Raw genomic sequence first — 115,343 nt, 5'->3', positions numbered from 1 at the left:
AGGATTGACGCCCCGGCAGTACATGCGGATCTATCAGCAGGAAACGGTAACAGAAACCCCGGTTTCGGGTGAGCGCCAATGATGAATTCTCGTCACCGGACGACCGCACATATCGCAACCCTGGTCACCATATTGTTTTGGGGAACTACCTTCATCTCGTCCAAGGTACTTTTGAGCGATTTTAGTCCCATGGAGATTTTGTTTACCCGGTTTCTGATTGGTTATGCTGCATTGTGGATCGTTCATCCAAGACTGATTCCGTTTCAGAAGAGAGCGGAGGAACTACTGTTTGCAGCAGCCGGGCTATGCGGTGTGACCTTATACTTCCTCTTGGAAAATATTGCTCTAACCTATACGTATGCCTCCAATGTAGGCGTCATCGTCACCGTAGCTCCTTTTTTTACAGCGGTGGCTGCGCACTTTATCCTGAAGGATGAGAAGTTGCATTTCCGATTTTTTGTAGGGTTCCTGATTGCGATGATTGGGATTGCGCTTATTTCCTGGAGTGGCAGCTCGAAGCTTCAATTAAATCCGCTAGGGGATTTGCTTGCTGTTCTTGCATGCATTAGCTGGGCTTTGTATTCCATTCTTTTGCGCAAGATCAATCAGTTTCAATACCCTTCAATTGGCATGACCCGGAGAGTCTTCTTCTACGGTCTGATTTTTATGCTGCCTGTAACCTTGATTAGCGATTTTCGACTGGATCTGGCTCGGTTTGGGACAGGGTCTCACTTGTGGAATTTTCTGTTCCTTGGTTTGGGTGCTTCAGCCTTGTGTTATGTTAGCTGGAACTGGAGTGTTGGCATTCTGGGAGCGATCAAGACCAGCGTATACTTTTATTTGACCCCTGTAGTTACTGTAATAGCAGCTTATTTGTTGTTGCATGAAAGGATTACAGGTGTTGGTATCGTGGGTATTGCGCTAACCTTGGTAGGTTTAATCGTGTCTGAACAAAGATTCCTTCGTAAGCGCAGGCATGTAACGGATTCTGTCACAGAGCAAGGATCATTATAGACTGAACACCTTTCTCTAAAGATGTGTTCAGTCTATGAGCGCTTTTTTTAAAAAAAGAAGATTCATATCTTGGAATTACTCCACATGTTCCTCCTCAAGATAGATGGTCTCAATCTCGTTAAACGCTGCTTTCAGCCTCTCGACAAGAGATTTAACACCAAAGATCTCTGTGAATGTGTGACTTCCAACGATGAGATTGATGCCAGCGAATTTTGCGTATTGAACAGAGTACAATGATTTCTCACCCGTGATATACACATCGCACTCCGCTTCTTTGGCTTGCCTGATTAGATCGGTGGAATTTCCAGCACCGGTGACTATTCCGACCTTCTTTATCATTGTATTGGAGTTTTTCCATGCCTTCACATCTTCAGCTAATGCGGTTGAGATTCTATCCACTAATTCCTCAAAAGCTATAGGTTCGTTATACTCACCAATACCAATGATTTCGTGGTTGCCCTCATAGTGTGTCTGCTGAGTTATTTTTGATATCCCGATTTCTTGCAAAAGCGAGTTGCAGGTACCAAATTCTGCACAATCCAAAGGGAGATGGATATAAAAATGTGAAATCTCATTTTCGATAAGCTCTTTCACACATTGCTCTTTCACTTCGTATAGAAAATCCCAGGCGTCATGGTGTGTAATAATGAACTGAACTTTGTTATCAACTGCTTTGTGAACCACGTCTGGAGTTAGGTTCGTTGTAAACCCAACCACAATAATGTCCTGTGATTGTGGATTATTATAGCCATACTCATCATTTTCTTTGAATTGTTCAACCAAGTTGCCAAAGGTGCTTTTAATGAAATCATTGAAATCAGTTAGATTCATCTTAATTCCCCCCCTTGAAGTTGCCTCCGATTCTTATTCGATGGCATGTTTGCATAACCCTTTTATGTAAGTTATTGTTTTTAATTTCTTGTTTTTATCTAGAAAGACGTTTGACAAGATTAACAATTTATAATATAACCACATTAGTTATAACTGTTATTGTTATAGGAGATATTAAAATTTAGGAGGCTATTATGAAAATTACAGATCATTTCATACCCGTGTTTACGGATCAACTGGATACAACCGTCGCTTATTATGAATCTCTTGCTAATCAGTCTATGGATCGGAGGTGGGATATTCCTGAGGCAGGCTTATCTCTAGCCACTGTATATCCTTACGTTATCGTATCCGGAAGTCCAGAGGCTTTGGAGCCTGCCAGATCCCTGCGTGCTGTAGTGTACGTGGATTCCATGGACGAATTGAAGAATGAATTAAAGCAGCAAAATACCCTCATCATAAGAGATCAGCACGGTCCTATTGGTCCAAGCATTTTTGTACAGCATCCCGATGGCAGTTTTATTGAATATGTAGAGCCAGCAGCGGTTACTGTTTAACTGACACAAATTTAAATTTAAAAGATAAAAAAAGCTGCTCCACGGATATAGGGAGCAGCTTTATTATACATTTGCTTTGGTACGTAATTGTTCAACAATCTGAGCCAGGGTAACGGAAGCTAATTTATGCTCCATTGCTGTCTGCGCATGGGAGAGCTGCGGTACAAGTACCGACTCAATGTTCATTCCTACAGAGCAATTGGGGTCAGGGTCCTTATGAAAATTGAACAGCTGATTTCCCTCCAAGGATTCAACCGCCCGGAAGATATCTAGAAGGGTTAGACTTTCGGGAGTGACCTGAAGGGAGGCCCCTGCAACTCCAGGTTTTGTTTCAATATACCCTGCTTTTTTGAGCTGGGCCATGATCCGTCTAATGACTACGGGATTACTATTAATGCTTCGTGCTATTCGATCACCCGTACTATATAGTGGATCTAACGCAATCATCGAGAGAATATGGACTGCCATCGAAAATCGACTGCTAATTTGTTTCATCTGCTCACCTTCTTTGCTACACAGTATAGTTCCAAACAATGAACTGGTCAATTCAAACGTCAACTTTGATCTTGTATTACAGCAGCTTCTTTCACTATTTGCCTAAAAAAGCATCGTAGTAGTTCAGTTTCTGAGATAATAGGTCGAGATATTTCTGATATTCTGCGATGTGCTGTTGAACGGTCTCTTTTTGCCGAGAAATGATTTCACGTCTTTCCGGAACAGTGTCGTCCCCAAGAAGGATCAGTTCATTGTAGTGCTTGATCGCTTCAATGGACAAGCCGGAGTCCCGCATGCAGCACAGCATTTGAATCCGCTGTATATCCGTCTCGCTGTAGACGCGTCTGCCATTGTCCATACGGTGAACAGGCGGCAACAGGCCTTCTTTTTCATAATATCGCAGCGTGTGGGAAGCCAAATTGAATTTTTCTGAGACTTCTTTGATGGTATACATGGTTCTCATCCTTCGCACATGAATTACGGCTATTATAACTCTTAAAGTGAACTTCAATACAACTGATAATTTTAGCAAAGTCGCTAATTCCAATTTCCCCCCTTTTCCATTCATGTAGAGAACGGGTATAGTCAAATAAAATAAACCGGGAGCTAAGACGTTGAGTAGGGGGAATTTCAATGAATAGACTTAAGGACGTCTTTACAGATATATTGACCTTTAATGGGATACAAGCGATTGAGATTGTGATGAATGGTGAGGGTTTCTGCGCCAGCATGGATTCACATACAATGCTGATTTGCTTGAACGGCCGAGCAGCGGTGGAGTGGGGGAGTGAAGCTTGTTCACTAGCCCCTGGAGAAATCTGCATACTACCCCCAGGGCAAGAGTCAAAGATTATAGCAGATGAACAAGAGCCCTTTAAAGGCTGGCGAATTCAATTTGATACTTATGTGCTGCAGGAACAGAATCTTTTAGCAAAACATAATCTTGTTCGGTATGAGTGGCTGCGCTGTGAGAATCCTCAAATGCTGGCAGGCCTTTGTGACAGATTACACCAGGTACAGCTAGCTGAGCGGCCAAGCCGGTACAGGGGACAGGCTGATTTTTATCAGCTGATGGCTTTGCTACAATCCTCAACAGCCAGGCCTTCTACTGAGGAAACGTTGGCTGAGGCGATTGCACGTGTATCTAACTATATCAGGGAGCATATTGATCAGGAGTTGAATCGAACCGAGCTTGCGCAGTTAGCCGGACTTAGCCCGGGCTATTTCTCACGAGCCTTTCAGCAGCTAATGGGGCAATCACCGTCAGCCTTTGTCATGGATTTGCGAATGGCCAAGACTAAGGGACTATTGCTATCGGGTAGCGGGGTTAGGGATACAGCCTCCCGAGTGGGATTTGACGATGAATTTTATTTTAGCCGGCGGTTCAAGCAGCAGACCGGAATGTCTCCCTTGACCTATGTAAATAGCCGGAGGAGAAATATTGCCAGTGTATCCGAACCGATCTTTGGAAGCTTGCTCGCCTTGCAGTTACTGCCTAGAGCTGCTGCATTCTATCCGAATCACAAACCGGATGCCAGGATGCTTCGCTTGCATTCGGATGAACAAGGTATAGGACAGATGTGGGGAGAAAATGTAGCCATGCTGCAAGGTGCGAACCCGGAGCTTATTTTCTGTACCGATTTTTTGGATGCACAGGCCCATCATGAATTGGCGCAAATCGCTCCGACCGTCACTGTTCCTTGGCTTACTGCGAATTGGCGTGAACAATTGACGCTCATTGCAGAAGCTGCCGACTTAGAACCAGAGGGACAACAATGGCTGTCAGAGTATGATCGCAAAGCAGAGATTGTCCGGCGCAAGGTACGCGGGAGTCTGGGCAGCGCAACGCTTAATATTTGGCGGATCATGGATAATGAATACCGGGTCTATGGGGATCGGAATGCAGGTTCGGTGCTCTATGGCGATTTTCAGCTTACGGCTACGCATCCATTAGACGAAGTTGATGTGTATGAAATTGTAACTCGAAAAGATCTTCCGGCCTATGACGCCGATGCCCTTGTTATTATGGTTGATCCATCCCCCAAGGCAGCACTAGAGTGGCGGACATTGCAGAGAAGCAAGCTGTTGCAAAATCTGACGGCAGCGAAAAATAACAGAATCTTTGATATTGGCACAGAGAAACTTCTGGAGTATTCTGCTTGGTCTCATGACCGGGCTTTATCTTATTTTGCTGAGCTGTTGAGCAGACGCTAATTTCACTTCCAAAGGTAACAAAAATCCAAATTGCATCTCCCCATAATCCATGTTAATGAGAAGGGTTCAGTGTTATTGTTTGTTGAGAAAGAAAATCATTCTCATGATTATGGAGGGGGAGGTTTTTTATTTTTACTCACATCCCCTGGGATTTGGAGTCATTATTCCAATTGCCTGCCCTATATCCGGTTTTTGAAGATGAGGAGACCGGAATTCATGCCGTATTTTATCAAGGGGTTCCATATAAGGGAAAGGAAACACGAGTATTTGCCTACTATGGAATGTCTAAGATCGAAGAACATAAGCAAGATGAGATCTCTAAGCAGGTCCCTGGGATCATTTTGGTTCATGGCGGTGCAGGGAGCGCATTTTCCCATTGGGTGAAGCAATGGAATGACCGGGGTTACGCCGCAATTGCGATGGATCTTGAGGGACAGGTCTCTTTTGAAAGCTATAACAACATCAGCAGTAGAAGCCATGATCATCTTAGTATGGACCCATCCCAGTCACACTTCTCCGCACATCCTTGGAGCGGCCCCATCAAGCAGGGAGTGTTCGCAGATTATGGTGAAGAATTGCAGGATCAATGGATGTATCACGCTGTAGCCGCTGTGTTATCAGCACACACTATCCTTCGCGCGCTACCTGGTGTGGATGTAGACCGAATTGGGATTACAGGAATCTCATGGGGAGGCATTATTACAAGTCTGGTGTCTGGTTTGGATCGCAGGCTTTCTTTTGCCATGCCTGTATATGGATGTGGCTATCTTTATGAGCCAGGTACTCTCTACGGTCTTGGATTTGCTAAGATGCCGCCTGCTACAGCAGAGCACCTTCGGAGTCTGTGGGACCCGTCTTCTTATCTGCACCAAAGCAAGATACCTATGCTGTGGCTCAACGGCAGCCAGGATTCGCATTTTCCGTTGTCGATCTTTGTGAAGTCCTACGAACAGCATGAACATCACTATGAGGATGCGCCGCTGCAGAGCCGACTAAGCATTCAGCATGGACTACCTCATACCTATCCGGCAGCATGGTCCTGTGAAGAGAGCTATGCTTTTGCAGACAGTATTACAAGAGACGGTCCTGCCTTAATCCGCATTCTTCGCGCAGAGCAGCATGGGGAGCAGGTACAGGTGCTTTTTCAATCGCCGCTTGAGGTGACTAAAGCCGTGCTGTACTGGTGTGAAGATGACTCGGACTGGGGGAACGCCAGTTGGTGTTCGGAGGCGGCCTTTCTGCACAAGGTCGAGAATAGTAATGATCACGGAGAAGCGCATGTCTCTTTGCCTATTGTAGGCGGAGTATTTTATATGCAATTGACCAATGCCAGAGGCTGGATCACCAGTTCCCGTGTCATGAGAGACCATCGAGCTGTATAAGACTCATCAAGTAGAATGAAAAAGGGGAAAGAAACATGAGAAACCATTATACAAAGCTGCGCCCATTGAGCGTAGTAATTCTGATTATGATGCTGCTAGCGATTGCTACAGCTTGCAGCAAGGAGTCTTCTGAACCTGCTGCAGAACAGACTGCCAGTCCGGACACAGCCCAAGAGACATCTTTTACCTACAAGGATATCAATGGGGAACATAAACTTGATCATCAGCCTGCTCATATTGCCACAACGGTAACTTATTTAACGGATCATATGATCGCACTGGGTTTAACGCCGACGGCTTCAGTTAAGTCTCAAAATGAAGATTTTCCGCTGTACCTGAAGCCTTTTCTGAATAACGTTGAGATTATTGGCGATCAAGGAAAGGTTAATCTTGAAAAGCTGTTATCCATAACTCCCGATCTGATTATTACAGACACCAACAGCGAAAAAATCTATGACGAGTACGCGAAAATAGCGCCTACGGCCATGCTAGAAAATGGCTATGTAGCCCCTGATTGGCAGACAGCGTTCCGCGCAACGGCTACAGCTTTTGGCCTTCAAGACAAGGCTGAGCAAGTCATCACCGACTATGATAAGCACAAGCAGGAGGCAGTGAACCAGATTCACGATAAAGTAGCTGGAAAAACCTTGATGGTACTGCGTATTCGTAACGATATTCGTTATTACGGGGATACGGATTACAAATGGTTGTATGATGATTTCGGCTTCACCCGGCCTGCTGTCTATCCGGTAACTGGACCGGAGAATCGTTTTGAGTCGTTATCCAATGAGAAGCTTCCACAAATCAACCCGGACTACATTTTGCTCATTAACGACAATGAAAGTATCTATAACGAGCTGCAAGATCTAAGCATCTGGAAAAATCTAAAAGCCGTTAAGAACAATCAGGTGTACACCCTGTCTTCGGATTCATGGTTCGGTGGATATGGACCTAACGCTGCTAACTCCATGCTGGATGATCTGACTAGAATCTTCGTTAAATAATGGACACGAATATTTGGGATCAGCTCAGCTCCTATTTTAACCTTCATATTCAACAGCAGGGGAAGGCTGTATGTACTGTTGGAGGGGAAGCTTTAACCGAGAAGGTAGCTGTGCAGAACTTTCTCACGGCCTACGGTGAGTTCATTGAGGCAGAGGAGCTTCCAGTTGCTGCAGCTTATTTTGTCAGCTGGTTTGGGGATGTGGCTGCTGCGCTGTTGTATAGCGTTTCTGTGCACAATACCGTTCCGAACCTCACACTTACAAACTTGCAGGTACATCTCATACCTGAGCAAGGCTACACCCGAATTGCCTTTCAACTGTCGGAGGATCAATTAGATCATGCGCCAGGAGAGAGAGACACGGTAGATTGGACTGTATGGCGGGAGCAAGTATTCAGCCGTTTTTATAAGGATACTGTCAGTCCTCTGCTCTTTTGTCTATCAGAGGCAAGCGGACTTCAGTTAGGAATGTTATGGGGACAGCTGCCGACCTCTCTACAGAACTACAGGGAAAAGCTGCAAGCATTGTTCTCTTCACAGGATAATGCTTCGCTTCTGTCCTATCTGGCTGAAGACGATGCCTTCATGTGTAATGATCTTGGCCCTGAGGTCTTCGGACGATCGAGGAACCCGCTCCAAGCTAAAGTCCGGTTCATCGACCATCCGCTCGAGGCAGGGAAGACACTTGCTATCAAAAATACCTGCTGCCTACAATATAAGCGTACTAATCGGTCGTACTGCTATACTTGCCCACGCCTCTCCAAGCAAGATCGTATGAATTGGCTTCAGCAGGGTTAAACAAAACGTAAAGGCAATCCTTATTAAAAGGGTTGCCTTTTTTCTTTTCAAGATTATATAGAAAGAAACGATTATATATGCCGAACAAAAGAGATTGATAAATATGAGCGAATGGGGAAGTTTGGAACTGACTGTAGGCGCAAAACGCTAGTCTGCTAGCTTTCCATAGGAAAGCTAGCGCCGGAATAGACGGTCGACAGCAACATCTATAATCCATGGCTGTTCAAATCCACCTATGTCACTAGAAGCAATACATTCCCCTTCACCAGTCGTTTTAACAGTGAAAAAGAGGGGACCACTCCTAACTAACGGCATATTTGTACCTTATTTTTCTTCAATATAGGTGAATAAGGTAAATAAGGGCATTATTGTGTCTTAATTTTCGAAAAAGCACGCTGGACGAGGTATTCTGGAAGAATTAAGGTACAATAATGCACCTAATCGCCACTAACCCGTAAATGCAGGGGATTTAAGGTACAAAAATGCCGTTAATTACACTTTGATACTTTTTTAAGCCAACGTTGATGAAGAGATACGTGATAAAGACAATTGTCCTCGCAGTGCTGTTCGTGACAGCCACACTTGAAACTATGATATAATGATTAGCGACAAGGGGGTGCTTAATAGATGGAGAATCTTGTAAGATTGTCTGGTACTTCTCCCACTCATGCAAAGCCTGTATTAGAAAAGCGTTACTTTGCATGGGGCAAAACCTTTTTTAACGCTAACGCTAAATAAGCTCTTCTAATATGTTGGCTTTGCACCTTATTTGGAAATTTTAAAATAAGGAGCGGGCACAATGAAATATATTAATGCAGCAAAAGTGTTACCCGAAAAGCTAATTATGGAAATTCAAAAATATGTTCAGGGAGAAACGCTCTACATTCCTAAGCCGGAAACGGAGTATAAGCATTGGGGAAGTCAGAGCGGCGGGCGACGGTTACTTGATGAGCGTAATGTCGCGATCCGAGCTGCTTTTAAAAATGGCAGCAGTATCGAGCAACTCGCCGAGGAACATTTTCTCTCGATCGAAACGATAAAGAAAATTGTCTATTCACATAAAAGTAAGAAACAGCACTGGTGAACATCCTTCATCAGTGTCTTTTTTTATGCCGAAAATGATTCTAAGTCATTGTGTTCATTTTAAGAGTGGAGGGTACACTGTAGACTAACGATAGAGACAGCTGGTCTGAAAATGACATATAGAGAGGAAATATGACAATGAGTGAAGAGCAGAGCAGAAGCAGACATCTGGTGGACCCAGAAGTGGTTAGCGCCCTTGATATGTTCCCGACAACGGATCTTACTCCGTCTGTTTTGATAGAATCACGTATGAAGCAAGCACAAATGATGCCGCAAATCGATGTTACGGAAAAGTTCCCGGTTACCTTTGAAGAAAGAACGGTACCCAGTTATTTTGGCGGGCCGGAAGTACGTATAGAGATTATTAAGCCTACGCAGCCAAAATATGAAAAGATGCCTTTATACTATTCTCTTCACGGCGGGGGGATGGTTATGGGAAGTCCGGTCGGTGACCGCATGGGGAATGCCGCTCTTGCTGTGCAGCATGGTTTTTGCTGTGTGTCTGTGTATTACCGCCTGGGACCTGAGCATGTTCAGCCAAGCCAGCTAGAGGATATCTATTCGGGCCTAAAATGGTGTATTGAACACGCGGAAGAACTGGGAATCGACGCTAAGAAAGTTGCCGTTGCAGGCTCAAGTGCTGGCGCAGGTTTGGCGGCTGGTGTGGCTTTATACATTCGGGATCAGAAGGAATTTGAGATTCATCATTTGAGATTGCGTAATCCGATGTTGGATGACCGTACGAGTGTTGCACCAGATCATCCTTATGCCGGAGAATTTGTTTGGAATAAAGCAAGTAATTATTTTGGCTGGAAATCTGTATTAGGTCATGAACCAGGTCAGGAAGGCGTAAGTGAATATTACGTGCCTGCACGTGCAAAATCACTTGCTGGGTTGCCATCTACTTTTATTACAATCGGCAGCATTGATTTATTCGTTGACGAGGCTTTGCTATTCGCGAAACAACTGATTCATGATGGTGTTTTGGTGGAACTGCATGTCTATCCGGGCTACCACCATCTGTCGCCAATGTTCCCGAATGCTCACTATTCTCAGGAAGGTGCGAAATCGAGTGAGCATGCTTTGCTGAAGGCTCTGGATTTGCTTTAATCCGGAAGAAAAATAACAGTAAGAACTCATAACAAAAGCAGCGACAGCTTATGGATTTGATAATTCAATTCCTAGGTTGCCGCTGTTTTTTTGTTTCAAACAGGTACGTCCTTATTTTTCATGGGTTACGTATCTACTAAATTGATATGATTACTAAATTTACCATGTGAGTGTTGCATAGTAAATGTATATAACAACGTCCTGCTTGCAGGAATATTGGGTTAACGAAACATTTTATCCATTATGGATAAAATGCATTATTTAATTATCTATATTTGAATAATAAATTATCCTTTGCTATAATCTCAATTGTAAGTGGGATACTATTGCAGTAGGGGGTGGGGACATAAACCGCAATGAGGTCGGTACGCTCAAGAAGGGTTTGGATATTTTTAACCTTGTACTCCATAATCCCAACATCACCACTCAAGAAATCATGGAAGAATTACAGCTCAACCAAAGCACGGCTTATCGCTTGGTTAGCACATTGGAGCAGAATGATTTCATCATGAGAAGCCCCAAAAACGGGTTTGTGATTTCGGATGTGTTTGTATCCAAATTACAAAATGAGAATCTCCTCAAGCAGGACGTTGATCTCTTGCAATCCGTGCCCTCTATGGACAAGCTAAGCAAGACGACAGGGGAGACCTCCTACATCGGAATGCTTCATGGCACAGAGGTAGTGATCACGCATGCAATTTCAGGGATGTATGCCACTCGAACTCATCATGTGATCGGTGATTGTAAGCCTATTCGTGGCGATGCCATTGGAAAATGTTTGCTTGCTTATCAGAGTGAAGAGTTGCAGTCGTGGATCTTGGAGAATATGTCTTTGGAGAAGCAGACTGAGCATACGATTACTTCCCAGGAGAAATTCCGTGAGGAACTGCGTAACATTAAGGTCAAAGGTTATGCTTTGGATGATGAAGAAGGGGAATGCGGGGCCAGGTGCATCGGCGCACCGATCTGGAAGGATGGCAAGGTCATTGCAGCCATTGCGATTAGCGGTCCTACAACCCGAGTGTCCAAAGAGAAGGATGACTATCATATTGAACAGGTAACGTCATGTGCACAAGAGATTTCAAATCTGTTGAGCCATGAATCAATTTCATAATTTGATAAGTGAGCGTTTATGAAATTGATTTGAATAAATAAAAAATATATTCGGAGGAGAATAGACCATGAATTTTGTAACATTGAACAACGATGTAAAAATGCCTCAGCTTGGATTCGGCGTATGGCAGGTTAGCGATGACCAAGCGACTGCTGCTGTAACAAAAGCCTTTGAAGTGGGCTATACCTCGATTGATACGGCCATGATTTATCAGAACGAGCTGGGTGTGGGACAAGCCATCAAGGAATCCGTAATTCCTCGGGAGAAGCTGTTCATCACCACTAAAGTGTGGAACGCAGATCAAGGATATGAGAACACCTTGCGCGCTTTTGATGAAAGCTTGAAGAAGCTGGAACTCGATTATATTGATTTGTATTTGATCCACTGGCCAACGCCGAATTTCGATCAGTACATTGATACTTACAAGGCGCTGGAGAAACTGTACCATGATGGTAAAGTGAAGGCGATCGGTGTATGTAACTTTGAAATCGAGCATTTGGAGCGTCTTCTGAAGGAATGTGAAGTGAAGCCGGTCCTCAATCAGATCGAATGCCATCCATACCTGGCGCAAAATGAATTGAAGGCGTTCTGTGATTCGCACGATATTTTTGTTGAAGCCTGGAGCCCACTGGATCAAGGCGGCGATGTTTTGAAGGACGAAGCCATCGTCAAGCTGGCCGAAGCTCATGGCAAATCTCCAGCGCAAGTCGTACTTCGCTGGCACTTGCAGCGTAACGCGATTGTGATTCCGAAATCCGTTACTCCTTCCAGAATTGAAGAAAACTTCAATGTGTTTGACTTTGAACTGTCCGCTGACGAGATGGAGTCCATCAATCAACTGGACAGTAACCGCCGCAAAGGCCCGCATCCAAATGAATTTCATATGAGATAATTGATTGATTCAAAGCCCGTAAATCCGCTTATTATAAGCGATTTGCGGGCTTTTTGCATCCAAAGATAGAGTAGTAAAAATATCATATTCCCTTGACTTTCCATGTAATCGTAGATAACATAGTTCATGTCATTAAAAATGATAATCATTATCATATACAATTTATAGAAATTAGGGGGATATACAAAATGCACAAAAGGTTTTTGAGTGTAGTTATGCTTATTGTTGTGATACTGGTTGCAGCGGGTTGTGGGTCTAACAATACTACGAATCCGGCAACAAACAGCGAGCCGAAGAGCAATGCGGCGGCTGAAAATACTGGCAGTGAAACCGCAAGTGGCCCTATTGTATTAAAGGACTCTAAAGGCGAGGTTAAGTTGGATAAGCCTGCACAAAAGGTTGTTGTACTGGAGTGGACATTTACAGAAGATGTAATTGCGCTCGGAGTACAGCCGGTGGGGAACGCCGATAACGAAAACTATAAGCTGTATGTGACATCTGAAGCACCATTGGATGCAAGCGTGACGGATGTTGGTACGCGCGACGAGCCGAATCTGGAGACCATTGCGGCGTTGAAGCCGGATTTGATTATTGCGAATGCTAGCAATGAAGCCATTTATGATCAGCTGAAAAGTATTGCTCCAACATTGATTTTCAATCTGTATCCACCTGAAGGGCAAGGTGACCAATACACACTGATGGAAGACACCTTCAAAACGATAGCAACGGCTCTTGGTAAAACTGCGGAAGGTGACAAAGTCCTTGCAGACTTGGATGCGCATTATGCGGATGCAAAGACGAAGCTGGCTGCAGCAGGCAAGGAAGGTCTGAATTACGTACTGACACAAGCATATAGCTATCAAAATGCAGCAACAATGCGTCTGTTCACAGACAATTCACTAGCAGTACAAACATTGGACCGGATTGGTCTGAAGAACGACTGGAAACCTGATAATTTCGAGAGCTATGGATTCAGCACATCGACCGTTGAAGCCTTGCCTGCGGTTCAGGATACCAATCTGCTCTATATCGTCCAAAAGGATGATGATATTTTCACAAAGACACTGAAGGATAATTCCGTTTGGAACGGACTTACCTTCGTTAAGGAGAAACGTACTTACGCATTAGACAGCGCGACCTGGGTATTTGGCGGTCCAATTTCCTCTAAGGTCATTGTGGATGAAGTAGTAAAAACCTTAACGAAATGAGTGCTACTATGAACGGGCATAGCAGTGAAAAAACTTCAATTAATATGACCTGGCGGATTATTGGAATATTTGGGGGCGGCCTTGCCGTCCTCTTCGTTCTGTTTATTCTAAGTCTAGGCTTTGGGGAGGCTAGAATCCCGGCGAGTACTGTAATGAAGGGATTGCTGAACCGTCAGGATGTCATGGAACATAATCTGCTCTGGGATATCCGCATGCCGCGTACAGTTATCGGTATTCTGGCCGGGGCTGCCCTGGCTGCGGCTGGTGCGTTACTACAAACGATAACGAAGAATCCGCTTGCTTCCTCAGATACACTGGGGATTAATGCGGGAGCTTATTTTATGGTTGTTCTTGGCATGGTTGTTTTCCCGGCTTTGCAGCATCAGTTCCCATTTGTGCTGGCAGCTGCTGGTGGCCTGCTGGCAGCGCTTGTTGCCTATCTACTTAGCGGCGGCAAGACGGCTACGCCTGTCCGGCTGGCTCTATCGGGAATGATCGTGTCCATGGTGCTTGGAGCGTTCACCTCGGCACTATTTATTTTCAATAAGACGGAAACGCAAAATTTATTCTTATGGGGTTCGGGTTCTCTGATTCAGCTGAACTGGGACGGCGTCCAGTATGCTTGGCCCTTTGTCCTTGTGCTCCTTGGAGTATCCGTGTTCGCAGGCAGGCAATTCGATGCGCTTGAACTTGATGAGTCTACTGCCCGTTCGCTAGGACAAAGAGTAGGGTTAACCCGGGCTGTAGGCCTCGGCATATCGGTATTGATGGCTGCGATCGTGGTCAGCGTGGTCGGCCCCATCGGCTTCGTTGGCTTAGTCGCTCCCCACCTTGTCCGGCTTGGCGGTATACATAAGCATCGTTTGCTCATCCCTGCGAGTGCCTTGTGGGGAGCGTTGCTCATTACGGCAGCGGATACACTTGCGCGTGCGGTGCGGAGTAGTGTAGGGGAGATGCCGGTCGGTGCGGTTATGGCGATTATCGGAGCCCCTTGGCTTATTTGGCTGGTGCTGACCAGAATGAAAAATATATCGGGTTCAGGTCCAGGGCAATCCTCCATGAGTATAGGCGGAGTAGCGCTACGTATGCGTTTTATTCCGACAGCGATATTTATGAGTGTACTGTTAATCGTTATTATTCTTGTCAGTTTGTCGCTTGGCGGGACGAGGATACCTATTGGGGATCTACTGAGCAGTCTTGTACAGAGGGGCGATGATTCGTATTCTGTTCTGCTGAATTTAAGGCTTCCGCGTACACTGGTTGCAGCTGCAGGCGGTATCGCACTTGCCATTAGCGGTGTACTGATTCAGAGTGCTGTCCGCAATCCACTTGCTGACGCTTCTATAATCGGTGTGACCTCAGGAGCTGGCTTTGGTGCGCTGATCGTGTTGTTCGCATGGCCGGCAATGACGGTCATTGCTTTACCTATTGCCGCAATGGCTGGCGGGGCTTTGGCAGCATCCATTGTATTCTTCCTGGCATGGCGCAGAGGTCTGAATCCATCGGTTCTCATCCTGCTTGGAATCGCGATATCTGCGATCGCCTCGGCGGGCATACAGGTGATGATCGTCAAGGCAAGTATCTGGAGCGGCAACTCCTTAATTTGGATCACTGGCTCGACCTATGGACGGGGCTGGAATCAATTTTATAGCCTTCTAATCTTCCTCATTATCCTGTTACCCGTTGCTTACTATTTGGGACGGAAAATCGATTTGCTAGCTTTTGGTGATGAGAGTTCAGTCGGCCTAGGTTTGCCCGTTCGCGGGACGCGGCTTTGGGCGATGATTATCGGAGTGTTGCTGGCAGCGGGAGCTGTTTCCAGTGTAGGGACGATTGGTTTTCTCGGGCTCATCGCACCGCATGCAGTGCGGATGATGATCGGCCACCATACGAGACGCTCCATTATTTTGTCGGGTCTGCTTGGCGGCTTGTTGCTGGTGATCGCCGATACGGTCGGAAGAACGATTATGGCACCGAAAGAAATCCCGTCAGGTTTGATCATTATGCTGATCGGTGCACCTTATTTCCTCTTCTTAATGTACCGTTCGCTTGTTAAAAAAGGGTAGAATGTAGTTTGAGACACTTATTCAAGGCCGTCCCGTCATGGGGCGGCTTATTTTGTGTACGTTTATGCTGGGCATACAATAATAAATGGACATCTAATATCGACATCCGTGATTGAGATGGCGTGAGAACCATCTTCCCATCTTCATTTTAATAAGGGGCGTCCCAATTATCCGTTTTATGGATTTTGGGGCGTCCCTCTTTTTTTAGTCTTATGCATAAAATTTAGCTATTGACAAAAATGTTTCCCGAGAGCAAAATAAGATTCGTCAGTATATGTTCGTTAGGTTTAGGGGCTCGGAACAACCCCACGATTAATGTGTGAAAAGAGGAGAGACTATGGATGCAGGAATTCAGCAAGTAAAAGAAAATCATGGATGGTTACGGAGCAGTTCTAGTATTAGTTTGGAGGAGGTAAACAATTCCGTTAAAATTCCTCTAAAGTCAGGATTCTGGAGAAAGCTCCTGGCATTTGCGGGACCGGGGTCACTGGTAGCCGTCGGCTACATCGATCCGGGTAACTGGGCAACCTCAATTGCGGGCGGCGCACGCTTTGGCTATACTCTTTTATCTGTTATTTTAATTTCAAATTTGATAGCCATGCTGCTTCAAGTCTTGTCAGCCAAGCTCGGGATTGTCACCGGAAGAGATTTGGCACAGGCAACAAGGGATGCTGTCGGTCCCAAAATGGCTGTTTTTTTATGGATTCTAACGGAGCTTGCTATAGTGGCAACAGATCTGGCAGAAGTGATCGGCTCGGCAATTGCCCTAAATTTATTGTTCGGGATCCCGTTGTTATGGGGCATTGCTATTACTACACTTGATGTGCTGCTATTGTTATTTTTACAGAAAAAAGGTTTTCGGATTATTGAATCGATTATTATCGTCTTAATGTTCACCATATTCGCAGTATTTGTCTTTGAAGTGATCATATCGAAGCCGGAAGTATCGGCTTTATTGGGCGGATATGTTCCTAAATTTGAGATCATTACGAATCCTGAGATGCTCTTCATCTCATTAGGGATTTTGGGAGCAACAGTGATGCCACACAATCTGTACTTGCATTCATCGATTGTACAGACCCGGCAATATGAGAGAACTGTCAAGGGACGGAAAGAAGCACTTAAGTTCTCCGTTCTCGATTCTAATATGTCACTGTTCTTTGCTTTCTTGATTAACTCTGCTATTTTGATCCTTGGTGCGGCCGCTTTTCATGGTACGGGACTAAATGTATCGGAAATAGAAGGCGCGTATGAGCTTTTAAGTCCTACCCTTGGCGTTAGTATTGCCGGCACGTTATTCGCAGTCGCATTGCTTGCTTCTGGTCAGAACTCGACCATTACGGGAACGTTAGCAGGGCAGATTGTGATGGAAGGCTTTGTGCGCTTGAGAGTGTCGCCGTGGCTCCGCAGATTGATTACCCGCTTGCTGGCTGTAGTGCCCGCATTTATCGTTACGTGGATAGCAGGCTCCAGGGGGACAGGCGACATGTTGTTATGGAGTCAGGTAGTGCTTAGTTTGCAGTTACCTTTTGCCGTTATTCCACTTGTACTGTTCACCAGCGATAAGCGGAAAATGGGCGAATTCGCCAATCGGCCGTGGATTAAAATTCTGGCTTGGCTATCCACCGGGGTTATCGTTGCCCTCAATGTGTTCTTGGTGTGCTATATTATCTTGACTGGTCATGATTTAGGATGACTAAGCGAGAACCCCTTGGGCATCCAAGGGGTTTTTACATTGAAATAGTAATCATTCGTGGTCAAAAGTTCTGAAAAGCCAGATCGCAAGAAGTAGAGCCATGCTTACAGCAGCAAGCCCGAGCCAATTCAAGTACAGAACAGAGGTTTTACTGATGACAAGTCCGCCCAATCCAGATCCTAAAGCAAAACCTAACTGGATGAAGGAAGTATTCACACTTAGCGCCATATCAGGATTTCTGGGTACCAGCGTAACCAGTAATAGTTGTTGGGCAGGAGAAATGCTCCAGGTAGCTAACATAAAGATCATTAAGACCAGGATTAATAGAAATAGATTCATGCCAGCCAGAGCAAAGGCAAGGATCGTCGCTCCTTGTAACAGGAGTCCTAGACAAATGGTGAATTTCGCTCCTTTTGCATCGGCCAATTGCCCGCCCATTCTTGATCCCACGAAGCTGCAAACCCCTGCCAGGAATAGAACACCGCTAATCTCGGTTATGGACAGTGAGGAGGTGGCCTGCAGGAATGGAGTAATATAAGTAAACAGGGTAGAATATCCGCCGATATACAATAAAGTAATACCTAAGGCAGTCAGAATTTTTGGATCTTTTAGAATGGAGAGCTGCATGCGGAGGGTAACCCTGTCCACTTCTTTGATTGCCGGAACTTTTCTATAGATGATTAGCAATGGAAGAATGCTTAATAAACCGATCGCAATAAATAGAACTCTCCATCCAAGCCTCTCGCTAAAAAATGTACCCATCGGAACACCCAGTACGAGCGAGCTGCTGAGACCCATCAAGATAATACCGATGGCCCGTCCCCGTCGTTCTTTTTCAACCAGTCGTGTTGCTACTGCCATAGCCACCACGGTAGCCATTCCTCCACTAGCCCCTTGAATCATTCGCACCCATAGTACGATTTCATAAGAAAGATCGGCAAACATAAGCCCGTTAGTGGCAATGAATACACCAAGGGAAGCCACGAGCAGCTTCTTGCGATCCACATTTATAGTCAGTGCGATTAGAATCGGAGTGATAATGGCTCCTGCGAGCGCAAATACAGTCACTAATAGCCCAACCTTGGAAGTAGAAATGCCCAAGTCCACGGCAATCATATCAATGACTCCTGTAATAATGTATTCAACGGTTCCGATCAGAAAAACTGCAAGTGCCAGGATATAGATGATCGTATTATTTTTCAATGGGATTCGCTCCACTTTCAATTATTCACTGTGCGCTAAAATCATTCACCTAAGAAAATCTTCAGCTGTTGATCTATAAATTCGGAATCGGGCCCATGCTGTCCAATGCCTGCGCAATGTCCCCATTTCGAGTCAATCGGGAGGAAGCGAGCATTCGGCATACATAGTACTTCATAGTTGTTATCCTGGGGAGGAAAGAACAAGTCTGTACTTCCCGGCATGACTAGCGCACAGGCTGTAATGCTTCGTAATGCAAGTTCGAAATCGCCGTTATACGCCTGGTTTGCGCTGATATCGCCGCTGCTTCCGGTGCGTAACATGGTAATCAGGTCATTAGCGTCGAAAGTCAGAAACACTTGATCCCAGTAGTTCACAAGATAATCCTCCAGAGTGTGGTAACCGTCTTGCTGATAGAGCTGCTCCAGATAGTAAGCCTGGGAAAAGCCCCAAGGGGCATAGACCCGACCCATTGCGGCTAATCCCGCCGTAGGCTGCTGCTTATAAAACCCATTCTCCCAGGCAGAATCCGCTTGAAGTGCAGCGATCATGCTTGCAAAAACAATTTGTGCATGTGGCCTTGTCTGAGCCGTACCCCCGAATGGGGCAATACGTTTCACCATATCGGGATAGCTGGCTCCCCACTGGAAGGTTTGAACAGCTCCGAGTGACCAGCCGACGACGAGGGCGACTTTGCTAATCCCAAACTTCTTGGTCACCAGTTGATGCTGCAGACGCACGTTATCATAAATCGTCACCATCGGGAAGTTCCCGTGATCATAGGGCGGGGCCGTATTGCTTGGCGAAGAGGATAATCCATTACCCAGCATGTTCGGAATAATGATAAAATACTTTTCCGGGTCCAGCGCCTTGCCAGGTCCAATTAACCATTCATTATCGGTATGCAGACCTGCAAACCAGGTGGGATAGACAATAACATTATCTTTTGCCGCATTCAGTGTTCCGTAAGTTTTATAGGCAAGAATGGCATTCGGCAGGATGACACCGGATTGCAGCAGAACATCCCCTAGTTCATAGATTTCGTAATCTCTCATCGTAACAATCTCCTTTTTCGTAAATGCAAGATGGACTGTCTTACTTGTCACCACTCTACGACGATGCTATTGTTTGTTCAAGGAAACGTTTATGAATGATACATTCAATTAATTTGAATTAAGGATGGGATGTACTGTGGAATTACGCCAACTCAAGACCTTTCATACCCTTGCTTCTACACTAAACTTTAGCCGCGCTGCAGAAGTTCAAAACTACGTTCCGTCAACGGTTACGATGCAGATGAAGGCTCTGGAGGAGGAACTGGGGGTCAAGCTGGTGGACAGGCTGGGGAAGAAAGTAATATTAACCGATGCGGGGAGACGCTTCCTCGGATACGTTGTCAACATATTGAGGGAGCTTGAAGAAGCAGAACAAGTGGTTAGACAATCTGGCGAGATGACAGGGACGCTCGTTATAGGTGCAGATGAAACGTTGTGTACGTACCGCTTGCCGGATGTATTGCGGCGCTTTCGCTTGCGCTATCCTGGAATTCGCCTAATGTTCCGCGCACTTTCCGATGATAATCTCAAACAGAGTCTACGGGAAGGGGACGCGGATATTATTTTCATGCTGGATGAAGACAAGGGTGAGACCGGATTTTGTGGAGAAAAATTGCTGGATGAATCCTTCTATGTCCTGGCCGCGCCCGATCATCCCTTGGCAGCACGTACGACATTGACTGTTGAAGATTTTAAGGGTGAGACCTTTTTGCAGACAGAGAAGGGCTGTTCCTATCGCACATTTTTTGAGCGAAGTCTGTCGCAGAAGGGCATGAGAGGAGTTACGGAATTAGAGTTTAACAGCGCAGAAGCGATCAAGCAGTGTGCGAAAATAGGAATGGGCATCGCTATATTGCCTGAAATGGCCGTGGTCGAAGAAATGAACCGGGGAGAGCTGGTTCCGTTGGCTTGGGATTTGACCGCCGTGTCCTTCGCAACCCGAATGTTCTGGCATGAAGAGAAGTGGATCTCACCTGCGATCGAAGCCTTTATTAACTTAAGCCGGGATACGTTTCCGGGGAATAGTAACTTGTAGAAAGCAACGATAGAACCAAAGATAGAACCAAAGATAGAACCAAAGATAGAACCAAAGATAGAACCGATGACAACACCTTGAAAAACTGTTTCCATGTCGTAAGATGTGAAGTTCAGTTTTTTTAGGTTTTTTTGCGTTGGTTAGATCGTTTTATGAATCTTCAGTGGGCCTGCCTCAAAATCAGCGTTGGCCTCGGCAGGTAACGGACTCCAGAGACCTTATCGCCTATAAATTCAGTCATTTAGGAAAATAGCGGACTCCAGAGACCTTATGGGCAGAAATTCTCTGCAAATTCAGCGGTTTGATAGCAAATAACGTCATCTGAGTCCGTATCATCATTCAGAGCAACTTAGAGTGGGAAATAACGGCTATACGGTCCGTTAGCTCTTATAGATGAGCTTTAAGCCTTGAAAAAGATGGCATTCATGAATTGGTGTTCATGAATTAAGTGCGACCATGTTCTTTTGTCCAGAATAGAGCTATCTTAATGTCATTTTAATGTTATATTTTATAACCTGATCAAACGATTACTTTTTTTGTGGAATGAATACAATCATAAATGTCAGTTATGTGTTATGTATATGATGCATTTATCTTTATTTTTTAAAATTTTAAAAATATATTGATAACTTATCTAACATGTACTAGAATGAGATTAGAAATTGCGTAAACGTTTTTGCAAAATAACAGATTATTGTTAAATAGTCTCACATTATAAAAGGTATAAAGGTTGTAAAAACGTTATGACAAAAATAGAGGTAAAGAATGGAAGTGGTTGTCACGAAAAGAGACATAACGATTAAAGATGTGGCAAAAACAGCCAATGTATCTGTTGCTACTGTATCTCGGGTAATCAATGGACTGGACCGGGTAAGTGAGGCTACACGAAAAAAAGTATTGAAAGTAATCGATGAATTAAACTTCGTGCCGAACACGATAGCGGCATCTATGGTTAATAAAAAAACGAACATGCTGGCGGTAGTGGTGCCGGAGATTCAAAACCCCTTCTACACGGCAGTGATAGGCGGAACGGTGGAAGTAGCGAAGAAAGCAGGCTTTGTCACTCTTGTTGTATCTACCAATGGCGATGAAGCGGAAGAGTCCACCTATTTCGAGAGTTTTCTTGGTAAAAACGCCGACGGCTTTATCTTAATTGGTACTCATAAGACAGCGGATTTTTACCAGACTATCCGTAAGCCGACGATTCTGGTGGACCGGTACATCGATAATAGCGGTCATGATGGTGTGATGATTGATAACTATCGCGGCGCTTACGAAGCTACCAAGCACTTTCTAGAGTATGGTCACACACGGATTGCCATTATAGACGGGAAGCATGACTTTAATGATGGTAAGGATCGTTATTGGGGATATCAGCGGGCCATGGTTGAAGGTGGAGTAAGCCCTGATCCTAAGTATCACAAGCAAGGGAGCTGGCTGGAGGATAGCGGCTATCAATCTACCCTTGAATTAATGCAAGCCGAGGTCCCACCGACAGCGATTTTTGCAGCCAACAACTTGATCTGCCAGGGAGCCATCAAGGCGATTCGGGATTTGAATCTGGAGATCGGGGAAGACATTTCATTAATTGGTTTTGACGAGAATGAACTGGCTGAATTTGTGAAACCGAAGGTAACGGTTGTTCGCAGACCTACACGTGAAATGGGGACGCAAGCTGCGGAGATGCTGATTAAGAGAATTAAAGATAAAAAAACGGATGAGACGAACCCCAAGAAAGTCATACTGGATGTCGAACTAATGAAATATGGCTCCGTCAAAAAAATGAATTAGTCGAAGGAGAAGGAACATGGCAAAGGTCTTGGTAGTTGGCAGCATGAATATGGACATTGTGACCCAAGTACAGCGTCATCCGATTCCTGGTGAGACGATTCAAGGACAAGAGACTCAGTTTTTTGTAGGTGGTAAAGGAGCGAATCAAGCCGTTGCAGCGTCTCGCTCTGGAACCACAGTGACCATGGCAGGCGGGCTGGGCGATGATTTTTTTGGACAGGATATTCGCCGTAAATTATCCGCAGATAATATCGGTATGGAAGGGGTATTGCGTAAGCCTTTGACGACAGGGATGGCCATCATTACGGTGGATCATCTGGGAGAGAACAGTATTATTCTGTCAGCCGGCGCGAATGCCGCATATAGTGAGCAGGATGTGCAAGGCCTTGAGCTTTCAGACTATGATGCTGTGGTTCTGCAGAATGAAATCCCGAGAGAGACCAACCGGGCTGTGCTGAAACTGGCAAAGGTAGCCGGAATAACGGTGTTCGCTAACCCGGCACCTGTGCTGGGTTTTGAATTAGCTGATTTGAAGTTCATCGATTTCTTGATCTTGAATGAGATTGAGGCGGAAGCCTTAAGCGGGGTTAAGCTGGACGATGTCGCCAAAGTAGATGAAGCGGGTGAACGAATCCTGAAGCATGGGGTTCAGGGTGTCATTATCACGCTTGGCAGCAAAGGATCATTCTATATCGATACCAGCGGCTTAATGATCTCTACGACTGCATATAAGGTAGACGTTGTGGATACCACGGCGGCCGGGGACACTTTTATAGGAGCCTTCGTATCCAAATATTTAACGGGTGAAGGGGTGGAGTACAGCTTGAATTATGCCACCGCTGCCTCGGCGTTGACGGTATCGGCTTCTGGTGCTCTAAGTTCTATCCCTGAAGAAGCTCAGGTCCTTGAATTTATGGAAAAAGAAAGAGCGGGTTAGGACAAGTGAGATTCAGATGATCTACTGTGTGAAAAGGAATTCGTAAGGACATCATTGGAGTAGATTCCGAAGTGCTTTTTGAAGGAGATTGTTGCATCACTTGACTTTGTCGATTTAAAGCTGAGTCTTGTTAAAGTATTCCTAAAATTCACATTTGTTCACTATATTTATTGAACTGAAAAATTAACATAAGGGGACCGAAATGGAGGGAAAGTTTGGAACTGAAGGAGCGGTAGCGACCGCCTAAAAGCTTTCCGAAGGAAAGCTCACATCGGAAGCATAGGCTCTCCGGATTTTATCCGCGAGTAGCGGTACAATCTAAAAAATCTGGAGACAACAGCGGCCGAAAGTCCAAACGTTTTCCGCAATGGCGGCCTGACCCCATAAATAAATGTTAAGTTCAGTCTATATAGTCAACCAATCTAGACTGTTTGAAAGGGAGGGTTAACGATGGAACGTCCGATCTTATCGATGGAGGGGATCAGCAAGGAGTTTCCGGGTGTAAAAGCTTTGGAAGACGTCGATTTCGAGCTTTATCCTGGAGAGATTCATGCTTTGATGGGAGAGAATGGGGCCGGTAAATCCACTTTAATGAAAATATTATCCGGTGTGTATGCACCTACCAAAGGGATTATCCGGCTCAAAGGACAAGAGGTCGTTTTTCGTAATCCTCTCGATGCACAGCATCAGGGTGTATCTATCATTCATCAGGAATTCAATCTGTTTCCCAATTTGTCTGCAGCAGAGAATATTTATATCGACCGTCCGGAAGTGGTGGGACGATTCGGAAGAATCCAGTGGTCAAGATTATATAGTGAAGCCCAGAAACTGGTCGATTCTATTGGTGGTAGAGGGATTGATGTTCGTAAGGAAGTACGGCATCTAGGGGTTCACAGCCAGCAGGTCATCGAAATTGCCAAGGCCTTATCCTTTCAGGCTGATGTTCTGATCATGGACGAGCCATCCGCCGCGCTGCCGGAGAATGAAGTGCAAAAGATGTTTGATGTAGTGAAGCGGCTTAAAGAACAGGGTGTGGCTATCGTCTATGTCTCGCACCGAATGAAGGAAATATTCGAAATCGCAGATAAAGTGACGGTATTAAGAGACGGGAAGAAAATCGCTACACACAAGATTGAAGAGGTGACTGAGCAAAGCCTGATTCAGATGATGGTCGGCAAAGAGGTCGCTCAATTATATCCTGTGCGAACCGTAGAGCCGCGTGAAGAGATTGTGCTTCAGGTGAAGCAGCTGTCTCTCGACTCTGCGCATGCTATTTCTTTCAACTTGAGAAAAGGTGAGATCCTCGGCCTTTTTGGGATACCAGGTTCCGGCTCTCACACTGTAGCAGAGCGACTCTTCGGATTAGTGAAGGGAACAGGGGCAATCGAGATCAATGGTGTTCAAGTACAAATTAATACTCCTAATGAAGCGAAAGCTAAGAAGATTGCTTATGTTCCGCCAGATCGCCACCGCCAAGGGATTATTAAACCGATGTCGATCCGGCAAAATTTAGCGATGCCCATCCTGCCCGAGCTCTCCACGGGCTTGATTCTGGATCAGGAACGAATCAAGAAGATGAGCAGCTCCTATATGGAGCAACTGCATATCAAGGCACCGAATGATCTGCAAAGTGTCGATTTTCTGAGTGGTGGCAATCAGCAGAAGGTAGTTATAGGCAAATGGTTGGCTGCAGAGCCGGAAATCCTCATTCTCGAAGAACCTACACGTGGTGTGGATGTGGGGGCGAAGGCTGAAATCTATAACATTATTCATCAGTTGGCATTAAAGGGCTTGAGCATATTGCTTATTTCATCAGAGATGCCGGAGGTCATCGGCCTCAGTGATCGAATTCTGGTGCTGCATAAGGGAGAGATTGTCCATGAATTCGGACGTGGGGAGGCGGATCAGGAGCAATTACTGAAACGAGCCTCCAATCCGCGCACTAGGGGAGGAGATGTCATATGAAGCGTCTATTGAACGTCCACGAAGCACCGATCATCTTGTTCACAGTATTGATAGGCATTCTGTTTACAATCATCTCCCCGGAATTTCTTCAACTGGATAATGCGAAGCTGATCTTGGAGCAGAATACTTCAAGCGCGATTGTTGCCATCGGGATGACTATGGTAATTCTACTGGGCGGCATCGACTTGTCGGTAGGCTCGGTGCTGGCACTGACCGCCACTTCTGTGGGGCTGTTCCTCAGTCAAGGGATGTCACCTTGGCTCGCTTCCTTGCTTGGCGTTGGTATAGGGATTCTGTGCGGTATGTTTAACGGTTATTTCATTGCTGTGCTGAACATCCCGGACATTATTGTTACCTTGGCTTCAATGTATATCTTTCGGGGTCTGGCCGTTGGCATCAGCGGCGGAACGTGGATGACTAATTTTCCACCAGGATTCCAGTTTTTCGGACAAGGGCAGGTTCTGGGTATATCCTTTCCGCTAATCGTTACTGTAATTCTGATCATCGGCTTTATCTTTCTTCTAAAATTCACCCGCTTTGGCCGCAGAATCTATGCGATTGGCGGTAATAAAGCCGCGGCCAAGCTGGCCGGTGTAAGTATACCGAGAACCAAATTTATGGTCTATGTATTCAGCGGAATGCTTGTGGGTATCGCGGCAGTGATTTTTGCCTCCAAGGTGGGCAGTGTTCAGGCTTCAACGGCAGGCAGCAATCTATCCTTTGAAGTGATGGCGGCAGTCTTGATCGGTGGGGGGAGCATCTTCGGCGGTACCGGCACGATTGCTGGAACTGCGGTCGGTATTCTCCTGATGGGGATTATCAAGAACGGTCTGGTCATTGCTAAAGTTTCTCCATTTTGGGTAGATGCGACGACTGGGTTTCTGATTATCTTGGCGATTGCCATCAATACGCTGCAATACGTCAGACAAAATAAACGCAAAGGCGGCGAGCTGATATGAGTGCACTGACCCAATTTTTTAACTTTAGATCTAATAAAATGCTGGTTCAGATGCTCTTGTTTATCTTCATCCTCGTCTTTTTCAGCATTCAATCTCCTTACTTCCTGTCATTCACCAATTTCATGAATGTGCTGAATCAGATGGTTGAGGTCGGTCTGATTGCAATTCCGATGACCATGATCATTATCTCCGGCGCCATGGATCTCTCCGTCGGCTCGATTCTTGCCTTCTCGGCTGTTTGTATGGGACTTGCCTTTCAAGGCGGCCTCAACATTTGGCTTAGCGTGATCATTGGGCTGTTAGCTGGATTAGCATGCGGAGCTGTTAACGGATACCTGATTGCCAGGCATCGCATGCAGGCTATCGTAGTGACCATCGGAATGCTGGTAATGCTTCGCGGTCTTGTCTATGTACTGAACGAAGGTAGGCCGATCAGCGGTTACCCGGATGCCTTCTACTTTCTGGGACAGCAATACTTCTGGGGAATTCCCTTCAATGCGATTTTCCTGGCCGTCATGTTCCTGATTGCGAATTTTGTAATGAAGAAGACGCGGTTCAGCATCTATGTGTACGGCATAGGCAACAATGAGGAAACCGTCCATTATTCAGGAATTTCTGTTGTTCGCACCCGGTTCATTTTGTTCATGATCAGTGGGTTGTTCTCCGCTTTGGCTGGTGTTTTCCTAGTGTCCCGACTGGCAAGTGCAGAAGCGACATCAGGTACAAATATAGAGCTTGATGTAATAACGGCTACCCTGATAGGAGGCACACATATTTTTGGCGGAAGGGGGAGTCTTGCGGGTACGTTTCTCGGCTTGCTAATTATCGTGTTTTTACGCAATGGCCTGAATTTGTTGGGTGTATCTGTATTGTATCAATCCGTAATTCTCGGCATTCTGTTGTTGATCGCTGTTGGTAAACAAAAAGCATAACTTACTTGGAGGTCGAAGCACATGAGAAAAATAGCTACTACGTTAATTACTGGATTATTGACCCTTACTTTGGCTGCTTGCGGAAATACGGGTAACTCCAAACCACAGGAAAGTGCGGGAAGCAATAGCAATCAAGGCTCATCGTCCACTGCCACAAGAACCTATTTCATTAATCCGAAGTCCATTGGTCCCGCTTATTGGGCAGCCGCTGAAAAAGGAGCCAAGCAAGCAGAGACGGATCTGAAGGTGAAAGTTCTCTTCAATGCTCCGACTGAGGCAGATTCCTCTAAGCAAATTAATATGATTCAGGATATGTTGACTCGTCAAGTGAACGGGATTGGCGTCTCGCCAAATGATGCCAAAGCTGTTGGGCCTGTATTCAAGAAAGCAGCCGGTCAGGACGTCAAAATTGTCACCTGGGACAGCGATGCACCAGATACGGACCGTCAATATTATATAGCGCCAGCTACAGATGAAGAGGTTGGAGACAAGCTGGCTAAAACGATCGGCGACGAAATTGGAGGCAAGGGCCAGGTGGCATTCATGGTAGCGGGTCTTGGTTCTCAGAACCAAATTGCCAAATCGGAAGCGGCAAAAGCTTACCTGAAGGCTAACTATCCAGGCGTTGAAGTGGTCACAACGGTGTCCAGTGATGATGATCAACAGAAGGCATATGCCAATGCGCAAAACCTTATCAAAACGTATCCCGATTTGAAGGGCATCATTGGGTTCGCAGGCGGTGAGCCGCCGGCAGCAGCTGAAGTGGTCGAGCAGGCGGTAAAGGCTGGCACTTTGAAAGCAGGACAAATTGCGATTACCGGCATTGCCGTTCCTAGTGTGGTTAAAAACTACATCAAGAATGGCACGATTAAAACAGATATTATCTGGGATCCGGGCAAGCTCGCTTATACGACTGTATATGTCCTCGATCAACTGGCTCAAGGGAAAAAAATCACTGATGGCATGGATGTACCTACGGTCGGCAAGGTGAAAGTGGATGGGCAAAGCGTCTTTATCGGTATGCTGGAAGTCAAGAGTGACAATGTAGACAGCTTTGGATTCTAATCCTAAAGGATAGGAGGCGTAAAAATGCAGCATAGCATCAATGTAGAACCATTAACGAAAGAGGCGTTTGAACCTTACGGGAAAGTAATAGATCTTCCTTCTTACGCTCCTCCCAAAAGAGGAGATGGATGGGACTGCTGGAATTACATCGACATGCTGGATGTACACGAGCCTATTGGCTTTGGACTTGTGATTACGAAAAAGAGGGAGTTCTTGGTGGATGCCATGGAGCGTCACGTAAGCCGGGAGGAGCTGCTGCTTACGTTCGATCAAGAGATCATTCAGCCGGTGGCGTTATGTGCCGATATTGATGATCCGGATGAACATCCCGATGTAAGCACAGTGAGATGCTTCCGGATCAAACCGGGGCAAGCCATCATTATTGGCCGGGGTGTCTGGCACAGTCCTGCTTATCCTGCCCATGATGATGCGCGCTACATGTTCGCCATTGAGAAGAAGAAGGACAAATTCGGTGATGAAATGATCAATCCTTGGGTGAATTTCGGAAATGGGGATACGGTAAGTTTCGGAGATGGCTTGTCCATCTCTGAGGCTGACCCGAGCTTGATCAACTAGAGGAGGACTGGCAGCTATGAATCAAGAACAGCAAATTATGCAGTGGATTGATGATCATAACGATGAAATTATAAGCTTCTTACAACAATTGATACAGATTCCGAGTGTGAACCCCTGGTTTTTCGATGAGCCAGGGCCATCCAAAGAAAAAGACGTTCAGGAATTTATTGCCGATAAGCTGTCTAAATTAGGTGCGGAGATCGAATTATGGGAGCCTGTTGCCGACGATTTAAAGCAATATGAAGGAATGGCCGGTTATTATCCGGGAAGAGACTTTCAAGGAAGACCCAATTTGGCCGGTACTTTTGGAGCAGGAGCAGAAGGGAAGTCTCTGCTGCTCTTTGGACACATTGACGTAGTAAAAGCCGGTTCCAAATGGACCGTAGACCCCTTTGGGGCAGAGGTGATAGATGGCAAGCTGTATGGCCGGGGTACGGTTGATATGAAGGGCGGGGTCGCGGCCATGATTATGGCGGTTGAGGCGATCCTCCGCAGCGGGGCTAAGCTTAAAGGGCCTGTCATTGTGGGGACGGTCGTGGATGAAGAGACGGGTGGCATGGGTGCACTTGATTTTATCCACCATGGCTATCGTGCAGACGGCTGTATATTGACGGAGCCTACTTCACTTACAATCGCTCCATTATGCAGAGGAATTCTGTGGGCCAAAATCAAGGTGCAAGGCCGCAGTGGTCATATCGAGATGCCGCAGGCGGACTGGCAGGATGGCGGAGCGGTGGATGCCATTAAGAAAGCTAGATTAATCCTGGATCAGTTCGACCATCTGAATGCAGACTGGGCTGTACGCAAAACGCATCCGTATCTCTCGATTCCATGCCAAGTCCATGTAGCGCAGTTTAATGCGGGTGAGTATCCAACATCATTTGCCAACGAGGCTGAAATCGTGTTTAATGCGCAGTATTTGCCGTCGGAACGGGACGATAAATTAATGGGCGGACATGTGAAGAAAGAACTGGAAGACTTCATTTATAATATAGCGAAATCGGACCCTTGGCTAAGTCAGAATCTGCCGGAAATTGAATGGTTGGTGGATGCTGATTGTGCGGAAACCGATGTTGAGCATCACTTTGTTCAGACTTGTGTTCAATCTCTGCACTCTATTGGTCTGGAAGGCAAGATCGAAGGGCTGGGCTTCCATACGGATATGGGCTGGCCAGTTAATGTTGGGATTCCTACAGTGAATTTCGGCCCGGGAGATCCGAGTCTAGCTCACCACAGCGATGAGTTCACACCCGTAAACGAAGTGATAGATGCCGTTAAAATGATCGCCAAGACAATTATAGACTGGTGTGGAACTGAAGCAGTGGAGGTGCAGAATTGATGAAGGTATTATTCATAGGTGAATCCTGGATTGTTCATATGATCCATACGAAAGGTTATGACAGCTTTACATCGACTAAATATGAAGAGGGAGCTACGTATCTGTTATCCTGCTTGCGCGAAGAAGGAGTGGATGTAACATACATGCCTTCGCACGAAGTGCAGGTACGCTTCCCGAAAAGTCTGGAAGAGCTTCAAGCCTTTGATGCCATTGTGATCAGTGATGTGGGTGCTAACACTTTTCTGTTGCAGAACCCAACATTCTATCAAATGCAGATTATTCCCAATGCGCTCGACTCCATTAGACAGTTTGTTGCTGCAGGCGGCGGACTGTTGATGATCGGTGGATACCTGACGTTTATGGGGATCGAAGGTAAAGCGAATTACAAAAACACCATTCTCGCCGAGGTGCTGCCGGTTGAAATGATGAATGGCGAGGATCGTGTAGAGATGCCCGAAGGTTTCTCTCCGAAGGCTTCCAAGTCTCATCCGCTCATCGATTCATTCGGAGAATGGCCTAGGCTACTGGGATACAATAAATTGGTGACCAAGCCGGATGCGGAAGAAATTCTGAATTATAACGGCGACCCAATGCTTGTAGTAGGCACCTATGGATCAGGCAAAACCGCAGCCTTCGCAAGCGACTGTGCACCACACTGGGGCTCGCTGGAATTTATGAACTGGGAGCATTACTCGGCATTCTGGGGGAATCTGCTCAAGACACTGCAATAGATCGATCCTCCACAAAGTGAAAAGCAGCGCTTGAGGATATGCGGCTTAAGTGTTAAATAAAATCTGCTATGTTTCTTACGAGCCGTGCACACCAAGAAGGTGTGCGCGGCTATTTGCCGATTCTTAAGCTATGCCTGAGGGCAAGTCCAACGGGCTCTTTTTGTCACGAAAAAAAAGTTCAGAATATCTTAACAATCTCGGAAATAGAGATGAACATACGCATTTGTAAGCGTGTTCATCCTAATGGGGTGATACTTCTAGTTTGCGCAGCCAAAAGGAGGGCGAAAGATGAAGTCAGGCAAAAGGGGATTATCGCTTGTAGTGATGTCGGTTTTAAGTGTGTCTTTATTGTTTGGTTGTTCGGGTGGTAAGAATAGCCCGGCAGAGACGGGTAGTCCGGGGAAGGCTGAAGGTGGACAAACAGCCAAGAAGACGGTTAACGTCACGTTCAGGGATGACGGTGTTGGTGAGAATGGGGCGTTCTATAAGTGGCTGAAGGAAGTCGCGGCAAGTTATCCGGATAAAAATGTGGAGATCAAGCCGGCGCCGATTCAAGCGTCGGAAGGTGATTATTTTGCGAAGATCGCTCTGGCTTTGAAGTCCAAGGATACCGCACCGGATATTGTGACGGAAGATACGTTTATTCTGAATTCGGATGCCAGTGCAGGATTCCTGGAGCCGCTTGATGATAGATTGGCGAAGTGGGAGGACTGGACCAACGGCTCCTTCATCGAAGCAATGAAGAAGGGCGTTACGGCTAGTGACGGCAAAGTGTACGGGGTTCCTTACAACACGGATTCCCGCGGGTTATGGTACAACAAACAGATATTCAAACAGGCTGGTCTTCCAGAAGACTGGCAGCCTAAGACATGGGAAGATGTCTTGAATGCAGCCAGAACGATCAAGGAGAAAGCGCCGGATGTCGTACCGATCTGGATGAATATGGGCAAGGCAACGGGTGAGGCGACCTCGATGCAGACGTATGAAATGCTGCTGTATGGTACTGGGGAGAGGCTGTACGATGATGCCACCGGGAAATGGACGGTCAAAAGCCAGGGTATTCTCGATGCGCTTGGCTTCGTAGAGACGGTTAATAAGGAAAAGCTGGGGCCTCCGCTGTCCAAAGTGCTGAACGGCCAGGCCGGCAACACGGCCTCCCGTGAATACTTGCCAAAAGGCAAGCTGGCAATTTCACTGGACGGATCATGGATTTCAGGGAATTATCTCGATACCGGGGCTGCGCCATGGCCGGAATATAAGGATGTGCTGGGTTTTGCACCGATGCCTACCAGTAAAGGACAGGAGCCAGGCTCCATAACGCTGGCTGGTGGCTGGGCACTGTCGATTCCAAGCAACTCCAAGAATAAGGATGAAGCGTGGGCGTTTATTCAATACGCGTTAGGTAAGGAAAACACCCAGAAGCTGGTTATTGCTTCCGGAAATATCACCGTGCGTGCCGATGTTGCCAAGGACCCGGGGTATACCAAAATGCCGTTTAACGAAATTGCGACAGAATACCTGAAGAATGCGGAGTTCAGACCCGCTCAGGATAAATATCCGGAAGTGTCCACACAAATCCAAACGATGGTGGAGTCCGTGGCTACCGGAACTGCGCCTGCGGATGCGATGAACAAATATGCGCAGGATGTTACCCGCATCGTCGGTGCGGATCATGCAGTGGAGAAATAGAAGACAATAGCCAGAGGCCGGCTTGCTCAAGCATTCTTTCAGGTTATGCATGGATGCTTGGGCCAGCGGCCTTATTCAGAACTGCAGCACGGAAGGAGAACGGCACATGAGCAGCTTGTCAGTGGACATGTACGGTAAGTCCAAAAAATCATATACATGGCTCTTTTTTTTACTGCCTTCGATCGCGATTATGCTCCTATTTTTTATTTATCCGATATTGTTGACGTTCTTCTATTCGTTTACGAACCTGGCTCTGACCGGTGAAGCCGCGAAGGAATTGAAATTTATCGGATTCGATAACTATACACGGATGTTTCAGGACCCCACGGTAAGAATCAGCATCTGGAATACGCTGATCTTCCTGATCGGCTCAGCGGTTATTGGCCAACAGGTGCTTGGATTCCTCATTGCCTTGCTGATGAAACAGCGGAACAAAACCTTTCGGCGCGTTATCGGGACTATTGTGCTTGCAGGATGGGTTACACCAGAGATCGTATGCGCCTTGTGTCTGTATAGCTTTTTTGGGGATGATGGTACGCTGAATGCGATCATTGGGTTTTTCGGATTTTCGGAAGTGACTTGGCTGTTCACGGTGCCGATGCTCACCATTATCCTGGCGAACATTTGGCATGGTACCGCATTCTCGATGCTGGTATTCCAGGCGGCGCTGGACGATGTGCCAACTGAAATCGAGGAGGCTGCGGTGGTGGACGGGGCATCCAAGTGGAAAATATTCACCCGTATCATTCTGCCTTATATTAAAGGGACCATCACAACCAACATGATGCTGGTCACATTGCAGACGCTCGGGGTATTTGGCTTGATTTATGCGATGACCGGGGGCGGTCCTGGTAACTCCACGACTACGCTGCCTATCTTCATGTACAATCAGGCTTTCGTGAACTATCAGCTCGGTTACGGGACGGCCATATCGTTACTACTGCTGCTAATCGGTATCGTACTAAGTCTGTTATATATTCGCTCGATGAAAGAGTAACCGAGGTGAATCCATATGAATACCAAACAACGCAAACTGATCTTTCGCATCCTGCCGTATGCTATCCTTGCAGGGATTGGAATATGTTTCGTGCTACCGCTGCTTTGGATTCTGGTGGCTTCTGTAGATCCCAATGCGATGCAATCTCTAAAGGCTCCAAGTCGGCTCACCGGGGCTAATTATATCGAAGTCATCACAAGCAGAGACAATCAAAGAGCCTTCCTGATCGGCCTTGTAATGTCGCTTAGCCAAGCTGTGTTGGTTGTAATTCTAGCTTTGCTGGCAGCTTATCCATTATCACGTTATCAACTGAAGTATAAGAAGCCGTTCATGCTTACGATTTTGTTCATGACTTCCCTGCCGATTACGGCGGTCATGGTGCCTGTGTATCAGTTGTTTCTGGGGCTGAAGCTGTACGACAATATTCTTGGTGTCATTCTGTTCTATGTAGCGTCTTCGATGCCTTATGGCATCTGGATGATGAAAAACTTTATGGATTCCGTACCGGGCGACTTGGAAGAAGCTGCTTGGGTGGATGGCGCTTCGGTGTTTACGGGGATCCGCAAGGTTGTAGCTCCGCTCATGGTTCCCGGTATATGTACGGTAGCGATTTTCACCTTCTCTGGCAGTTGGGGTAACTTCTTCGTGCCGTATATCCTGCTCCAATCTCCTGAGAAATTCCCGGCTTCCGTGAAGCTATATCAGTTCTTCGGGCAATACGGCATGGTTGATTATGGCAGCCTGGCTGCGTTCTCGGTCCTGTATGCAATCCCGGCGATCATTATGTATATCCTCTCACAGCAGTACATGTCCAAGGGTTTTGGGTTACAGGGAGGTACTAAGGGGTAGAGTCTTTCACGAGATACCTCTTGATAAATAAACCATTTTTGAAAATACTAACGGCAGAAATGCCGTTTTTTGTTTGGAGACATGTATTTAAAAATAAGACGAGTACTGTCTCAGTTTATTTATATCTACGATAGTTACGGTTTTATTCTCCTTAATAATAATGCCGTCATCTATAAGTTCATTGAGCAGCCGCCGGAGATGGCGGTCCGAAATCCCTAGCATGCTGGCAACTTCCTTGCTAACAAAAAAGATTACCGGTGTCTCGAACAGCTCCGAAGTCTGTAGCAGGTATTTGCATAATTTGTTACGGGCAGGGTACAGCAGGGACCTGGCATTCTGAATGGAGGACCGCATCAGCTTCTCTGTTATGCTGGAGCACATGAACATTAGGAAGGGGACGGATCGGGTCAGCGTGCTATTCATGATCTCCAAGGGAATTCGCAAAATTTCAGTCGGCACAGCGGCAATTACAGTATGAAGGTATTGGCATTTATGAAAATATTCTATGTCCCCCAGCAGTCCTCTGCGCTCCAAATAATCCACTACCGCAATGTTTCCCTTCTCAGATGAATTATGAATGGCTACCTTGCCCTCGATGATGATAAAGAACTCCGTCAATTCATTGCCGGTAGAAATGACCGTTTCGTTCTTCTTGTAACACTTGATTTCAAGAGCAGGCAGGATCTCATCCGGAATAAGGTCCTGCAGATTGGCTTTTACGATGGCTGCTCTAAGGTCTGGTTGAGGCTTGTTGACCGTCATGCAGGCAGACTCCTCACGTCTTTATTTGTCGTTCTAAAAAGCGGACATATGTCCTCCTGTTTATGATTTTCAAATCATTATACTAGAGCCAGAAAGACAAGACAAATGCATAGAGACAGAGGTGACGGTATGAATTCTATAATTGATGATCATAGTTTGGCGAGTGCGGGAGCTGTAAGAATGCATTGGTTCCGGGAGCGGATGCCCGTTGTTGCTGGGGTAAACCAAACCTTTAAGGAGCAGCAAATCTTCAAAGGCAAGACGATTGCTGTGTGTATGCATATTGAACCCAAGACCGGATTTTGGATTGAGGGACTGCTGGGCGGTGGTGCGGAGCATGTCTATCTGGTGGGCTGTCTGGGGACCACGAAGAAGGATACTGCGGCATACTTGGCCTCCCTTGAGCATATCACCGTACTTGGTAAGGAAGGCGACACTTACGAAGACCACAAGGAATATCTCAAGCTGGTGATGGAGCATAAAATAGACCTTTTCCTGGACAATGGCGCAAGCCTGATTCTGGCTCATCATGAGCTTAACCCGGGCTGGAGTCCTATGGGCGCCAATGAAGAGACGCGCTCCGGGAAGCTGCTTATCGAGAAAGGTCAGGTAGAAACGGCCTATCCCATTGTGGTGATTGACGATTCGCCCCTGAAGCAAATTCTGGAGAATGCCGTAGGTGTCGGTCAGTCGGTTGTCGACGGATTTATGAGAACCACCAGCCTGCTGGTCGGCGGGAAAAAGGTACTTGTAGTGGGTTACGGATACTGTGGGAGCGGTGTAGCGAAGAAGTTCCGTGGCTTAGGCGCCACGACCCTGGTGTATGATCTCAATCCTGTCTATCAATTGAAGGCGAAGTCGGATGGTCATATTGTAGGTGAATTACAGGAGTTAATTCCTCAGGCGGATGTCATTATTACTGTGACCGGCGCCTTTGATGTGATTACCGAGCAGCACATTCCTTTATTCAAAGATAAGGTGATCCTCGGCAATTCCGGTCATTACAGCTTCGAGATCGATGTCAAAGCCATCAAGCAGGCCTCTATTTCAATAGATCAGGTCAAGGAAGGGATTGAACGAATCAGCTTCGGGGAGAAAAGGCTCTATTTGCTTCACCAAGCCAATCCGCTGAACCTTGCCGGTGCTGACGGTAATCCGATTGAAATCATGGATCTCGGGCTAGGATTACAATCCTATTCCGCCTATCGTATTGTTACAGGAGTAGAGACGCTGCAACCCGGAATGCAGCCGGTACCGGATGATATTAATGAAAGCATCAGTCAGCTATTTATTGAATCCTTGAAATGATCCATTCCCTTTCAAGGAACAAGAAAACGAACAGTTGATTTCACGAAGCGTAGCTTGTGGAGTTATACAAAGAGGCTGTCCCAAACACAAACTTTGGAACAGCCTCTTGTACTTACTCGGGGTATGAAGTTGTCTACTCTACGTGTTTATTTAAGGGGCGGAGTGCTGAGTGGAGCTTTGCGCACCTTCGCTGCTTGCTCATAAGAATATGCAAGCGAGAGGAGCAGCGGTTCGCTGTAATCGCGGCCGAGCAGTTCGGCTCCGATTGGAACGCCAAGCGGCGCCGTTGCGGTTGGCGTAGAGAAGCCGCCTGGGAACGTGACGGCCGGGAAGCCTGTGCCGTTAGATAGCGTACCGTTGCGCTCCATCTGATCCGCTGCGCTGATTGGCGCGACGAGTACCTTCTGCAGCGGGTACAGGATGGCGTCAAGCCCCAAGTCAGCCATCTTCGAAGATACTGCCAGACGCAGTTTGTCACGGTTCAGGGTGCGGTCTTTATACTCCTGGTTGTTCAAGCCGTCTTCCACGGCAATCTCGGTTTCAAGTGTTTTTTGGACTGTCGGTGATGCGGTTTTGGAATCCACCAGCTGACGGAAGGTTTTCACGGGAGCGTTGGGTCCAAGTTCGGCGAAGTATTTATCCATCGCAGATCTAGCTTCCCAGCTAGCCGTCCCTACCTTCGGTGACAATGTATCGTATTCCGGAAGCGAGAAACGGATGATCGTCGCGCCTTTGGCTTCCATCGTTTTGATCACTTGCTCCATGACCTTATTTACTTCTGCATGGCGTTCCTCCGTACCGTACAGATTGGTCATGACGCCGATTCGCGCGCCTTTCAGCGAATTCGCATTCAATCCGGCCGCATAGCTTTTCGGGGTCTTGCCGACGCCGAATGCGGTGATAGGATCTTTCGGGTCATAACCGACCATGACGTCGAGCAGTCTGGCCGCGTCTTTCACTGTGCGAGTGATCGGGCCTATTTCATCTTGCGTAAAGCTGTTAGGCATGACGCCGGCACGGCTGATCAAACCCCTGGTGGGACGCACGCCAACCAGGCTGTTGGCGGAAGCGGGAGAGCGGATCGATTGACCGGTGTCGCTGCCCGCTCCCAGCACGGCGAGATTGCTGGCAATAGCCGCGCCGGTACCTCCGCTTGAGCCGCCTGGGGTCAGGGTTAAGTCGTACGGGTTCAACACTTGGCCGCCGAGGCTGCTGATGGACATGCCTCCGCGCGCGAATTCCTGCAGATTGGCTTTTGCGAGGATGATAGCCCCGGCTTTGCGCATCTTATCTACTGTGAAGGCGTCGGATGGTGGTACCGAGTCTTTCATGGCCACGTTGCCTCCAGTCGTAGGCATATCCTTAGTATTGTAGTTGTCCTTCAAAATGATCGGGATGCAAAACAAGGGACTAACCTTGCCTTTGCTGTCTTTGTACTGCTTATCCATCTTCGCTGCAAGGTTCAGTGCATCATTGTTGACGTTAATAATGGAGTTGATGGCTGGGCCTTTCTTGTCATAAGCATTGATACGGGCGAGGTAACTTTTGACCAGTGCGGTACAAGTGAGTGTTCCGTTCGCGAATGCGGCGTGAATGCTGTCTACAGTTGCTTCCTCAAGGACGAAGGGCTTGGCTTTTTTGTCTTTATCTTTCGCGTCCTTGCCGTAGGCGGGAAACTGTAAAACTCCGAAGATTAAAACCAAGGCGATGACAAGTGATGTTAGATTTCTGGGTGTAAATTTCATTAAATGCCCTCCTGTTATTGTTTATGCGTAAGATTATATTACTCAAAATTAAAAATATCAATAGATTTCGTTGATTGTTGTTAATAAACATAACACAAAAAACTCTTGAATCAGACCTCGGGGCTGCGTGGGTCAGAAACCAGTGCAAGATCCGGGAGCTATTGGCACACTTTTTTTACACTTTCCTCTTTAAGAGGGGAACCGCCTTCCGTGTTGAAGTGTCTAATCTACTGAGGTGAGGATGCTGGGGCGAATCGTATTGGAGTAGCTTGAACAGATGGATGTTGAAAGCTTATAGCAGCTTACGACGACAGTTCTTTAATTATTGGTGAAATTTTGATGTTCATGAGAATATAAAGTAGGAAGGGGGAACTTATGAACAGATTCCTGAATGTACTTATGGTAATACTCATGCTGATGTTTATCTCTGCGTGTTCACAAGCAAATTCCAATTCTGTTGCAGAACCAGAAGAAATGTTGACACAGAAAGATTTTATCACCAATAAAGTGGAATTCTACACCCAAGATCACTTTAGGTTTGTGGAGAAATTCACAATTGAAGGCTCAAAAGCCCCGTACACGCTCCATTTTACGTTTGTGCCGGAAGTGGGTTCTGCACCTATCAAAGAGGATATTTATCGTTCGATGGTGGACTATGCCTGGAATGTGAACAACTTCTTCAAGGAAATTAAACGTTATGAATTCCAAGTCCTATGGGATGAGAATGTCAAGAAAGAGGCCGTAGGGGCCATTATGGACGAAGAGGCTGTAAGGAGCCTGAACATTCGCTACCTGGATTTGAAGAATGCTCAATTAGGTGGCGGTGATGTTTCTTACCGGTCGTTCTTCTCTAACCTCACTGAATCGGACGAAGCAAAGCGTTGGGCGGAGAAAGAGACTGGAGTTTAGTTGCACCCATTCGCTGGTAGTTCATAGTTAAGGGATTACCCCAAAACTAGGTATATTTCTTGATAAGAAGCCTATCTGCTAAAAAATATAGCGAAAATAGAACATTGCGGTGCTCAGAAAGAGTCCTGATCTCGCCATGTTCTATTTGTGGTCGATGACCACCTCTTGGGAAGGGAAAGGCAAGCGAAAGCCAGAGCCAGAGCCAGAGCCAGAGTGAAACCCAAAGCCAGAGTGAAACGCTGACCCAAACCCAAACCCAAACCCAAACCCAAACCCAAACCACTCGGCCTTCAGACGTGCAGGTCTCGTAAAGTAAAAATGGGTGTTACCCGTTATGCAGCGTCTAAATAACGGGAAATTCTCCCGTTAATTTTTCGAAAATGGCGTGTTCCAACAAAATAACGGGAAAGATTCCCGTTAATCTCTAGGATACCCTTCGATTTTCTGATAAAGGGGAAAAATAACTGGAGAAATCCCCTTTAATCCGTGCAAAACGCTTGAAAGGGGAGAATTAACGGTACATTTTCCTGTTAAATCAGAGCTATGCTCAGATCCCAGATACCACATCCCAGATCCCAGTTCCCAAGTTAGGGTGTGAGGATCTGCATGGATTCTGACCAATCCACCATTCTGCGCTACAAGGCGCACGAAGGTTCAAATCCTTTTTGGGACAACCCCTTCGTCAATAATGTTCTCCGGACGGCCTTATTCTGATTAAATCCGGTCTTCGGTGAGATAGGTTTTAACTTCCGGTGCATTGTATGCCGCGAACTGATCCAGAATTCCCTTGGCAGTAGTATCGACCAGCACCATGGAACGGTATTTTTCCTGCATGAATTTCTCGGCAGCGATATGATCAAACATGGTAATTAAAGCGTCGTAGTAATGTTCGATATTTAGCAGACCCAGTGGCTTATCGTGAAGTCCAAGCTGGCCCCAGGTGAAAATCTCGAAGTATTCCTCCAGCGTACCTGGTCCTCCCGGCAAAGCGATGAAGCCATCGGCGAGTTCTGCCATCTTGGCTTTACGTTCATGCATCGAATCGACAACAATCAGCTCGGTCAGGTGGTTGTGGGCAATTTCCCGGGTTTGCAGAAAATGCGGCAGGACGCCGACTACCTTCCCGCCTTTCTCTAATACAGCATCCGCTACGGCGCCCATCAAGCCTACACTGGCTCCGCCATAGATCAGGGTGATGTTACGCTCTGCAAGTTCATGACCTAATTTCTGTGCGCCTTCTCTATAGACAGGGGATGCACCTTCACTCGATCCGCAAAAAACAGCTACACTCTTCATCGTATCCTCTCTCCTTCGGAATGCTTTTTATAGGTATCCTACCATACGTATGTTCGGGTGTGAAGTGACCAGAGTCATCGGCATGAACGCTACACTTCGTGGCCGGGGGAATTGAATTTGACTTTAATGATAACTCTAACTATAATTAAAAATATGAACGGTCTGTCTTTTATTTACGTATTCATAATTGCCCTAATATTATAAAAATCATAAGGAGAGATTAGAATGAGCAGAGTATGGTTTATTACAGGAACGTCAACAGGGTTTGGGCGGAAATTCGTGGAGCAGCTGCTTCACACTGGAGATAAAATTGTTGCTACAGCACGCAACCTGGATTCCATCGCTGACTTGAAAGAAAAATCGCCGGAGAATGTGCATATTGCTGCACTCGATGTCACAAAGAAAGAACAAATTGAAGCTGCAGTGCAAGAGGCAGTGGACGTATTCGGCCGGATTGATATTGTCGTAAATAATGCTGGCTACGGGCTATTTGGAATGCTGGAAGAATATACGGATGAGCAAATCAGAGATCAGTTCGATGTGAACGTGTTCGGTATGCTGGATGTTATCCGGGCCACTCTTCCGGTCTTCAAGAAGCAGAAGTCGGGGCATTATGTGAATTTGTCTTCGATCTTCGGGGTGTGGGCTGTTCCAACTTACAGTGTATACGCAGCATCCAAGTTTGCAGTGGAAGGTTTCTCTAAAGCAATGGCAGCTGAGCTGGCCATGTTCGGGATTAAGACTACGATTGTGGAACCGGGCGTCTTCTTAACTGAATTCATGGGATCTTCTCAAAAACAAAGCAAATCTACCGACGAATATGCACCGGTGTATGAAGCCTTCAACAAGAGCTATGAGGCCCTGAAATTAGGCGATCAAGGAAAAGCGGTCGAATCCATTATCGCTATGATCAACAGCGAGAATCCGCCCCTGCATTTCCCGGTGGGGGCTATGGCAACCTATAGTATCCGGGATGAGCTAGGCAAAAGAATCGAAGAAGTTGTGGCGTGGGAAAAGGTATCGTTGATCGCGGAGTAATTCCCGCCACGGTCACGCTACCCGTCAAAAGAGACCTTACGGATGAAGCTGTAAGGTCTCTTTTTATTGCCAACATCGGTTTATTTCAGTACCTCATCGATATACCGGGCAAGTTGGTCTTTGATCAGTTGGAGCGGGGAGAACGGAAGAAGTTTGTTCATGAGCAGGCTCCCCTCGATCAGTGAGAGTATGACTACGGCTGTATTACGGGTATTGGCATCCGATCGGAATTCCCCTTGGGCGATTCCTGTATTTATGATATCTTCCAGCAACACCAGCATTCTGTCCATCGCTTCTTGTGCATGTTGGAACAGGGGAGGGGAAACAGCTTCGGCTTCTACAGCGGCATTGGCAATAGGACAGCCACCTGGAAAATCGAGGTCGAGATAAGTCTCGACAAAGGCATTCAGCTTATCGGCTGCTGCCGATGCCGAGGCGATGGCCGGCTCCATCTGTTCAGTAATCAGTGTGCAGTTGTATTTGAACGACTCGATCATCAGGTCTTCTTTATCTCTGAAATGATTATATAAGCCCCCCTTTTGCAGTCCGGTCGCATCCGTAACCTCGGCCAGGGAGGTGGATAAGTAACCGCGCTGATTAAGCAGCAGGGAGGTTTTCTCGATCACATATTGTTTCGTTTTCTCACCTTTACGAATCTTCAACACCGCCTTTCAAGCTCATGCTTCTTCTTTATTCTAAATTCAAAGGAAGCAGACGTCAATAAAAGACGGATTGTTCGTTTTCATAGTGAATCATTCTGCGTATTATTGTATAGCAGAGAATGTATGAACAAATTTTCGTATCCCCGGCAAGGCCAGCAGTGAGTGCTGTTTACAGTCCGGCAAAGGATATGTTGGCCCCCATATAATAACCGATAGAGGTGAATACCAGAACCCACACCAGTGATCCTAGGCTGGCGGTAAGGAAATATTTCCGAAAGGGCATGGCACTAATTCCGGAGATGTAGCTAGTAGCATGTCTCAGGCCTGGAACGAAGTATCCGAGAAGAATCGTCCAGAGACCAAACTTTGCGAACCAGCGCTTCACAATCTCAAACCGTTTGGTGGTGAGACCGATCCACTTGCCATGCTTGTCAACCAGTGGTTGTCCCAGTTTTTTGCCCAGGGTATAGCTAGTGAGCATACCTGTGACCGCTCCGATGAAGCAGACCAGCACGGAAATCGAGAAATCAAGGACCATTACAGAACACAGATAGCCTACGAACAGCATTAGAATTTCATCGGGAACCGGAATGCCTATAATTCCAAGCGCAAGCAGCGCAAAAATCGCGAAATATCCATATTGAGTGATCATATCCATAATCCATGCCATGCTGCAGTCACTTCCTGGCGTAAGTTTTTTTAAAGGATGGAAACGGAATTCTGCTTATCATCAGAACAGACAGCAAGCCCATCACAAGCAGTGTCATTTCAGGCTTCACCCGGTCACCGAGTAATGTTGTAAGAGACAGTATTACACCGGCAGCGGTAATGGGCAGACCGACGAACCCTCTGACGGGAGCACTTATATTAAATCTTGCCAACCGGAGCGCCCCGCATACCAGGAATACAACCGCCGCGAGCGGTCCGAGCCACACAGAATCCTCCAGCTTGTACATTAAGATCAGAAATACCGGAGCAATCCCGAAGGAAACGATGTCTGCGAGTGAGTCCAACTGTTTGCCAAAATCACTGGGACAATGCAGTAGACGAGCCAACAATCCATCCAGCACATCACATACGGCTGCCACCATCACCAGTGCAAATGCGACCATATATTCTTCGCGAATGGTAAAAAATAATGATAAGGCCCCTGCTCCCAAGTTGATTACAGTGAAAGCTGAGGGTAACCAAATCCATTTCATGTTTATTTTCACGCCTTTCGTGTAAAAAAAGATGATATTGAAAAATGATTAATGATCAAAGGTAATGACGATGCGAACGCCCATCCCCGTGTTCTCCGCTACATACCGGCAGCCGTGCAGATCCAGAATCCGCTTGACGATGGCAAGCCCAAGTCCTGTCCCGCCAGTCTGACGGCTGCGTGAAGGCTCAGCCCGGAAAAACCGCTCCCAGATTTGCTCCAACTGATGCTCCGGGATTTGCTCGCCGGTATTTTCAATGGAGAAAATAGAGGACTCTTCCAAGCCCTTGATACTTATAGTAATCGTGCTGCCTTCCACCGCATGACGGATCGCATTGGTAACGAGGTTAGAGACTACCTGTTCCATCCACCTTAAATCGCCATAGAGCGGGAGCTCATTGGAAGGAATAATCACAGCCTCGAGATTTTTTTGCTTCAATAAATAGACGAGCTTGCCCATTACATCTTCCACCAGCTCGCTGAGCATATAGGTTGTTTTACGGAGCTTGAGAGTGTCGGACTGCAAGGTCGCAAGATTCAGCATATCCTGAACGAGCATCTCCATTTTGTCCGATTCCTCGATAATGACGCCGATGTAGTGATCCTGCTTGCCAGCGCTCACCCCGTCCTGCAACCCTTCCGCGAAGCCCTTAATGATGCTGATGGGGGTCTTCAGCTCATGCGATGCATTGGCGAAAAACTCTTGCTGGGCGATCTCCATTTTTTGCTTTTCTTTCATATCACTCACCAGTTGCTGATTAGCCTCCTGAAGCTCCCCTAGCGCGCTGTCCAGCTTGCGCGAGAGGGTGTGCATGCTGGACGAAAGACTGCCCAGCTCGTCATTTTGCCGGATAGGCTCGTGATCAGTGAAGTCGAGATTGACCATTCGCTTCGCTGCATTGTTAATCGAGATAAGCGGACGGGTCACGATTTTTGAGAAGAAGAGAGACAGAAACAGGATTAGAATGAACCCGCCGATGCCGAGATAGACATAGAACCACTGCAGGGCCTGATTCGTCTCACTGACCTCCTGGAGCGAAGTCACTGTGAACAACAGGTCAATGTCGCCGTTCTTCATCTTCACAGGGTAGAGCAGAACGGAACTGCGGACGCCGGTCCAGGGTTCTGTCCAATCTGCTTGCTGAACCTCCAGTTTTTTTAGCTTCTCAAGCAGGGTTTGAGTTAGAGGGAACCATTCCTCCATAGCAGACAGCATAAGAACCTGGCGGGGGTTCCATGTCTTCAGATCAGGGAGTACAATCTCTGTAACTGTGCCCGTAATGGTCTCTGTTTCCCCAAACTCGTCTTCGCCAGTTATCACTTTTGCAGAAGGTTCTCCAACTACCGGTCCGCCTTGCTTGTAAATGTTTATCGGATAAAGCACATGGATCTGCGAATCTTCAACGATATCGTTCTCACCGAAGATGGTTAGCTGATCGCCCTGCTGTATCTGGGCATTCTTCAGCTCCGTGCCATACATATTCATAAAAAGGGACAGGTTGATCGTAACGAGCTGCCCATTTTCTTTTTTCAACGTGATATGGAAGGGGTCGCCTAGCTTCACTTTGCCTTCCAGGGTCAGAATGGCCAGCTGGCTTTTGTTCTGAATGATAAACTTGGCCGTGTCCTTAGAAATTTGACTCATACTCCGATTCTCTTCTGAGGCGTAGTTTACGGCGTAAGTCTTCAAATGATTTTCTACCCGGGAGATTTTCTGGTTCTCGTAGAAGCCTTCGAAGAACAGCATTTGGCTGAGGATCACCATGCCGTAAAAGCACAGGAAAAAAACAACGGTCATGATAAACAGCTTATAGGTGACGCCACGCTTCTTCATTCTTCCTCCTCGAACTTATAGCCGGTACCGATTACAGTACGGATATGACGTGATTCCGTTCCGAGCTTGCTCCGCAGTTTTTTGATATGGGTATCCACGACACGGGAATCACCTTCAAAATCCAATCCCCATATCCGGTCAAGTACAGTGTCGCGTGAAATGACAATCCCTTTGTTTTTGATCAAATAAAGAAGCAGTTCATACTCCTTGGGAGCCAGCTCCACTTCCACATGGTTCACTTCCAGCCGCCGGGCCATCGTGTTCAGTACCGCACCGCCGAACGTTAAGAGTGATGGCTGAGCTTTGGAAAGACCCTCGACTCTTTTCATCAGAACATTCGCCCGGGCCACGAGCACCTTAGGACTAAACGGCTTGGTGACGTAATCGTCGGCGCCCAGCTCAAAGCCTAATATTTTATCATCCTCGCCGGATTTGGCCGTCAGCAAAATAATAGGCACCTCTGAGCGGCTGCGAACCTGCCGGCATACTTCCCAGCCATCGATTTCCGGCATCATGATATCCAGAATCAGGAGGTCCGGCTGCAGGTCATCGAAACGGAGTAAGGCTTCTTGACCGTTGCCAGCTTCGTAGACATCCCAATCACTTTGTATAAAATAGTCGGCAATGACTTCACGAATACGGATTTCATCCTCAACGAGAAGCACTTTTTTATTCATGGAATCCCTCTTTTAATTCAGCTTGAAAAAAAGTATAACCTGCGGGTATGTCTTTCATGTGTCCATGAGGACACCGTGATAAATTTGGGGAAGAGGCGGGGGAGTCAATTTAAATATCATCAAATGAAGTGAAAAACACATTTGCGGGTGTTTTTGAAGACGCTGCCCTTTGGAAAGCCGAATTGCTTCGAGATGGTAATCCCGTTAACCGGTTAAAGCTGGCCGATGGCATCCAGCACATGCAGCATGATGATCGTCAGTTCCTTGATCAGATCTTTAAGGACCGGAATGTCCGTATGCTCTAGCATCCATGCGGTCTCCTCGTCATCCTCCTGCTGCAACTTTTTTTGTAAAGCATAGGTCTGCTCCAGCAGAGTTTGGATCAATGTATCATTATCGCCGCCTGTGCCGGGATCGGAATCAGGGGAAGAGTTATAGGATAGATTCATGTCTGCTCTCCTTATAAGTAAGGCTTCCTCAGTATAACAATAATAAGGTCACCTATAAAGTTTCGGGGAAACCATAACTGGTGTCACATAATATCATGATTTTTGAGATCAAAAAGCAATAAAATCATAGAAATTGGTGCCTTCTTATCGTAGAAATGATAACAAAATCACAGCAATCGAAAGTTTAAAATGCGTTATAGCTGTGATAGCATTCCATTTGTAAGCGGATTCATGAAATGTAGAGGGGGTTCCACTTTGCTCAAAGAACTGAATAAGCACAAGGTCTTGTATCTGATGACCTTGCCTGCGATGCTACTGCTGCTGGTATTCAGTTATTTTCCGATGGCCGGCATCATTATCGCATTTAAAGATTTCAATTTAAGTACGGGGATATTTCGCAGCTCCTGGGCACACCCGATCTATGAGAATTTTCAATACTTCTTTACTTCATCCAATTGGGTCCGGGTAACCCGGAATACCATCCTGCTGAATTTATTGTTCATCGCGGTTGGCACCTTCCTTAATGTGGCGCTGGCGATCCTTTTTAATGAGATCCGGTCGGTCTGGTTCAAGCGGGTCTCTCAATCACTAACGCTGCTTCCATACTTCATCTCCTGGATTGTGGTGGGCGTGTTCGCTTACAACATCCTGAGCTATGAGCACGGAATGTTAAGCGAGCTGCTGGTGAGATGGGGCTTTGATAAGATTGACTGGTATTCGCGTCCTATGGCTTGGCCTTTTATAATCGCCATAATTTTTGTATGGAAAAGCATCGGCTATAACAGCATCATCTACCTGGCCACCCTGATGGGGATTGACAATACGCTTTATGAATCGGCCCGGATTGACGGGGCTACCAAGTTCAGGCAGATCATTCATATTACCATTCCGATGCTGCGGCCAACCATTATCGTGCTGACCCTGCTCGGCATCGGCCACATTATGAACTCTGATTTCGGAATGTTCTACTCCCTTGTCGGCGATAACTCTCAGATCTATTCTACAGTGGATGTCATCGACACCTTTGTCTTCCGCAGCTTGAAGGGCGCCGGGGATATGGGAATGGCCGCAGCGGCGAACTTCTATCAGTCGGTACTGGCCTTCGCGCTTGTCTATATCAGCAACCGGCTGGCCCGCAAGTATGAAAGCGACGCAGCGCTCTTTTAAAAAAATGAGGTGCATAATGGAGGTACTTGCATGAAAATCAGCACATCCTTTTCCTGGGGCCAAGCGTTTCTAAATCTGATCGTCACGCTGATCGCCCTGTTCTGTGTCATCCCGTTTATCATCATTCTATCCAGCTCTATGACCCGGGAAATGGATATTCTCACCAGCGGGTATAATCTGTTTCCGAAAAATATTGACTTTGCGGCTTATCAGTATTTGTTCCAGCGGATGAGTGTGATCCTGAATGGCTACAAGGTCACGAGTCTGGTCACGGTGATTGGTACCATTGCCAGTCTGGCGATTACGGCCATGATTGCTTACCCGCTGTCACTGCGCAGGCTGAAATACCGTAATTTTATCTCCGCCTACGTGCTGCTCACAATGCTCTTCAGCGGGGGAATGGTTCCATGGTATATCATCTGCGTCAAATATCTACATCTTCACAACAATATGGCTGCACTTATTCTGCCTTCGATGGTTAACGGGTTCAATGTGTTCCTGATGCGCAGCTACTTCTCCTCGATCCCGGAGGAAATGCATGAATCCGCCAAAATCGACGGTTCCGGAGAGTTCCGGACGTTGATATCTATCATTTTGCCTCTATCGACGCCGGTGTTTGCCTCTGTAGGCTTGTTTATAGCTCTGGGCTACTGGAATGACTGGTGGCTGGGACTGATGCTAATCGACAAGGTAGAGCTGCAGCCGCTGCAGCTGCTTCTGCGGACCATTATCTCGAATGTGGATTATCTGGCCAATTCCAGCGTGCTGGCCACGACTGCTGACCAGATGATGCCGCGCGAAAGTATCAAGATGGCTGCCACGATGATTACAATCGGTCCGATTATTTTTCTGTATCCGTTCCTCCAGAAGTATTTCGTCAAGGGATTGATGCTGGGGGCGATTAAAGGGTAAGACGTTCACGGTTTGGCAGGTTGATGAAGGCTTGAACGGCAATGGTGCCGCTGAGCATATTCACAAAATTGTTAATAGGGGGAACGGCAATGGTCAAAGGAAAGAGATCGGCTGCGCTGGGATTGACGGTGCTGCTGGCAGGAGGGCTGCTCGCGGGCTGCGGCGGCGGAGACAAAGAGAGTGCAAGCACCCCAAGTAATACAGAAGGTACTAAAACAAGCGAAGGACAAAAGACAGAGCTGAAGCCGGTTACGCTGCGCTTTTATTTCCCGGGAGATAAGCCGCAGGCGACTGATGAGGTGTGGTCGTATGTGTCAGAGCTGACTAAGGACACCTTGAATGCCAAGTTCGAGATCAATTTTGTCAACTGGAATGACTATAAGGATAAAATGAAGCTGTTGCAGGCTTCGGGCGATAATTATGATCTTAATTTTGATGCGAACTGGAATGATTTCTCCAACGCCATGAATCGCGGCTCTTACCTGGATCTAACCGATCTGCTGCCACAATATGCACCGAAGCTGACTGAAACGTACAAAGAACAGAATCTGCTGGACCCGATCAAGGTCAAGGGACGGGTGTATGGGGCGCCTTGGACATTGAAGAAAAGCATTAAGCCTATCGTCTGGTATCGGGGTGATCTGGCTAAAAAAGGCGGCTACATGAAAGACAAGGTAGAAACGGTTGAGGAACTGGATGAGTACCTCCATGCTGCTAAAAAGGCTTCGCCGCAAATTCTCCCTATCTCCTGGCGGCCGGATAACTGGTACAGCGATGTTGCCCAGGTGTTTCTGCAAAAGTATGAATACGAGAACCTGAACTCCATGGGCCTGGTCGTCAAGATTGATGATCCCGAGCATAAGGTCATCCCGTGGGAACAGACTGAAGCCTTCAAGGAACTCGTATTCTATGCTAAGAAGTGGAACGAGGCTGGTCTGATTCCACGCAACCTGCTGGCCACCAAAGGAACGGAAGGTGACTTCTCGGCCGGAACGCTGAGCGCTGCTATTAACCAGATTGACGGAGGAATTCTGGAGAACCCTAACACGTTTAAGCCGTCTGTGGAAGCTGAAGGAGCTGTGAAGATCTGGTCGGAATTCTATCCGGATAAGAAATGGGTGATCGCTTCACCGCTTGATAATATTGTAGCGATCAACAAAAATGCAGCCAACCCGGAGCGGGTGCTCATGTTCCTGGAGGAGCTGTCGACGAACCAGAAGGTGTATGATGCTGTGATTTATGGCATTTTGGATAAGACCTACAAGCTGGATGGCGATAACGTGAAGTACATGGATGGGCAAGGTAATGGCCAGCCGACCAACTATCTTGATTGGCCGGGACAGTGGGGCTTCTGGCGTAAGGAGTTCCAGAAGTATGATGAGCAGCATACGCCGAAATACTATGAGACTTATGATGCCTTCATTAATCGTCCGAACCAGATTACGTCGACGGTCAAATACTTCGTGCCTGATCAGACACCGATCAAGACCGAGGCTGCAAAACGGGAGCAGCTGCGCAGTGAGCTGGGCAATCTGCTGATGTGCGGAATCAACATCAAGGATGTGGACAAAGATGTCGCCAATTTTATCGCCAAGGAGAGGGATGCCGGGACCGACAAGATTGTGGCTGAGGTCCAAAAACAGCTGGATGAATTTCTCGCAGCAAACTAAGCTGGATTAACGCTATTGCTTCAAAATCATCATCGCGGGTGGCGATATCATTGCCATTCGCGATCCTTTTCGTCTATACTGAATCCAATAATTGAAAGCGCTTAAAGAGAGAGGCGGGCTGTCGGTGGCAAAGCTCAGGCGGGATTCTTTATTTGTCCGGATGCTGTTATCCTTCATGGCATTGACGATGGTTCTTGTCGTGACGATGACCCTTGTTTTTTCCAACCTCTACTCCAAGACGCTCTTTAATCAGCTATCACGAGAACAAATCAAGGGCCTCGAAACTTTAAGCGGAAATATCGATAATCTCTTCCGGGAGATGGATCAGATCTTTCTGAATTTGGAGATCAATGACAACATCAATTATTTCCTGGCGTTAAGCAGCAGTGATGCCTTGACCAGCAACCAGGCCCGCATCCAGATCCGTAATATCCGCCAAATTAACCCCTACATCCATTCCATTTTTGTTTACAACTCAGCGATTAAAGAATTCATTTGTGAGGGAGAGCTTGGCTTCGATGCCGCAGGCTTTTTAAGGCAGGGGTCGAATTACCGCAAAAGTGTGGGCAACAAGCGGACCATCTATTTAACCCGGCTGGTTCCTACGGGGAACAAACAAGACTTTTTGACCAATAAGAAAGATTACACCATCAGTATCGAATATACGAACCTTAGCATCAGTGGTGAGCAGCAAACGGTAATTATTAATATAGACGAGAATTTGTTTATTCACGATTACCTCGCAAACTCAGGCAATGAACTGCTGATTGCCGACGCTCAGGGAACGCTGCTCGCACATACGGACCCGGAGAGAATTGGCGGGGACATCAAGGACACATCTGCTTTTGCCACCGTATTGCAACAATCTGCGCCCAAGGGCAACCTCTCCGATAAGGAAGGAGCATCCCGATCGCTTGTCGCTTTTGTACAGAATCAAACCACCGGCTGGTATATTTTGAGCAAGGCACCCTATTCCACGCTGGTCAAGCCAATTCAGGATAAACGCAATGGTTTTCTCGCTGTCTGTTTAAGTGTGCTCCTGATGTGTCTCGCTGCTATTTTTTTGATTTCTAAGAGGCTCTACATTCCGGTGGAGAAGTTGACGGAATTGTTCAAACGCTCCCCGTTCCATGTGGAGGGCGGACATACCGGAGATATCTCTTTTATTCAATCGGTGTATACAGAAACACTGCTGCATATGCGTTCACTGGAAAACGAGAATCGGAGCAATCAGCGGATTGTGAAAGAGAGTTATTTGCGCAGCCTGCTGACCGATGGGGGATCTGATGAACGAGAAGAGACTCATACAGGCGATTACAGACTTGTGGTTTGTTTGGACCGGTTCCGTCTGTGTCTGTTCAGGATCGATGCCTATTCACAGTTAGATGGGAAGGAGGCGGCCCTGTTCGAATCGCTGCTGTTCGAGAGTATCAGTCAACGTCTTCAAAATGATTACGCTTATGAGGCTGTAAGGATGCCCAAGGGAGAGATAGCTGTTCTAATTAACGAGAGTGAGGAAGGAACAGAGGACTTCGAGGATCTGCTGGAGTTATTGGAGAGTATTCAGAGGTTCATTGCGTCGCATGGGATCACGGTTAGTGTCGGGCTTAGCGATGTACGTCAGGACCGGAATTGTGCGCTAGCCTATGCACAGGGTCTGGAGATGCTTCAGCAACGGTTTGTGCTAGGCTCTGGCCGGATCATTCATCAGGCAGAGGTTGATGAGACACTTACCCGCAGTTATGGACTTCCGGCGGAGATGGAGAAGAAGCTGATTTCTTGTATTTCTACGAACGACAGAGCTGGATTCCAGGAGAGTTTGGGTGGTGCAGCTTATGTGCTAAAAGGGTTCGTGTACTCTGACGCTATTCAGGCGCTTTTCCATCTCTTTCTGGTCTGCATCACCCAGATGAACCAGACTATTAACGACGAGAACAAACGACTTGGTGTGCTATATGGGGAACTGAATCTGATCTTTACCGAGATGGAAACGCTGGAGCAGGCCATGGAATGGCTGCTTAGACAATTCGACCATTACAGCAGCAGCTTGGACAGTATCAAGCAGTTGAAGGAGAACAAGTTCTACCGCAAGGTCGAAGAGATTATGCACTACATCCAGCAGAACTATCACGACAATAATTTGAGTGTTGAGGTTCTGGCCGAGCGGGCCGGCTATACGCCTAATTATTTATCTAAGATTTTCAAAGAAGTCACAGGAATCAATTCCAGCGAGTACATCCGCAAGGTGCGAATAGACAAGGCCAAGGAATTGCTGCGCAGCGATGAATACCGGGTGAGCGATGTGGCTGAACTGTGCGGATACACCAACAGCAGTCACTTTTATTCCGCCTTCAAGAAGCAAGTGGGCCTGACGCCTTCAGCATATCGAGAGCTGTCGCTGCAGGATAATTCGCCTGATGGCTTTCCGCAGGAAGGTTAGCACCGCGAAAGCACAGACTGTCGCAAGGTTTCAACCGCTAGCAGCGATTTATAAGGAAGAAATCCGGGTACAACAGCAACCGGAAATTCGAGAGGAGAATGATTCATATGAGTTCAGCTTCACAAGAGAAAGGGAACGTCGAACTGAGGTTATGGTTTACCTCTCCGAGTGACAGATGGGAGACCGCCATACCTGTAGGTAATGGTAGGCTTGGCGCGATGATCTATGGTGATCCGCTGGAAGAGAGGATCGCGTTGAATGAAGACAGCCTGTGGTACGGTGGCCCGCGGAATCGCAACAATCCGGATGCCAAGGCAAAGCTGGCGGAAGTCCGGGGGCTGCTTCTGCGGGGCGAAGCAGGAAAAGCACAGGAACTGGCTGTCCTGGCCCTGTCGGGTGTTCCGGAAAGCCAGCGCCATTATGTTCCACTTGGAGAACTGGCGCTGGTGTTTGAGCATGGCAGAGAAATTGCGAATTATTCACGTCACTTGAATCTGGCTGATGGAATTGCCAGCGTCCATTACGAAGTGGATGGTGTAGGTTATGAACGGGAGATCTTCGTCAGTCATCCTGATCAGGTGATGGTTGTGCGCATCACGGCCAATGCTCCAGGAGCCGTGAGCTTCAAAGCCCGGCTGAAGCGGGGGAGCAACAATCGCTACTATGACGAGCTTGTCCAAGCCGATGATCATACGCTGCTTATGCGGGGGAATGAGGGCGGCGCAGGTGGTGTGGATTTTCGCACCGTAGTGCGTGTGAAAGCCGAGGGTGGCGGCAAGGCTGCCATCATTGGAGAACACGTTGTCGTTGAGCAGGCTGACACTGTGACTCTGTACCTGACAGCGGCAACCTCCTACCGCTATTCCCAGCCGGAGCTGCAAGCTTTGAAGGCCGCGGAAACGGCGGGGAAAATGGAATATGCTGCACTGAAGGAGCGGCATACCCTGGATATGGAGTCTGTGATGGGGCGGGTATCGATCCGGCTAGGCGCAGCGGCGGAAGTGGGCCAATTGCAAGGGGATAACCTGCCAACGGATGTCCGTCTGGAACGTATCCGCAGTGGTGAAGAGGACCTCAGCCTGATCGCGCTTTATTATCAATTCGGACGTTACCTTCTTGCAGCTTCCAGCAGACCCGGCTCCTTGCCGGCCACGCTGCAGGGGATCTGGAATGATCAGTTTCTGCCTCCTTGGGACAGCAAATATACGATTAATATCAACACCCAGATGAATTACTGGATTGCAGAATCAGGCAATCTGGCAGATTGCCATGAACCTCTATTCGAGATGATTGAGCGCATGCGCGAGCCGGGCAGGATAACGGCCCGGGACATGTATGGTTGCAAAGGTTTTGTAGCTCATCATAATACGGATTTGTGGGGCGATACGGCGCCGCAGGATCACTATATTCCAGCTACCTACTGGACAATGGGTGCGGCCTGGCTGAGCCTGCATTTGTGGGAGCATTACCAATTCGGCAGAGATGCAGCCTTTCTGGGGCGCGCATATCCCATACTTAAAGAGGCAGCGGAGTTCTTCGAAGACTATTTGATGGAGCTGCCGGACGGACGTATGGTTACCGTGCCTTCGGTCTCTCCAGAGAATACATATCTGCTGCCCGATGGTACTGCGGGGATCCTCTGCGCAGGTCCATCGATGGACAGCCAGATTCTGCATGAGCTGTTCAGCGCCTGCATTGAGGCAGCGGATCTTCTGGGGGTGGATGCTGCTTTTGCTAAGCGGCTGCATACGCTGCGTGAAAGACTGCCGCAGCCAGAGATCGGCAAGCATGGACAGCTGAAGGAGTGGCTGGAGGATTATGAAGAGGCTGAGCCGGGCCACAGGCATATTTCACATCTGTTCGCGCTGCATCCTGGTACCCGTTTCTCCGCCAGGGAAACGCCGGAATGGATGAAAGCGGCGCGGGTGACGCTGGAGCGGCGGCTGGCGCACGGCGGAGGCCACACCGGCTGGAGCCGGGCCTGGATCATTAATCTCTGGGCTAGACTTGCGGATGGAGAGAAGGCGTGGGAGAATGTCCAGGCGCTGCTGGCTCATTCCACGCTGCCAAACCTGCTTGACAATCATCCGCCTTTCCAAATTGATGGGAATTTTGGCGGAGCAGCCGGAATTTCCGAGATGCTTCTGCAAAGCCATGCCGGAGAATTGCATCTGCTTCCGGCACTTCCGCAGGCATGGGATGAAGGCGAGGTACGGGGACTACGGGTCAGGGGCGGTTATGTCGTAGATATGATCTGGAGTCAGGGACAACTGAACCAGGCTATCATTCATGCCCACAGCGACGGGGAATGTGTGCTACGTGTACCTGGTGATAGCGATGTGGAAATTACCTGCAAGGGACAACCGGCAGCCGTTACGCGGAACGAAAACGGCTCCGTGAGCTGGGCTGTAACGGCAGACTCAAGCTACATGGTTCTTCCAAGACATTAGCATTTGTAGAACATCAATGCGTTCAAAGCTCACTAAAACAGGCGGCCCTGATCAAACGTTCACTACGTTTGATCAGGGCCGCTTTTGATCTGCACATTTAGACGGTTAAGATTGCGGTTTCCATACCGGAAGCTGGATATAAGCGTTGTGACTTCCACCCCAGCAAATCGTCTGCTCGGCAGTCACTGTCTCCTGTATCGTGGACCAGCTGCCGGCCTGGTTAGGATGAACATGGTAAGCCGGGAAGTTGGAAGAGGAAATATCGACCCTGATCCGTGAGCCTGGTCTCAGTGTCCAGGTGATCGGCCATAACTGGAACGTTATCTCTTCGATTGAGCCGGGAGAATAAGACAGTGCCTCTGGTGAACCGTTCCGGTACGCCAATGAAGTTATCCCGTCAGCGATATTGTAGGCTCTGCCGTCCGGCAGAACCTCGCTCACTTTGACCGTGAACGAAGTATCTTCAGCAGTTGACTTGACCTGCAGCACCGCTTCGATGGAGCCTGCGAGGTACAGTTCCTCCTCCAGCGGTGCAGAGAGAAAGCTCAGGACATCCTGGCGATAGCCCGGTTCCGGCTGTAGTGCACAAGCGGTGCGGGGCTGGCCGGGCCCGGGTTCAAAGGTGGATAAGAGACCGCTTCCACCTATAGTAATCACTGGATCAAGCGGATCGTAAGTGTAGGTTAATTGGTGCTCATCCGCTTCGGGCATATCGCTAAGGGTGTTGTGCTGCCCTAAATGACAGGTTCGCTTCTGCACCAGCGGCGGCCAGGACGTCCAATTTTTCCAGCCATCCACGCCGATTACATAGGTCTTGACTGTGCCGAGCTCCTCTTCGTACGCCGCCTGCTTGAGTATGTAATCAAACCATCCCAATACCTCACGGAAGCCGCCATTGCCACCATTAACGGTTCCACCCGGAAAATCACGGTCGCCGTGCGGCGCTAGCGAATGCACCCAAGGACCGATGATAAAACGGCTGCGGTCCCGGATCTCCGGTGGAATCTGCTCGTAGCTCAGCATCATGCTTTCCAGCGCAATATCGAACCATCCTCCGACCATACAGACCGGAATGGTAAGACGGGAAGGAATATGCTGGAACTCCCGCCAGAAGCCCTCCTGCCATAGCTTCTCTCCGCCTCCAGGGTTCAACAGGAAATCACGATACCAATCCAGCTGTTTACCGAGCAGAGTCACATCCATCTCCAGGGGAGGACGGAATTCGCGCGCCTGCTTTTCCAGCTCCCGGGGACTGCGGCCTCCAAGATTGGTGTCGGCGTTGGTAACCGTCCAACTGGTATAGATATCCGGACGGAACATCCCGTCCATATAGATGAAGCGTTGCTGTTCAGTACCGATCACGGAAATATATAGCGTCTTGACCTCGGGCGGCAGGCTGTCTGCGAGCACCCAATGGTTAAATCCTAGATAGGAACCGCCGTATAAGCCTATATTCCCGTTACACCAATGCTGGGCGATGATCCAATCCAGCGTGTCGAGGCCGTCTTGCTTCTCATGCACAAACGGCACCCAGCGCCCTTCGGAAGAGCCGCGTCCTCTGCACTCCTGGATGATGACATTGTATCCATAAGCAGAGAGCAGCACGACTTCGGGGTCTGGCCGGAATTCTCTGCCTATATAAGGATTGCGCACAACTATCACTGGCGCGGGCTGTTCGCCCTTACTTAACCATACGTGGGTCATTAATTGCACCCCGTCACTCATCGTCACCCATAGGTCCTGACGTTCTCCCGCCTCGTGATGCGGAGCAGGGAATTCAGGAGCTTGCTTTTCTGACATGTTAGATGCCTCCCGATAAAAGATGGTGATCTGTTGTTTTCAAATAGGAATGCTATATTTGAATTCTATCATGCAAGCCATAGAGATGATATTGGGCAAAGAGGCATCGTCATGACATCATTCCGCAGCGGACTTTTACTATATATAAACAGGCGTAGCCTCTCGCATAGGAGCGAGAGGCTACGCCTGTTTGGTTTCTTCCCTGTACGTGCAAATGTAAGAATTGTAAGACGGTCAGCCGTTGTAATTATCCCGCCAGCGCAGCAGGCGAGTCTCAAGCTTGCGCACAAGGGAGTCAGTCAGCTTACCGACCCCGGCGAAGATAACGATGCCGACGAAAACAACCTCGGTTTGGGCAAACTGGCGGGCATCCGAGATCATATAACCTACACCTGCGTTAGCCCCCATTAGCTCGGCAACGATTAGACTTAACCAGGCCGTGCCGAGAGACAAGCGGATGCCAAGCAGCAGATTGGGCATGGCAGCCGGCAGAATGAGCCGGGTAATCTGCTTGAAACGGCTGAACTCCAGAATGCGGGACACCTCGAACAGCTTGGAATCCACACTGCGAATGCCCATGTAGGTATTGAGGTAGATGGGGAAAAAGGCACCCATCGCGATCAGCAGCACCTTCGAGAACTCCCCGAAGCCGAACCACAGGATGAACAGCGGCATAATGGCCAAATGCGGAACCGTACGGATCATCTGTAGCGTCGGGTCCAGCGTCCATTCCGTTTTTTTATAGAAGCCAACTAATAATCCGAATACGATGCCCAGCCCGCCGCCGATCAGAAATCCGATCAGGGCACGATAAATGCTGATCCCGATATTGGACAGCAACACACCGCTTGAGAGCAGATCAATGAAGCTTCTGCCGATCTTGAGCGGTGTGGGAAGCAGCTGGGGAGGCAGCAGATGAAGCTCCCCGATCAACTGCCACACCACCACAATAAGTAGAGGGAGCAGGCTGCCGTATACATATTTCACATAAGATTTCTGTGTTTTCATAGCTCGTTACGCAGGTAATCAATAGCAGAATGGTACAGCGTAATGACACCGGAGGCCAGTGCTTCTTGATAGCGCTGTTCCGAAGCTTGTCCAGGATAGGTAATTGGACCGTCATGGCCTTCTGCCAGCGGAATATCTGCCAATTCGCCAAGGAAGCCAGTGACCTGCGCGGTGAAGGATTCCACAGTATGACCGAAAATGGTAGGATCGATCAATTGGATGAAAGCTCCGCGATTCTTCTTGAGTCCTTTCGCCCCGATAGGCACGTTGACAAGAGCTCCACTGAGAATTTCCAATGCGAGCGCCAGGCCGAAGCCTTTGTAGCCGCCAAGCGGGGAGAGCCATTTGACATCCGCAGGATTCTCAGTCGGCTGGCCTTCTTCATCCACGCCCCAATGCTCAGGGATAGTTTCCCCTTTGAATTTGGCAATGCTGAGATGGCCCCAAGCCCGTTCCGACACAGCCATGTCGAGTACAAACAACGGATCTGTGTGTGGAATGGCAATCGCTAGCGGGGTGTTGTTCACAGCAGCGCCTTTGCCTCCGGGTGGTGCCATCACGCTCATTCCGCCATAAGCGGAGATCAGCGTAATTGCGCCGCGTTCCGCTCCGTACCGGGCAATAATGCCCGGGCAGTTGAAACGGGAGACATCAGTGAGGCCGATGGTGATCACTTTGCGCTCGGCGAGTGCCGGAAGGGCGAGATCAATCGATTCCCGGGCCACGATATGGCCCAGATCGTAATTTCCGGCTACATGCAGATAGGAGCCTTCCATCGGAGCGGCTTCATATTTTCCTCTGCCTTCGAGAGAGCCGACCGCTTGCTTAAAGAAGGTAAAACCGTGCGACGAGCGGCCCCTCAAATCGGCATCCAGATAATCACTGGCGATAATCTCTGCTTCGTGCTCGGTAGCGCCGTATTTCAGCAGGACTTTTTTACCCATGTCTTTGAGTTCTTGAATAGGGATGGTGATTGTGCTCATAGCTGTCTCTCCTAACGGTTATTTATCGTTCTTCAGTTCTTCCAGCGCTTGATTGATGAAGGTGTTATCCACGACCTTGGAAGGGTCAACGGACTTATTTACTGCTTTTTCTTTTAACAGGAATGCTGCCAGCTCTCCTTGAGCTTTGACAAAATCATCAGAGACCGGGACAGTCGCGAACTGGACATTGGAGATGACGGATTTAACAACCTCGGGATTCAGCTTAGTGCCCTCAGCGTAGATTTTTACCGCTTCATCCAGGTGATCGGTCTGCCACTGCAGTGTTTTTTCCAGTACCTTGAGATAAGCAACTACGAGATCCGGATGTTCATCGGCAAACTTGGTACGGACAATATGGAATGCAGGACTGATGTAGTTAATGGAAGAGCCGTCTGCCAAGACCTTGGCGCCTTCATCTACAACTGCTGTCGACAGGTAAGGCTCGCCGATGGCCCATGCATCTACAGATCCTCCGACGAACGCTGCCTTGGCTTCATCTGCACTGAGCTGGATAAGCTCCACATCATTTGCGGTCAGGCCAGCTTTGTCCAGTAATCTGAACAGAATGTCATACGCTGCTGTTGCCTTGGCTACAGCGATTTTCTTGCCTTTTAGTTCGCTGAGGTCGGTAATCGTACTGTTTTTGGGTAGCAACAGTCCAACATTTTTGGAGCCTGTGCTGCCAATGGCAATCTCTTTGAAAGGAATATCGGATATTTGTCCAGTGATAACGGTCGTATTACCGGTTACCGCGAGATCCAGGCGATCCGTAAGAATCGCATCGAATTGCGCCGGTCCACCTGGTACTTCCACCCAGCTTACCTTGGCGTTATGCTTGGCGAATTCTTCTTCGAACCATTTCTGCTGCTGAGCCAGAACCAGCGGAGCAACGGCGTGCTGGACGCCGATATTGACAGTGACTTCTGAAGCGGAGGCTCCCCCTTTATTGTTTCCGGAGGCGGTGGTGTTGCTGCCGGAATTATTGTCTTTACCGCAGGCAGCGAGCACCAGCAGCATGCTTATGGCAACCAATAGAATTGCGAATGTATTTTTTTTCATGATAGTACGAGTCCCCTTTGTCTAAGTTAAAGATCACTTTACTATATCCGATTAAACAAGTAAAATAACTTTGAATGATGTTTATATAACCAATGGTTATGGGAACGAGGCGAATTTCAAGTGAATATTGAACAAATAGAATATATTGTAAATGTAGCGAAGACAGGATCGATTTCTGCTACAGCGGAGACCATGCATATCTCGCAGGCTGGTATCAGTAAAGCCATCATGAAGCTGGAAAAAGAGGTGGGGTTCGAGCTGTTCCGCAGAACGCGGCACGGGACGCTGCCTACCGAGCGGGGAAAGATACTGATTGCCAAGGCTAGTGAAATTCTGCTGAAGGTTCAGGAGTTTGAGGACGAGGTTTCTGGCCAAAAAGAGCAGATCCATGGCGATATCCGCCTCTCTGTCAGCCCCAACTTTATCGCGATTCTGCCCAAAGCCATCATGTCATTCAAAGCGAGCAACCCTTACGTCAAGCTGGAGATTACCGAGAAGGATTCGGTAGAGATTCTAGAGGATATACGCCAGGACATCACCGATATGGGACTGATCTACTTTCATGCCGAGCACAGCCAGCATATTAAAGATTTATGGCTGACAACGATGGTAGAGACGAGGCTGATTGTCTGTGTGGGCAGAAAATCTGTAATGGCTTCAAAAAGCAAGCTGGGAATAGAGGATATTCTGGACCAGACTTTTGTCAGCGTGAACGGCAGCTTCTCCCGGCTTTTTATGAAAAAGCTCATGCTGAAATACGGCCCTGTGCAGGTTCTGTTCACGTCGACCAATCAGGAGGTACTGAAGCGGACGATTGCCGAAGGGGATGTGATCAGCATCTTCATGGAGTTCAATATTATGAACGATCCGCTGATTCTGAGCGGGGATATTGTAGCGATTCCGCTGGAAGCGAAGGAACTGGACCAGGAGGTAATCCAGCTGGGCTATGCCCGCTCGAAGCGGCAGCATTTCTCTATCGCCCATCAGGAGCTGCTCCGGCATCTGCAGCAGGAGATCGAGCGCTTGGGATTATAAAAAAACGCCTCACCCGGTATGGGCGAGACGTGAACTAGAATTAGAGAAATTAAGATGTTCTTGCTAGATGCTGTATGCAGGTTCTGTCTGCTGAGAGTCACTCAGGGCTTCCAGTACCCGTTTACGGTACTCCAGAAATGGCCCGGAGACGCGGGAACGGGGATGCTGCAGGTTAATGGGGATAATCTCTTTCACTCGGCCCGGCTTGGACTGCATGACTACAATCCGGTCGGCAAGGAAAATGGCCTCGTCAATATCATGGGTCACGAGCAGCATAGTGGTCCGGTTACTGCGCCAGATATCCAGCAGTGCTTCCTGCATATGGTTGCGCGTGAAAGCGTCAAGAGCACCGAAGGGCTCGTCCAGCAGCAGAACCTTCGGATTCCGGATCAATGCCCGGGCAATGGCTACGCGTTGGGACATACCGCCGGATAATTGCTTGGGAAAAGATTTCTCGAATCCGCCAAGCTTGACCAGCTGAATCATTTCATCGACAGCTTTTCTGACCTCAGGGTCTTTCAGGGATAGATCAGCGGCAATATTCTTTTCGACAGTCAGCCAAGGAAATAAACGGTGCTCTTGAAAAATAACGCCTTTCTGAATGCTCGGTCCTGTAACAGGCTTGCCATCCAGCTCGACAGATCCTTCATACCCGGTATCCAGGCCGGCAACGATCTTCAGCAGGGTGCTTTTGCCGCAGCCGCTGGGTCCGATAATGGCTACAAATTCATGGGGCTCCAGGGAAAGGTTGACGTTCTCCAGAGCCTGAACCTTCTCCTTCTGGGATGTAAATACTTTAGACACATGCTGCAAATTAACTGTAGCCATCTGTGGTTTCACCTCGGGTGTGTTCTTTTTTTGACTAAAGGTACTGTAATTGATTTGAATTGTCAATCACGTCCCTTTTTGAATTACTCTCCTGAATCGGCCTGACAAGCTGGCAGACAAAGGGGGGCAACATCTCCATCACTCCCCTGAAAGATGCCCCAATCTATCCTTTATTTTCTCTGAAAATAGCGGTAGGATTGATGTAATAAATTACATGAATTTATCTGTTTTGGAGGGAAATAAAGTGAAATTCGTCTTTGATTTGGATGGTACCATTTGCTTTAAAGGCCAACCGGTATCTGAAACTATCCTGGCTTGTCTGGAAGAATTGACACATGAAGGGCATGAAGTGATATTTGCCTCAGCTCGTCCGATTCGTGATATGCTGCCTGTTCTGCATGAACGCTTTCATTCCTTTGCGCTTATTGGCGGCAACGGGTCGTTAGTGTCCAAGGAAGGTCAGGTTCAGCATGCCGAAGCTTTTACTCAAGAGGATGTGCAGGAGATTCTTAGGCTGATTGAAGAATATCAGGCTACTTATCTGATCGACAGTGATTGGGATTATGCTTACACCGGCCCGTACGACCATCCCATTCTGAATAATGTGGACCCCTCCAAGCTGGCCCAGCGCCTTCCTGTAGGTTCACTGAAATCCATCGTCAAGATTCTGATTCTGACTGCTGACGATATGGAAGGGCTGGCGGAATCCCTGAAAGATCTTGGTGTGGTCATTCACAGGCACCGCAATGAAAATGTCATAGATATCAGCCCGCAAAACATCCATAAATGGAATGCATTACAACGGCTTGGGGTACAGGAGCAGGAATTTATTGCTTTTGGCAATGATGCCAATGATATTTCCATGTTCCAGCAGGCCCGGCATGCCGTTATGATCGGACATCATGAGGAGCTTGCTCCCTATGCTTCGGAATCGGTTTCACTGGGAGGCGACTGCGAGGGCGCCATTGTTAATAAGCTCAAGGCTTTATCGGTGTCATCAGTCCGTTCTTGATCAGCGGGTACATAAATTTTGGATATGAAGTACAGCGTATTTGAGTATAAAAATGAACGGCAAAAGTCCCTCAGGACAATGCCGTTTTATTTTTTAATAGGCTATGTTAAATTATATTGTTGATATTTGATATTCACAGTATGATCTGAGATTGAAAGGATGGGTCCGATGAAGAAGATATTTCTCTCACTTTTAGTCCTATTAATTATGTGTTCATGCAGTAATCAGTTTAATAAAGAAACTTGGTTAAAGCAACCAGAGAACAGAAATAGCATGGTGTATAGTCTGATAAATGAGCACGAACTACAAGGGAAAACGGAGCCCGAGATTATCGACTTACTTGGAGAGCCCGAACAAAGATTGGATGAACCATCCCTCCAGTATGTTTATTATTTGGGTAGAGCAGGATTTGGCGTAGATGATCGTTTGTTACGACTCCATTTTAACGAGAACGGTGAGCTTGAGAGTCACTTGGTAACAAATGACTAAACTTTTTTTGAAAGAGATTATCCGTGCAATTTAATATCCACCCATAAAAGTTCAGGATTACCCCCGTGCATTCCAAACCGCTGTCAGGTAGTATGAAACTAAAGCATAATGTTGCCACAGGAAACAGAGGTATAAAAAAGCGAATCGGGAAGGTGAACAGATGCTTAGCGTACTTATAGTGGATGATGAATATGAGATTCGTGAAGGTTTGCGTAACCGCTTTCTTTGGGAGGACTACAATATTACGGAGATTCTGGTGGCGGAGGACGGGGATGTTGCCTTGCACACGGCGCTTGAGGCCAGACCGGATCTGATCATTACGGATATCAAAATGAACCGCATGTCGGGTCTAGAGTTTCTGAGCGCTCTGTCCCCTGTGGAGGATTATAAACCGGAGAAGATTATTGTCAGCGGATATGATGATTTTGAACTGGTGAAGCAAGCCATGCAGTCAGGTGTATGCGATTACATCTTAAAGCCGATCAACCTGGATGAACTGGGAAAAATGGTGGATAAATCGGTCGAGACGATCAACCGCAGAAGGATGGATCAACGCAACCGCCAGATGCTACGGAACCAGGCCGTCTTCGCCATTCCCAAAATGCGGGAGGAACTGCTGAAGGAAATGATCGAGCATGTCTACGATCCTAATCTGGAGATGCGCAGATGCCACCGCCTGCAGACGCTGGAGCTCGAATGGATGCTGAGTGAGCCCATGTTCTTGATAGTCATCGAGGCCGATAATCTCAAGGCGATTGAGAACCGGAATCCGCATGAGAAGGAACTGATCTTGTTCGGGATCGGAAATGTCGTTCATCAGACGCTGGAGGAGGAATATCCGCATCCGTCCGCTCTTTATAAGGATAACCACAACCGCTGGATCGTTGTACTCGGCAGCTCGCAGCTGGAGCAGACGGAATTTGCCCAGGGTATGGCACAACTGTTGATCCAGAGAATCAATGAATTTGTCAAAATCACAGCCAGTGCGGGGATGCTGACCAAGCCGGGTAACACCCGGAATCTTTATCACATGTACACTGAGGCATTGAGTGTAATGGAGCAGAAGGCGGTCTATGGCGGCAACCGGCTGTTTACAGAGCAGGGGCTTTTTTATGATGGTGAAAATGAGGACCTGTCTCTTCAGGAGCCAGAAGAAATGCTTGATCTGGTCCGCTACGGGACGGATGCCGATATTTCAAGGGCGATGGACAGCTTCATCGAGATGGTCCATTCCTGGCAGCTTACACAGCTGAGGGATATTCAGCAGAAAATTTTTGAGTGGCTGTTCGAAGTGTTCCGCAGAGGGGCCGAGGGGACGGTTCTTAAGAACTGGAGGAGTAATCCGATTGCGGTCTGGGAGCTGCTGGAGCAGTACGATACACTACAAGCCCTGCGTGTGCAGACTGAAGCGTTCTTGCATGAGATTGCTGCCGATTTCCGCAAGCTCTCGGAGACGCCAAGCCAGATCGTCAGCGAGGCGGAGAAAATATTGCACCGTGATTATGCCGAAAGCCTCACACTGCAGAGCGTTGCTTCTGCTGTTCACGTAACACCGGTGTGGCTTAGCAAGCTTTTTAAGAAGGAACTGCATAAGACATTTCTCGAATATCTGACGGAGATTCGTGTCAAAAAAGCCAAGGAAATGCTGTACGATGTGAAATTTAAAATCTATCAGATTTCCTATCAAGTTGGATATAAAGACCCGGTGCATTTCTCGAAGCTGTTCAAGAAGCAGGTAGGCTGCACACCGAAGGAGTTTAGAAGACAGCTGGGGATGGCTGAGGAATGATTTCGAGGCTGTCGATTTCTCTAATCGACAGCCTCGAAGTTGATGCAAACTAATTCAAAGGTAGACCATATGAATCATTTAGGACGGGAGAAAAAGGTTATCGGGATGAGATTCCGATAGTCACAATGCCTGCTTTGCTCACTGGGAGCGATTCTTCCAGCACGTCCGAGGTATGCTGTTCCATGATATTGCTGGCATAGAGCACGGTATCCCCGCTAGTTTGGAGGCTCAGTTCGGACGGCGTATCCGCGAGGTTGTACCAGCGGGCCATCAGGTCACCGCTGCCTTCGCTGAGCTTCAGGTTGGAGAAGGCAAGCCCTTTTCCTTCCCAAGTGAGGAAGTTGTGTACGGGCGGCAGTTCGCCTTCATGAATGTCCGTTTGGGCTGTGATGAGCGGAACGGCGAAACGATAGGCTTCACGATAAGCATCGAAGCGAGTGTCCCCGCCACGGTGCGGAATAATGCTCCACTCTGCTTCATTTGCTCCAAGGCACTGGGCATCAGGGGTATGGAAGACGCCCCAGTCGCCCAGCTCTCCGACACTGCGAAGCAGTGTAACGGCAATCGTGCCTTCGGCATCACGCAGAACTTCGTATTCGTTCAAGCCCTTACCGGCCGCAGTCAAGCCTCTGCCGTCTCCATGCACATCGACGAACGATTGCATATGCTGACAGTTGCTCGGGTTCTCCCACTCTGGTGCGGGTACGGTCTGGCGTTCAGCTACTTCAAAGACAGAGTCGGCATAATGCACAGCCGACTGGACGCCGGATGGCAACAGGACCCGCAGGCGGTGATCCTTCGATTGATTGTCGATAGTGGTATGCACCTGCAGAGCATGACTGCTACGCTCCAGGCTGATGCGGGTGACGATATGAAGCGGGACAAGCTGCAGTGATCGGATCGCTTGGCGCTGCCTGAACTCTAACATCGTCTCTACTTCCTGTTGCAGTAACTCATTAGCCGAAGCCGGAATCTCCAGCGTGTGGCGGATTTCAAATGTAGCACGGTAAGGCGTATCCTCGGTCAACGTAATCTCGGCCTGTACACCACGGCTTGTGATAGCTGTATCGCCTATAGGTTGCTTGAAAATATATTCGTTCCCGATGTCGCCGACATCCTCATAGATGCCAAGGCCGCTATACAACTGGCCACTGGTTTTATCCAGCAGAGAGAAGCTGCCGTCTTGTTCCAGACTGACCCGGAGATGCTCGTTCTCCATAGTCAAGTCACCGGTGACCAGATAGATATCCTGCGGCTCCTGTTCCACTTGGGCATCCTTGCTTGGAATCCACGCGTAGGAGGCCAGACCCAATGCAGGAAGATTCGTCGCCTCAAAGGTCAGGCGCAGAGCCCGGGCCATGTAAGGCTGTCTGAACTTGTCGCCGGGCAGCTCGTAGCCGAAGCGTACGCCCAGATCTTCGGCGGTGACATCAATTCTTAGACCTGCCGCATCAACCAGATAACCTTCGCCATGCGTACGGCCGGCGACCTCGTTGAAGACAGCTACAGGATCTTCACTTTGGTTGAAGAAACGACGGGACCATTCCACTTCAACGGTCACTGCACCGCTGGTCGCGTAGCCGCTTGTATTATAGACCACGAACGGGACGGCCTGGTCTCCGTATGATGCGAATACAGATGTATCCACCTTGGAACTGATGAATTTGGCACTCTCGGTGGTGAGGGATGAGCCGACTTCCATGCTCTTCGCGAACCGGGTCTTCATCTCATGATACACTTCGTCCACGCTGCAGCCGCAAATGCTGTCATGCGGATGGTTCTGCATCAGGGTCTTCCAGGCATATTGCAGCAGACCATGCGGATAGGCTTTGCCCAGCCCATGTGCCAGGGCAGCCAGCGGCTCTGCCGTTTTTTCCAGAAGCGTCTGATTCTGTTGATTGAGCTGCTTGATATATACGCGCGCTGATGCTGTATTCACTAGCGAATACCAGCCGTCAGTATGCTGCCCGCGCAGCTCGCCGGTAGTGAGGGTCAGATCTTGCGGAAGCTCTTCCTTCAGGGCCTTCACGTAATCATCAAAATTCGAATGGATGAATTCGCAGTCGGGATAGAGTTCGCGCGCAACACGTAGGGCTTCGGACAGGTCGGTCTGGATGGGTTGATGATCACAGCCATTCATCAGCAGCAGATGCCGGGTGGAGGCATACTGCCGGGCACGCTCCAGACGAATATCCCAGTAAGCCTTGGCCGCCTCGGGGTCAACCGGAATTTCCATACCGTTGTTGTACCAGTTGGCGAACAGGATACCGAGAACACTGGAGCCGTCGGGAGATTGCCAGATCAGCTCGGAGTATGGAGATTCCAGGCCGGAAGCCTCTTCTACACGGTTGTTGAAGCCAGTGGCTTTCACACCTCTGCCGAACACGGATGTGCTGATACCGGCCTGCTGCAGGATTTGCGCAGCCTGGCCCATGTTGCCGAAGGAATCCGGGAAATAGCCGAGCTTCGAGATCGGACCGAACGTGCTGGCGTCACGGTGGCCGATTTGCAGATTACGGACATTGGCTTCGCCGCTCGTCAGGAATTCATCCTGAAGGATATACCATGGACCGAGGGACAGCTTGCCTTCATCGCACAGGCGCTGGATAATTTCGCGCTTCTCGGGATAGACCTGCAAATAATCCTCTACCACGATGGTTTGTCCATCAAGGTAGAAACTCTTGAATTCAGGATCAGACTCGAACGTTTCAATCAGGGTATCTATCGTTTCGATGAGTTTGACGTGATGGGCTTCATAGGGCATATACCATTCCCTGTCCCAGTGAGTGTGGGAGATGACATGTACAACCGTTTTGCTGGGTGCTGTCAATGCGATTCCTCTTTTCCATAAGATGATGGACGCTACAGCATAATTATAATCAATGTATCCGCTGTCACAATGAGTGGATCGCAAACTATTGCGGGGATTGTTATCGACATGCAAGGAAGGGAGGGCTGAAGCAGTGAATCGTTTTTCTCTGCGGCTCGGAGCATCGTTTCGGAACCGGATTATTCTGGTGTTTTTTTTGATCATTATAATGCCGTTCCTTATCTTTGCTTACTATGCACATATTAAATCCATTGAGGGTATTACTAACACTAATACTAAGATTTCACTAAGCTATCTCCAGCAGGCCCGTAAAAATTTTGAAATCTATCTCAATAAACTCAATGATCAGGTCAATACGCTTATCGGCAATAAACGCCTGCAGGATCTGTTGGTCGACCCGCCAGCCAATACCGCTGAAGAAGAGGCGTTCACAGTAAACCTGCTGACACTACTCTATCAGGCGACCCCGCAGATCGATGCTTTCCGGGTCAGAGTGTATCCGATGAATCCAGCCCTGTACCCTTCTTATATGAATACGCTGGGAGAATCGGCTGATCTTGTTTCTGAAGAGGACTGGTTCCAGAGACCTCAGGAGAGTGTGGGGCCGATCTGGAAGCAGTTCTTGCCGGAGCAAGGCAAATATGGACGGCCCTTACTCGCCTATATCAAACGCTTCTCGGGTCTTTACGACCGGAAGCCCCGCGGTGTGGTTGTCACGGAAGTCTCGGAAGATCATCTGAAGCGTTATTTTTCACCCACAGAGCAATTGAAGAATCAGAAGCTGCTTCTTATGAATAAGAACGGCACCATTTACTATGATTCAACTGCGAATGAGTGGGCAGGGACAGCTTTTCCTTCAGAATCGTTCATAGAACATCTACAACAAAGTCCGGAAGGCTCACAGACCATCAAGATCGACGGCAACACCTATCTTGCAACCTATGTCGGACTGAGTAGTGAGCCCTGGGCCATTGTCAGCCTGACGCTGCTCAAGGAGCTAACCGGGACGAATGATGAGATTAACCGGCTGTTGATTATTTTTCTGATCATTTATTTAATCTGCTGCATTGCCGTTGTTTTCTATATTACGGTGTATTTTACCCAGCCCATTGCTCGTCTGGTGCGGTTGATGCGGAGAATGGAGGACGGGAATTTTCATAATATTATACTGAACTCGCCCCGGAAGGACGAGGTGGGCTGGCTGTACCGCGGGGTTGGCAGTCTGGTTCAGCGGATTGATGTGTTGATTCAGGATGCGTGGCGTTCAGAGCGGAAGAAGAAAGCATTGGAATTCCAGGTGCTAAGCCACCAGATCAATCCGCATTTCCTCTATAATACGCTGGAATCCATTCGCTGGAAGGCGGAGAACCATGGACGTAGCGATATTAGTGAAATGGTATCTGCACTCGGTAATCTGCTTCGGCTGAGTCTGAATCAGGGCAAGGAAATTACGACTCTGCGGCGTGAAATCGAGCAGGTCAAGGCCTACGTGCTGATTGAGCAGGCCCGGATGGGCAGCGTTATTCGCATTCTGTATTCTATTGATGAAGAGCTGCTCGATTCGCCATTCCTGCGGCTGCTGCTGCAGCCTCTGGTGGAGAACGCGATTCAGCACAGCGTACGGAGTGATTTTGAGAAAGGCAAGATCATTGTGTCCGCGCGCAGCGAAGGGCAGGATATGATCATTGAGATTACCGATAACGGTAAAGGCATTCCGCAGCAAATTATAGAGGAACTGGAGCATGAAGTACCTGCTGAGGAAATGTATACAGCCACACGCCGGGGGGTAGGACTCCGCAATGTAAATGATCGTCTGAAGCTATACTTCGGTTCTGACTACAAGCTGCAGATTGAGACCGGCCCACAAGGCGGTACCCGCATACTGCTGCGCCATCCCAAGAAGATAGAGGTGGAATTACCTAGACCGGACGACAGCCGATAGACTGTTAGAATTGTAAAAGCAAGCATAGTAGCGGGTCTCCTCGTCAGGGAGATCCGCTACTTCCTGTTTGGGGGATCATGACCTGTAATAGGGTCATCAGGACAAAAGGAAACTACAAAGTGCAAGAATGACTCATAGAAGTGTGTATCGCTCTCTTTTACAATTAAGTCATCCAAACAGCGAAAGGGAAGTCGATATGAAACTAAACGGAGTGTTCAAGGAACTGTACAAGAATCGCACCTTGCTGCTCATGTTCCTCCCCGTCGGGGTACTATTCTTGCTTTTTAACTATTTGCCGCTGGCGGGTCTTGTCATCGCTTTCAAAAATTTCGATTTCTCCAAAGGGATTTTTGGTAGTGAATGGATGAACCCGCTGCTCAGCAATTTTGATTATGTATTCTCTTCACCGGTAGCCTTTCGGGCTATCCGCAACACGATTCTGCTCAATGCGCTCTTCATTGCTATAGGGTTAGTGTTTGAAGTAGGATTTGCTCTATTGCTGAATGAGATGCGTAACAAGTATTTCAAACGGATTACCCAGTCGTTGACCTTTCTACCCTTCTTCATTTCCTGGATCGTCGTAGGCGTATTTGCTTACAACCTGCTGAACTTTGAGAACGGTGCAGTCAACCGCTTTCTGGAATACCTGCATCTGCAGCCGATAGACTTCTATAGCCGGGCCGAGCTGTGGCCAGCCATTCTGACCATTGCAGCACGCTGGAAAATAACCGGTTACGGCACGATAGTTTATCTGGCGGCCTTAACCTCTGTTGACAATTCTTATTATGAAGCCGCTTCAATTGACGGAGCTTCCAGATGGCAGCAGATTCGTTATATCAGTATTCCGATGCTGCGGCCAACGATCATCATCCTGACCCTTCTGGCGGTAGGAAGAATCATGAATGCGGACTTCGGCATGTTCTATGCCATGGTAGGGGATGCTTCACTGCTCTTCCCGACCACGGATGTTATTGACACCTTCGTCTACCGGAGCTTGCGTAAATCCGGTGACATCGGGATGGCTTCCGCTGCGGGCTTCCTTCAGTCCTTTGTCGCCTTCTTCCTGGTGCTTGGCAGCAACTATGCGGCACGCAAAATTGACAAAGACTCAGCGATATTCTAAAGGCTGTGTGTCCGAGGTGCTAGCTAATCTAATGGAGGCACTTCGGATACCAGGCACATCATACTTTTAGGAGGTCATCCCACACGATGTCAGCACGAAAATTTTCCCTCAGCCAGTTTCTTATTGCTCTGGTCATCGGCCTGTTCAGTCTGGCCTGCCTGTTCCCGTTCCTGATGGTAATCTCAGGCTCCCTGAGTACAGAGAAGGATATCATGCAGTATGGTTATTCTCTTTGGCCGAAGACGATTACTTTTGACTCCTACCGGATCCTGCTACTTGGCTCCAATCGTATTTTCCAGGCTTACGGGGTCAGCACATTTGTTACAATCGTCGGTACCGTACTATCTCTGTTCCTGACGAGTATGGGCGCCTATGTTATGGCCCGCCGTTCCTTTAAATACCGGAATATTCTTTCGATCTTCGTCATTATTACCATGCTCTTCAGCGGGGGACTCGTGCCTTGGTATATTATTATCGTCAGATACCTGCACTTGAAAGATACGATTTGGGCACTTATTCTGCCGTCTCTGGCTAATGCCTTCAACATGTTCCTCATCAGAAACTTTATGCTTTCCATACCTGAAGATTTGCACGAATCGGCTAAAATGGACGGTGCTGGTGAATTCCGTATCTACGCCCGCCTGATCATGCCGCTGGCCTTGCCCGTGCTAGCTACTGTTGGTTTGTTCGTAGCCCTGGGCTATTGGAACGACTGGTTCCTCGGTCTGATGTTTGTAGATAAGCAAGAGCTTCAGCCATTACAGCTGTTGTTGCGTACGCTGATCTCTAATGTCGAGTTCTTGAAGAGCTCCAGTAATGCGGCGGCGATGCAGCGGATCTCGACCCAGATTCCTTCCGAGTCGATCAAGATGGCGCTCACTGTCATCACGATTGGACCGATCATTTTCCTCTATCCGTTCTTGCAGCGTTACTTTGTCAAAGGCCTCATGGTTGGGGCTGTAAAAGGTTAACTATGCCGACCACGGTCGTATAGTATAAATTACATTTCAAAAAGGGGAGATTTGGATGCGCAAAAGCATCGGTAGATTTCAGCTAATTCTAACCGCACTCCTGCTGTTCAGTTTAGTCTTGTCCGCATGTGGCGGTAGTAACAACAATACCACTTCAAATGCAGGCGAAAAGACGAATGCTGGCGGAGGAAGTGACACAGCAGCAACGAAGACTGAGAATGAAGTTACCCTTAAATTCTATTTCGGCGGTGATAAGAAGGCTGCCACAGATGAAGTCTGGTCCAAAATCAGTGAATATGTGAAAGCCAAAGGCCTGAATGTCAAATTCGATATCAACTTCATCCCGTTTGGTGACTTCAAGGAGAAAATGCTCGTTATGGCCGCTTCCGGCGATAGCTGGGACATGAACTTTGACGGCGACTGGCTCTCCTACAAGCAAATGGCAGCCAAAGGTTCCTATATGGCCCTGAATGATCTACTGCCGAAATATGCACCTAATCTGGAGAAGAAATACGAAGAGCAGGGTACATTGGGCGCAGCAACAGTAAACGGCCAAATTGTCGGATTGCCATGGACGATGAAAATGAATGAACGTAAATTTGCCGGCTGGCGTTCGGATCTTGCCGAGAAGGCAGGCATTAACATTGCGCCGGATTCTATCCAAACGATTGAAGATGTAGACAATCTGCTCCGTGAGCTGAAAAAGGCTTACCCGAACGATAAGCTGTCCCGTACTACACCGTTGTCCCTCTATTACATCCGTGATGAATGGGTGGACTTGAACTTCCACGGACTGGGCTTCTATCTGAATGATCCGAAGATTACCGTTCAACCAGTTGAACAACAACCGTTCTTCCTGGAGGCTTCGCAGCTGGCGAAGAAATGGTATGATGACAAGCTGATCAATAGAGATGCCATGATTGATAAAGAAGGCGCTGAAGACCAGTGGAGAAACGGCAAGCTGCTCTTTACCGTGACTTCTCATGAATGGGCTTACGCAGATCCAGGCTTCTCCGATTCTTCCTTTAAACAAGGAATGTCGCTCCTTTATCCTGATAAGAAATACGTTAACCGTACCGCTCTTGCTAACGTAGTAGCGATCAATGTGAACTCCAAGAATCCAGACCGTGTGCTGCGTTTCCTCGATATGGTAGAAACCGATCAAACGCTGTATGACTTGCTGCAATATGGTATCGAAGGCAAAACTTATGTCCTGAACGGAGATGCTGCGGATTATCCGGAAGGTATGCAGTCCTCTACAAGTAACTATATGGAGTGGGGCGGACAATGGGCATTCTGGAAGCCGCAATTTATGCGCCCAACCACAACGTATGCTAAAGATTTCTGGGTGAAGGAAGCAGATTTCGCTAACCAGCCGAACAATGTGAACTCGCCAATCGACGGATTGTTCATTGCTGAAGACAGCATGAAGAATGAGCTGGCCAAGCGTGACCAAGCTACCGATGAGATTAGCAGACCGATCGAATACGGTATGGTGAAAGATGTTGAGAAATCTGTAGCCGATTATGTTGAGACTCAAAAGAAGAACGGACTCGATAAAATTATCTCTGAAACACAGAAACAAATTGATGCCTATCTTGCTGCCAAAAAATAAAGCTTGCGGCAAACAGGAAGCCGCCTTGGGGTGTGCTTCCTGTTTTTTAGTCATAGCGTCATTGTCTATCCGCGGGAAGGTATGACCAATAAACTATTGGAGGTGCGTTTGTGAGTACAAATCGATCATGGGTCAAGCTCCGGGTACAGGTATCACGGGTACTTGCGGCCCTGCTGCTGGTGTCCAGTATCCAGCTTCCTCTGGGCACGGTAAAGGCTGACGCCAACGCTGTGCATGTTAGCTTGGGAGAAACACCGGTTGAGGAGGGGCTATCCGCTAGGGCAGGTGATACTACCGACGGTCTGAAGACCGGAACGGTTACCGGAGTCACCTATTGGGAGACTGGCAAGGACCTCGGTACAAGCTACATCTATCTGGACGTGGACAACGATTATTTGTATGACAGCAATGATTACGATGTGGATGTCACTGTAGATTATTATGACGAGGGCAGCGGAAAGTTTGTTCTGCAATATGATGCCCAGACGGCAGCCTTCAAAGATGGAACTGTGTTTCAGTATGGCGACTCCAAGACCTGGAAAAGTCATACCTTCACACTGAAGGATGCCAAATTTGCAGACCGCACGAACGGAGCGGATATGCGGCTCAGTGTGGAAGGCGGGGGCATTGATGCTGCGGCTAACAAAGACCTTAAGGTTGCTGGTGTTACAGTTTCCAAGAAACTGAAAGCGGATTCAAATAAACAGGTCGCTATCAAGTTGGGGGCGCAAGTCGACTCTAACGGTATTACCGCGAGACCTGGAGATGGACCAGCCACAGGCCTTTTGACTGGAACAAGGGACGGCAAAACTTACTGGCAGACGAATCAAAATGTAAGCTCGTCGGATCCGGGACAGAATGTCCTCTACTTCTATTTTAATGTGGGCGACGATTACTTGTATCAGAATACCGATCAGGATGTTTTTGTTACAGTGGAGTACTATGATCGCGGCAATGGTAGCATGGTTCTGCAGTATGATGCGGAGTCAGCGCATTTTAAGGATGCACCATTATTCACCTATAAAAATACGAATACCTGGAAGACACACACTTACAAATTGAGCGATGCTTATTTTGCTAATGGCACTAACGGCGGAGACTTCCGGCTTGGTGTCAGTGGCGCAGGCGCTCCGGCGGGTAATCCGGAACTGATCTTAGCTTCGGTAACGATCACGAAAGCTCCGCGCACTGCTGTGGATGCGCAGACCAAGGTATACACAACGAATTATGCAACACAGGATGTAGTTATAGCCGATGGCAGTGTCAAGGATTTTGGTGCTGTCGGGGATGGCGTTAAGGATGATACGCAGGCGTTCCAGGATGCCTTGACCGCAGCGGGCAACCGTGGAGGCGGGGTAGTCTTTGCGCCAGAAGGCCATTACAAGATTACCAGTAATCTCATTATTCCAACTGGCGTTACACTCCGCGGTGACTGGGTAAACCCGGACACTGTTAATAAGCAAGTAAAGGGTACGGTTCTCGAAGCTTACGGTGGTAGAGGAGATGCTGAAGCGCCAAGTTTCCTGCAGCTCGCACCTTCCAGTGGTGTTACGAATCTATCGGTTTGGTATCCGGAGCAATCGGCAGAGCAGCCGGTCCTCTATCCATGGACCTTTGAGCAGCTCTCAGGTGATAGCGCTACCATTCAGAATGTGACAATGGTCAACTCCTATAATGGTATCAAAATCGGTCCGATCTGGAATGAGCTTCATTATGTCAAAAATGTATTCGGTACCGTACTGAACACCGGGATTTTCCTGGATTTCACCACAGATATCGGACGCCTTGAGCATGTTCGTCTAGCTCCTGATTATTGGTCCGGTTCCGGTCTGGCCGGGTCTCCGCAGAAGGAGCAATTGACGAATTATCTTACAGGCCATGCCGAAGGGATTGTCATGGGCCGTTCGGACTGGGAATATATGTCGGACATTTACCTGTCGGGCTTCAAGACCGGGATGCGCGTGACCACCAGAACGGATAGCCTGGAAACGGCAAATGCCCAGCTCTACAAAATCAATATTGAGCATTCCCAGGTAGCGCTCAAGATTGAAGGCGTCAATGATTATGGTCTGCTGGTGACTGACAGCAGCTTTAAAGCCGATGTCGGACCCCATCCGATCGCCATTCAAGCTACGCCTGGGTTCCGCTCCATCGTCCAGTTCAATCAGGTGACGATCGGCGGTCAGCCGCATCACGCAGTCGTTAATGAAGGGACAGGAATTCTTTCTTTTGAGAATAGCACCTTCGAGAACTGGGATGACCAGGCTGGCGGCTATGCCATTACGGCTGAGGGCGGCTCGCTTATTCTTGGCCAGTCCACCTTCGACAAGCCGTCGAACCACATTTTGCTACAGGGTACTGTGGCAGAAGTGAACGCTGTCAATTCTGGCTATCAGGGTGAGCTTCAGGTGAAGAATGAGAGCGAGGGCGCGCAGCTGAACATTCACCAGGATGACAAGTACAGCCTGGAGGCACTGCCAGAAGTAGCAGCTCTTGATCTGGCACAGCAGCCGAAGCCGGCAACAAACGGATTATACAATGTAACTGAACAACCTTACGGAGCTGATAAAAGCGGCCAAATCGACGCAGCTGCCATTGTGCAGCAAGCCCTTAATGATGCGAAGCTTGCCGGCGGCGGCACCGTGTATTTGCCAGCAGGGATCTACCGGTTGAACTCACCTATTACTGTGCCAAGTGGTGTTGAGCTGAGAGGATCATGGGATGTGCCCCATCATACGATTGGTGGCGGAACGGTGTTCTTCACCAATTATGGGGAAAATGATCCCGATGGCACACCACTGATCACTCTGGAAGCCTCCTCGGGGGTCAGAGGCTTGTCTGTTTATTATGACAAGCAGAACTGGAACACAGTGAAGCCTTATTCCTGGACGATTCAGGGGAAAGGCCATGGCGTGTACGCCATCAATACGACTTTGATCAACTCTTATCAAGGGATTGATTTTGGCAGCTATGATACCAGTGGACATTATATTGATTATGTCGCCGGTTCTCCGCTTAAAGAAGGGATCTTCCTCGGCGGCGGGGCAGAAGGCGGAATGGTCCGCAATGTCCAGTTTAACCCGCACTATTATGGAAGAAACAATTATCCGAATCATCCTGAAAGCGACGAGGACTTCAATAAAGTCTGGAACTACCAGAAGGATCATCTGGATGCCTTCCGCGTAGGACATGTGAAGCAGGAGACCATCTTCAATACCTTTGTTTACGGTTCAATGTATGGCATTCATTTCGAGGAGCAGAATGGCTCTGGTCCGGAAGCGGTTGTCATCGGTCACGGAACGGACGGTAGTAAAAAAGGTGCCGTTATTGACAGTGCGGGTCCAGCAGGACTTTCCCTGATCAATACCGAGCTTGTATCGATGAGCAGCTCGGATAAAGTATATGTCGTAGTCGGCGAAGGCTTTGACTCCAAAGTCACGCTCTTCAACACTTCTATGTGGGGAGATACGACCCGTTCCTTCGATATTCACGCGGGAACCGTACGTATTCAGCAAGCTAACTTCACTACTGTTGGAGAACGGGGAATCAATGCTCTGGGAGGGGATACCGCATTATACAATTCCTACTTCCAGCAGCCGCGTACTACACATGTCTATGCTGGGCCGGATATTAGCAAGCTGGTGATTTCTAACAACCTTTTCAAAGGTGGCATGCAGCTAGTCAACGAAGCTGTGAGTAAAGTATTTGGCACCAATCTGGTTCCGGTTGCCCTGGGCATTAAACGTAGTCCGTTCAATGCTAGTGAACCAGACAAGGCGAACAGCGTGCTCACCGTAACTAATGTAACAGAAGAACAGCCGCTGAGCGGGCGTCTGGAGTTACTGCAGCCTGCCGGATATGCCGGGAAGCTCAAGCCTGTCCGATTTGAAGGTATTGCTCTGGGACAGTCTTTGGAGATTGCCTTGCCATTCCTGTCCAGTGACACACTGAAATACCGTGTCACACTGGATGATGGCTACACTTATACAACTTCTGTCAGACTGGCACAGTCCTTTGCCGGGCGTAATGGAGCGGAATCGGCGGTTACTCCGACGATTGAACTGTCCAGCATTGACCAATATTCCAGTGTAGGTGGTCAATGGAAAGGTCCAGACGATCTCAGCGCCCATGCATCTGTAAGCTGGGATGCCCAGAATCTGTACACCACGATTGTTGTGAAGGACGATGTGCATGCACAGACCTGGAGTGGCGGGGATATCTGGCAGGGCGACAGCATCCAGCTTGGCATTGATCTGTCCAAGAAAGATGGATCGGCCAGCAAAAATGTAAATGAGCTGGGCTTTGCCCTGAATAATCAAGGTAGTGTTACTAAGTGGAGATGGAGAGCACCGGAAGGAGTGCAAACCGGGGCGTTTAATAATGCCCAGGCAGACATTACCCGTGACGAGCCCACCCATCTGACCACCTATAGCCTGAAGATTCCGTTCAGTGAGCTGCACAAACCGGGATATACCTTCTCGCCTTCCGATGTGATTGGCTTCACGCTCTTGATCAACGAGAACGACGGAGCAGGTCGTGCCGGATACATGGAATACAATCAAGGTATTGGCTCCAGCAAGGATGCAACACTGTACGGGGACCTGATTCTGCTGGACAGCGATTATGCCGGTCTGCTGGAGCAATCGGCAACGGCACAGGTTACACAAGCAGAGACGCATAAGGATATCACCCATAAGGATACAGCAGCCAATTTTGTTAGTCTGCTGCCTGAAGGTCCGGTGAAGACTGCATTGATTGCCCGGTTGGCAGCGATCGGAGGCTCGGTCGATCCCGGACCTGGCACTGATCCGGGCACTGACCCGGGGAATCCAAATCCAGGGAATCCAAATCCGGGCACTGATCCGGGGGGACAAAAGCCGGAACCCGGCACGGAAACGCCGTCTACCAGCAATCCAAGTTCGGGATCTTCATCCTCTGTCCCTGCGGCTTCCGGAAGCAAGACATCCATCACTCTGCGGGGAGATGGAACTGTCGAAGTAAAGACCGTACCTGTAGTGGATAGCGCAGCGCAATCGGCGAAGGCCGTTGTGACCTCATCGGAGCTTACAAGCGCTTTTGCTCAGGCTAAGCCTGATAAGAATGGGGTACAACATGTATCTGTTCAGGTAGCATCAGCCAGCGGAGCCAAAGTCTATAGTATTGAGCTTCCTACTGCCTTCGTTGCAGCGGGTTCTCCAGATCAAGTGCTGGAGCTTGTACTGCCGACGGGAACACTTACTCTGCCGGGCAATCTGCTAGCTTCCCTGAGTAAAGAGCTGGATACAACAGTAACCTTCTATTTGCGGGAGGCTGACCGTACAAAATGGAGCAAAGATCTGCAGTCTAAGCTGGGCAGCCGTCCGGCAGTAGAACTATCCCTCCTGTCGGGGAATAAAACCCTTGTATGGAGCGACAAGAATTCGCAGCTTATTCTGTCGTTGCCTTACGTGCTTTCTGGTACCGAGCAAGCCCAAGCATCCGGCTTGGGAATTTGGCAAATTCTGCAGGATAAGCAGGGTGCTGTCGTAGCTGGAGCGAAATACGCAGACGGTAAGGTTCAATTCAAGGTAACTGAAACAGGTCAATATGCGGTTGTTTTAACCGCGCCAATTTTTGCTGATTTGAGCAGTGTTCCTTGGGCGCAAGAAGCCATTGAACAACTCGCAGCTAAAGGAATCATTCAAGGCGTGTCTGCTTCAGCCTTCAATCCAGGGGCACAGATCAAACGGGCGGACTTCGTGAAGCTGCTCGTGGACACTCTTGGCTTGACCGCAACCACCACTGATAACTTCAGTGATGTGGAGCAAGACGCTTACTACGCCGAAGCAGTGAGTATTGCCAAGGCACTTGGCATTACAACGGGCTCCGGTGATGGTGCATTCCTGCCGAATGCGGCCATCAGCCGAGAAGAAGCAGCGGTCTTCATTGACCGTGCACTGAAGCTCCAGAAGATTGAGCTAGCGCAAGCCGGCACAAGCACACTGGGCGACTTCAAGGATTCCAGCAGTATCGCGGGCTATGCCCGAGACAGCATTGGAACACTGGTGGAAGCCGGTCTGCTGCAGGGTAGCGGTAACAGCCTGAATCCTAAAGGCAAGCTGACACGCGCAGAGACTGCCGTGCTGTTGTACCGGATTTACAGCCTGTAATGCCCGATTTTCCAATGTTTGAATAGGAAGGCAGTGAGGGTTACAGGTTACAGGTTGCAGGTTGCAGGTATAAAAAAAGCGTCCTGAGCAGTCCGTTTATCGGCTGTTCGGGGCGCTTTTTGTTTGAAGGGGTTTAAGTAGTATGAGGAAAAGAGGAGATCCCAAGAGCATAGCTCTAACGAATGGTCAAAAACGCAGAGCAGCGATTTCTCAATAACGGGAGAATCGCTGCTCTGTTAGCTTTTACAGTTTTGAAAATGAAGAGGGTTTGTCTCCGCTCGCAGAATACCCAATAAAGGATTAGACAGGCCGATCGCCATTACTCTTACGGGCAGGATAGTTGAATGATTTCGCGAATAACTTAAGTCATGACGAATTTACGAAGTTCGCAAAAAGACTTTAGCCGAAAGAAGTTCTTAGTTTAGGAGGAGTCTATATGATATTAGAAAAAGTTATAAATAGAATTGTAATACAAAGTGAATATAAGGATTTTGTTGATAAGTATATAGATAATATACTTACCGAATTTAAAGGTAAGATTAATAGCATTTATATGTGTGGCTCGATTCCAAAAGGAACTGCTAAACCTTTTAAGTCAGATGCAGACTTTACTATTGTATGTGTAAATCCCAAAGATATTGATTACGAAAGATTGTCAAATATTAAAGACAGGCTTTTGGAAGAATATCCAGTAGTAACTAAGATTGATACGATAATTTGCTCGATTGACGATGTATTAAGTAAACCAAATGAGTGGGGTTTTTGGGTAAAGATAATTTGTGTTTGCATATATGGTCATGACGTTGGTGAAAAAGTACCACCGATAATTATTTCTCCAGAGTTCATTTTAGACTTAAATACAGAGACCAAGGAGGAAGTAGATCGTATACATAGTTTACTTTCTAATGCTAGTGATAACACAATGAAAACTAGATATATTAAAGGTTACTCTAAGAGATTAATTCGTGCATTATACTCTTTGGTTTTAGAAGATACAGGTGTATGGCAAGATGACATTTTTAAGATGAAGAATGCCATATTAAACTATTGTGAGATTGACTCTGCTTTAGTTGATTATCTGTATGTTTGTTACTTGGATAGTAATGTACTTGTTGAAGAGTTTCTGGGAATTGCAGATGAAGTATATAGCTATTTTGAGAACGCCTTAAATGCAATGGCTGCTTCCAGAACTTCCTTCGGCTAACACCATATTGACGCTCCGGGTCACTCTGAGAAGCGGGTGACCACATCCAGCCCCCTAAGCCCGTCGGGAGGTCACTGCGTTAGGTGTTCGGCAAGCCTCACAACTATAAGCAGCGACTCTAATTAAAACATAAGACTATTGAGCTAACGGGAAACGATAGCTCAATGTTACAGCGGCAGCCATGGACTTTATTCTCTCGTCCATGGCTGCCGCTGTTTCTATTACGGGGGGAAGTCACACGCTAGACAACTATAAATTCACCTGAAACTGCGATGTCGGCAGAACTGCGGCCGATCATCACCCGGAAGGTGCCGGGCTCGATGATCCACTCGAGATTTCGATTCAACAAGCTTAAGTCCTTCGGCGCCAGTGTAAAGGATAGCGTGCGCTGCTCTCCTGGCTGCAAGTGAATCCGCTGGAAACGCTTCAGTTCCTTTTCAGGCCGGGCGACAGAGCTGTGTACATCACAAATGTAGAGCTGAACGACCTCGTCTCCGGCCAGGCTTCCAGTGTTGGTCACATTCAGAGTCACATGAAGATCCTCGTCGGGATGAATGGACGCTGATTTGAAGTGCAGGCTGTCATACTGAAAAGTAGTGTAGCTAAGTCCGTGGCCAAAAGGATATAGCGGCTGGTTGTCACCGCCGACATAATGCTTTTGTCCGCCGCGTCTGCGATTGTAGTACACCGGAATCTGGCCGAGGGTCTTAGGAAAAGAGATTGGCAGACGTCCCGCAGGATTATAATCGCCGAACAGGACTTCAGCGATCGCATGACCGCCATTTTCGCCAGGGTACCAGGCTTCCAAAATGGCCGGAATATGCTCCGATTCCCAGCTAAGGGTTATCGGGCGGCCGTTCTGAAGCACGAGAACTACCGGTGTGCCGGTCTCATACACAGATTTCAGAAGCTGAAGCTGTGCTCCCGGCAGATCCAGGCTGAACCGGTCAATGCCTTCCCCGCAGGTTCGTTCGGAATCACCGAGTGCGAGGATAGCGATATCTGCTTGTGCAGCTGTAGCAGCAGCCTCCTGAATGAACTCTGCTGCATCATTCCAGCCCAGCAGCACCTCGACGCCATTCGTATCTTTACAATATTCCACGCGTAGCGCATATTCCTGTCCAGCCTTCAGTGCTACCGGCACGTTTTGGCGGGCGCTGTGTCCCTGACCCCAGCCATCTACAAGCAATTCTCCATCCAGCCACAGCCGCATGCTGTCCTGACTGGAAAGTCCGATATAACCTGTGAGATCATGCTGAGGAATAAGGCTACCACTCCAGCGTACCGAGAAATCATGATTGCGGACGATTTCATCCGGCTTGGAAATAGCCCAATTGAAATCAATCGTCTTATCTGTCCGGGTCAGGACAGGAGATCCTTCCAGGTCCGGATTGTTGAAATATTCGCCAAGCAATCCATTGGCACCGGAGCCGTGAGTGAAGTTGACAGGAGGAATAGGCTCCAGTTCATCATCCAGAATGCTGCTTCCTTTAGCATACAGAACTCTGGTCTTTGAACTAACAGATTTTTGAATCCCTTCCAGTACAGTAACCGGCTCAAACCCTTCGATATATGGCGTGTAATCGCCCAGTCTGGCTGTAGCGGCGCTAGGACCAATGACGGCAATAGTGCCCAGGTTTTTGTCCAACGGGAGCAGACCTTGATCATTTTTTAGCAAACAAATGCCTTCACGGGCTGTCTGTAGTGATGTTTGACCATGCGCTGTCTGACGGATCACTGTCTTGCTCAGATCCTCATCCGTATAAGGGTTCTCGAACAGTCCGAGCATGAACTTCACTTTAAGCACTCGACCGGCTGCTGTATCCACGGTATCCATGAGGATATCTCCGCTGGTGACTAACTCCATAATAGATTCCTGGTAAACGTCATGTGGATAATCGTAATATTGCATGTCGGTTCCGGCTACCAGCGCTTGGCGAATCGCTTCCTTTTCGGAGTCGGCTGTATAATGGGCATGCTGGAGGCGGGCAATCGCACCCAGATCTGATCTCACGAAGCCGGGCATATTCCATGCTCCGCGCAGGATCTCTGTAAGCAGGCTATAATCTGCCGAGCAGGGAACACCATCAATGGAATTATAGGAACACATAGCATTGATCGCACCGCCCTCCACAAAAGCAGCTTCAAAGACAGGCATATGATAGGTATGCATATCGTTAGCTCCAATGGAGGCCGGGGAATGGTTCAGCCCAGACTCAGGAATGCCATGTACGGCAAAATGCTTCGGCTCGGCAACAATATTCCGCCCGGAAGCCAAATCATCTCCCTGCAGTCCCTTGATCATGGCAACTGCCATCCTGGAGGACAGATAAGTGTCTTCGCCATAGGTTTCCTCCACGCGTCCCCAGCGGGGTTCACGGGCGAGATCCAGCACCGGGCCGAAGGTCTCGTGAATACCGAGGCTACGCGTTTCGGCGGCAATCTCGGTTCCGAGCTGTTTTACTAGTTCGGGATTCCACGTAGAGGCCATGGTGATGGCATGCGGATACACGGTACATCCAGGGCGTAGCAGCCCATGCAGTGCTTCCTCGCTGAACAGGATCGGGATACCGAGCCGGGTCTGCTCCACGGCATATTTTTGGATCGCGTTATTGACCTTGGTAGTGCCGTAAAGGTCGTGCAGACAGCCGATGCCATCTTCGCCAATCAACTCCTCAATCTTCTCCCAGAGTATTTCGGAATCATCGGCCATGACGGTATGCATCTGCGGATGTCTTGCGCTCATAAAAGAAGCCCCGAAGTATTGATCCAACTGGCGGACCTTTTCCTTCAATGTCATACGATGCAGTAAATCTTCCACCCGATTTTCCACCGGAAGCTCCGGGTTTCGGTAAGGTGCATTTGAATGCTCTGTGGATATGCTCACTGTATATTACCTCCTTGTACAATCTGAAGTGTATTGCGACTGATTCTTGTTTCTTTGAATTATAAAAAAAAGACCCTGACTTTACCTGTCAGGGATTGATGATCACTTGTCATATTTTGCTGCGATAGAGGGTAGGTGTGCATCCGTTCACTTTTTTAAAGACACGGTTGAAGGTCTCGATGCTGTTGAATCCTGCTCTGTAAGCCGCCTCAGTAATGCTCATGTCGCTACCGAGCAGCAGCTGTCCGGCATAGTTCGCTCGAAAGATGTTTATATAATCAACAAAGGTGACACCGGTAGCTTCTTTGAACAGCCGGGTGAAATGATAGATACTGTAGCCGGAAATATCTGCTGCTTGCTTGAGCGTCATTTCGCTTCCGGGATGATTCTCGATATGGTTCAGTACGCCTTCCAGCCGGTCGAGCTGCTCCAGTCGGATTTTGCGTTTGGTCAGTGCCTCTTTGCTGTAAATCTCCCTGGGAACTTGGCGAAGGAGCAGCGCCATCAAATCATGCATCCGGGCATTGATGACCAGTTCGAAGCCGTCGCTTTGGCCTTCCCATTCACGCTGAATGTTGAGGATCAGTCTTTCGAGCTCACCGTGCAGCGTTGCCTGCCACGTATTAGTTTGTTCATCGGTGACGGCAGGGCGGAGATGGGGCTGAACTATTTTCTGGTTGAAAATAAGGTCGCCCCAAGCTCCAAACGGCAGCTTATCCAGTTGAAGAATGATCTTCGCGCAGCCGTTCGGATTGGCGTAATTTTGATGCACCTCGCAGGAGTTAATCAGCAGAATATCTCTTGTCCGCAGCGTGTAAATCTCTCCGCCGATACCGATCTGCATGCCCTCGCCAAGGATGTATACAATCTCAAGCTCCTTGTGCCAGTGGGCCGGATAGCCTTCCTCCAGCGAGCTGATAATGATATTGAGGGGCTGGCTTGTTTTGTGGCGGATCTTCTCATGCCATGCCCTTATGGATGGTTGAGCCAAGTGAACGGCCTCCTTCACTCCTCATTTAATGACTTTAGAATCTTTTCTCTCGTTTGGCTTAATCGTTTATCAGCACCATGCGGGTGCAAGGGTTCGCTCCAGGAAAAACCATCCCCTTCGTATCTGGGTATAAGGTGCATATGGTAATGAGTAAGGTCGTTGAATTTTCCACCATTTTGGCAAATGCTTATACCATCAGGTTTGAACAAGTCCTTTAAGACTGCTGAAAGTCGCTTTGAAGCATCCATGATCGCATATGCAGTCGCGGATTCTATTTCTTCGACATCCAAGTAATGCTTTTTAGGAAGGATCAGGGTATGTCCTTCATTAAATGGGGCGATATCGAGTACACAAGTGATAAGTTCGTTCTCATAGATAATGTTTAAGTCTGGTTCAATATTATTAGCAATTCTACAGCCTAAGCATTCCATTTACAGCATCACTCCGTTGTAAGTTTTATAGTATATAAAATAAAACGAACTGAAGATACGAATGTACGGGTAAGGGATCGATCGTCACTTCGGTGGAACGTTTGGTCTTCCGATTGCGGTCGTCGACAGAGGCCCTCTTTATAACCGTTTCTGGCAATTGAAATTTGGTAAGAGTCTGTGCTGATGGGTGCGATCTTTCCCGCGAAAAGCTTTCAGGCGAGAGTTTCGCTTCTACAGTTCCAACTTCGCCCCTTTGCTCCTTCTAATATTGATCCTCGAAGTGAAATTAACGACATTTTTGTACCTTAAATACTCTGCAGTTAAGGATTTGTGGAGATTAAGTGCAATATTGTACCTTAAATCTTCCATAATGCCTCTTTCCAGCATGCTTTTTCAAAAATAAGATACAAAAATGCACCTATTTCCCTCATTTACCTATATTTAAGGAAATTAAGGTACAAAAATGCCGTTAGTTGGGGGCGGAGGCCCCTTTTTCACTATTAAGAAAGATGGTAAGGGGGAGGGGGAGATTTACGTCCTAAAGCCCCAGCTTCCAAGAGGGGCTACTTTAACCCGCTCCACCGACTCCGGGGATAATTCCACCCGGGATCCGTTTATAGTAACCAGAATAACGCTTAGTCTTCTGTTTGGATTGCCTGCTCTTCTGTATGAATTTTATTTTCACCTAATATAATTAGTATATCTTTTCCACTAAACGTTTGCATTGGAATTTGAGCATCTATAAACTAACGATCAGCTTCAATAGACAAAAAAGGCCGTTTCCTTAAGAAAGGAAAGACGGCCTTCTGGTTTTATTCTATATTTCCCAAAAAGTAAAATCAGGTCCCGCAGTATGTCCGGTAAGGAAGCTCTGATGGATCAGCGGGTTTGCAGTACTTGGCTTGCTCAGGCGTATGGGCAAACGGATCAGAAAGGGTTTCCAGAAGCTGTGTCATGACAGAATAGTCACCGCGCGTCACCGCAGCTTCCAACGCTTCTTCTACTCTGTGATTACGGGGAATGACTGCCGGATTAGTCTTTCGCATCAGTTCTTGGGAAGCGGCGTCTGATTCCGGTTGTCTGCTTTTTCTTGCGTTCCACCGCTCAACCCATTCCCCAAACTCCGTTGTACCAAATAATACGGTATCCTCCAACTTGTCGTTAGTTAACGCCAAAAAGGTATTGGTGTAGTCTGCACCCTGCTTTTGCATCATCCCTAACAAATCTTCGATCAGCGCCTCATCCTGAGACTCTTCATTAAAGAAGCCCAGCTTCGCTCTCATACCGGAAAGCCAATGTTTATCAAAGAGTACAGCGAATTGGGAAATGGCTTCTTCCCCAAGCTTAACGGCTTGCTCCGCATCTTCATGCAGCAGAGGGAGCAGTGTTTCGGCAAATCTGGCCAGATCCCATGCAGCAATATTGGGCTGGTTGCCAAAAGCATAGCGGCCACCGGTGTCAATAGAGCTGAATACAGTGCCGAGATCATAAGTATCCAAGAACGCGCATGGGCCGTAGTCAATAGTTTCGCCGCTAAGAGCTATGTTGTCTGTGTTCATAACCCCGTGGATAAAGCCAACTAGCTGCCATTGCGCAATTAATGAAGCTTGTCGTTGAATGATGCCCTGCAGCAGAGCAAGATAACGGTTCTCTTCCTTTTCCGCTTCAGGGTAGTGTCTATGCAAGGTATAGTCAGCTAATGTGCGGAGATCTTCGATCGTGCCCCATTTTGCAACATATTGAAAGGTACCTACGCGCAGATAGCTGGCTGCAATCCGGGTCAGAACAGCACCTGGCAGCTCGGATTCACGGGTGATATTCTGGCCGGTCGCTACAACTGCCAAACTTCGTGTCGTCGGAATACCGAGTCCGTACATAGCTTCACTGATGATATATTCACGCAGCATCGGTCCGAGTGCGGCCCGCCCGTCTCCTGCGCGGGAGTAGGGGGTTTGGCCTGAGCCTTTAAGTTGAATATCAAACCGTTCCCCGGAAGGAGTGATCTGTTCCCCAAGAAGGAGTGCCCGTCCATCGCCCAGCATGTTGAAACGCCCGAATTGATGTCCGGCGTATGCTTGTGCTAGCGGTGAAGAACCTTCAGGCACCTCATTACCGGCGAGTTCCGCCAGCCCGTCACTGCTCTCCAGATATTCGGAGTTCAAGCCTAAGGATGAGGCCAGCGCATGGTTCACAATGGCCAATTTAGGGTCTCGTACAGGGGTTGGATGCTGTCTGGTAAAAAGCATTTCTGGAAGAGCGGCATAACTGTTATCGAAATTCCATCCGGTTACTTGTACTGCTTTTTTCTCTGCCATTATAGCGCCTTCTCCCCTGAGTATTGGTTTTGGTAATTACGTAAAGAGTGATCTATTTACTTTGAATTTTAACATACAACAAATTCCCAGGTAAAGCCAGAGGGGTGGTTACAGTAGAAAGATAGAAATGGGATGGAAAGTTTAATAATGCCCCGTTTGGATGTGCGGAAGATTGCATTAAAATAGACACGACACAAAAGAGGGATGGTGATCTGATGGCAAAAATTACACGTATCGAATGCATCCGCACCAGGCATGATGGAAGCTGGACGATTGTGAAGGTATCCACGGATCAGGACGGTCTATATGGACTGGGCTCCGCCTCTGATCTCTATAATCCTGAGGCAGTGGTGCAGGTCATTGAGCAATTGTTAGGTCCGCTGATTATTGGGCGAGAGGCTTCCAATATAGAAGACTTGTGGCATCTGATGCATATGAGCGGGTACTGGCGAAACGGGGCAATCCTCAATACCGCTATTGGCGGGATTGATATGGCCTTGTGGGATATCAAGGGTAAGGAAGCAAACCTCCCGGTCTATCAGTTGCTCGGCGGAGCCTGCCGGTCGGCAGTACCATGCTACGGACATGCTGGAGGTGCGGATATCAACGAGCTTAAGGAGGATGTCCAGCGTTTTATAGAAGAAGGCTATACGGTGATTCGTGTTCAAATGGGCGGTTACGGTGGCGGGGGCTTTGTCAGCGGCAAGGAAGCGAAGCTGCCACGCCAGTCCTGGAACAGTGGTCCTGTATTTGATGAACATACGTATCTGAATACCATCCCGGACATGTTCGAGAAGCTGCGTGTGGAGTTCGGCACAGGGATTCAATACACGCATGATGTACATGAACATCTGTCCCCGATTCATGCCATTCAGTTGTCGAAGCGGCTGGAGCCCTACGGATTGTTCTTCCTGGAAGATGCCCTTCCACCGGAACAGATCGGTTGGTATCGGCAACTGCGTCAGCAGAGTGCGACGCCGCAGGCGGTGGGAGAGTTGTTCGTGAATCCGCAGGAATGGACCGGACTGATTCAGGAAAAGCTGATTGATTTTATCCGGGTACGGGTGTCCAAGGCTGGTGGAATTAGTGCCTGCCGCAAGATTGCTGCACTTGGTGAGACCTATGGTGTCCGCACAGCCTGGCAGGAAGGTGGGGAGAATGATCCCGTCAATCAGGCGGCTGCAGTTCACCTGGATATGGCACTTTGGAACTTTGGTATTCAAGAGGTTAACCACTTCAAGGCTCATGAACTGGAGGCTTTCCCGGGACACATCATTAGAGAAGGCGGATATCTGTATCCATCGAATAAACCTGGACTGGGCCTTGATCTGGATGAAGTGAAAGCGCAGGGGCTGTTGGGAGATTTATGGAATGTGAGCCGATATCACCGTCCGTATCCACTGGACCGCAAGGCTGACGGAACATTGGTTCGTCCGTAACCAAGTACAGCAAAGTACACAGATGAGTACAGTACGGTGCATGACCTCAGATATCCAAACACAGTAAAAGGAGGGCTGGAAGAAATGAAAACCATTGCGGTTACAGGCGGAGGCGGTAAGCTTGGATCACAGGTCATCATCAAGCTGCAACAGCAAGGCTACGATGTAGTATCGCTGGACAATCACTTGTCAGACCGGATTCACTGCAGGCAAATCAAGGTGGATCTCAATGATTTTGGACAGGTAGTGGGAGCGCTTGCCGGAGCCGATGCCATCATTCATTTGGCTGCGATTCCTGCGCCGATCCATTTTCCTCATGCCTATATTTTCGCCAATAATACGTTAGCCGGGTACCATGTGCTGGAGGCAGCTTCTTTATTAGGCATTCAAAAAGTGGTCATGGGCTCCAGCGAATCGTCGTATGGATTTGCTTGGGCGCCACAGCCGTTCTCGCCAGATTATTTCCCGGTGGATGAGGGACACCCTCAGCAACCGCAGGAGTGTTATGGGCTCTCCAAGGTTGTCAACGAACTGACCGCGGAGATGTTCCACCGGAAAACCGGGATGCAAGTAATCTCACTGCGGTACTCGATGATTGTCGGCCCGGGAGAGTATCAGCATATGGCTACGAGCAAGCCTGAGACCTTCAAGCAAATTTTGTGGAGCTATATCGATATCAGAGATGCTGTAGATGCTAGTCTGGCAGCTCTTCATACGGATTATGCGGGAGCCATACACCTGAACATTACCGGCAACGATACGTTAAGTGAGTGGAAGACGCAAAAGCTGCTGGAGACCTTTTACCCCGGGGTGACTGATCTGCGGGTTCCTTTCCACAATAGAGAAGCTATCGTCAGTAACAGTCTGGCACAGAAGGTGCTTAATTGGCGTCCCAAGCATTCCTGGAGTGATGCGGAACTAGAGTAGCACTCGTCCAGTTTCTTTTGGAATTCCCTGTTTTGTTTATGATCATCACATGGAGTCTAATAGTGGGAAAGGGTATGCTGTAACTGATAAATCACCTATTTTTGTAAGAAAATGCTGATACGCCTAAAGAGGAGGTGTAGTGAAGGGAAATAACGTCCGCAAGAATAATCCAGAATGTGAGTCCGTTCTCTTTCAAAGCTTGTCTCAGGCCTTATTTGGACAGTAATTAGCAGGAAACCCAAAGAACAGGAGGATCTTATGCTAAATTTTGTGCAAAAAAACAAAAGGTTATTGGCTTTTGCAAGCGCGGCTTTATTGATTCTTACGGTGTGCATTTCCTTTGCTCCTTCCGTCGTCTCGGCGGCTTCGGCGTTTAATCAAACGGCCGCTTCCAGTTACAACAGCCAATCCGGAATCCAGCTGGAGAATTCCACCGAAGGCGGGCAGAATGTTGCTTTTATCGACAATGGGGATTATATCGTCTTCAACAATGTTGATTTTGGAAGCGGTGCCAATTCAATAGATGTTAGAGTTGCCAGCAACAACAGCGGCGGAAATATTGAGGTCCGTCTGGACAGTCTTAACGGAACGCTCGTGGGAACCGTTGCTGTACCCGGTACCGGGGGCTGGCAGTCCTGGGTAACGAAGTCTGGTGCGATCAGCGGTGCCAGCGGTGTGCATACGCTCTATCTTAAATTTACCGGCGGCAGCGGGAATTTATTCAATCTGCTCTGGTTCAAGTTCAACGCGGGCTCCACAGGTGGTGGCGGCGGGGATGTTGTAGGCAAGCTGTATGCAGGATATCAGGGCTGGTTCAACGCAGCAGGTGACGGTTCGCCAAATGGCGGCTGGGTGCACTGGTCCAAGAACAGCAGTGCACCGTCGGCCAGCGGAAATGTGAACTTTGAGCTGTACCCGGATCTTCGTGAATACTCCAAGCTATATCAAACCAGTTTGGCTAATCTCGGCAACGGTACGCCAGCTAAACTGTTCTCCTCCTACGATCAGGAGACGGTCAACAAGCATTTTGAATGGATGCAGAGCTACAATATCGACGGCGCGGCACTGCAGCGGTTCGGCGCTGAAGAGAGTGATACGCCTAATAACTGGAAGACCAACCGTGATAGCGTAGCTGTCAAAGTGAAGAACGCGGCAGAGTTCTACAACCGCAAATTCTACGTCATGTATGACATTACCGGTATGAATGCTAGCAACTGGGTCAATGCAGTCAAGCATGACTGGACGACTAATATCGTCAACAACATGCACCTGCCTTCTTCCTCCGCCTATGCTAAGCAGAACGGCAAGACGGTTGTCTGTATCTGGGGCATCGGCTTCACGGACCGTCCGGGTACTGCGGCAGAGGCGGCTGATCTGATCAGCTGGTTCAAGAACCAGGGCATTTACGTCATTGGTGGCGTGCCTACCTATTGGAGAACCGGGAACAATGACTCCAGATCCGACTTTCTGAACGTGTACAAATCACTGGATATGATCTCGCCGTGGTCTGTGGGACGCTTCGGTATGGATGGAGTGGATAACTTCAAGAATAATCAGCTGCAGCCGGACCTGACCTTTACCCAGCAGAATGGAATTGACTATCAGCCGGTAATGTCACCGGGATTCGCCTGGTCCAATATGACCGGCCAGCAGAAGAATCAGATTCCGCGTGCGCATGGTGATTATATGTGGAAGCAAGCTTACAACATTAAGAGCTTGGGCATCAACACCGGCTATGTAGCTATGTTCGACGAATATGACGAGGGAACTGCCATCGCAAAAGCCGCAGAGAACAACTCGATGATTCCGACCAATCAATACTTCCTGACGCTAGATGCCGATGGTGTGGCTGTATCGGCGGACTTCTATCTCAGACTGAGTGGAGACATCAACCGTTTGCTCAAAGGGCAGATTCCACTGACGGTGAATCATCCTACGAGCCATCAGTAAGTGAACAACAAGGCCTTCGTGGATGCTAGATTTGCACGGCGAAGGCCTTAGCATGAAGCACATATTATATGCAAAAAGTATAACTTCAGGAGGATTTATTTATGACTACTGGCAATCAAGGCTTACAAATTAAACGGCAAAAGACCACATCCCTGAACCCGGCGATTACTTCCATCTATACGGCAGATCCGTCGGCCCATGTATGGAATGATGGCAAAATCTATATTTACGCATCCCATGATATGGACCCGGCCAGAGGCTGTGATCTTATGGACAGATATCATGTATTCTCTTCGGAGGATATGGTCCACTGGGTGGATGAAGGCGAAATCCTCGGCTCGGATGATGTGTCCTGGGGCCGTCCGGAGGGCGGATTCATGTGGGCTCCCGATTGTGCCTACAAGAACGGAACCTATTACTTCTACTATCCGCATCCGAGCGATTCGAACTGGAATGATTCCTGGAAGATCGGAGTTGCTACCAGCGACAAGCCGGCAAGCGGATTTACCGATCAGGGATATGTTCCAGGTCTGGGCGGGTTTGCCTTGATTGACCCGTGTGTGCTCGTGGACGACGACAATAGCGCCTACATGTATTACGGGGGTGGCAGTGTCTGTCTGGGCGGGGAGCTTAATGAGGATATGATATCCCTGAAGGACGGAATGAAGGAAATGGAAGGGTTAGAGGATTTTCATGAAGCGGCGTGGGTCTTTAAAAGAAACGGCCTCTATTACCTGACCTACGCAGACAATTTAGAAGATAACAATCGGATGAGATATGCAACCAGCGAGAACCCGCTTGGACCGTGGACGTACAGAGGTATTTTCCTGGAGCCGACCGGCTGCTCTACAACGCATGGTTCGGTGGTGGAATTCAAAGGACAATGGTATCTGTTCTATCATAATCAGGCGATTTCCGGGCAAGGCAATTTGCGCAGCGTGTGTATCGACTATCTGGATTTTAACGAAGATGGTTCCATCAAGACCGTTGTGCAGACCCTGGAAGGCGTATCATCTGTTGGTCCGGCCCCGGCGGTCAATCCTCAGCAGAAGTCGTATCTGGCAGCGGAGAGTAAGGTGTTCGGCGGTGCGGAAATTCGTAAGCTGGAATCAGATCAGAGCGTGGTGACCGATCTGGAGCGGGAAGGCTCCTACGTGCTGTTCGAAAATGTGGATGGAGGCGAGGGCGGCAGATCATCCATCGAGCTACATTATGCTACTGCTGAACGTCTGGCCAAATTACAGCTGACTGTCAACGACAAGGACTATTCCTTGCTGAATGCTCTGTCTACGGGTGGGCTGCAGGAATTCGGCGGAGTTTCTGATATCACCGTTTATTTGCAGCCGGGAGAAGCCAATACAATCAAACTCTCGGGTGGACATGGCGAAATCAGCCTAGAACGTATCACGGTCAGCCCGCTATAGGATTAAGGTAGACGAATTTCAAAGTTTGCTGCAAGCCCCACAGGAGGTTCCTCCTGCGGGGCTTTTTTGGAGATAAGCATGAGCCCGCTATGAGAACAGTTGGCTAGAATCTGCGAAGATTTGCTATAATGATGTACTGAGTCTTTTAGCCAGATCGGGCTAAGAGAATAAAGAATACTGATTTGTGCAGGTTGATGTAGATGAAGGAGTGTCGTGCTGATGATGAAGATATCCCCAAGATTAGTCGGTGAGAACAATAAAGATTATTCTTATAGAGTTATTCGTGAAAATATGATGTCGCTCACCTTGGCTCCAGGTCAGGTTATCAGCGAGATTGATCTTGCCGATGCGCTGCAGATTTCCCGTACACCGGTCAGGGAAGTGCTGGCGAAGCTGAAGGAGGAGCATCTGATTGATGTAGTTCCGCAAGTTGGCACCTATGTGTCCAAAATCAAGGGCCATCTGATTGAAGAGGCTGCTTTTATGCGTTTTACGCTGGAAAAAGAGGTTCTGCTCCGCTCCTGTCAGTCGTTCCCGGCAGAGGCACTGCTGGAGCTTAAGAAGAATGTCGGGCTGCAGGAGCTGCTGGTCGACAAGAAAGGCAAGGAGCTTGATTTTCATCAACTGGATACGGAATTTCATCAGATTATTTATCGGGGCAATCATTTGGAGAATGTGTGGAAATCCATCACCCGCCTGAGCACTCACTACAATCGCATCAGACTGCTCTCCGAAATGGAGCACAGCTTCGCAGAGGCAGTAACTCAGCATCGCCGGATGATCGGGCTTATCGAACAGGGCCAGACCGAGCAGATTGAGCATGCCGTCAAACAGCATATCCTCGAGCCGATAAACCAATGGGAGGAATTGTACCGGGATGACAGCCGTTTTGCACACTATTTTGACGTCGGTTCCGGGGTCCATATATCTTGAACTATTTTTAGCTGAAGGGCATTTATTATATTGCTCCACCTTATCTTGTATGCTAGTATACAAGTATTCGAATCCGTGCATAAGGAGGCCAATAAAAATGGAAATGTCGTTCCGCTGGTATGGGGAAGAGGACCCCGTCAAGCTGGAGTATATTGCTCAGATTCCGGGGATGAAAGGCATTGTCACCGCAATCTATGATGTGCCGGTAGGTGAAGTGTGGCCGATGGAGAAAATTACGGCTTTGAAGGAGAGAGTCGAGTCTGTAGGTCTGAAGATTTCGGTTATTGAGAGCGTTCCCGTACATGAGGACATTAAGCTGGGTCTGCCTACGCGTGACGTCTACATTGATAATTATAAAGAGACAATCCGCAATTTGGGCCGGGCGGGTATTCCCGTGATCTGCTATAACTTTATGCCAGTGTTCGACTGGACACGTTCGGATCTGTCCTTCGAGCTGCCGGATGGCTCCACGACTCTGATCTATGAGGAAGAAATCATCCGGAGAATGGACCCGAAGCTGGGTGAACTGGCGTTGCCGGGCTGGGATACTTCTTACGGAGAAGGGGGACTTGGGAAGGTTCTGGATCAGTATGAAGAGATGAATGAAGAGAAGCTATGGGAGCATCTCGGCTACTTTATTGAAGGAATTCTACCCGTTGCCGTAGAAAGTCAGGTTAAAATGGCCATTCACCCGGATGATCCGCCATGGTCCATCTTCGGTCTGCCACGCATCATCACGAATAAGGCTAATCTTGAACGGTTTCTGAACCTGTACGATTCCCCGTATCACGGGCTGACGTTATGCTCTGGCTCGTTGGGCTGTGATCCGAACAATGATTTTGTCGATATGGTTAAGTATTTCGGCGGGGTCAAGAACCGGGTGCATTTTGCTCATTTGCGGAATATCAAGATTACGGGTGAGAAGTCATTCCACGAGTCCGGGCATCTATCCGAATGGGGATCACTGGATTTCTATGAGATTGTTAAAGCTTATGTCGAGTATGGTTTTGACGGGCCGTTCCGCTCGGACCATGGTCGCATGATTTGGGGAGAGACGGGAAGAGCAGGGTACGGATTATATGACCGGGCGCTGGGCGCCGTCTATATCAACGGCTTGGCCGAAGCGGTCAAGAAGTCGTTACAATCCTGAAAGGAGAGCAGACGATGACGATGACAGCTTTCATTCATGAGGATTTTCTGCTGCAATCGGAGACGGCCCGAAGACTATACCATGAGTATGCGAAGAAACTGCCCATCATCGATTACCACTGCCATCTGGACCCCAAGGCGATTGCGGAGAATGCGCGTTTTGAGAGTATTACGGACATTTGGCTGGGCGGGGATCATTATAAATGGCGAGCCTTAAGAACCTATGGTATCGATGAAAAATATATCACCGGGGATGCTTCTCCTGAAGAGAAATTCGCCAAATGGAGCGAGGTGCTGCCCTTTACCATCGGAAACCCGTTGTTTCACTGGTCGGCCCTGGAGCTAAAAACCTACTTTGGCGTGGACGATTTGTTGACGGCGGACAATTGGGAGGAGATCTACAGGAAGTGCAATGAGGTCATCGCTCAGCCTGACTTCACCACCCAAGAGCTGATTACCCGTTCCAATGTAAAATGGATCTGCACCACCGATGATCCGGCGGATGATTTACGCTATCACCGGCAGATTGCGGAGCAGAAGGATTTCAAAACCGCCGTTACGCCTACATTCCGGCCAGATAAAGCACTGCAAATCGGTTCCCCCGGCTTCTTGGATTATATAGGGGTGCTGGAGCAGGCAGTAGGGTATCCTATTCAGTCCTATGCGTTAATTGAACAAGCCTTACTGGAACGTATAGAGTATTTCAACCAGTTCGGCTGTATGATCTCTGATCATGGCTTTACCCACTTGCCGTATGCCGAGGCCTCGGCTGAGGAGCTAGAGTCTATTTTCTCCAAACGTTTGCAAGGTGAGCCTCTGAGCAGCCTGGAGTGTGACCAATATGCTACGTCGCTGTTTCTGGCGATGGGCCGGAAGTATGCACAGTTCGGCTGGGCGATGCAGCTGCATATTGGCGCGATCCGTAATCCCAATACCCGGATGTTTCGACAATTAGGGCCTGACACCGGGTTCGACACAATAGGCGACAACAACTATGCCGATAATCTCTACAGATTGCTGGATGGATTGGAACAGAGTAATGAATTGCCGAAAACTATTCTGTACAACCTGAACCCGGTCCATAATGATGTACTGGCTGCGATGATCGGATCGTTCCAGCAGAGCGGCATCCGAGGCAAAATCCAGTTCGGCTCCGGTTGGTGGTACAACGACCAGAAGGAAGGGATGACCAAACAGCTGACGGCTTTGTCCAATCTGGGCCAGCTCAGCTGCTTTATCGGTATGCTGACGGACTCGCGCTCCTTCCTATCGTATACTCGTCATGAATACTTCCGCCGTATCCTGTGCAACATCCTGGGAGGCTGGGTAGAGAACGGCGAAGTGCCGAATGACATCCCGTTCCTGGGCCGCATTGTCGAGGATATTTGCTATAACAATGCCGATGTCTATTTTGGGTTGGAGGAGCATGCTTTAAAGAAATAGATGCTCTTTATCAATTATTATCCACTACCATGTGTATAAAAAACAGGCTAAGAAACCGCCGTTCAGCGGTTTCTTAGCCTGTTCTAATGTATAGTGTGATTCTATTCCTCGGAATCTACGTTATGATAGACTTGCTGAACATCATCGAGATCTTCCAGCGCGTCGATCATTTTGTTGAATTGAGCCTCGGCATCGGCTGGCAGCTCAACATAGTTCTGAGCCAGCATCGTGATTTCGGCAACCGTAAATTCGGTAATGCCGGCGTCCTTCAGCGCGGTTTGCACCGCGTGGAATTGGTCGGGAGCAGCGTATACGATCACAGCTTCCTCTTCTTCCAGGATATCGCGGGCATCAACGTCTGCTTCCATCAGCAGCTCAAGGACTTCTTCGGCGGTTTTGCCGGTCAGTCCGATTACTGCGGTTTCATCAAACATATAGTTAACGGAACCGGCTACCCCAAGGTTGCCACCGTTCTTGCTGAACGCTGCCCGTACTTCAGAAGCGGTGCGGTTCACGTTATTGGTCAGTGCATCGACAATGACCATGGAGCCGTTCGGGCCAAAGCCTTCATAGCGGAGCTCGTCATAGTTCTCATCGGAACCGCCTTTGGCTTTTTCAATCGCACGGTCAATTATGGCTTTGGGAACATTATAGGTCTTGGCACGCTCAAGGACGAATTTCAGAGCCTGATTGGATTCAGGGTCCGGCTCGCCTTGTTTGGCTACTACATAAATTTCGCGGCCAAATCTAGCATATATACGACTTGTATTGGCATCCTTGGATGCTTTTTTCTCTTTAATATTATTCCACTTACGTCCCATAGTTTTCGCTCTCTTTCAACATTGAATGTGCATCACTATCTTTTATTATATCTCTTTCAGGGGGGCATGATCAAATATTCTAAGCCGTTTATGGGCAAAAAAATTCATTGAATAAGGAGCTGACCTGGCAAAGCTGGCTCTCATGTTGACCCCTTACTGATTCGGCGTTATTATAGACGAACAAAGTCTGTAATTGAGGTGTTACATGAAATACTCAAAAGCTACCAATTACGCGCTGCATACGATGTTGTTTATGATGGCGGCAGGCACGGATAAACCCGTGGGCGTCCAACAGCTTGCAGAAAGACAAGGCGTGTCCCCTACGTATCTGTCCAAAATCTTGACCAAGCTGGTTAAAGGCGGTCTTATCGAATCCGCTTCCGGAGCGAACGGAGGTTATCGTCTTAAGCGCAAGAAGGAAGATATCTCATTCCTTGACGTGATTCATGCTATTGAAGGCACGGCTTCCTTGTTCGAATGCAGTCTTGACCATTCCTCGGAATGCCTGATTCAACAGGTGATGGTGGAGGGAGAACAGAAGATGGAGCAGCATTTGCAGAGTCAGAAGCTGTCCACGTTGGCTGAGAAAATAACTGTCGTTCTATAAAAAGCAAGTGCTGACAACGGTACGTTGCTGTAGACTTCCTCATCAAAAAGAGTCCAGCCTGATTATCCAGGCTGGACTCTTTATTTTTTAGCGGATTAATATGAATTTGGCAGCTCTACAGCAGGATCTGACTCAGCGTCATAGTCCACGCCTTCGGTCTGGAAACCGAACAGGTTAAAGAAATCCTCGCGGTAGCCTTCAAGATCAGCAAGTTCAGACACATTAGCAGTCTCAAGCTTGTTCCAGCGGTCCATAACTTCCTTCTGTACATCTTCACGCATTTCCCAATCGTCAATACGGATCAGCGTGCTGCCGTCGGCAGTGGCCGGACCTTCACCATACAAGCGGTCGGAGAACAGGCGATAGATCTGCTCGATGCAGTTCTCGTGAATTCCTTTTTCCTTCATTACTTTGTACAGTGCGGAAATGTACAGTGGAACGACAGGAATAGCCGAGCTGGATTGAGTAACCAGCGCTTTATTCACGGATACGAAGGCACGACCGCCTTTAGCTCCGAGTTGCTCATTCAGCTTGACTGCCGTTTGCTCCAGATCATTTTTGGCCTTACCGATCGTTCCTTCACGGTAAATAGCGTGAGTAACTTCTGGTCCAATGTAAGAGTAGGCCACCGTTGTAGCGCCATCTGCAAGCACACCGGCTTTTGACAGCTCATCAATCCACATGCTCCAGTCCTCGCCGCCCATAACGGCAATCGTCTGACGAACTTCTTCTTCTGTAGCCGGCTCGATCGTTGTATCGGATACTTCACCGGTATGGAAGTTCATAGTTTTGTTGCTGTATGCTGTGCCGATTGGCTTAATTACTGAGGAGAAGGTCTCTCCGGTAACCGGATGCGTGCGACGCGGGGAAGCCACACTATAAATAACAAGGTCTACGTTCTTAAATTCGTTTTTGATCAGCTCAATGGTTTTTTCCTTGATGCCATCGGAGAAAGCATCGCCGACAATGCTGAAGGATTTCAGCCCGAGTTCGTTAGCCTGCTCCTCAAAAGCTGCTGAATTGTACCAGCCTGCGGAGGCTGTACGCGAGCCTTCAGCCGGTCTGTCGAAGAAAACTCCGATCGTGTTGGCGCCTGCACCAAAAGCTGCGGCAATCCGCGAGGCCAGGCCATAACCAGTCGAAGCACCGATCACAAGCACATTGGCTGGGCCGGAGATTTTCTTCTGGGACTGTACATACTTAATTTGCTTCTCTATTTGTTTGGCGCATCCTTCGGGATGGGCTGTTGTGCATATAAAACCGCGTGTTTTTGGTTGGATAATCATCAAGGAATTCCCCTTTGTAAATAAATTTAAGCCTGCAATCAATCAGTAAGAGTATAGCAAACAATATTTAGTAATTCAAAGCATTTGCACAGCACGGCATTCCCAATCATGCATAAAGGCTTCCTTCACAGGTCACAATAGGAAAAAACCAGAATGAAGGGATTAACGTGAATGCTTCTCGCTTGAAAAAACAGCTTTGGCGTAGATGGAGACGTTGGAAAAAGGCATTGTGGGTAGGAGCGGCCTGTGTCGCTATAACGATATTGGCTTGGCGCGGAATGCAGCTTCCCGGCGAAATGAGCGAACTGCTGGAGGAACCATCGGCTTCTGTAGCGGATTCTTTGGAGCGTCTGCGCGGTACGGTTGAGAACGGGGAACATTCCGGAGAGGAGCCGGTAACGGCAGTTTTTCAGGAAGGAGATGGCGATGAAGAGGGGGGCTACAGTCCGCGGCGCGAGCAAGTTCTCCAAACGATACAGCAGAGTGGAATCAGCAGGACGGTTCATCTGAAGATCAGCTATGTATCCGGTGAGGAGATTCAGAATCTACCCGGCCAGATGAACCCGGTTCAGCTTAAAGAACTGATCGCCAAGCATCCATCCTGGGAGGCCAGAATCAGTGCTGCCGGAGATCTTTGGCTGGAAAAGAGAATCGCTGACCTGTCACCAGCCGTCAAGAAAGAAGCCTACTTTGGCGTGGACGAGCATGGCAACTTAACGCTGTTCAAGGGTCCTCCAGGCCAGGATGAGGTTCTGAAGACTTTTTTTCAAATGGATATGGGTTCCATGAAATCCTCTTTGCCGGAGGACATCTGGAGGCAGCTGCAGGATGGAATTCGGGTGCAGGACATCGAAGAGTATAACAGTGTGCTGTCCACCTTCAGTGATTACGCACGGGATAATTCGGAGCAGGTTATGCAAAATAAGGAATAAGTGAGAGCTTCTGTTCTGGCGGAGTTGTTAAATAGGAAGTACTGTATTGAGGCCTGGGGTGATACCCGCAGGTCTTTTTTGCTGTGTGTTCCCGTCAATTTGCGCGGCAATCACCCCCTTGTATAGGGCCGAAAGACCCCTTTTCTGGGAGCAGGGAAACTTTCTCCTCACCGCGGAGTCTATTTTTGCTATAATGGTTAGAAGGAATACATATGTTCGCTTTAGTGCTGGAGCCGAGGGACGGAGCCCGGCTTCTTATTGACCATAGAGGAGAGAGAAGTGTGCGCATATTAGGAATTGACCCGGGGCTCGCTATTGTCGGCTTCGGCTTTGTGGATAAGGAAGGCCATAAGGTGACGCCCGTGCAATACGGCTGTATCCAGACAGAGGCGCATACGCCGGAAGAAGAGCGGCTGCTGCATGTCTACGAGGGTATTACTCAGCTTATGGAGAAATACAAGCCTGATGCGGTGGCACTGGAGAAGCTGTTTTTCGCCCGCAACGTAACCACTGCATTGCCCGTCGCGCAGGCCCGTGGAGTGATGGTCCTGGCGGCGATTCAGCGTGGGCTCCCTATAGCGGAATATACGCCGATGCAGGTTAAGCAAGCAATCGTAGGCTATGGTAAGGCAGAGAAGCGCCAAGTACAAGAGATGGTGAAGATGTTCCTGAAGCTGACCGCGATTCCTAAGCCCGATGACGTGGCGGACGCGTTGGCGGTTGCTGTATGTCATGCCCACTCTTACAGTCTTAATTCCAAATTAAATGAGGTATTGCGAAAATGATAGATTTCTTAAGAGGTCCGGTTGTATACCTGGAATCCGAATATGTGGTGTTGGATGTGCAGGGGGTGGGATACCGCGTGTTCTGCCCGAATCCCTATGCTTTTGCCAAGACAGAGGGACCTGTAACGATCTTTATTCATTATGTGACCCGTGAGGATGCTACCCTGCTGTTCGGTTTCTCTACCCGTGAAGAGCAGCGGCTGTTCCGTAAGCTGATTGAGGTATCTGGTATTGGCCCGCGTGTGGCGCTTGGCATTCTGACAGGGGGTACCCCGGATCAGCTAATTTCAGCGATTTACCAGGAGAATATTACGTTCCTAACGAAGCTGCCAGGGATCGGGAAGAAGACGGCACAGCGCATGATCCTTGATCTGAAGGATAAGCTGGATGGACTTAGCATGGCTTCCATGCAGACAGGTCTCTTTGCGGTTCCGCAGGAAGAAGGCAGCGATGCCTTGCCGTGGGACGAGGCCAGAGACGGCTTGAAGGTACTTGGCTATACCGAGAGCGAGTTGGACCGTGTATGGTTAGCCCTGAAGAAAGAGGGATCCGATACGGGAAGTGTCGATGTATTGATGAAAAAGGCGCTGAAGCTGCTGTACGTGGCGAAGTAAAGCCTGCCTGCGGGCATCTTTTAAAGAACTGGAAGTGATGAGAGAATGGACGACCGGATCATATCTGCCAATCTGATGATGGAAGAACAGGCTGTGGAGCTGAGCCTGCGCCCCCGTTATCTGGCTGAATATATCGGACAGGGTCAGGTTAAGGAGAACCTGAAGATCTATATTGAGGCGGCCAAGATGAGAAACGAGGCGCTGGACCACGTGCTGCTCTATGGCCCGCCGGGTCTTGGTAAGACGACATTGGCGAACATTATTGCTAACGAGTTGGGTGTGAACTTGCGGACAACCTCAGGACCAGCGATTGAGCGGCCGGGAGATTTGGCCGCGCTGCTGACCAATCTGCAGGAGGGCGATGTGCTGTTCATTGATGAAATTCATCGTCTGCATCGCACGGTGGAGGAGGTTATGTATCCAGCTATGGAGGACTTTGCGCTGGATATTATGATCGGCAAAGGACCAAGTGCGCGTTCCGTGCGTCTGGACCTGCCTCCGTTCACGCTGATCGGCGCGACTACGCGGGCAGGACTATTGTCTGCGCCGCTGCGCGACCGTTTCGGCGTGGTCAGCCGGCTTGAATTCTATTCCATCGATGAGCTGAGCTTTATCGTCTCCCGCAATGCGGATCTGCTGGGTATTGAGATTCAGGGAGAAGCTGCTGAGGAAGTGGCCCTGCGGGCACGCGGAACACCGCGGATTGCCAACCGTCTGCTGAAGCGCGTCCGTGATTTTGCCCAGGTGCGCGGCGACGGAATTATTACACCTGACATTGCGGCTGAAGCCCTTCGTATGCTTCAAGTCGACCCGCGTGGACTGGACAGCATTGACCATAAGATGATTCACTCTATGATTACGAGTTTCCGCGGCGGTCCTGTTGGACTTGATACCATAGCCGCTACTATTGGAGAAGAAAGTCAGACCATAGAGGATGTATATGAGCCTTACCTGCTGCAGATTGGCTTTCTGCAACGGACGCCACGCGGCAGGATTGTCACGCCGGCTGCCTATCATCATTTGGGCATTCCGCTCCCTCCGGAGCAATCATGAGTAATTAATTCCCTGTACGAAGGAGGATGCTGAATGAAGCATGGAACAAGGAAATTCTCAGCGCTGAAGGTGCTGGGCCGGGGAATGCTGGTGTCAGCACTGGCTGCGGGAAGCTTCCTGATCCCTGCCGGGAGCAGTGAGGCTGCACCCGGTGCAACAATTCGTGTAGCACTGTACGCCGATATCGGCAGCAAATATAAATCTACGGTGGCGGCGGCAACGCTGCAGTCAGACCAAAGTTTTAATCTTGTAACCTCGCAAGGGGGCGGGGCACCGCTCGCGACTGTTCCGGCCAAGAGCAGTATTCGTGTCAGCCTGGACGGCTTTCGGGTGAAAGTGCTGGAAACCCCGTCTTGGCAGGCGGCAGCCGATGCGGCCAAGAAGCTGCAATCAACTTCTGACAAGCCTCAGCTGTTTGTTGTGACGAGAAATGGTTCCAGCCTGTATCAGCTGTACACCGGAGTATATGCCAGTGAAAATGCAGCCAAGGATGGATTGTCCAGAGTGACTAAAGCTGGATTGTCCATTCCGCCAGGGCAGACACCGGCAGTGACAGGCACCAAGCATTTGTCGGCTGGTTCCTTTGCGACCCAGGACGAGGCCGATGCGGTGATTGCCAGTTTGGCAGCGGCGGGATTCGATGCCTGGCCGGTATTGTCATCGGCTCAAGACGGCAGCTCACGGGTCGAGGTCTGGGTTGGAGAAGCTGTAAATGATACAAGTCTGGCGGCGTTGGCTGCTGCGGTGAATGTGGCGCTGCCACAGATTACGTTGTCCACCAGTGCAGTCTCAACAGCCGGATTAATCGTGCGCAGTGATGCAGGCCTGGATCTTACCAATGCGGGACAAGTTCCCCACTATGTTGTGTACGGTAGCGGAGCCAAATTCCTTGCTACTGGCAATGATGCTGGCATCCAGCTTGTAGAGCGCTCCAAACGTGTGTACCGGGGTAATCTGGAGCTTAGTGGATTGAACGGATCGCTCGCAGTGATTAATGAAGTGTCACTGGAACAATATTTGTATGCTGTTGTTGGCGGAGAAGTCTCTTCAAGCTGGCCGGAAGAGGCTCTGAAGGCGCAGGCTGTTGCAGCCCGCAGCTATGCTCTGGCCCAAGGCAACAAATTTGACGTGGCGAATGTGGTGGACACCACACTGAGCCAGGTATACAACGGAATTGGGGCTGAGGCACCGGCCATCACCAAAGCGGTAGACGCAACAGCTGGTGAAGTGTTGAAGAACGGCGCGCAGATTGTAGAAGCCCTATTCTCCTCCAACAGCGGCGGTGTAACGGCTGATCCTTCCGAGGTGTGGGGGAACGGCAGTGACGTGTTTGTCAGTGTGCCGAGCAAGGAAGACGTTGCATCCGTAGCGTCCAAACAGTGGTATTATGTTCTGCTGCCCAATGGAACCGCTGGGTATGCCCGGGAAGACAATATCAAATTAACGGGAAGCAAAACGGCAGCTGGACTTGATTTGGCTACAGCGACCACGAAGGACGTGAACATTCGTCCCCTGCCGATCATCCAAAGTGATGCTAATCCGGTAGGCAAGCTGAACCCGGGAGACAATGCTGTGGTGCTGGACAAGGTGTATGAATCCGGCAGCTACTCATGGGTGAAGGGCCCTTATTCTTCGGCTGATTTGTTGAAGAGCCTGCAAGGCAAGACAAGCAATGCGCTTCCTTCGTTAATCATTAGTCTTCAGGTAACTCAGCGCGGTCCTTCGGGAAGAGCTACTGAGGTGAAGGCTAATGGCGAGATTCTGAAGGTGAAATATCCGGATCTGTTCCGTTCGGCATTCAACGGATTGCCTAGCACATTGTTTGATATTGTGCCAACCGGCAGTTATACTGTACTAGGCGCTGACGGCTCAGTCTCTACCGTAGGTAGTGGAAGCAATGCTGGTGTTCTATCCGCAAATGGAAAAGTAACGTCTTCCGCCACCGGTACGGTGGTTATGGGCGGCGATGCCAAAGCTAGAGTAGTTACTGGCGGGTCTGGCTTCCTGTTCATCGGCCAAGGCTTTGGCCACGGTATGGGCATGTCCCAGTGGGGCGTGAAGGGGATGGCTGACAGCGGGTATGATTACAAGCAAATATTGCAACACTATTATCGTAACGTTACTATAGTTAAGGAATGAAGACGCACAATGAATGTAGAAGATTATGATTTTAATCTGCCTGAAGAGCTGATTGCCCAGACTCCGCTGCTTGACCGTAGTGCCTCGCGGCTGCTGCTGGTCAACAGGGAGACAGGTGAGACAGATCACCGGCATTTTAGCGATATGATCGAATATTTGCAGCCGGGAGATACACTGGTTCTGAATGATACCAGAGTCATTCCGGCCCGTCTGTTTGGTGTTAAGGAAGACACCGGGGCAAAGGCAGAAGTGCTTCTGCTGAAGAACCTCGGGGAGGATCGCTGGGAAGCATTGGTGAAGCCCGGCAAAAAGCTGAAGAGCGGGGCAGTTATCGTATTCAGCGATGAACTGCGGGCAGTAGTGGAAGACGAGTCTGAGATGGGCGGACGGACACTCCGCTTCATTTATAAAGGGATCTTTCAGGAGATTCTCGACAGGCTGGGAATGATGCCGCTTCCACCGTATATCAAGGAGACGCTGGATGACCGTGAGCGGTATCAGACAGTGTATGCCAAGCATGAAGGTTCAGCGGCTGCGCCAACGGCAGGTCTGCATTTTACCACCAGCCTACTGGAGCAGATTGCAGCCAAAGGTGTATCCATTGCCTACATTACGCTGCATGTTGGACTGGGCACATTCCGTCCGATGTCTGTAGAGAAGGTCGAGGAGCATGTCATGCATGCCGAGTACTTCGTCATGTCGCAGGAGACAGCAGATACACTGAATGCTGCTCGGGAGCGCGGGGGACGAATTATAGCTGTAGGTACGACCTCTTGCCGTACACTGGAGACAGTTGGGCGGCAGTGTCAGGGGGGACCGCTAACAGCATGCAGCGGATGGACAGATATTTTCATTTATCCAGGTTATCAATTCAATGTCGTTAATGCACTAATCACGAACTTTCACCTCCCTAAATCAACACTGGTGATGCTAGTCAGCGCATTGGCAGGTCGTGAGCATATTCTGGCCGCCTATGAAGAGGCGATTGCCGAGAGATACCGGTTTTTCAGTTTTGGAGACGCGATGTTTATTTATTAAGTAAGAGGATGGGTTAATCATGGCAGCAATTACGTATGAGCACATCAAAACGTGCAAGCAATCCGGCGCAAGACTCGGAAGAGTCCACACGCCTCACGGTGTCATTGAGACACCAACATTTATGCCTGTAGGCACCCAAGCTACAGTAAAGACAATGAGTCCAGAAGAGTTGAAGCAAATGGATGCTCAAATTATTTTGAGCAATACCTACCATTTGTTCCTGCGCCCGGGCCACGATATTATTCGTGAAGCTGGTGGTCTGCACAAGTTCATGAACTGGGATCGCCCGATTCTGACCGACAGCGGCGGGTTTCAGGTCTTCTCGTTAAGCGACATGCGCAAAATCACCGAGGAAGGCGTACAATTCCGTTCCCACTTGAATGGAGACAAGAAATTCCTCTCTCCTGAGGTGGCGATGGAAATTCAAAATGCGCTTGGTTCGGACATTATGATGGCATTCGATGAATGCCCGCCATTCCCGGCGGAATACGATTATGTTAAAAAATCGCTCGAGCGGACTACCCGCTGGGCAGAACGTTGCCTCAAGAGCCATGCTCGTCCTCAGGACCAAGGGCTGTTCGCCATCGTACAGGGAGGCATGTATGAAGATCTGCGTCGCCAGAGCGCCGCTGATTTGACTTCCATGGATTTCCCGGGGTATGCTATTGGGGGGCTCAGCGTCGGAGAGTCCAAGCAGCTAATGTATGAAGTGCTGGATTACACAGTTCCGCTGCTGCCGCAAGGGAAACCCCGCTATTTGATGGGTGTGGGTTCGCCGGATGCGCTCTTGGAAGGTGCGATCCGGGGTGTGGACATGTTCGACTGTGTTCTGCCAACCCGTATAGCCCGCAACGGAACAACGATGACCAGCCAAGGAAGACTCGTTGTACGCAACGCTCAGTATGCCCGTGATTTTGGGCCGCTGGATCCCGAGTGTAACTGTTACACCTGCCAGAATTATTCCCGCGCTTATTTGCGCCATTTGATTAAGGCAGACGAAACGTTCGGATTGCGGTTAACGACATACCATAACTTGCACTTCCTGTTGGAACTGATGCGTAAAGTGCGTGAAGCCATCAGAGAAGATCGGCTGCTTGATTTTCGCGATGAGTTTTTTGCACAATACGGCTTAAACGATAATCTTAAAGGCTTCTAGAAACGGAATTGTGCGTTGCCAGTCATTTGAAAGGGGGGAGAATTATGTTTGAGTTAGCAGCAGGTGCAGGCCAGTCCGGAGGGAGCATTCTGGGTCTGGTAGGACCTTTTGTACTGATGTTCGTAGTCTTCTATTTCCTTCTGATCCGTCCTCAGCAGAAGAAAACTAAAGCTCGCAATACGATGCTGAAAGCGCTGAAAAAAGGGGATAAGGTTGTTACAATCGGTGGTCTTCACGGAACGATTGTAGAAATCTCCGACGACATCGCGGTTCTCAAGGTTAATGATGTGACTAAGCTTACATTTGACCGTGGTTCCGTCAGCCATGCGGTTGCGACCGATACGGAATCGAAAGAGTAGGAAGATTCATATAAAAGCGGCATTTCTTCTCGGTAGAGAGGAAATGCCGCTTTTTGCTATTCTCATATGAACTTGTTGGAGTATTAACGCATAGGGTTGGCACGGCTGCGGAAAGTTAGTCTTTCCGAACTGGTTCGCAGCGTTAGCTTAGCCAGTTGAACGCCAACTGTAGCGGATAATATCGCAAGTACGGTACCGCCGAGCATATCGGTTAGCCAATGAATACCTAGATAGAAGATTCCGAATACAATGACAACGGCAGACAGGGTGGTGATTGCCATCCAGCGGCGGTTGCCCGAACGGTAAGCCAACAATGCCATCGTAACAGAAATGGAAGTATGAAGACTCGGGAAGCAGTTGTCGAGCCCTGAAAGCGGTCTGTATTCTTGCTCAAATCTAGGGAACACATCCAGCATGACAAATCTAACGCCTGCCGGAGCATATGACCACACCTCATTCACCGGGAAGAACAGGTAGAACGGAATAGCGATGGCATAGTTCAAAATAATAGCGTAGCAAGTAGCATAGAGCATCACACGGTTATTGTCGAGTAGGTAGACGCCCAGGGAAGCCGCTAACACCGCCTGCAACATAAAGATATAGAAGAAGACGATTATAGGTGTCAGCCAGGGGCTATAGAACAAATGCTGCACGCTCTGGACAAAATGTCCCTCCAGTCCAAATATAGATGGAGTGAAATCCGAAGTGATATTCAGCTTCTTCTCAATCTGCAACTCGTATTTATTGAGGGCCAGTACCCCGAACAAACCTACAAAAAGCAGTAAAAACTTATAAGAGCCTAATAGTTCTCTTCCGATCTCAATTAATGCAGTGAATGGATTGCGGCGTGAGCCGATCCAGACCAGTGCAATAACAAGAACAACAGTGTATAACACGATATGATCCATGGATTGGTAAAGCAAAGCAATCGAAGCCTCCTTGATCCCTTTTGAAGTCAGTGAACACAGTTTAACATATTTTAAGGGGAGCAGTTCCGATTTTTTAAAAAATCCTTAAATTTATGCTTTTTGTAAATTAACCCCAAACATTCCGCCGAGCGCCCCGATTGCTGCAGCTGCCAAAGTCCAGAGCAAATCCGAGCCTGAAGGCGCACTGTCAAGTGCTAGAAAACCGATGATTAGCACGATAATACCGTAGAAAAGCCCGGTCAAGCTCCCTTTATACCAACCCTTGCTGCTGGCTCTGCGGCCTGCTGTAAGCCCGCCAAAAGCGATGGCTACTGCATGTACAATGTAGGTGTACAGGGAGAGGTCCTTTTCTTCCAGCCCGCTACCCCAAAGCAGAAGCGAAAGAACAAACGCGCCCACCAGCATCCAGAGGAACGATCGGCTCAAGCCAGATAATACAGGATTGGCTATTCTCCATGAGAACAGGCGCCGGATTACATGCATGGTACAACCTCCTAAGCATTTTTATGATGGCAATACAAGCTACTACTCATTGTATGGGCAGGCTTGCCCCGTTAGTACAAGAATGAGACTGTCGTTACTTTTACCATTAATTAATAAGCCAGCTTCCGAATGTTCCCTGACCCGAGCGGTCAGAATAGGGTATACATTAATGACCTGCGGGGACGTTCACTGCGGGTAAACGCGGAAGGAGAGAAGCAATATGTTCCAGCAGATCACATACCACATTCTCATGACCGTGCTGATGTATTTCTTCATTTTTCTGTGCTTGCGGATAATGGGGAAAAGAGAAATCGGAAAGCTGTCGGTGTTTGATTTGACGATTTCGATCATGATTGCCGAGATTGCAGTGTTTGTTATAGATGATATTAAAAGACCGGTGTATGAAGGGATTGTGCCTATGGCCACACTCGTCCTGATTCAGGTGCTAGTGGCCCAGCTTGGCCTGAAAAGCCGTAAGCTGCGTTTGTTTATGGATGGTAAGCCGAGCATCCTGATTTCCGATGGCAAATTACACCGTGGCGAGATGCGCAAACAGAGGTACAACATTGATGACTTGCTGCTGCAATTGCGCGGCCAGAATATTGATAATCCTGCCGATGTAGAATTTGCCATTCTGGAAGCCAGTGGCCAGCTTACGATTATTGAGAAGAACAAGAACGGCTCCTCATCGTCCCAATCATCCAGCAGTTCGGAAGAACAGGGCAGTGAAGCCGGAGACAGTTCAGGCGCAAGCACAAACAACTCCAAGACTGTGAAGCTTCCCAAGGACAAAATCAGGTATGAAGGACTTCCGATTCCACTAATTATGGATGGAAAGGTACAGGATACGAACCTGGAGATGATTGGGAAAACAAGATTTTGGCTGAGACAGCAGATTCGCCAAAAGGGAGTATCGGACTTTCGCGATGTCTTCCTGTGCTCGGTGGATCACCAGGGCAAAATCTATGTCTCCCGGCTCTACCACTGAAGCTCTCTAGCGCCAACGCTTGATAAAGGGCAGGCGATCCATATCGCGGACCGAGACAAGTCCTGATAATAGGCAGATACCGAGGTAGATCAAGAGGCCAACAGCAGCGGCAAAAATAAACTGGATCCACTGTGCTCCGGCAACAGGAATAGAGGTATACGCAAACTGGGCACCGGCACCCATAATGATCATAGCTGCGGCAATTTTCAACAAATCCCTAATGCGCAGGGATAAGGAGATTAGCGAGACGACACTGTACCCGTGTAGTAGTGTTACAAGAATGCTATTGGCGATAATTGCGATAATAGCCCCATAGATCCCATACTGTGGCTGTGAGGCCAGCAGCAGAATTAACAGGATTTTGACCACAGCTCCAATCAGGGTGTTAACGAGTGCTCTCCCCGGCCGGTCCATAGCCTGAAGTGCTGCTTGAAGGGGTGCCTGTACATACAGGAATACAGCAAACGGTGCAATTAGGCGCAGCATGGGGGCGGTATCCGCGTTTCCGTACAGCAGACTGCAGAGCGGAACGGCCAGGATGTACATAAGAACAGCAAAAGGAGCACCTGTGACAAGGGCAAGTCTAAGCGCTTGATGCATCCGTTTATGGATCATGGACAAGTCTTTGCGGGCAGCGGCTTCCGACAAGGAAGGAACCAACGATACTGCCAGGGATGAAGTTAGCGCTCCCGGCAGTAATAGCAACGGAATAACCATCCCTTGCAGTGCGCCATATTGTGCAGTGGCAACGGCTGTAGCAATCCCGGCAAGGGCAAGGCTGCGGGCTGTGATGATTGATTCCAGCAAATAGGATACGGAGCCCACCAGCCGCCCGGCGGTCACCGGAATGGAAATACCAAGCAGTCGCTTCAGCAAGGAACCCGTAGGCTGTGCTTCTGAAGGTACTTTCTCAGGGACAGTTGCATCAGTAGAGTCTTCCGGCTGCGGTCCGGGTTCAGGCCTGTCTTTTCTGACAATGAAATAATATTGCCACAGTAAAGCGAGCATACCGGCAATTTCGCCGACGGTGACCCCGATCATAGCTCCTGCCGCCGCAAAAGCGATTCCCTTGGGCAGCAACAGCCAGGAAAACCAGAGCATAGCAAAAATCCGGATCACGGACTCCAGCACGGAGGAAAGCGCGGAAGGAATCATATTCTGCCGGCCCTGAAAGTACCCGCGATAGACTGCAGATACAGCAATAATGCACAGCATCGGAATCATGGCAATGAATGTATAGAAGACCCGGTTGTCTGTCAGCAGAACGTTGGAAACCCATGAAGCGCTGGCTAAGGCAACCATTGTGAAAAATATACCCAGCGCCAGACTGAGCGCAAGTGCTGTCCGCAAAATCTGCTTTGATTTGTCTGGACGGTTCTGGCCCTCGGCTTCGGCCACCATTTTGGCGACCGCTAGCGGCAGCCCCCCCGTAATCACGGTAACGAGCAGAATGAAGAACGGATAGCCAAGCTGGTAGAGACCCACGCCCTCAGCCCCGATCACGCGCGGAAGGACAATCCGGGGAATGAAGCCAAGCATGCGGTTGATAATTCCTGCAGCCAGCAGAATTAACGTGCCTTGTATAAAGCTTTGTTTGTTTAAGGAGCTTAGTTTCTTCAAAGAACATTCCTTCTTCCCGGCATGAAATGGGACGCTGGTGGCGACTCACCTTTAAAGCACTTGAATGGGCTTGTTCTATGGATATGCTGAACCCCTATGCCGGCATGACAAGCATTGTGCTACATAACTTTTTGAAGGAAGAAGGAAAGGCAGGGGAGAAGGTCGAATAGATAGGATGAACATGCGTATACGAGCGACCTGGAGGTGTCAACACGTGGAATCGGGGCAATGGATTTATGACGAGCTTAGTGAGGAAATCGAAGCCATGTGCTGCAGCAAAGCGGAGGAATTCCGGCTCCTTGGCTACGAATATGTTACTGGCAAAGATATCTGGGAGTGTGTCAGCCGTAATTACGCAAAGGAAGGACAGCCGCCGCTTTACAAGCTAGTCAATGATATATATTCCTTAAAAGCCAATAGTTACATGAATTATTTGACTGTTGCAGCGTATAGGGGAATGGTTTGATGCAAGGAAACATTTTTCTTTGCAAACAACTTCACAAAGCGGTAAAGTTATGAAGTGATTTAATTTCACATTTCCTACTGAAAAACGGATGGCTTGCCAAATGGGGAGAGCCCGCCGTTTCTTTGTGTGAATATAGCCTTGCCCATTCTTACATGAATTGACGGTCATTTGGCGCGTGGCTATAATAGGAATATTGAGTTATGAAAGGGGAACTAGCAAGAGCATGAAGAGACTTATGAGCTTTATCGTTACCGTGCTCGTTTTAACAGGCGTCATGGTATTCACTACCCCTGGTCTGTTGGACAAGGTCCGTCTGGGTCTTGATCTGAAGGGCGGCTTCGAGATCCTGTATCACGCTGAGCCGATGGAGGCCGGAGGGGCACTGACCCGGGCTTCACTGCAAAAAACTGCAGAGAGTCTGGAGAAACGGGCCAATGCGCTCGGAACTAGTGAGCCAGAGGTTACCACGGAAGGAACGGACCGTATTCGTTTGAAAATTGCGGGTGTGACCAATGAGGCTGAAGTCCGCAAGAAGATGAAAGAACCTGCCGTCTTGACTTTCCGCAGTGCTGCCGAAGGTGATCCTGCCGGAAAGTACAGCAAGATTGAACTGGTGGGCAGTGACTTTGTGGAAGGTGCTGCAGAGGTCGGTCGTGACAACCTGAACCAGCCGATCATCAGCATCAAAGTGAAGGACAAGGCTAAGTTCACTGAGATTACGAAGCGACTCTTGGGCAAGAACCTTGCCATCTACCTGGATGAGAACTTGTTGTCAGATCCTCAGGTTAGAGCTGAATTGACTGACGGCAGTGCTTCAATCTCCGGCAGTTATACGCTCCAAGAAGCGCGTGAATTGGCTGATACGATTAATCTCGGTGCTCTTCCGCTGAAGCTGACGGAGAAATACTCCCAAAGCGTAGGCGCCACACTGGGTAAACAGTCTCTTGAGCAAACGATCAAAGCCGGTCTTGTCGGTTCCCTGATAATTCTTATTTTCATGATTGGCATGTACCGCTTGCCAGGTCTTCTGGCCAGCTTCGCGCTGATCCTTCATACATGGCTTCTAATTCTTGTCTTCGTTTGGGCTGATTTTACCCTCACCCTTCCCGGTATCGCCGCGTTTATTCTCGGTATAGGGATGGCAGTTGATGCGAACATCATTACCAATGAGCGGATCAGAGAAGAAATTTACAACGGAAAAAGCATTATGTCTGCTGTAAAAGCAGGCAGTAAATCTTCATTCCGTACTGTAATGGATGCCAATATCACTACTATTATCGTTGCGGCTGTAATGTTCGCTTACGGAACAGGTGCTGTTAAAGGTTTTGCACTGGTTCTGATTGTGGAAATCGTGCTCAGTATTGCCACGAACCTTTACTTCTCCCGCTGGTTGCTCAATCTGCTTGTCAAAGCCGGTAAGCTGAGCAAACCAAAGCAATTCGGGGTTAAGGAGAGTGAAATCCGTGCACTTTAAGAGAGAGTTTGATTTCGTACATCTAAGTAAATATTTCTATATCTTCTCCATAGCGTTGACTGTGGCCGGTTTGATCTTCCTGGCAACTTTTGGATTGAATTACAGTGTTGATTTCAAGGCAGGTTCCAATGTGGATATCTCCCTGTCCAAGAATCTTACGCAAGAACAAGTTGAAGCGGCAATCAAGGACCTGGGTGTCACTCATGAACCGAGTATCTCTCTTGGTCAGGAACGGGTCAATATCCGTTATGATAAAGAGCTGACTGAGGATCAAAGTGAAGCGTTGAAGGCTGGAATTACCAAGCTGGATGACAAGGCTTCCTTCGAAATCAACACCGTGGATACGGAAATGGCAAAAGAATTGGCGCGCAACGCCATTTATGCAGTACTTATTTCCTGTCTCGGGATTATCATTTATGTAAGTATCCGTTTTGAATGGCGTTTTGCCTTGGCTGCAATTGTCTCGCTGCTGCATGACGCATTCATGGTTGTGGCAGTCTTCTCCATCTTCCGTCTGGAAGTGGATTTGACCTTTATTGTCGCGGTGCTTACGATCATCGGTTATTCCATCAATGACACGATCGTAATCTTTGACCGTATCCGTGAGAATCTGCGCTTTGGTAAACAGAAAACTTATGAGGACATGAAAGCTCTTGTGAACAAGAGTGTTACTCAGACGCTCATGCGTTCCCTGTATACGGCATTTACGGTATTTGTAGCGGCATTCTTCCTGTTGATTATGGGCGGAGAATCCATTAAGATGTTCTCGCTTGCCATGGTTGTCGGGTTGCTCTTCGGAGCTTACTCCTCCATCTTTATTGCGAGCCCACTCTGGTTGCTTCTCAAGAAGCGTCAGAAGCCGAAAGTGGCCAACAAAACAGCTTAAAGCTAAAACTTGACTGTAAAGAAAGCCGCGTCAAAGGCGACGCGGCTTTCGAAATCTTCGGAGCTGCACGCCATGCGCTTTTTATGCATCATGAGATGATATGCAGCAGCAAGGAGGGCCTCGCATGAATGACAAACAATCAACGCAGAATGAGACGGTCGCCTGGACCGGAATCGTCAGCGATGTCGCTCTGGCCATAGCCAAGGGAAGTGTGGGTTACATCTCAGGCAGCAAGGCATTAATGGGGGATGCTTTATATACTGGAGCTGACGCCGCAGCCAAGCTGGCAAATACTCTTCCATGGCGGTCTGGACAGAAAAAGAACAGCAAAGCTTCCTCCCGATCCACGGCTGGTGCCCGGCAGGGAAGTAAGGAGCCAATCTTGGCCATATCCTGTTCCGTGCTCATTTTAATGGGCGGGTTACAGGTTGTTTTTTCCTCAATTCGTGATCTGACTTATGGACATTTAACTACACCCGGGTATTACGCACTTGTAACAGTTCTATTATCTATTCTGGTGAAAGAAATTGTGTTCCAGTATCAATATCGTCATTTCAAGAAGCTGGGCGATGGTAGCCATGCTGCTTATGCCGACAGCCACCGTTTCAGTCTGTATACTTCAATCACTGTTCTGATCGGGATTACACTTGCGATGGCTGGCAGCTACTCTGGCTGGCATCCGCTGTTGTATATGGACCCTATTGCGGCGCTGCTGACGGGGTTTCTGATTTTGCGTAAAGGATATAGCCTGATTGCCAGTTCGGTCTATGGAAAAAACATTCAGGAGCTTCCCTCGGAAGATGCGGCCAGCTTTATTGATACCGTACAGCGAGTGCATGGAGTAATCCGTGTGGAGCATCTGAAGGCGATGGAGCAG

The 115,343-nt window shown here is 48.5% G+C and carries 94 protein-coding genes (2 of these 94 only partly in view); 65 read left to right on the top strand and 29 right to left on the bottom strand.

From position 1 onward, the window contains the following. Positions 1-82: the final stretch of an AraC family ligand binding domain-containing protein gene (locus tag ACFVU8_RS13105; RefSeq protein WP_387428023.1), read on the top strand. The gene continues 779 nt to the left of window position 1, outside the view; the window shows 82 of its 861 coding nt (coding positions 780-861); the start codon falls outside the window, past its left edge; its stop codon occupies positions 80-82. After that, positions 82-1,014 (top strand): DMT family transporter, encoded by a 933-nt coding sequence (locus ACFVU8_RS13100; RefSeq protein ID WP_387428022.1) that lies wholly within the window; start codon positions 82-84, stop codon positions 1,012-1,014. The genes ACFVU8_RS13105 and ACFVU8_RS13100 overlap by 1 nt, the downstream gene beginning before the upstream one ends. Before the next feature lie 75 nt (positions 1,015-1,089). Here ACFVU8_RS13100 and ACFVU8_RS13095 read toward each other — a convergent pair whose 3' ends face one another. Then, positions 1,090-1,845 (bottom strand): Nif3-like dinuclear metal center hexameric protein, encoded by a 756-nt coding sequence (locus ACFVU8_RS13095; protein ID WP_387427746.1) that lies wholly within the window; start codon positions 1,843-1,845, stop codon positions 1,090-1,092. A gap of 194 nt (positions 1,846-2,039) precedes the next feature. Here ACFVU8_RS13095 and ACFVU8_RS13090 point away from each other — a divergent pair, with 194 nt between their 5' ends. Continuing rightward, the gene (locus ACFVU8_RS13090; protein WP_379469475.1) at positions 2,040-2,402 is read left to right on the top strand and encodes a VOC family protein; all 363 of its coding nucleotides are present in this window, start codon (positions 2,040-2,042) and stop codon (positions 2,400-2,402) included. 63 nt (positions 2,403-2,465) lie between these two features. Here the strand turns inward: ACFVU8_RS13090 and ACFVU8_RS13085 are convergent, their stop codons facing one another. Together ACFVU8_RS13085 and ACFVU8_RS13080 are read right to left on the bottom strand one after the other, a co-directional pair. After that, positions 2,466-2,897: an Rrf2 family transcriptional regulator gene (locus tag ACFVU8_RS13085; RefSeq protein ID WP_387427744.1), complete on the bottom strand. Its 432-nt coding sequence runs from the start codon at positions 2,895-2,897 to the stop codon at positions 2,466-2,468. Between the two features lie 94 nt (positions 2,898-2,991). Beyond that, positions 2,992-3,351, bottom strand: coding sequence for a MerR family transcriptional regulator (locus ACFVU8_RS13080; protein ID WP_066364646.1), 360 nt, complete (start codon positions 3,349-3,351; stop codon positions 2,992-2,994). Positions 3,352-3,530: 179 nt separating this feature from the next. On the opposite strand from ACFVU8_RS13080, the gene ACFVU8_RS13075 reads away from it, so the two are divergent. From ACFVU8_RS13075 to ACFVU8_RS13025, 11 genes are all read left to right on the top strand, one after another. After that, complete coding sequence (locus ACFVU8_RS13075; RefSeq protein WP_387427743.1) at positions 3,531-5,111, top strand: AraC family transcriptional regulator; 1,581 nt, start codon at positions 3,531-3,533, stop codon at positions 5,109-5,111. A gap of 170 nt (positions 5,112-5,281) precedes the next feature. Continuing rightward, on the top strand, positions 5,282-6,493 hold the full coding sequence (locus ACFVU8_RS13070) for an alpha/beta hydrolase family protein (RefSeq protein WP_387427741.1): 1,212 nt from the start codon (positions 5,282-5,284) through the stop codon (positions 6,491-6,493). Between the two features lie 35 nt (positions 6,494-6,528). Next, a complete protein-coding gene (locus tag ACFVU8_RS13065; RefSeq protein WP_379469467.1) occupies positions 6,529-7,497 on the top strand; it encodes an ABC transporter substrate-binding protein in 969 nt (322 codons plus the stop codon). Continuing rightward, a complete protein-coding gene (locus ACFVU8_RS13060; protein WP_387427740.1) occupies positions 7,497-8,294 on the top strand; it encodes a hypothetical protein in 798 nt (265 codons plus the stop codon). The genes ACFVU8_RS13065 and ACFVU8_RS13060 overlap by 1 nt, the downstream gene beginning before the upstream one ends. Positions 8,295-9,093: 799 nt before the next feature. Next, a complete protein-coding gene (locus ACFVU8_RS13055; RefSeq protein WP_175372295.1) occupies positions 9,094-9,378 on the top strand; it encodes a CD3324 family protein in 285 nt (94 codons plus the stop codon). A 137-nt stretch (positions 9,379-9,515) separates the two neighbouring features. Then, positions 9,516-10,487, top strand: a complete 972-nt coding sequence (locus ACFVU8_RS13050; protein WP_387427739.1) for an alpha/beta hydrolase — start codon at positions 9,516-9,518, stop codon at positions 10,485-10,487. A gap of 325 nt (positions 10,488-10,812) precedes the next feature. Then, on the top strand, positions 10,813-11,601 hold the full coding sequence (locus tag ACFVU8_RS13045) for an IclR family transcriptional regulator (RefSeq protein WP_387428021.1): 789 nt from the start codon (positions 10,813-10,815) through the stop codon (positions 11,599-11,601). Positions 11,602-11,668: 67 nt separating this feature from the next. Next, positions 11,669-12,493, top strand: coding sequence for an aldo/keto reductase (locus ACFVU8_RS13040; RefSeq protein ID WP_387427737.1), 825 nt, complete (start codon positions 11,669-11,671; stop codon positions 12,491-12,493). Positions 12,494-12,681: 188 nt separating this feature from the next. Further along, positions 12,682-13,701 carry an ABC transporter substrate-binding protein gene (locus tag ACFVU8_RS13035; RefSeq protein ID WP_387427735.1) on the top strand — a complete coding sequence of 340 codons (1,020 nt, stop codon included), beginning with the start codon at positions 12,682-12,684 and terminating at the stop codon, positions 13,699-13,701. A gap of 8 nt (positions 13,702-13,709) precedes the next feature. Further along, a complete protein-coding gene (locus tag ACFVU8_RS13030) occupies positions 13,710-15,767 on the top strand; it encodes an iron ABC transporter permease (RefSeq protein WP_387427734.1) in 2,058 nt (685 codons plus the stop codon). 337 nt (positions 15,768-16,104) lie between these two features. Then, positions 16,105-17,463, top strand: a complete 1,359-nt coding sequence (locus ACFVU8_RS13025; protein ID WP_175372289.1) for an Nramp family divalent metal transporter — start codon at positions 16,105-16,107, stop codon at positions 17,461-17,463. Positions 17,464-17,514: 51 nt separating this feature from the next. Here ACFVU8_RS13025 and ACFVU8_RS13020 read toward each other — a convergent pair whose 3' ends face one another. Continuing rightward, positions 17,515-18,666 carry an MFS transporter gene (locus ACFVU8_RS13020; RefSeq protein WP_387427732.1) on the bottom strand — a complete coding sequence of 384 codons (1,152 nt, stop codon included), beginning with the start codon at positions 18,664-18,666 and terminating at the stop codon, positions 17,515-17,517. Between the two features lie 41 nt (positions 18,667-18,707). Beyond that, the gene (locus ACFVU8_RS13015) at positions 18,708-19,718 is read right to left on the bottom strand and encodes an alpha/beta fold hydrolase (protein ID WP_387427730.1); all 1,011 of its coding nucleotides are present in this window, start codon (positions 19,716-19,718) and stop codon (positions 18,708-18,710) included. Between the two features lie 136 nt (positions 19,719-19,854). Here ACFVU8_RS13015 and ACFVU8_RS13010 point away from each other — a divergent pair, with 136 nt between their 5' ends. From ACFVU8_RS13010 to ACFVU8_RS12950, 13 genes are all read left to right on the top strand, one after another. Then, entirely contained in the window at positions 19,855-20,754 is a 900-nt protein-coding gene (locus tag ACFVU8_RS13010; protein WP_387427728.1) for a LysR family transcriptional regulator, read from the top strand. Positions 20,755-21,519: 765 nt separating this feature from the next. Then, complete coding sequence (locus ACFVU8_RS13005) at positions 21,520-22,545, top strand: LacI family DNA-binding transcriptional regulator (protein ID WP_387427727.1); 1,026 nt, start codon at positions 21,520-21,522, stop codon at positions 22,543-22,545. A 16-nt stretch (positions 22,546-22,561) separates the two neighbouring features. Beyond that, a complete protein-coding gene (locus ACFVU8_RS13000) occupies positions 22,562-23,482 on the top strand; it encodes a ribokinase (protein WP_387427725.1) in 921 nt (306 codons plus the stop codon). A 450-nt stretch (positions 23,483-23,932) separates the two neighbouring features. Beyond that, positions 23,933-25,447, top strand: a complete 1,515-nt coding sequence (locus ACFVU8_RS12995; protein WP_387427724.1) for a sugar ABC transporter ATP-binding protein — start codon at positions 23,933-23,935, stop codon at positions 25,445-25,447. After that, entirely contained in the window at positions 25,444-26,406 is a 963-nt protein-coding gene (locus ACFVU8_RS12990; RefSeq protein ID WP_387427722.1) for an ABC transporter permease, read from the top strand. Before ACFVU8_RS12995 ends, ACFVU8_RS12990 begins: the two co-directional genes overlap by 4 nt. After that, positions 26,403-27,338, top strand: coding sequence for an ABC transporter permease (locus tag ACFVU8_RS12985; protein WP_387427720.1), 936 nt, complete (start codon positions 26,403-26,405; stop codon positions 27,336-27,338). The genes ACFVU8_RS12990 and ACFVU8_RS12985 overlap by 4 nt, the downstream gene beginning before the upstream one ends. Before the next feature lie 21 nt (positions 27,339-27,359). Then, positions 27,360-28,403: an autoinducer 2 ABC transporter substrate-binding protein gene (locus ACFVU8_RS12980; RefSeq protein WP_379469434.1), complete on the top strand. Its 1,044-nt coding sequence runs from the start codon at positions 27,360-27,362 to the stop codon at positions 28,401-28,403. 24 nt (positions 28,404-28,427) lie between these two features. Further along, a complete protein-coding gene (locus ACFVU8_RS12975; RefSeq protein ID WP_387427719.1) occupies positions 28,428-28,979 on the top strand; it encodes an ureidoglycolate lyase in 552 nt (183 codons plus the stop codon). A 16-nt stretch (positions 28,980-28,995) separates the two neighbouring features. Beyond that, a complete protein-coding gene (locus ACFVU8_RS12970; protein WP_387427718.1) occupies positions 28,996-30,318 on the top strand; it encodes a M20 family metallopeptidase in 1,323 nt (440 codons plus the stop codon). After that, on the top strand, positions 30,318-31,049 hold the full coding sequence (locus ACFVU8_RS12965) for a glutamine amidotransferase (protein WP_387428020.1): 732 nt from the start codon (positions 30,318-30,320) through the stop codon (positions 31,047-31,049). Before ACFVU8_RS12970 ends, ACFVU8_RS12965 begins: the two co-directional genes overlap by 1 nt. A gap of 288 nt (positions 31,050-31,337) precedes the next feature. Beyond that, positions 31,338-32,738, top strand: coding sequence for an ABC transporter substrate-binding protein (locus tag ACFVU8_RS12960; RefSeq protein ID WP_387427717.1), 1,401 nt, complete (start codon positions 31,338-31,340; stop codon positions 32,736-32,738). 106 nt (positions 32,739-32,844) lie between these two features. Further along, positions 32,845-33,735 (top strand): carbohydrate ABC transporter permease, encoded by an 891-nt coding sequence (locus ACFVU8_RS12955; RefSeq protein ID WP_387427715.1) that lies wholly within the window; start codon positions 32,845-32,847, stop codon positions 33,733-33,735. A 15-nt stretch (positions 33,736-33,750) separates the two neighbouring features. Then, entirely contained in the window at positions 33,751-34,584 is an 834-nt protein-coding gene (locus ACFVU8_RS12950; protein ID WP_379469425.1) for a carbohydrate ABC transporter permease, read from the top strand. 87 nt (positions 34,585-34,671) lie between these two features. Here the strand turns inward: ACFVU8_RS12950 and ACFVU8_RS12945 are convergent, their stop codons facing one another. Next, on the bottom strand, positions 34,672-35,346 hold the full coding sequence (locus ACFVU8_RS12945; RefSeq protein WP_387427713.1) for a Crp/Fnr family transcriptional regulator: 675 nt from the start codon (positions 35,344-35,346) through the stop codon (positions 34,672-34,674). 129 nt (positions 35,347-35,475) lie between these two features. Between ACFVU8_RS12945 and ACFVU8_RS12940 the strand changes: the two genes are divergently transcribed. Next, positions 35,476-36,654, top strand: a complete 1,179-nt coding sequence (locus tag ACFVU8_RS12940; RefSeq protein ID WP_387427712.1) for an adenosylhomocysteinase — start codon at positions 35,476-35,478, stop codon at positions 36,652-36,654. 146 nt (positions 36,655-36,800) lie between these two features. Here ACFVU8_RS12940 and ACFVU8_RS12935 read toward each other — a convergent pair whose 3' ends face one another. Next, positions 36,801-38,399, bottom strand: a complete 1,599-nt coding sequence (locus ACFVU8_RS12935; RefSeq protein ID WP_379469419.1) for an amidase family protein — start codon at positions 38,397-38,399, stop codon at positions 36,801-36,803. A gap of 375 nt (positions 38,400-38,774) precedes the next feature. Between ACFVU8_RS12935 and ACFVU8_RS12930 the strand changes: the two genes are divergently transcribed. After that, positions 38,775-39,308, top strand: a complete 534-nt coding sequence (locus ACFVU8_RS12930; protein WP_387427710.1) for a hypothetical protein — start codon at positions 38,775-38,777, stop codon at positions 39,306-39,308. A 714-nt stretch (positions 39,309-40,022) separates the two neighbouring features. Here ACFVU8_RS12930 and ACFVU8_RS12925 read toward each other — a convergent pair. Next, positions 40,023-40,604, bottom strand: a complete 582-nt coding sequence (locus ACFVU8_RS12925) for an LOG family protein (protein WP_387427709.1) — start codon at positions 40,602-40,604, stop codon at positions 40,023-40,025. 225 nt (positions 40,605-40,829) lie between these two features. Between ACFVU8_RS12925 and ACFVU8_RS12920 the strand changes: the two genes are divergently transcribed. Then, entirely contained in the window at positions 40,830-41,642 is an 813-nt protein-coding gene (locus ACFVU8_RS12920) for an SDR family NAD(P)-dependent oxidoreductase (protein WP_387427707.1), read from the top strand. A gap of 80 nt (positions 41,643-41,722) precedes the next feature. Here ACFVU8_RS12920 and ACFVU8_RS12915 read toward each other — a convergent pair whose 3' ends face one another. The 6 genes from ACFVU8_RS12915 to ACFVU8_RS12890 form a co-directional block, all read right to left on the bottom strand. After that, positions 41,723-42,304 (bottom strand): TetR/AcrR family transcriptional regulator, encoded by a 582-nt coding sequence (locus ACFVU8_RS12915; RefSeq protein ID WP_379465926.1) that lies wholly within the window; start codon positions 42,302-42,304, stop codon positions 41,723-41,725. A 169-nt stretch (positions 42,305-42,473) separates the two neighbouring features. After that, the gene (locus ACFVU8_RS12910) at positions 42,474-42,974 is read right to left on the bottom strand and encodes a DedA family protein (protein WP_175370031.1); all 501 of its coding nucleotides are present in this window, start codon (positions 42,972-42,974) and stop codon (positions 42,474-42,476) included. 7 nt (positions 42,975-42,981) lie between these two features. After that, positions 42,982-43,506 (bottom strand): CDP-diacylglycerol--serine O-phosphatidyltransferase, encoded by a 525-nt coding sequence (pssA, locus tag ACFVU8_RS12905; RefSeq protein WP_175370032.1) that lies wholly within the window; start codon positions 43,504-43,506, stop codon positions 42,982-42,984. Positions 43,507-43,554: 48 nt separating this feature from the next. Then, positions 43,555-45,339, bottom strand: coding sequence for a sensor histidine kinase (locus ACFVU8_RS12900; protein ID WP_387427706.1), 1,785 nt, complete (start codon positions 45,337-45,339; stop codon positions 43,555-43,557). Then, complete coding sequence (locus tag ACFVU8_RS12895; protein WP_175370034.1) at positions 45,336-46,016, bottom strand: response regulator transcription factor; 681 nt, start codon at positions 46,014-46,016, stop codon at positions 45,336-45,338. Before ACFVU8_RS12895 ends, ACFVU8_RS12900 begins: the two co-directional genes overlap by 4 nt. Positions 46,017-46,228: 212 nt before the next feature. Continuing rightward, positions 46,229-46,465, bottom strand: coding sequence for a hypothetical protein (locus ACFVU8_RS12890; protein WP_387427705.1), 237 nt, complete (start codon positions 46,463-46,465; stop codon positions 46,229-46,231). A gap of 255 nt (positions 46,466-46,720) precedes the next feature. On the opposite strand from ACFVU8_RS12890, the gene ACFVU8_RS12885 reads away from it, so the two are divergent. The 5 genes from ACFVU8_RS12885 (at position 46,721) to ACFVU8_RS12865 (ending at position 55,104) form a co-directional block, all read left to right on the top strand. Continuing rightward, complete coding sequence (locus tag ACFVU8_RS12885) at positions 46,721-47,632, top strand: ABC transporter permease (RefSeq protein ID WP_387427703.1); 912 nt, start codon at positions 46,721-46,723, stop codon at positions 47,630-47,632. A gap of 30 nt (positions 47,633-47,662) precedes the next feature. After that, positions 47,663-48,544 carry a carbohydrate ABC transporter permease gene (locus ACFVU8_RS12880; RefSeq protein WP_175370037.1) on the top strand — a complete coding sequence of 294 codons (882 nt, stop codon included), beginning with the start codon at positions 47,663-47,665 and terminating at the stop codon, positions 48,542-48,544. 89 nt (positions 48,545-48,633) lie between these two features. Beyond that, positions 48,634-50,214, top strand: coding sequence for a DUF3502 domain-containing protein (locus ACFVU8_RS12875; protein WP_387427701.1), 1,581 nt, complete (start codon positions 48,634-48,636; stop codon positions 50,212-50,214). A gap of 124 nt (positions 50,215-50,338) precedes the next feature. Beyond that, positions 50,339-52,654: an AraC family transcriptional regulator gene (locus ACFVU8_RS12870; RefSeq protein WP_379465922.1), complete on the top strand. Its 2,316-nt coding sequence runs from the start codon at positions 50,339-50,341 to the stop codon at positions 52,652-52,654. Between the two features lie 107 nt (positions 52,655-52,761). Then, entirely contained in the window at positions 52,762-55,104 is a 2,343-nt protein-coding gene (locus ACFVU8_RS12865) for a glycoside hydrolase family 95 protein (protein ID WP_387427700.1), read from the top strand. 105 nt (positions 55,105-55,209) lie between these two features. Here ACFVU8_RS12865 and ACFVU8_RS12860 read toward each other — a convergent pair whose 3' ends face one another. The 4 genes from ACFVU8_RS12860 to ACFVU8_RS12845 form a co-directional block, all read right to left on the bottom strand. Beyond that, positions 55,210-56,904 (bottom strand): CocE/NonD family hydrolase, encoded by a 1,695-nt coding sequence (locus ACFVU8_RS12860; protein WP_387427698.1) that lies wholly within the window; start codon positions 56,902-56,904, stop codon positions 55,210-55,212. A gap of 234 nt (positions 56,905-57,138) precedes the next feature. Further along, a complete protein-coding gene (locus tag ACFVU8_RS12855) occupies positions 57,139-57,912 on the bottom strand; it encodes an ABC transporter permease (RefSeq protein ID WP_387427697.1) in 774 nt (257 codons plus the stop codon). Then, a complete protein-coding gene (locus ACFVU8_RS12850) occupies positions 57,909-58,895 on the bottom strand; it encodes an Ldh family oxidoreductase (RefSeq protein ID WP_387427695.1) in 987 nt (328 codons plus the stop codon). Before ACFVU8_RS12850 ends, ACFVU8_RS12855 begins: the two co-directional genes overlap by 4 nt. An 18-nt stretch (positions 58,896-58,913) precedes the next feature. After that, entirely contained in the window at positions 58,914-59,954 is a 1,041-nt protein-coding gene (locus ACFVU8_RS12845; RefSeq protein ID WP_387427694.1) for an aliphatic sulfonate ABC transporter substrate-binding protein, read from the bottom strand. Between the two features lie 120 nt (positions 59,955-60,074). Between ACFVU8_RS12845 and ACFVU8_RS12840 the strand changes: the two genes are divergently transcribed. Next, positions 60,075-60,989 (top strand): LysR family transcriptional regulator, encoded by a 915-nt coding sequence (locus ACFVU8_RS12840; RefSeq protein WP_387427693.1) that lies wholly within the window; start codon positions 60,075-60,077, stop codon positions 60,987-60,989. 63 nt (positions 60,990-61,052) lie between these two features. Here ACFVU8_RS12840 and ACFVU8_RS12835 read toward each other — a convergent pair whose 3' ends face one another. Next, the gene (locus ACFVU8_RS12835; protein ID WP_379465915.1) at positions 61,053-61,817 is read right to left on the bottom strand and encodes an ABC transporter ATP-binding protein; all 765 of its coding nucleotides are present in this window, start codon (positions 61,815-61,817) and stop codon (positions 61,053-61,055) included. Between the two features lie 244 nt (positions 61,818-62,061). Here ACFVU8_RS12835 and ACFVU8_RS12830 point away from each other — a divergent pair, with 244 nt between their 5' ends. Together ACFVU8_RS12830 and ACFVU8_RS12825 are read left to right on the top strand one after the other, a co-directional pair. Continuing rightward, positions 62,062-62,829 carry an HAD-IIB family hydrolase gene (locus ACFVU8_RS12830; protein ID WP_379465914.1) on the top strand — a complete coding sequence of 256 codons (768 nt, stop codon included), beginning with the start codon at positions 62,062-62,064 and terminating at the stop codon, positions 62,827-62,829. A 649-nt stretch (positions 62,830-63,478) separates the two neighbouring features. Next, positions 63,479-65,107 (top strand): response regulator, encoded by a 1,629-nt coding sequence (locus ACFVU8_RS12825; RefSeq protein ID WP_379465913.1) that lies wholly within the window; start codon positions 63,479-63,481, stop codon positions 65,105-65,107. A gap of 97 nt (positions 65,108-65,204) precedes the next feature. Here the strand turns inward: ACFVU8_RS12825 and ACFVU8_RS12820 are convergent, their stop codons facing one another. After that, the gene (locus ACFVU8_RS12820) at positions 65,205-67,937 is read right to left on the bottom strand and encodes an alpha-mannosidase (protein ID WP_387427691.1); all 2,733 of its coding nucleotides are present in this window, start codon (positions 67,935-67,937) and stop codon (positions 65,205-65,207) included. 133 nt (positions 67,938-68,070) lie between these two features. Here ACFVU8_RS12820 and ACFVU8_RS12815 point away from each other — a divergent pair, with 133 nt between their 5' ends. The 6 genes from ACFVU8_RS12815 (at position 68,071) to ACFVU8_RS12790 (ending at position 80,941) form a co-directional block, all read left to right on the top strand. Then, positions 68,071-69,879, top strand: a complete 1,809-nt coding sequence (locus ACFVU8_RS12815; RefSeq protein ID WP_387427690.1) for a cache domain-containing sensor histidine kinase — start codon at positions 68,071-68,073, stop codon at positions 69,877-69,879. 196 nt (positions 69,880-70,075) lie between these two features. Beyond that, positions 70,076-71,002 (top strand): ABC transporter permease, encoded by a 927-nt coding sequence (locus ACFVU8_RS12810; RefSeq protein WP_066364530.1) that lies wholly within the window; start codon positions 70,076-70,078, stop codon positions 71,000-71,002. A gap of 86 nt (positions 71,003-71,088) precedes the next feature. After that, positions 71,089-71,973 carry a carbohydrate ABC transporter permease gene (locus ACFVU8_RS12805; RefSeq protein WP_379194803.1) on the top strand — a complete coding sequence of 295 codons (885 nt, stop codon included), beginning with the start codon at positions 71,089-71,091 and terminating at the stop codon, positions 71,971-71,973. A 55-nt stretch (positions 71,974-72,028) separates the two neighbouring features. After that, the gene (locus ACFVU8_RS12800) at positions 72,029-73,588 is read left to right on the top strand and encodes an extracellular solute-binding protein (protein ID WP_175370048.1); all 1,560 of its coding nucleotides are present in this window, start codon (positions 72,029-72,031) and stop codon (positions 73,586-73,588) included. Between the two features lie 110 nt (positions 73,589-73,698). Next, complete coding sequence (locus ACFVU8_RS12795) at positions 73,699-79,737, top strand: S-layer homology domain-containing protein (RefSeq protein WP_387427688.1); 6,039 nt, start codon at positions 73,699-73,701, stop codon at positions 79,735-79,737. Between the two features lie 436 nt (positions 79,738-80,173). Continuing rightward, positions 80,174-80,941 carry a nucleotidyltransferase domain-containing protein gene (locus tag ACFVU8_RS12790; RefSeq protein ID WP_387427687.1) on the top strand — a complete coding sequence of 256 codons (768 nt, stop codon included), beginning with the start codon at positions 80,174-80,176 and terminating at the stop codon, positions 80,939-80,941. Positions 80,942-81,182: 241 nt separating this feature from the next. Here ACFVU8_RS12790 and ACFVU8_RS12785 read toward each other — a convergent pair whose 3' ends face one another. From ACFVU8_RS12785 to ACFVU8_RS12770, 4 genes are all read right to left on the bottom strand, one after another. Then, the gene (locus ACFVU8_RS12785; RefSeq protein ID WP_387427685.1) at positions 81,183-83,828 is read right to left on the bottom strand and encodes a glycoside hydrolase family 3 protein; all 2,646 of its coding nucleotides are present in this window, start codon (positions 83,826-83,828) and stop codon (positions 81,183-81,185) included. A gap of 109 nt (positions 83,829-83,937) precedes the next feature. Beyond that, complete coding sequence (locus tag ACFVU8_RS12780; protein WP_387427684.1) at positions 83,938-84,819, bottom strand: helix-turn-helix domain-containing protein; 882 nt, start codon at positions 84,817-84,819, stop codon at positions 83,938-83,940. A 14-nt stretch (positions 84,820-84,833) separates the two neighbouring features. Next, a complete protein-coding gene (locus tag ACFVU8_RS12775) occupies positions 84,834-85,250 on the bottom strand; it encodes an HIT family protein (RefSeq protein WP_379465907.1) in 417 nt (138 codons plus the stop codon). A gap of 839 nt (positions 85,251-86,089) precedes the next feature. Then, the gene (locus ACFVU8_RS12770) at positions 86,090-87,565 is read right to left on the bottom strand and encodes a protein adenylyltransferase SelO (protein WP_387427682.1); all 1,476 of its coding nucleotides are present in this window, start codon (positions 87,563-87,565) and stop codon (positions 86,090-86,092) included. A 215-nt stretch (positions 87,566-87,780) separates the two neighbouring features. Here ACFVU8_RS12770 and ACFVU8_RS12765 point away from each other — a divergent pair, with 215 nt between their 5' ends. The 7 genes from ACFVU8_RS12765 (at position 87,781) to uxaC (ending at position 96,830) form a co-directional block, all read left to right on the top strand. Further along, complete coding sequence (locus ACFVU8_RS12765; protein WP_387427680.1) at positions 87,781-89,004, top strand: enolase C-terminal domain-like protein; 1,224 nt, start codon at positions 87,781-87,783, stop codon at positions 89,002-89,004. An 84-nt stretch (positions 89,005-89,088) separates the two neighbouring features. After that, on the top strand, positions 89,089-89,931 hold the full coding sequence (locus tag ACFVU8_RS12760; RefSeq protein WP_387427678.1) for an NAD-dependent epimerase/dehydratase family protein: 843 nt from the start codon (positions 89,089-89,091) through the stop codon (positions 89,929-89,931). A gap of 258 nt (positions 89,932-90,189) precedes the next feature. Next, positions 90,190-91,881 (top strand): carbohydrate-binding protein, encoded by a 1,692-nt coding sequence (locus ACFVU8_RS12755; RefSeq protein WP_387427677.1) that lies wholly within the window; start codon positions 90,190-90,192, stop codon positions 91,879-91,881. A gap of 101 nt (positions 91,882-91,982) precedes the next feature. Continuing rightward, positions 91,983-93,305, top strand: a complete 1,323-nt coding sequence (locus ACFVU8_RS12750; RefSeq protein ID WP_387427675.1) for a family 43 glycosylhydrolase — start codon at positions 91,983-91,985, stop codon at positions 93,303-93,305. Between the two features lie 219 nt (positions 93,306-93,524). Then, on the top strand, positions 93,525-94,238 hold the full coding sequence (locus ACFVU8_RS12745) for a GntR family transcriptional regulator (protein WP_387427674.1): 714 nt from the start codon (positions 93,525-93,527) through the stop codon (positions 94,236-94,238). A 97-nt stretch (positions 94,239-94,335) separates the two neighbouring features. Next, on the top strand, positions 94,336-95,388 hold the full coding sequence (locus tag ACFVU8_RS12740; RefSeq protein WP_387427672.1) for a mannonate dehydratase: 1,053 nt from the start codon (positions 94,336-94,338) through the stop codon (positions 95,386-95,388). A gap of 14 nt (positions 95,389-95,402) precedes the next feature. Then, positions 95,403-96,830, top strand: coding sequence for a glucuronate isomerase (uxaC, locus tag ACFVU8_RS12735; protein WP_387427670.1), 1,428 nt, complete (start codon positions 95,403-95,405; stop codon positions 96,828-96,830). 101 nt (positions 96,831-96,931) lie between these two features. Here uxaC and ACFVU8_RS12730 read toward each other — a convergent pair whose 3' ends face one another. Next, positions 96,932-97,651, bottom strand: coding sequence for a YebC/PmpR family DNA-binding transcriptional regulator (locus tag ACFVU8_RS12730; RefSeq protein WP_379465898.1), 720 nt, complete (start codon positions 97,649-97,651; stop codon positions 96,932-96,934). Positions 97,652-97,856: 205 nt separating this feature from the next. On the opposite strand from ACFVU8_RS12730, the gene ACFVU8_RS12725 reads away from it, so the two are divergent. Beyond that, positions 97,857-98,258 (top strand): RrF2 family transcriptional regulator, encoded by a 402-nt coding sequence (locus ACFVU8_RS12725; protein ID WP_175370511.1) that lies wholly within the window; start codon positions 97,857-97,859, stop codon positions 98,256-98,258. A 95-nt stretch (positions 98,259-98,353) separates the two neighbouring features. On the opposite strand, the gene fabV is transcribed toward ACFVU8_RS12725, so the two are convergent. Beyond that, entirely contained in the window at positions 98,354-99,544 is a 1,191-nt protein-coding gene (gene fabV / locus ACFVU8_RS12720) for an enoyl-ACP reductase FabV (protein ID WP_379465897.1), read from the bottom strand. Positions 99,545-99,711: 167 nt separating this feature from the next. Here fabV and ACFVU8_RS12715 point away from each other — a divergent pair, with 167 nt between their 5' ends. From ACFVU8_RS12715 to yajC, 8 genes are all read left to right on the top strand, one after another. Then, positions 99,712-100,476 carry a BofC C-terminal domain-containing protein gene (locus ACFVU8_RS12715; protein WP_387427668.1) on the top strand — a complete coding sequence of 255 codons (765 nt, stop codon included), beginning with the start codon at positions 99,712-99,714 and terminating at the stop codon, positions 100,474-100,476. Between the two features lie 281 nt (positions 100,477-100,757). Next, a complete protein-coding gene (gene ruvC, locus ACFVU8_RS12710) occupies positions 100,758-101,261 on the top strand; it encodes a crossover junction endodeoxyribonuclease RuvC (protein WP_379465895.1) in 504 nt (167 codons plus the stop codon). Continuing rightward, a complete protein-coding gene (ruvA, locus tag ACFVU8_RS12705; RefSeq protein WP_387427667.1) occupies positions 101,258-101,875 on the top strand; it encodes a Holliday junction branch migration protein RuvA in 618 nt (205 codons plus the stop codon). The genes ruvC and ruvA overlap by 4 nt, the downstream gene beginning before the upstream one ends. A 45-nt stretch (positions 101,876-101,920) precedes the next feature. After that, the gene (ruvB, locus tag ACFVU8_RS12700) at positions 101,921-102,928 is read left to right on the top strand and encodes a Holliday junction branch migration DNA helicase RuvB (RefSeq protein ID WP_175370507.1); all 1,008 of its coding nucleotides are present in this window, start codon (positions 101,921-101,923) and stop codon (positions 102,926-102,928) included. A 33-nt stretch (positions 102,929-102,961) separates the two neighbouring features. Continuing rightward, positions 102,962-105,067 carry a SpoIID/LytB domain-containing protein gene (locus ACFVU8_RS12695; protein ID WP_387427665.1) on the top strand — a complete coding sequence of 702 codons (2,106 nt, stop codon included), beginning with the start codon at positions 102,962-102,964 and terminating at the stop codon, positions 105,065-105,067. Positions 105,068-105,076: 9 nt separating this feature from the next. Then, positions 105,077-106,105 carry a tRNA preQ1(34) S-adenosylmethionine ribosyltransferase-isomerase QueA gene (gene queA / locus ACFVU8_RS12690; RefSeq protein ID WP_387427663.1) on the top strand — a complete coding sequence of 343 codons (1,029 nt, stop codon included), beginning with the start codon at positions 105,077-105,079 and terminating at the stop codon, positions 106,103-106,105. Between the two features lie 16 nt (positions 106,106-106,121). After that, positions 106,122-107,261, top strand: a complete 1,140-nt coding sequence (tgt, locus tag ACFVU8_RS12685) for a tRNA guanosine(34) transglycosylase Tgt (protein WP_175370530.1) — start codon at positions 106,122-106,124, stop codon at positions 107,259-107,261. A gap of 44 nt (positions 107,262-107,305) precedes the next feature. After that, a complete protein-coding gene (gene yajC, locus ACFVU8_RS12680; RefSeq protein ID WP_379465891.1) occupies positions 107,306-107,620 on the top strand; it encodes a preprotein translocase subunit YajC in 315 nt (104 codons plus the stop codon). Between the two features lie 83 nt (positions 107,621-107,703). Here yajC and ACFVU8_RS12675 read toward each other — a convergent pair whose 3' ends face one another. Together ACFVU8_RS12675 and ACFVU8_RS12670 are read right to left on the bottom strand one after the other, a co-directional pair. Continuing rightward, a complete protein-coding gene (locus ACFVU8_RS12675; protein ID WP_387427662.1) occupies positions 107,704-108,543 on the bottom strand; it encodes a phosphatase PAP2 family protein in 840 nt (279 codons plus the stop codon). A 96-nt stretch (positions 108,544-108,639) separates the two neighbouring features. Next, positions 108,640-109,032, bottom strand: coding sequence for a TIGR04086 family membrane protein (locus ACFVU8_RS12670; protein WP_066364459.1), 393 nt, complete (start codon positions 109,030-109,032; stop codon positions 108,640-108,642). A 220-nt stretch (positions 109,033-109,252) separates the two neighbouring features. Here ACFVU8_RS12670 and ACFVU8_RS12665 point away from each other — a divergent pair, with 220 nt between their 5' ends. Beyond that, entirely contained in the window at positions 109,253-110,020 is a 768-nt protein-coding gene (locus ACFVU8_RS12665) for a YetF domain-containing protein (RefSeq protein WP_379465889.1), read from the top strand. Between the two features lie 6 nt (positions 110,021-110,026). Here ACFVU8_RS12665 and spoVB read toward each other — a convergent pair whose 3' ends face one another. Then, entirely contained in the window at positions 110,027-111,640 is a 1,614-nt protein-coding gene (gene spoVB, locus ACFVU8_RS12660; protein ID WP_387427660.1) for a stage V sporulation protein B, read from the bottom strand. A 214-nt stretch (positions 111,641-111,854) separates the two neighbouring features. Here spoVB and ACFVU8_RS12655 point away from each other — a divergent pair, with 214 nt between their 5' ends. From ACFVU8_RS12655 to ACFVU8_RS12640, 4 genes are all read left to right on the top strand, one after another. Beyond that, positions 111,855-112,106 (top strand): post-transcriptional regulator, encoded by a 252-nt coding sequence (locus ACFVU8_RS12655; RefSeq protein WP_312876302.1) that lies wholly within the window; start codon positions 111,855-111,857, stop codon positions 112,104-112,106. Between the two features lie 223 nt (positions 112,107-112,329). Continuing rightward, positions 112,330-113,580, top strand: coding sequence for a protein translocase subunit SecD (secD, locus tag ACFVU8_RS12650; RefSeq protein WP_379465887.1), 1,251 nt, complete (start codon positions 112,330-112,332; stop codon positions 113,578-113,580). After that, entirely contained in the window at positions 113,570-114,466 is an 897-nt protein-coding gene (gene secF / locus ACFVU8_RS12645) for a protein translocase subunit SecF (RefSeq protein WP_175370499.1), read from the top strand. Before secD ends, secF begins: the two co-directional genes overlap by 11 nt. Before the next feature lie 124 nt (positions 114,467-114,590). After that, a protein-coding gene (locus ACFVU8_RS12640; RefSeq protein WP_387427658.1) for a cation diffusion facilitator family transporter crosses the window boundary here: on the top strand, positions 114,591-115,343 show its 5' portion. It continues 216 nt past the right edge of the window; 753 of the gene's 969 nt are visible here — the first part of the coding sequence; its start codon is at positions 114,591-114,593; its stop codon lies off the right edge, out of view.

Origin of the sequence: Paenibacillus sp. NPDC058177 (genome assembly GCF_042883835.1) — a bacterium.
Lineage (GTDB): Bacteria > Bacillota > Bacilli > Paenibacillales > Paenibacillaceae > Paenibacillus_AQ > Paenibacillus_AQ agri.
This window is presented reverse-complemented; position numbering and strand designations above follow the sequence as displayed.

What these genes read in the sequence shown, in the direction of transcription:
- ACFVU8_RS13100 (WP_387428022.1), top strand. Translation starts at nt 82, where the DNA reads ATGAATTCTCGTCACCGGACGACCGCACATATCGCAACCCTGGTCACC.
- ACFVU8_RS13095 (WP_387427746.1), bottom strand. Translation starts at nt 1,845, where the DNA reads ATGAATCTAACTGATTTCAATGATTTCATTAAAAGCACCTTTGGCAAC.
- ACFVU8_RS13090 (WP_379469475.1), top strand. Translation starts at nt 2,040, where the DNA reads ATGAAAATTACAGATCATTTCATACCCGTGTTTACGGATCAACTGGAT.
- ACFVU8_RS13085 (WP_387427744.1), bottom strand. Translation starts at nt 2,897, where the DNA reads ATGAAACAAATTAGCAGTCGATTTTCGATGGCAGTCCATATTCTCTCG.
- ACFVU8_RS13080 (WP_066364646.1), bottom strand. Translation starts at nt 3,351, where the DNA reads ATGTATACCATCAAAGAAGTCTCAGAAAAATTCAATTTGGCTTCCCAC.
- ACFVU8_RS13075 (WP_387427743.1), top strand. Translation starts at nt 3,531, where the DNA reads ATGAATAGACTTAAGGACGTCTTTACAGATATATTGACCTTTAATGGG.
- ACFVU8_RS13065 (WP_379469467.1), top strand. Translation starts at nt 6,529, where the DNA reads ATGAGAAACCATTATACAAAGCTGCGCCCATTGAGCGTAGTAATTCTG.
- ACFVU8_RS13060 (WP_387427740.1), top strand. Translation starts at nt 7,497, where the DNA reads ATGGACACGAATATTTGGGATCAGCTCAGCTCCTATTTTAACCTTCAT.
- ACFVU8_RS13055 (WP_175372295.1), top strand. Translation starts at nt 9,094, where the DNA reads ATGAAATATATTAATGCAGCAAAAGTGTTACCCGAAAAGCTAATTATG.
- ACFVU8_RS13050 (WP_387427739.1), top strand. Translation starts at nt 9,516, where the DNA reads ATGAGTGAAGAGCAGAGCAGAAGCAGACATCTGGTGGACCCAGAAGTG.
- ACFVU8_RS13040 (WP_387427737.1), top strand. Translation starts at nt 11,669, where the DNA reads ATGAATTTTGTAACATTGAACAACGATGTAAAAATGCCTCAGCTTGGA.
- ACFVU8_RS13035 (WP_387427735.1), top strand. Translation starts at nt 12,682, where the DNA reads ATGCACAAAAGGTTTTTGAGTGTAGTTATGCTTATTGTTGTGATACTG.
- ACFVU8_RS13030 (WP_387427734.1), top strand. Translation starts at nt 13,710, where the DNA reads ATGAACGGGCATAGCAGTGAAAAAACTTCAATTAATATGACCTGGCGG.
- ACFVU8_RS13025 (WP_175372289.1), top strand. Translation starts at nt 16,105, where the DNA reads ATGGATGCAGGAATTCAGCAAGTAAAAGAAAATCATGGATGGTTACGG.
- ACFVU8_RS13015 (WP_387427730.1), bottom strand. Translation starts at nt 19,718, where the DNA reads ATGAGAGATTACGAAATCTATGAACTAGGGGATGTTCTGCTGCAATCC.
- ACFVU8_RS13005 (WP_387427727.1), top strand. Translation starts at nt 21,520, where the DNA reads ATGGAAGTGGTTGTCACGAAAAGAGACATAACGATTAAAGATGTGGCA.
- ACFVU8_RS13000 (WP_387427725.1), top strand. Translation starts at nt 22,562, where the DNA reads ATGGCAAAGGTCTTGGTAGTTGGCAGCATGAATATGGACATTGTGACC.
- ACFVU8_RS12995 (WP_387427724.1), top strand. Translation starts at nt 23,933, where the DNA reads ATGGAACGTCCGATCTTATCGATGGAGGGGATCAGCAAGGAGTTTCCG.
- ACFVU8_RS12990 (WP_387427722.1), top strand. Translation starts at nt 25,444, where the DNA reads ATGAAGCGTCTATTGAACGTCCACGAAGCACCGATCATCTTGTTCACA.
- ACFVU8_RS12985 (WP_387427720.1), top strand. Translation starts at nt 26,403, where the DNA reads ATGAGTGCACTGACCCAATTTTTTAACTTTAGATCTAATAAAATGCTG.
- ACFVU8_RS12980 (WP_379469434.1), top strand. Translation starts at nt 27,360, where the DNA reads ATGAGAAAAATAGCTACTACGTTAATTACTGGATTATTGACCCTTACT.
- ACFVU8_RS12975 (WP_387427719.1), top strand. Translation starts at nt 28,428, where the DNA reads ATGCAGCATAGCATCAATGTAGAACCATTAACGAAAGAGGCGTTTGAA.
- ACFVU8_RS12970 (WP_387427718.1), top strand. Translation starts at nt 28,996, where the DNA reads ATGAATCAAGAACAGCAAATTATGCAGTGGATTGATGATCATAACGAT.
- ACFVU8_RS12965 (WP_387428020.1), top strand. Translation starts at nt 30,318, where the DNA reads ATGAAGGTATTATTCATAGGTGAATCCTGGATTGTTCATATGATCCAT.
- ACFVU8_RS12960 (WP_387427717.1), top strand. Translation starts at nt 31,338, where the DNA reads ATGAAGTCAGGCAAAAGGGGATTATCGCTTGTAGTGATGTCGGTTTTA.
- ACFVU8_RS12955 (WP_387427715.1), top strand. Translation starts at nt 32,845, where the DNA reads ATGAGCAGCTTGTCAGTGGACATGTACGGTAAGTCCAAAAAATCATAT.
- ACFVU8_RS12950 (WP_379469425.1), top strand. Translation starts at nt 33,751, where the DNA reads ATGAATACCAAACAACGCAAACTGATCTTTCGCATCCTGCCGTATGCT.
- ACFVU8_RS12945 (WP_387427713.1), bottom strand. Translation starts at nt 35,346, where the DNA reads ATGACGGTCAACAAGCCTCAACCAGACCTTAGAGCAGCCATCGTAAAA.
- ACFVU8_RS12940 (WP_387427712.1), top strand. Translation starts at nt 35,476, where the DNA reads ATGAATTCTATAATTGATGATCATAGTTTGGCGAGTGCGGGAGCTGTA.
- ACFVU8_RS12935 (WP_379469419.1), bottom strand. Translation starts at nt 38,399, where the DNA reads ATGAAATTTACACCCAGAAATCTAACATCACTTGTCATCGCCTTGGTT.
- ACFVU8_RS12930 (WP_387427710.1), top strand. Translation starts at nt 38,775, where the DNA reads ATGAACAGATTCCTGAATGTACTTATGGTAATACTCATGCTGATGTTT.
- ACFVU8_RS12925 (WP_387427709.1), bottom strand. Translation starts at nt 40,604, where the DNA reads ATGAAGAGTGTAGCTGTTTTTTGCGGATCGAGTGAAGGTGCATCCCCT.
- ACFVU8_RS12920 (WP_387427707.1), top strand. Translation starts at nt 40,830, where the DNA reads ATGAGCAGAGTATGGTTTATTACAGGAACGTCAACAGGGTTTGGGCGG.
- ACFVU8_RS12910 (WP_175370031.1), bottom strand. Translation starts at nt 42,974, where the DNA reads ATGGCATGGATTATGGATATGATCACTCAATATGGATATTTCGCGATT.
- pssA (WP_175370032.1), bottom strand. Translation starts at nt 43,506, where the DNA reads ATGAAATGGATTTGGTTACCCTCAGCTTTCACTGTAATCAACTTGGGA.
- ACFVU8_RS12900 (WP_387427706.1), bottom strand. Translation starts at nt 45,339, where the DNA reads ATGAAGAAGCGTGGCGTCACCTATAAGCTGTTTATCATGACCGTTGTT.
- ACFVU8_RS12895 (WP_175370034.1), bottom strand. Translation starts at nt 46,016, where the DNA reads ATGAATAAAAAAGTGCTTCTCGTTGAGGATGAAATCCGTATTCGTGAA.
- ACFVU8_RS12890 (WP_387427705.1), bottom strand. Translation starts at nt 46,465, where the DNA reads ATGAATCTATCCTATAACTCTTCCCCTGATTCCGATCCCGGCACAGGC.
- ACFVU8_RS12880 (WP_175370037.1), top strand. Translation starts at nt 47,663, where the DNA reads ATGAAAATCAGCACATCCTTTTCCTGGGGCCAAGCGTTTCTAAATCTG.
- ACFVU8_RS12875 (WP_387427701.1), top strand. Translation starts at nt 48,634, where the DNA reads ATGGTCAAAGGAAAGAGATCGGCTGCGCTGGGATTGACGGTGCTGCTG.
- ACFVU8_RS12865 (WP_387427700.1), top strand. Translation starts at nt 52,762, where the DNA reads ATGAGTTCAGCTTCACAAGAGAAAGGGAACGTCGAACTGAGGTTATGG.
- ACFVU8_RS12860 (WP_387427698.1), bottom strand. Translation starts at nt 56,904, where the DNA reads ATGTCAGAAAAGCAAGCTCCTGAATTCCCTGCTCCGCATCACGAGGCG.
- ACFVU8_RS12855 (WP_387427697.1), bottom strand. Translation starts at nt 57,912, where the DNA reads ATGAAAACACAGAAATCTTATGTGAAATATGTATACGGCAGCCTGCTC.
- ACFVU8_RS12850 (WP_387427695.1), bottom strand. Translation starts at nt 58,895, where the DNA reads ATGAGCACAATCACCATCCCTATTCAAGAACTCAAAGACATGGGTAAA.
- ACFVU8_RS12845 (WP_387427694.1), bottom strand. Translation starts at nt 59,954, where the DNA reads ATGAAAAAAAATACATTCGCAATTCTATTGGTTGCCATAAGCATGCTG.
- ACFVU8_RS12835 (WP_379465915.1), bottom strand. Translation starts at nt 61,817, where the DNA reads ATGGCTACAGTTAATTTGCAGCATGTGTCTAAAGTATTTACATCCCAG.
- ACFVU8_RS12825 (WP_379465913.1), top strand. Translation starts at nt 63,479, where the DNA reads ATGCTTAGCGTACTTATAGTGGATGATGAATATGAGATTCGTGAAGGT.
- ACFVU8_RS12810 (WP_066364530.1), top strand. Translation starts at nt 70,076, where the DNA reads ATGAAACTAAACGGAGTGTTCAAGGAACTGTACAAGAATCGCACCTTG.
- ACFVU8_RS12805 (WP_379194803.1), top strand. Translation starts at nt 71,089, where the DNA reads ATGTCAGCACGAAAATTTTCCCTCAGCCAGTTTCTTATTGCTCTGGTC.
- ACFVU8_RS12800 (WP_175370048.1), top strand. Translation starts at nt 72,029, where the DNA reads ATGCGCAAAAGCATCGGTAGATTTCAGCTAATTCTAACCGCACTCCTG.
- ACFVU8_RS12790 (WP_387427687.1), top strand. Translation starts at nt 80,174, where the DNA reads ATGATATTAGAAAAAGTTATAAATAGAATTGTAATACAAAGTGAATAT.
- ACFVU8_RS12775 (WP_379465907.1), bottom strand. Translation starts at nt 85,250, where the DNA reads ATGGAATGCTTAGGCTGTAGAATTGCTAATAATATTGAACCAGACTTA.
- ACFVU8_RS12770 (WP_387427682.1), bottom strand. Translation starts at nt 87,565, where the DNA reads ATGGCAGAGAAAAAAGCAGTACAAGTAACCGGATGGAATTTCGATAAC.
- ACFVU8_RS12765 (WP_387427680.1), top strand. Translation starts at nt 87,781, where the DNA reads ATGGCAAAAATTACACGTATCGAATGCATCCGCACCAGGCATGATGGA.
- ACFVU8_RS12760 (WP_387427678.1), top strand. Translation starts at nt 89,089, where the DNA reads ATGAAAACCATTGCGGTTACAGGCGGAGGCGGTAAGCTTGGATCACAG.
- ACFVU8_RS12755 (WP_387427677.1), top strand. Translation starts at nt 90,190, where the DNA reads ATGCTAAATTTTGTGCAAAAAAACAAAAGGTTATTGGCTTTTGCAAGC.
- ACFVU8_RS12750 (WP_387427675.1), top strand. Translation starts at nt 91,983, where the DNA reads ATGACTACTGGCAATCAAGGCTTACAAATTAAACGGCAAAAGACCACA.
- ACFVU8_RS12745 (WP_387427674.1), top strand. Translation starts at nt 93,525, where the DNA reads ATGATGAAGATATCCCCAAGATTAGTCGGTGAGAACAATAAAGATTAT.
- ACFVU8_RS12740 (WP_387427672.1), top strand. Translation starts at nt 94,336, where the DNA reads ATGGAAATGTCGTTCCGCTGGTATGGGGAAGAGGACCCCGTCAAGCTG.
- uxaC (WP_387427670.1), top strand. Translation starts at nt 95,403, where the DNA reads ATGACGATGACAGCTTTCATTCATGAGGATTTTCTGCTGCAATCGGAG.
- ACFVU8_RS12730 (WP_379465898.1), bottom strand. Translation starts at nt 97,651, where the DNA reads ATGGGACGTAAGTGGAATAATATTAAAGAGAAAAAAGCATCCAAGGAT.
- ACFVU8_RS12725 (WP_175370511.1), top strand. Translation starts at nt 97,857, where the DNA reads ATGAAATACTCAAAAGCTACCAATTACGCGCTGCATACGATGTTGTTT.
- fabV (WP_379465897.1), bottom strand. Translation starts at nt 99,544, where the DNA reads ATGATTATCCAACCAAAAACACGCGGTTTTATATGCACAACAGCCCAT.
- ruvA (WP_387427667.1), top strand. Translation starts at nt 101,258, where the DNA reads ATGATAGATTTCTTAAGAGGTCCGGTTGTATACCTGGAATCCGAATAT.
- ruvB (WP_175370507.1), top strand. Translation starts at nt 101,921, where the DNA reads ATGGACGACCGGATCATATCTGCCAATCTGATGATGGAAGAACAGGCT.
- ACFVU8_RS12695 (WP_387427665.1), top strand. Translation starts at nt 102,962, where the DNA reads ATGAAGCATGGAACAAGGAAATTCTCAGCGCTGAAGGTGCTGGGCCGG.
- queA (WP_387427663.1), top strand. Translation starts at nt 105,077, where the DNA reads ATGAATGTAGAAGATTATGATTTTAATCTGCCTGAAGAGCTGATTGCC.
- yajC (WP_379465891.1), top strand. Translation starts at nt 107,306, where the DNA reads ATGTTTGAGTTAGCAGCAGGTGCAGGCCAGTCCGGAGGGAGCATTCTG.
- ACFVU8_RS12670 (WP_066364459.1), bottom strand. Translation starts at nt 109,032, where the DNA reads ATGCATGTAATCCGGCGCCTGTTCTCATGGAGAATAGCCAATCCTGTA.
- ACFVU8_RS12665 (WP_379465889.1), top strand. Translation starts at nt 109,253, where the DNA reads ATGTTCCAGCAGATCACATACCACATTCTCATGACCGTGCTGATGTAT.
- secD (WP_379465887.1), top strand. Translation starts at nt 112,330, where the DNA reads ATGAAGAGACTTATGAGCTTTATCGTTACCGTGCTCGTTTTAACAGGC.